General features: G+C 62.5%; 101 protein-coding genes, 1 pseudogene and 1 riboswitch (1 of these 103 running past the window's edge). Of the genes and pseudogenes, 46 read left to right on the plus strand and 56 right to left on the minus strand.

The genetic code is table 11. The features are described from left to right. Positions 1-172: 172 nt before the first annotated feature. Positions 173-475: a hypothetical protein gene (locus tag EKO19_RS29445; RefSeq protein ID WP_129780999.1), complete on the minus strand. Its 303-nt coding sequence runs from the start codon at positions 473-475 to the stop codon at positions 173-175. Between the two features lie 156 nt (positions 476-631). On the opposite strand from EKO19_RS29445, the gene pdsR reads away from it, so the two are divergent. Together pdsR and EKO19_RS29455 are read left to right on the plus strand one after the other, a co-directional pair. Further along, on the plus strand, positions 632-1324 hold the full coding sequence (gene pdsR, locus EKO19_RS29450) for a proteobacterial dedicated sortase system response regulator (RefSeq protein WP_129781000.1): 693 nt from the start codon (positions 632-634) through the stop codon (positions 1322-1324). 29 nt (positions 1325-1353) lie between these two features. Further along, entirely contained in the window at positions 1354-3411 is a 2058-nt protein-coding gene (locus EKO19_RS29455; RefSeq protein ID WP_129781001.1) for an ATP-binding protein, read from the plus strand. 545 nt (positions 3412-3956) lie between these two features. Here the strand turns inward: EKO19_RS29455 and EKO19_RS29460 are convergent. Then, positions 3957-4580, minus strand: coding sequence for a YdbL family probable chaperone protein (locus EKO19_RS29460; protein ID WP_129781002.1), 624 nt, complete (start codon positions 4578-4580; stop codon positions 3957-3959). 80 nt (positions 4581-4660) lie between these two features. Next, positions 4661-6922, minus strand: coding sequence for a translocation/assembly module TamB domain-containing protein (locus EKO19_RS29465; RefSeq protein WP_129781003.1), 2262 nt, complete (start codon positions 6920-6922; stop codon positions 4661-4663). 98 nt (positions 6923-7020) lie between these two features. Here EKO19_RS29465 and EKO19_RS29470 point away from each other — a divergent pair, with 98 nt between their 5' ends. The 4 genes from EKO19_RS29470 to EKO19_RS29485 all read left to right on the plus strand — a co-directional run bounded on the left by EKO19_RS29470 (position 7021) and on the right by EKO19_RS29485 (position 12492). Continuing rightward, positions 7021-9591 carry a glycoside hydrolase family 3 protein gene (locus EKO19_RS29470; RefSeq protein WP_129781004.1) on the plus strand — a complete coding sequence of 857 codons (2571 nt, stop codon included), beginning with the start codon at positions 7021-7023 and terminating at the stop codon, positions 9589-9591. A gap of 62 nt (positions 9592-9653) precedes the next feature. Beyond that, positions 9654-10643 (plus strand): LacI family DNA-binding transcriptional regulator, encoded by a 990-nt coding sequence (locus EKO19_RS29475; protein WP_217705695.1) that lies wholly within the window; start codon positions 9654-9656, stop codon positions 10641-10643. A gap of 4 nt (positions 10644-10647) precedes the next feature. Further along, a complete protein-coding gene (locus tag EKO19_RS29480) occupies positions 10648-11577 on the plus strand; it encodes a DUF6279 family lipoprotein (protein WP_129781006.1) in 930 nt (309 codons plus the stop codon). A 75-nt stretch (positions 11578-11652) separates the two neighbouring features. Then, positions 11653-12492: a class I SAM-dependent methyltransferase gene (locus tag EKO19_RS29485; RefSeq protein ID WP_129781007.1), complete on the plus strand. Its 840-nt coding sequence runs from the start codon at positions 11653-11655 to the stop codon at positions 12490-12492. 56 nt (positions 12493-12548) lie between these two features. Here the strand turns inward: EKO19_RS29485 and EKO19_RS29490 are convergent, their stop codons facing one another. Both EKO19_RS29490 and fusA read right to left on the minus strand, forming a co-directional pair. Beyond that, complete coding sequence (locus EKO19_RS29490) at positions 12549-12869, minus strand: hypothetical protein (RefSeq protein WP_129781008.1); 321 nt, start codon at positions 12867-12869, stop codon at positions 12549-12551. A gap of 100 nt (positions 12870-12969) precedes the next feature. After that, positions 12970-15033 (minus strand): elongation factor G, encoded by a 2064-nt coding sequence (gene fusA, locus EKO19_RS29495; RefSeq protein ID WP_129781009.1) that lies wholly within the window; start codon positions 15031-15033, stop codon positions 12970-12972. Between the two features lie 173 nt (positions 15034-15206). Here fusA and EKO19_RS29500 point away from each other — a divergent pair, with 173 nt between their 5' ends. The 3 genes from EKO19_RS29500 (at position 15207) to EKO19_RS29510 (ending at position 18828) form a co-directional block, all read left to right on the plus strand. After that, positions 15207-16565 carry a response regulator gene (locus tag EKO19_RS29500; RefSeq protein WP_129781010.1) on the plus strand — a complete coding sequence of 453 codons (1359 nt, stop codon included), beginning with the start codon at positions 15207-15209 and terminating at the stop codon, positions 16563-16565. A gap of 149 nt (positions 16566-16714) precedes the next feature. Beyond that, a complete protein-coding gene (locus EKO19_RS29505; RefSeq protein WP_129781011.1) occupies positions 16715-17779 on the plus strand; it encodes a saccharopine dehydrogenase family protein in 1065 nt (354 codons plus the stop codon). Further along, positions 17776-18828 carry a YheT family hydrolase gene (locus tag EKO19_RS29510; protein ID WP_129781012.1) on the plus strand — a complete coding sequence of 351 codons (1053 nt, stop codon included), beginning with the start codon at positions 17776-17778 and terminating at the stop codon, positions 18826-18828. The genes EKO19_RS29505 and EKO19_RS29510 overlap by 4 nt, the downstream gene beginning before the upstream one ends. Positions 18829-18830: 2 nt before the next feature. On the opposite strand, the gene EKO19_RS29515 is transcribed toward EKO19_RS29510, so the two are convergent. Then, positions 18831-19595, minus strand: a complete 765-nt coding sequence (locus tag EKO19_RS29515; RefSeq protein ID WP_129781013.1) for a glycerophosphodiester phosphodiesterase family protein — start codon at positions 19593-19595, stop codon at positions 18831-18833. Between the two features lie 79 nt (positions 19596-19674). Here EKO19_RS29515 and EKO19_RS29520 point away from each other — a divergent pair, with 79 nt between their 5' ends. Continuing rightward, positions 19675-21909 carry a PQQ-dependent sugar dehydrogenase gene (locus tag EKO19_RS29520; protein ID WP_157995496.1) on the plus strand — a complete coding sequence of 745 codons (2235 nt, stop codon included), beginning with the start codon at positions 19675-19677 and terminating at the stop codon, positions 21907-21909. Positions 21910-22111: 202 nt separating this feature from the next. On the opposite strand, the gene EKO19_RS29525 is transcribed toward EKO19_RS29520, so the two are convergent. Further along, a complete protein-coding gene (locus tag EKO19_RS29525; RefSeq protein WP_157995497.1) occupies positions 22112-22507 on the minus strand; it encodes a bactofilin family protein in 396 nt (131 codons plus the stop codon). Between the two features lie 482 nt (positions 22508-22989). On the opposite strand from EKO19_RS29525, the gene EKO19_RS29530 reads away from it, so the two are divergent. From EKO19_RS29530 to EKO19_RS29560, 6 genes are all read left to right on the plus strand, one after another. Next, entirely contained in the window at positions 22990-24336 is a 1347-nt protein-coding gene (locus tag EKO19_RS29530; protein WP_129781016.1) for a M16 family metallopeptidase, read from the plus strand. Then, positions 24333-25745: a M16 family metallopeptidase gene (locus EKO19_RS29535; RefSeq protein ID WP_129781017.1), complete on the plus strand. Its 1413-nt coding sequence runs from the start codon at positions 24333-24335 to the stop codon at positions 25743-25745. Before EKO19_RS29530 ends, EKO19_RS29535 begins: the two co-directional genes overlap by 4 nt. Positions 25746-26177: 432 nt before the next feature. Continuing rightward, positions 26178-26612 carry a hypothetical protein gene (locus tag EKO19_RS29540; RefSeq protein WP_129781018.1) on the plus strand — a complete coding sequence of 145 codons (435 nt, stop codon included), beginning with the start codon at positions 26178-26180 and terminating at the stop codon, positions 26610-26612. Positions 26613-27084: 472 nt separating this feature from the next. Beyond that, positions 27085-28083 (plus strand): hypothetical protein, encoded by a 999-nt coding sequence (locus EKO19_RS29550; RefSeq protein WP_129781020.1) that lies wholly within the window; start codon positions 27085-27087, stop codon positions 28081-28083. A gap of 44 nt (positions 28084-28127) precedes the next feature. Further along, the gene (locus tag EKO19_RS29555; RefSeq protein WP_129781021.1) at positions 28128-29390 is read left to right on the plus strand and encodes an MgtC/SapB family protein; all 1263 of its coding nucleotides are present in this window, start codon (positions 28128-28130) and stop codon (positions 29388-29390) included. 19 nt (positions 29391-29409) lie between these two features. Beyond that, positions 29410-30243 (plus strand): SDR family NAD(P)-dependent oxidoreductase, encoded by an 834-nt coding sequence (locus EKO19_RS29560; protein ID WP_129781022.1) that lies wholly within the window; start codon positions 29410-29412, stop codon positions 30241-30243. A gap of 1 nt (position 30244) precedes the next feature. Here EKO19_RS29560 and EKO19_RS29565 read toward each other — a convergent pair whose 3' ends face one another. Beyond that, on the minus strand, positions 30245-30922 hold the full coding sequence (locus tag EKO19_RS29565) for a M15 family metallopeptidase (RefSeq protein WP_217705696.1): 678 nt from the start codon (positions 30920-30922) through the stop codon (positions 30245-30247). Between the two features lie 255 nt (positions 30923-31177). On the opposite strand from EKO19_RS29565, the gene EKO19_RS29570 reads away from it, so the two are divergent. The 3 genes from EKO19_RS29570 (at position 31178) to EKO19_RS29580 (ending at position 36613) form a co-directional block, all read left to right on the plus strand. Further along, complete coding sequence (locus EKO19_RS29570; RefSeq protein WP_129781024.1) at positions 31178-33592, plus strand: putative bifunctional diguanylate cyclase/phosphodiesterase; 2415 nt, start codon at positions 31178-31180, stop codon at positions 33590-33592. 271 nt (positions 33593-33863) lie between these two features. Beyond that, positions 33864-34457: an NYN domain-containing protein gene (locus EKO19_RS29575; protein WP_217705697.1), complete on the plus strand. Its 594-nt coding sequence runs from the start codon at positions 33864-33866 to the stop codon at positions 34455-34457. A gap of 239 nt (positions 34458-34696) precedes the next feature. After that, positions 34697-36613: an ATP-binding cassette domain-containing protein gene (locus EKO19_RS29580; RefSeq protein ID WP_129781025.1), complete on the plus strand. Its 1917-nt coding sequence runs from the start codon at positions 34697-34699 to the stop codon at positions 36611-36613. A gap of 111 nt (positions 36614-36724) precedes the next feature. Here EKO19_RS29580 and EKO19_RS29585 read toward each other — a convergent pair whose 3' ends face one another. Further along, entirely contained in the window at positions 36725-37342 is a 618-nt protein-coding gene (locus EKO19_RS29585; RefSeq protein WP_157995498.1) for a TetR/AcrR family transcriptional regulator, read from the minus strand. Positions 37343-37511: 169 nt separating this feature from the next. Between EKO19_RS29585 and EKO19_RS29590 the strand changes: the two genes are divergently transcribed. Beyond that, complete coding sequence (locus EKO19_RS29590) at positions 37512-37862, plus strand: energy transducer TonB (RefSeq protein ID WP_129781027.1); 351 nt, start codon at positions 37512-37514, stop codon at positions 37860-37862. 54 nt (positions 37863-37916) lie between these two features. Here the strand turns inward: EKO19_RS29590 and EKO19_RS29595 are convergent, their stop codons facing one another. Next, the gene (locus tag EKO19_RS29595; protein ID WP_129781028.1) at positions 37917-39176 is read right to left on the minus strand and encodes a CaiB/BaiF CoA transferase family protein; all 1260 of its coding nucleotides are present in this window, start codon (positions 39174-39176) and stop codon (positions 37917-37919) included. Between the two features lie 143 nt (positions 39177-39319). Here EKO19_RS29595 and EKO19_RS29600 point away from each other — a divergent pair, with 143 nt between their 5' ends. Both EKO19_RS29600 and EKO19_RS29605 read left to right on the plus strand, forming a co-directional pair. Next, positions 39320-39787, plus strand: coding sequence for a hypothetical protein (locus EKO19_RS29600; protein WP_129781029.1), 468 nt, complete (start codon positions 39320-39322; stop codon positions 39785-39787). A 94-nt stretch (positions 39788-39881) separates the two neighbouring features. After that, positions 39882-40679, plus strand: a complete 798-nt coding sequence (locus EKO19_RS29605) for a tyrosine-protein phosphatase (RefSeq protein WP_129781030.1) — start codon at positions 39882-39884, stop codon at positions 40677-40679. Between the two features lie 362 nt (positions 40680-41041). Here EKO19_RS29605 and EKO19_RS29610 read toward each other — a convergent pair whose 3' ends face one another. Next, positions 41042-41776, minus strand: coding sequence for a hypothetical protein (locus EKO19_RS29610; RefSeq protein WP_129781031.1), 735 nt, complete (start codon positions 41774-41776; stop codon positions 41042-41044). A gap of 39 nt (positions 41777-41815) precedes the next feature. After that, a complete protein-coding gene (locus tag EKO19_RS40040; RefSeq protein ID WP_129781032.1) occupies positions 41816-42013 on the minus strand; it encodes a YodC family protein in 198 nt (65 codons plus the stop codon). Between the two features lie 683 nt (positions 42014-42696). On the opposite strand from EKO19_RS40040, the gene EKO19_RS29620 reads away from it, so the two are divergent. Beyond that, positions 42697-42912: a SymE family type I addiction module toxin gene (locus tag EKO19_RS29620; protein ID WP_129781033.1), complete on the plus strand. Its 216-nt coding sequence runs from the start codon at positions 42697-42699 to the stop codon at positions 42910-42912. A 546-nt stretch (positions 42913-43458) separates the two neighbouring features. Here the strand turns inward: EKO19_RS29620 and EKO19_RS29625 are convergent. The 3 genes from EKO19_RS29625 to EKO19_RS29635 form a co-directional block, all read right to left on the minus strand. After that, positions 43459-43851, minus strand: a complete 393-nt coding sequence (locus EKO19_RS29625) for an EthD family reductase (protein ID WP_129781034.1) — start codon at positions 43849-43851, stop codon at positions 43459-43461. Between the two features lie 73 nt (positions 43852-43924). Further along, positions 43925-45340, minus strand: a complete 1416-nt coding sequence (locus tag EKO19_RS29630) for a short-chain fatty acid transporter (RefSeq protein ID WP_246038992.1) — start codon at positions 45338-45340, stop codon at positions 43925-43927. A gap of 171 nt (positions 45341-45511) precedes the next feature. After that, positions 45512-48862, minus strand: coding sequence for a GH36-type glycosyl hydrolase domain-containing protein (locus EKO19_RS29635; RefSeq protein ID WP_129781036.1), 3351 nt, complete (start codon positions 48860-48862; stop codon positions 45512-45514). A gap of 129 nt (positions 48863-48991) precedes the next feature. On the opposite strand from EKO19_RS29635, the gene EKO19_RS29640 reads away from it, so the two are divergent. Continuing rightward, positions 48992-49441, plus strand: coding sequence for a CBS domain-containing protein (locus EKO19_RS29640; protein ID WP_129781037.1), 450 nt, complete (start codon positions 48992-48994; stop codon positions 49439-49441). Between the two features lie 41 nt (positions 49442-49482). Here the strand turns inward: EKO19_RS29640 and EKO19_RS29645 are convergent, their stop codons facing one another. The 9 genes from EKO19_RS29645 to EKO19_RS29685 all read right to left on the minus strand — a co-directional run bounded on the left by EKO19_RS29645 (position 49483) and on the right by EKO19_RS29685 (position 56847). Beyond that, complete coding sequence (locus EKO19_RS29645; protein WP_129781038.1) at positions 49483-50343, minus strand: MipA/OmpV family protein; 861 nt, start codon at positions 50341-50343, stop codon at positions 49483-49485. Next, complete coding sequence (locus tag EKO19_RS29650) at positions 50344-50823, minus strand: glutathione peroxidase (protein ID WP_129781039.1); 480 nt, start codon at positions 50821-50823, stop codon at positions 50344-50346. A gap of 10 nt (positions 50824-50833) precedes the next feature. After that, on the minus strand, positions 50834-51229 hold the full coding sequence (locus EKO19_RS29655) for a hypothetical protein (protein WP_129781040.1): 396 nt from the start codon (positions 51227-51229) through the stop codon (positions 50834-50836). 2 nt (positions 51230-51231) lie between these two features. Next, positions 51232-52077, minus strand: a complete 846-nt coding sequence (locus EKO19_RS29660; RefSeq protein ID WP_129781335.1) for a peptidylprolyl isomerase — start codon at positions 52075-52077, stop codon at positions 51232-51234. A gap of 96 nt (positions 52078-52173) precedes the next feature. Beyond that, positions 52174-53337, minus strand: coding sequence for an acyltransferase family protein (locus tag EKO19_RS29665; RefSeq protein ID WP_129781041.1), 1164 nt, complete (start codon positions 53335-53337; stop codon positions 52174-52176). 102 nt (positions 53338-53439) lie between these two features. Beyond that, positions 53440-54180, minus strand: coding sequence for a LytR/AlgR family response regulator transcription factor (locus tag EKO19_RS29670; RefSeq protein ID WP_129781042.1), 741 nt, complete (start codon positions 54178-54180; stop codon positions 53440-53442). Then, positions 54177-55331 carry a sensor histidine kinase gene (locus EKO19_RS29675; protein WP_129781043.1) on the minus strand — a complete coding sequence of 385 codons (1155 nt, stop codon included), beginning with the start codon at positions 55329-55331 and terminating at the stop codon, positions 54177-54179. The genes EKO19_RS29670 and EKO19_RS29675 overlap by 4 nt, the downstream gene beginning before the upstream one ends. Before the next feature lie 65 nt (positions 55332-55396). Beyond that, positions 55397-55885 carry a carboxymuconolactone decarboxylase family protein gene (locus tag EKO19_RS29680; RefSeq protein ID WP_129781044.1) on the minus strand — a complete coding sequence of 163 codons (489 nt, stop codon included), beginning with the start codon at positions 55883-55885 and terminating at the stop codon, positions 55397-55399. Between the two features lie 77 nt (positions 55886-55962). Then, on the minus strand, positions 55963-56847 hold the full coding sequence (locus tag EKO19_RS29685; protein ID WP_129781045.1) for an RNA polymerase sigma-70 factor: 885 nt from the start codon (positions 56845-56847) through the stop codon (positions 55963-55965). 121 nt (positions 56848-56968) lie between these two features. On the opposite strand from EKO19_RS29685, the gene EKO19_RS29690 reads away from it, so the two are divergent. Beyond that, positions 56969-58762 (plus strand): DUF885 domain-containing protein, encoded by a 1794-nt coding sequence (locus EKO19_RS29690; protein WP_129781046.1) that lies wholly within the window; start codon positions 56969-56971, stop codon positions 58760-58762. 62 nt (positions 58763-58824) lie between these two features. On the opposite strand, the gene EKO19_RS29695 is transcribed toward EKO19_RS29690, so the two are convergent. The 7 genes and pseudogenes from EKO19_RS29695 to EKO19_RS29725 form a co-directional block, all read right to left on the minus strand. After that, on the minus strand, positions 58825-59577 hold the full coding sequence (locus tag EKO19_RS29695) for a fibronectin type III domain-containing protein (protein WP_129781047.1): 753 nt from the start codon (positions 59575-59577) through the stop codon (positions 58825-58827). A gap of 153 nt (positions 59578-59730) precedes the next feature. Further along, positions 59731-59818, minus strand: a riboswitch (cyclic di-GMP riboswitch). Between the two features lie 453 nt (positions 59819-60271). Continuing rightward, positions 60272-60961: a DbpA RNA binding domain-containing protein gene (locus EKO19_RS40045; RefSeq protein ID WP_129781336.1), complete on the minus strand. Its 690-nt coding sequence runs from the start codon at positions 60959-60961 to the stop codon at positions 60272-60274. A gap of 786 nt (positions 60962-61747) precedes the next feature. Next, positions 61748-63193: pseudogene (locus EKO19_RS40050) on the minus strand (DEAD/DEAH box helicase); the annotation flags it as partial. Between the two features lie 139 nt (positions 63194-63332). After that, positions 63333-63719, minus strand: a complete 387-nt coding sequence (locus tag EKO19_RS29710; RefSeq protein WP_129781048.1) for a DUF3037 domain-containing protein — start codon at positions 63717-63719, stop codon at positions 63333-63335. Continuing rightward, positions 63697-64473, minus strand: a complete 777-nt coding sequence (locus tag EKO19_RS29715; protein WP_129781337.1) for a HipA family kinase — start codon at positions 64471-64473, stop codon at positions 63697-63699. Before EKO19_RS29715 ends, EKO19_RS29710 begins: the two co-directional genes overlap by 23 nt. Before the next feature lie 239 nt (positions 64474-64712). Then, positions 64713-66017, minus strand: coding sequence for an L-rhamnose catabolism isomerase (gene rhaI / locus EKO19_RS29720; RefSeq protein ID WP_129781049.1), 1305 nt, complete (start codon positions 66015-66017; stop codon positions 64713-64715). 59 nt (positions 66018-66076) lie between these two features. Beyond that, positions 66077-68197: a bifunctional rhamnulose-1-phosphate aldolase/short-chain dehydrogenase gene (locus tag EKO19_RS29725; protein WP_129781050.1), complete on the minus strand. Its 2121-nt coding sequence runs from the start codon at positions 68195-68197 to the stop codon at positions 66077-66079. 163 nt (positions 68198-68360) lie between these two features. Here EKO19_RS29725 and EKO19_RS29730 point away from each other — a divergent pair, with 163 nt between their 5' ends. The 7 genes from EKO19_RS29730 to EKO19_RS29760 all read left to right on the plus strand — a co-directional run bounded on the left by EKO19_RS29730 (position 68361) and on the right by EKO19_RS29760 (position 76363). Continuing rightward, positions 68361-69164: a DeoR/GlpR family DNA-binding transcription regulator gene (locus EKO19_RS29730; protein WP_129781051.1), complete on the plus strand. Its 804-nt coding sequence runs from the start codon at positions 68361-68363 to the stop codon at positions 69162-69164. A 61-nt stretch (positions 69165-69225) separates the two neighbouring features. After that, a complete protein-coding gene (rhaS, locus tag EKO19_RS29735; RefSeq protein ID WP_129781052.1) occupies positions 69226-70242 on the plus strand; it encodes a rhamnose ABC transporter substrate-binding protein in 1017 nt (338 codons plus the stop codon). A gap of 1 nt (position 70243) precedes the next feature. After that, the gene (locus EKO19_RS29740) at positions 70244-71752 is read left to right on the plus strand and encodes a sugar ABC transporter ATP-binding protein (protein ID WP_129781053.1); all 1509 of its coding nucleotides are present in this window, start codon (positions 70244-70246) and stop codon (positions 71750-71752) included. Between the two features lie 198 nt (positions 71753-71950). Further along, positions 71951-72925 carry an ABC transporter permease gene (locus EKO19_RS29745; RefSeq protein ID WP_129781054.1) on the plus strand — a complete coding sequence of 325 codons (975 nt, stop codon included), beginning with the start codon at positions 71951-71953 and terminating at the stop codon, positions 72923-72925. Beyond that, positions 72922-73893: an ABC transporter permease gene (locus tag EKO19_RS29750; RefSeq protein ID WP_129781055.1), complete on the plus strand. Its 972-nt coding sequence runs from the start codon at positions 72922-72924 to the stop codon at positions 73891-73893. The genes EKO19_RS29745 and EKO19_RS29750 overlap by 4 nt, the downstream gene beginning before the upstream one ends. Beyond that, positions 73890-75257: an FGGY-family carbohydrate kinase gene (locus EKO19_RS29755; protein ID WP_129781056.1), complete on the plus strand. Its 1368-nt coding sequence runs from the start codon at positions 73890-73892 to the stop codon at positions 75255-75257. Before EKO19_RS29750 ends, EKO19_RS29755 begins: the two co-directional genes overlap by 4 nt. Before the next feature lie 74 nt (positions 75258-75331). Next, a complete protein-coding gene (locus tag EKO19_RS29760) occupies positions 75332-76363 on the plus strand; it encodes a PstS family phosphate ABC transporter substrate-binding protein (protein WP_129781057.1) in 1032 nt (343 codons plus the stop codon). Here EKO19_RS29760 and EKO19_RS38460 read toward each other — a convergent pair. Continuing rightward, positions 76360-76536: a hypothetical protein gene (locus EKO19_RS38460; RefSeq protein ID WP_157995499.1), complete on the minus strand. Its 177-nt coding sequence runs from the start codon at positions 76534-76536 to the stop codon at positions 76360-76362. The genes EKO19_RS29760 and EKO19_RS38460 overlap by 4 nt on opposite strands. A gap of 446 nt (positions 76537-76982) precedes the next feature. Between EKO19_RS38460 and EKO19_RS29765 the strand changes: the two genes are divergently transcribed. The 3 genes from EKO19_RS29765 (at position 76983) to EKO19_RS29775 (ending at position 81901) form a co-directional block, all read left to right on the plus strand. Continuing rightward, a complete protein-coding gene (locus EKO19_RS29765) occupies positions 76983-79874 on the plus strand; it encodes a patatin-like phospholipase family protein (RefSeq protein WP_217705700.1) in 2892 nt (963 codons plus the stop codon). Positions 79875-79956: 82 nt separating this feature from the next. Then, positions 79957-81135, plus strand: a complete 1179-nt coding sequence (locus EKO19_RS29770) for a DUF711 family protein (RefSeq protein ID WP_157995500.1) — start codon at positions 79957-79959, stop codon at positions 81133-81135. A 148-nt stretch (positions 81136-81283) separates the two neighbouring features. Then, positions 81284-81901 (plus strand): hypothetical protein, encoded by a 618-nt coding sequence (locus EKO19_RS29775; protein ID WP_129781059.1) that lies wholly within the window; start codon positions 81284-81286, stop codon positions 81899-81901. On the opposite strand, the gene EKO19_RS29780 is transcribed toward EKO19_RS29775, so the two are convergent. Genes EKO19_RS29780 through EKO19_RS29790 form a run of 3 tightly spaced genes read right to left on the minus strand, consistent with a single transcriptional unit; the run spans position 81898 to position 87268 of the window. Further along, entirely contained in the window at positions 81898-84516 is a 2619-nt protein-coding gene (locus EKO19_RS29780; RefSeq protein WP_129781060.1) for a GAF domain-containing hybrid sensor histidine kinase/response regulator, read from the minus strand. The two genes, EKO19_RS29775 and EKO19_RS29780, sit on opposite strands and share 4 nt — an antisense overlap. 59 nt (positions 84517-84575) lie before the next feature. Further along, positions 84576-85865, minus strand: coding sequence for a serine hydrolase domain-containing protein (locus EKO19_RS29785; protein ID WP_129781061.1), 1290 nt, complete (start codon positions 85863-85865; stop codon positions 84576-84578). A gap of 11 nt (positions 85866-85876) precedes the next feature. After that, positions 85877-87268 (minus strand): GntP family permease, encoded by a 1392-nt coding sequence (locus EKO19_RS29790; RefSeq protein WP_129781062.1) that lies wholly within the window; start codon positions 87266-87268, stop codon positions 85877-85879. 123 nt (positions 87269-87391) lie between these two features. Between EKO19_RS29790 and EKO19_RS29795 the strand changes: the two genes are divergently transcribed. Then, entirely contained in the window at positions 87392-88660 is a 1269-nt protein-coding gene (locus EKO19_RS29795) for a metal-dependent hydrolase (RefSeq protein ID WP_157995501.1), read from the plus strand. Here EKO19_RS29795 and EKO19_RS29800 read toward each other — a convergent pair. After that, positions 88654-89049, minus strand: coding sequence for a hypothetical protein (locus EKO19_RS29800; protein WP_129781064.1), 396 nt, complete (start codon positions 89047-89049; stop codon positions 88654-88656). The two genes, EKO19_RS29795 and EKO19_RS29800, sit on opposite strands and share 7 nt — an antisense overlap. A 213-nt stretch (positions 89050-89262) precedes the next feature. Between EKO19_RS29800 and EKO19_RS29805 the strand changes: the two genes are divergently transcribed. Then, on the plus strand, positions 89263-89736 hold the full coding sequence (locus EKO19_RS29805) for a c-type cytochrome (RefSeq protein WP_129781065.1): 474 nt from the start codon (positions 89263-89265) through the stop codon (positions 89734-89736). 198 nt (positions 89737-89934) lie between these two features. Here EKO19_RS29805 and EKO19_RS29810 read toward each other — a convergent pair whose 3' ends face one another. After that, positions 89935-90585 (minus strand): FMN-binding negative transcriptional regulator, encoded by a 651-nt coding sequence (locus EKO19_RS29810; protein WP_129781066.1) that lies wholly within the window; start codon positions 90583-90585, stop codon positions 89935-89937. A 7-nt stretch (positions 90586-90592) separates the two neighbouring features. Continuing rightward, on the minus strand, positions 90593-92179 hold the full coding sequence (locus EKO19_RS29815) for a winged helix-turn-helix domain-containing tetratricopeptide repeat protein (protein ID WP_129781339.1): 1587 nt from the start codon (positions 92177-92179) through the stop codon (positions 90593-90595). Positions 92180-92325: 146 nt separating this feature from the next. Here EKO19_RS29815 and EKO19_RS29820 point away from each other — a divergent pair, with 146 nt between their 5' ends. Continuing rightward, the gene (locus EKO19_RS29820; protein WP_129781067.1) at positions 92326-92550 is read left to right on the plus strand and encodes a tautomerase family protein; all 225 of its coding nucleotides are present in this window, start codon (positions 92326-92328) and stop codon (positions 92548-92550) included. A gap of 12 nt (positions 92551-92562) precedes the next feature. Here the strand turns inward: EKO19_RS29820 and EKO19_RS29825 are convergent, their stop codons facing one another. Together EKO19_RS29825 and EKO19_RS29830 are read right to left on the minus strand one after the other, a co-directional pair. Further along, the gene (locus tag EKO19_RS29825; protein WP_129781068.1) at positions 92563-93447 is read right to left on the minus strand and encodes an alpha/beta hydrolase; all 885 of its coding nucleotides are present in this window, start codon (positions 93445-93447) and stop codon (positions 92563-92565) included. 153 nt (positions 93448-93600) lie between these two features. Continuing rightward, the gene (locus EKO19_RS29830) at positions 93601-94758 is read right to left on the minus strand and encodes an alpha/beta hydrolase-fold protein (RefSeq protein ID WP_129781069.1); all 1158 of its coding nucleotides are present in this window, start codon (positions 94756-94758) and stop codon (positions 93601-93603) included. Positions 94759-94841: 83 nt separating this feature from the next. Between EKO19_RS29830 and EKO19_RS29835 the strand changes: the two genes are divergently transcribed. Next, positions 94842-95810 carry a threonine dehydratase gene (locus tag EKO19_RS29835; RefSeq protein ID WP_129781070.1) on the plus strand — a complete coding sequence of 323 codons (969 nt, stop codon included), beginning with the start codon at positions 94842-94844 and terminating at the stop codon, positions 95808-95810. Positions 95811-95814: 4 nt separating this feature from the next. Here the strand turns inward: EKO19_RS29835 and EKO19_RS29840 are convergent, their stop codons facing one another. Continuing rightward, positions 95815-96594, minus strand: coding sequence for an MmcQ/YjbR family DNA-binding protein (locus tag EKO19_RS29840; protein WP_129781071.1), 780 nt, complete (start codon positions 96592-96594; stop codon positions 95815-95817). A 108-nt stretch (positions 96595-96702) separates the two neighbouring features. On the opposite strand from EKO19_RS29840, the gene EKO19_RS29845 reads away from it, so the two are divergent. Further along, positions 96703-97914 carry a glycosyltransferase gene (locus tag EKO19_RS29845; protein WP_129781072.1) on the plus strand — a complete coding sequence of 404 codons (1212 nt, stop codon included), beginning with the start codon at positions 96703-96705 and terminating at the stop codon, positions 97912-97914. 32 nt (positions 97915-97946) lie between these two features. On the opposite strand, the gene EKO19_RS29850 is transcribed toward EKO19_RS29845, so the two are convergent. Then, positions 97947-98279, minus strand: a complete 333-nt coding sequence (locus EKO19_RS29850) for a YnfA family protein (RefSeq protein WP_129781073.1) — start codon at positions 98277-98279, stop codon at positions 97947-97949. A 71-nt stretch (positions 98280-98350) separates the two neighbouring features. Next, positions 98351-98776 (minus strand): PaaI family thioesterase, encoded by a 426-nt coding sequence (locus tag EKO19_RS29855; protein WP_129781074.1) that lies wholly within the window; start codon positions 98774-98776, stop codon positions 98351-98353. A 116-nt stretch (positions 98777-98892) separates the two neighbouring features. On the opposite strand from EKO19_RS29855, the gene EKO19_RS29860 reads away from it, so the two are divergent. Further along, positions 98893-99447 (plus strand): cytochrome P460 family protein, encoded by a 555-nt coding sequence (locus EKO19_RS29860; protein WP_129781075.1) that lies wholly within the window; start codon positions 98893-98895, stop codon positions 99445-99447. On the opposite strand, the gene EKO19_RS29865 is transcribed toward EKO19_RS29860, so the two are convergent. Then, positions 99448-100134, minus strand: a complete 687-nt coding sequence (locus EKO19_RS29865; RefSeq protein ID WP_129781076.1) for a class I SAM-dependent methyltransferase — start codon at positions 100132-100134, stop codon at positions 99448-99450. It lies immediately after the preceding gene. A gap of 256 nt (positions 100135-100390) precedes the next feature. Here EKO19_RS29865 and rsgA point away from each other — a divergent pair, with 256 nt between their 5' ends. Then, positions 100391-101446, plus strand: coding sequence for a ribosome small subunit-dependent GTPase A (gene rsgA, locus EKO19_RS29870; protein WP_129781077.1), 1056 nt, complete (start codon positions 100391-100393; stop codon positions 101444-101446). Between the two features lie 112 nt (positions 101447-101558). Further along, complete coding sequence (locus EKO19_RS29875) at positions 101559-101948, plus strand: TraR/DksA family transcriptional regulator (RefSeq protein ID WP_129781078.1); 390 nt, start codon at positions 101559-101561, stop codon at positions 101946-101948. Positions 101949-101964: 16 nt separating this feature from the next. On the opposite strand, the gene EKO19_RS29880 is transcribed toward EKO19_RS29875, so the two are convergent. The 7 genes from EKO19_RS29880 to EKO19_RS29910 are packed head-to-tail and all read right to left on the minus strand — an operon-like array spanning position 101965 to position 106722. Next, the gene (locus EKO19_RS29880) at positions 101965-102507 is read right to left on the minus strand and encodes a DUF4136 domain-containing protein (protein ID WP_129781079.1); all 543 of its coding nucleotides are present in this window, start codon (positions 102505-102507) and stop codon (positions 101965-101967) included. A gap of 8 nt (positions 102508-102515) precedes the next feature. After that, a complete protein-coding gene (locus EKO19_RS29885; RefSeq protein ID WP_129781080.1) occupies positions 102516-103283 on the minus strand; it encodes a hypothetical protein in 768 nt (255 codons plus the stop codon). A 17-nt stretch (positions 103284-103300) separates the two neighbouring features. Beyond that, positions 103301-103600 (minus strand): DUF4342 domain-containing protein, encoded by a 300-nt coding sequence (locus EKO19_RS29890; RefSeq protein ID WP_129781081.1) that lies wholly within the window; start codon positions 103598-103600, stop codon positions 103301-103303. Positions 103601-103623: 23 nt separating this feature from the next. Then, on the minus strand, positions 103624-104364 hold the full coding sequence (locus tag EKO19_RS29895) for a LytR/AlgR family response regulator transcription factor (protein ID WP_129781082.1): 741 nt from the start codon (positions 104362-104364) through the stop codon (positions 103624-103626). A gap of 11 nt (positions 104365-104375) precedes the next feature. Next, positions 104376-105440 carry a sensor histidine kinase gene (locus tag EKO19_RS29900; RefSeq protein ID WP_129781083.1) on the minus strand — a complete coding sequence of 355 codons (1065 nt, stop codon included), beginning with the start codon at positions 105438-105440 and terminating at the stop codon, positions 104376-104378. After that, positions 105440-106351 carry a LiaF transmembrane domain-containing protein gene (locus EKO19_RS29905; protein WP_129781084.1) on the minus strand — a complete coding sequence of 304 codons (912 nt, stop codon included), beginning with the start codon at positions 106349-106351 and terminating at the stop codon, positions 105440-105442. The genes EKO19_RS29900 and EKO19_RS29905 overlap by 1 nt, the downstream gene beginning before the upstream one ends. Next, positions 106348-106722: a LiaF transmembrane domain-containing protein gene (locus tag EKO19_RS29910; protein WP_129781085.1), complete on the minus strand. Its 375-nt coding sequence runs from the start codon at positions 106720-106722 to the stop codon at positions 106348-106350. The genes EKO19_RS29905 and EKO19_RS29910 overlap by 4 nt, the downstream gene beginning before the upstream one ends. Before the next feature lie 296 nt (positions 106723-107018). Between EKO19_RS29910 and EKO19_RS29915 the strand changes: the two genes are divergently transcribed. Continuing rightward, positions 107019-107960, plus strand: coding sequence for a hypothetical protein (locus tag EKO19_RS29915; protein WP_129781086.1), 942 nt, complete (start codon positions 107019-107021; stop codon positions 107958-107960). Positions 107961-107976: 16 nt separating this feature from the next. Here the strand turns inward: EKO19_RS29915 and EKO19_RS29920 are convergent, their stop codons facing one another. Genes EKO19_RS29920 through EKO19_RS29930 form a run of 3 tightly spaced genes read right to left on the minus strand, consistent with a single transcriptional unit; the run spans position 107977 to position 110886 of the window. Beyond that, positions 107977-108894, minus strand: a complete 918-nt coding sequence (locus tag EKO19_RS29920) for a recombination-associated protein RdgC (protein ID WP_129781087.1) — start codon at positions 108892-108894, stop codon at positions 107977-107979. Then, positions 108833-110047: an S-adenosylmethionine:tRNA ribosyltransferase-isomerase gene (locus EKO19_RS29925; protein ID WP_129781088.1), complete on the minus strand. Its 1215-nt coding sequence runs from the start codon at positions 110045-110047 to the stop codon at positions 108833-108835. The genes EKO19_RS29920 and EKO19_RS29925 overlap by 62 nt, the downstream gene beginning before the upstream one ends. Further along, positions 110044-110886 (minus strand): SDR family NAD(P)-dependent oxidoreductase, encoded by an 843-nt coding sequence (locus tag EKO19_RS29930; protein WP_129781089.1) that lies wholly within the window; start codon positions 110884-110886, stop codon positions 110044-110046. Before EKO19_RS29930 ends, EKO19_RS29925 begins: the two co-directional genes overlap by 4 nt. A 290-nt stretch (positions 110887-111176) precedes the next feature. Between EKO19_RS29930 and EKO19_RS29935 the strand changes: the two genes are divergently transcribed. Continuing rightward, entirely contained in the window at positions 111177-111746 is a 570-nt protein-coding gene (locus tag EKO19_RS29935) for a helix-turn-helix domain-containing protein (protein WP_129781090.1), read from the plus strand. 151 nt (positions 111747-111897) lie between these two features. On the opposite strand, the gene EKO19_RS29940 is transcribed toward EKO19_RS29935, so the two are convergent. Then, positions 111898-112908 carry an NADP-dependent oxidoreductase gene (locus tag EKO19_RS29940; protein WP_129781091.1) on the minus strand — a complete coding sequence of 337 codons (1011 nt, stop codon included), beginning with the start codon at positions 112906-112908 and terminating at the stop codon, positions 111898-111900. 55 nt (positions 112909-112963) lie between these two features. Beyond that, positions 112964-113530: a DUF3617 domain-containing protein gene (locus EKO19_RS29945; RefSeq protein WP_129781092.1), complete on the minus strand. Its 567-nt coding sequence runs from the start codon at positions 113528-113530 to the stop codon at positions 112964-112966. Between the two features lie 81 nt (positions 113531-113611). Here EKO19_RS29945 and ligD point away from each other — a divergent pair, with 81 nt between their 5' ends. Further along, on the plus strand, positions 113612-115343 hold the 5' portion of the coding sequence (ligD, locus tag EKO19_RS29950; RefSeq protein WP_129781093.1) for a DNA ligase D. Its footprint extends 1034 nt past the window's final position; 1732 of the gene's 2766 nt are visible here — the first part of the coding sequence; its start codon is at positions 113612-113614; its stop codon lies off the right edge, out of view.

The raw sequence follows: 115343 nt of genomic DNA on the forward strand, positions 1-115343 counted from the left end.
CCCGGCAGCTTTGCGGCACAGGGACGGGGCCGCAACAGCAGGGCTCACCATGGACGTGCGCCAAGGAGCGCACTGCGCGACGGGCGGCGCCCGGTGCCGGGACGAGGTAGGTCACTCCCGGCGACGCAGACCACAGACGCCTCTGAAATCCGGCTCCGACAGCGACCTAACCTCACAAGTCCACACTAAACGTCGCAGAGGACTGAAACATCTCATCCTCCTCAACCACGTGCGCAAACTTCGGCCGCGGCGGCGAGACGCGCTCGCCGAGGCGCGACGACGCATCCCAGCAGATGATCAGCACCACCAGCGACAACCACGCCCACACCCGCTCACGTCGCTGACGATCTCGGGCCAGCGTCTTGAAGCTGGGAGCGCGGTCATGCATCCAGTAGCGCGGATATTCAGCCACCGGCTGCTGCTGCGACGAGCCCGCTCGGACGCGGGGGTTGGTAGGAATCGGACGCTCGATCATGGCGGTTCTCCAACGCCGGTCTCAAATCTCGGCGTGGAGGTATTACCGCTCTAAAGCTCGGACGCATGACCGCTGCCAAAAGGCGCGGCGCGGGCAGATTGTGATTAATTATGACCAGGGGCGCCCGGGGCAGGCGCGGCGGTACACTGTGTCCCCATGAAGAAAGTCATCGCCATCGTCGAAGACGAACCCGCCATCCGAGACAACTATGCCGCCGCCTTCCAGCGCCATGGCTACGCCGTACGCACTTACGGCACGCGTAAGGAAGCCATCGAGGCATTCCGCGCTCGCCTGCCCGACCTGGCGGTCATCGATGTCGGCCTGAAGGAGGAACCCGAGGGTGGCTTCGAGTTATGTCGCGAGCTGCGTTCGATGTCGGCGGAATTGCCCATCATCTTTCTGACCGCCCGTGACAGCGAGCTCGACGCCGTCTCGGGCCTGCGCCTCGGTGCCGACGACTATCTGACCAAGGACCTGTCGCTCACCCATTTGATCGCGCGCGTGACCGCCCTCTTCCGCCGCATCGACGCGCTGACTCAGCCCTCGAATCGGGATCAAGTGATCTCTCGCGGCTCGCTGATGATCGACGCCGCCCGGTTGCATGCCACCTGGAACGATCAGCCGCTCGGCCTGACCCTCACCGAGTTCTGGATCGTGCACGCGCTGGCCAAGAATCCCGGTCATGTGAAGAACCGGCAGCAGCTGATGGATGCCGCCAATGTCGTGCTCGACGACAACACCATCACCTCGCACATCAAACGCATCCGTCGCAAGTTCCAGGCCAGCGACTCGAGCTTCGACAACATCGAGACCATGTACGGCATGGGCTATCGCTGGAAGGAAACTTAACCGGGCCTGCCCGCCACTCGATTTACGGAATGTCTCTTCGTACCAAGCTGCTGCTGCTCAGTCTGCTGACGCTGATCCTGCCGTGGGCCGGTTGGAAATACGCGCAACAGATGGAGACCACGCTGCGCAGTGGTCAGGAAGCGGCGCTGATCACCACGGCTGAAGTGCTCGGCCGCGTCGTCGCGAGTGAGCCGGAGCTGCTCTATCGCACCGGCGAGCTGCGCGACACGTTCGATCCGGATCGCGGCGATTTGTTTGCTCCGCTGCTGCTGAATCAACCGCTGATCGATGGCTTTGCGGATGAGTGGCCTGAGCCGACGCGTCCCGTGCCCGGCTTCACCACCGCTCAGCCGAATGCGCCGCTGCTTCGACTCGGCGTGCACGGCCGGTCGCTGCACATCTTTGCCGAGATCAAAACGCCTCGGCATGCCTACGAAACCCCGACCGGCAACGAGACCGTGCCGGAGAGCGGTTCCAATCGGCTGATCCTGCTCACGCGCGATGAATTCAGTCGCGAACGCGCATGGTCCATCAGCGCACTGGCGCCCGGCCCCATCGTCGTCCGCCCTTGTGACATCGGCTCGCCGTGGCGCCCGCATGCCGAAGACATGCCTTACATCACCGGCGTGTGGCGTGAGACCGCGACCGGATATGCCGTCGAACTGCGCGGGCCGCAGAATTTGTTTGGGACTCAACTCGCGGTGTACGCGCTCGACAAAGACAACGCGACCGTCGCCGCCACACACGGCCTCGCCTGGGTTCACACGGGCTCCGAAGCATTGAAACAGCGACTGGAGCAATACGCGCCGGAAGGCATTCGCGTGTCGGTCGTCGATGTGAAAGGCTGGCTGCTCGCGCGCGCCGGCGAAGTCACCGTGAACGCATCGTCGAACTATCCGGGATTGCAAGCCAACGAATACGGCTTCATGCGCTCGATCTATCGCGGCTTATTCCCGAGCAGCTCGGTGAAGCCGCAAGCATATGGACTGCCGTATGGAATGTGGGGCGCGCCCGTCGATAAAGCGCGTGCGGGCACAAACGCCGCGATCTGGTTCGATCAAGCCGGCGGCGAGCCTTCGCTGGTTCGTGCCGCCGTGCCCGTTCGCTACGGCGATCAAATTCTGGGGGCGCTGGTCGTCGAGCAGCCCGGCGAACAGCTCGTGCTGGTTCGCGAGCTGGCGCTTACCCGGCTGTTGAATGTCACATTGCTCGCGACCCTGTTCTCCGTGATCGTCTCGCTGGTGTTCGCCGCCCGCCTCTCACATCGCATTCGGCGCTTGAGCCGGGCCGCGAGAACCGCGTTGACCGCCGAAGGTCGTATCGAACACAGCATTCCCGGCACGGACGCGAGAGACGAACTCGGCGCCCTCGCCCGCAGCTACGACACGCTGCTGGGCCGCGTGAAGGAATACACGATCTATCTGCAAACGCTCGGCACCAAGCTGTCGCACGAGTTGCGCACGCCGTTGACCATCGTCAGTTCGTCGCTGGACAACCTCGTCTCCGAACAAGCATTGGCACCGAACGCGCAAAGCTATGTGGACCGCGCACGCAGTGGCACGAATCGCATGCACGCGATTCTCACCGCCTTGAGCGAGGCGACGCGGGTCGAGCAGAGCATCGATAACACCGACCGCGTGCGCTTCGACCTGAGCGAGCTGGTACGGAACATGGGCCAGGCATACCGCCAGACCTTCGCTCAGCATCACATCGAGACCCAGCTGCCGGAGGAGACCTGCATGATCGACGGCTCGCCCGACCTGATCGCGCAGTTGCTCGACAAGCTGATGGATAACGCCGCCGACTTCACGCCCGCAGGCAAGCAGATCACCCTCGCTTTGGAAGCCGGGCCGCGCGAGTACCGGCTGAGTGTCAGCAATGAGGGCCCGCCGTTGCCGCCGCAGCTGAACGACCGGCTGTTCGAGTCCCTGGTGAGCAGTCGCGGCAGCTCGGATGGAAAACCCCATCTCGGACTCGGCCTCTATATCGTGCGGCTGATCGCCGACTTCCACAGTAGTCGCGTCACCGCAACGAACCTCCCCGGCGACACTGGCGTCAGCATCACGCTGGAGATTCCAAGGGCTTAGCCAAAGCCGCGCGTAGTCTCGCGACTACAGTGCTGCACAGCGTCGAGTTTCCTTACAACGGCTCGCGCAACTCCCCGCAAAAAACAGTTGCGCTGATGCGACGATTAGGACTAAGTTCCTGTCCCAGCACGCACCGCACGCCGACCGGCATGTGGCTTGCTTGGATAGGTCCAGCGCTGCTTCTTCCGGGGGCGGCGAATGTGGCAGAGAAGCGGGGATGGCACCGCGAGGGGAGTGGGATCGAATCACAAGCGACAGGGATGCGCAGCCTTTCGTCCTGATAATAATCAGGCGAGGCGGGAGCAAGAGAAGGGTTGAGCGACAACAGCGACGTTTCCAGATTTAGCCGACGCCACCAAACAACTCGAAGAGTCGTCGACTCGGAAACGAAAAGCCCCGCGAATGCGGGGCTTTTTTTTGAACTGATCCATGACGACCGATCGGACATCCTGTCACGACGGTCGTGCTCCAAGAAAAAAGCGTGGTTTTTTCTTGGAGCTCGCCGCCCATGGCGGCGGGGCACATCCTTGTGCCCGGGGTTTGTCTCATTTCTGTTTCCAGTTGCCGTCCTTGTCCTGATAGAACCAGCCCGGCGCGGCCTTGCTGGCCCAGCGCTCGGCGAAGGTGGTGCGAATATCCATCTCCCATTCCGGGTGACCGTTGGCGGTCGCGATCTCGCGATACAGGTTGGCGCGATCGGCGTTCTCGTCGGCGACCAGCTTGCGAGTGGCGTTGCGCTCCGGCAGCGGCACCAGATTCTGATCGCGAATTTCCACCAGACCATCGCGCGTCAGACCGACAGCGCCGGAATCGTAGTACTTCTTCAGCTTCGCATGGCGCTCTTCCATCGATTGGGTGAGCTGCCGGACCGCCGGCGTCGCCACGTTCAGGTCCGCACCCTGCGCGGCTTCAGCAGCGGGCACCAGCAGGTTCAGCACGGAATGCGCGGCGGCCAGCAACTGGTCGCTCGCCTGAACGGGCAGCGACGATCGTTTGTCGTCCTTCTTGGCGGGCTGGCCATCCGAGCCCCACACATCGTCGATGATCTTGTCAGCCGCTTTTTCGGCGGCCGCGGCCGGAAAATAAACATTGATCGTGACGCACGCGGCGACGACCAGACACGAGGCCAGGCACAGCAACGTGGCAGCTTTGTAAGAGGCGGAACGCATCAGGAAACTCCTTGGGGCTCGACAGGGATTACAGTCGGCCGCCGGCCAACCGTCAATCCGAGTTATCGAAGCGACAGTCATCATCTCAGAATGGGGCCTTCGGACTCGGTCGCGGCCAGCAATTGCTCCACCAGCCGTGGCCAGTCGACGCGTCGCGAACTGCCGATCACGTCGATGCGCGGCACGCCCTTGCCCTTCACCAGGTAGTAATTGCCATTGGCCGCCGGTGCCACGCCGTCCATCACGCACACTTCGTTGTGCAGGCGGCAGGAAATGCCCAGCCGGTCATAATTGAAGTCGTCGAAGAAGCGCAGGAAGCCGCTCGACAACGCCGCAGTCACGCCGGCGCCGCCGCCCCCGATACTGCCGATGTTCTCAACCGCTCGCTGGCTGATGCGATGACGCGAACGATCGTCGAGTGGCGTAAAGAGCTTCGCGTCGAACGCGACGGGCGTCCAGTTGAACAGCTGCAGTCCATTGATCGCCCCCGACAGCCGTCCGGTGATGCGCCCGAAAGAGAACGCGCTGGTCATCGGCTCCAGATCGAGGTTGTTGAGCGCAATGCTCGAATAGAACCGCGGCCATTGACCGAACGGCTGCTCCAGACGCAGGTCGCTGATCGTCACTTCGCCGTTGAACACTTGGGCATGCAGCGTCGTGCCGAGTGTGATGATGCCTTCGCGCATGCGCAGCTTCGAAATCGCGCCGCCGATCTGGCCACCGAACTCGGGCCAGCCGAACGCCTTGCACAGCTTCTGCACGCTGACCGGTTTGAGCGTGGCGTCGACGAGGAAGGCGATCGAAGGCAGGCCGGCATTGCGGATGCGGAACGTTTCGAGATCGATCGCGCCATCGAGCAAAGGAATGCGTGCCGGCTGCGTGAGTCGGAATTGTCGGCCTTGAGTCGTGAAGTTCAGCTCGCTCGCACCGAGATCGAGACCGAGCAACGCCCCGCCTTGCCATTTGAGCTTTGATGGTTGAACTGGGGGTGTGGGTGCCTCAGGCGCGCCACCCTGCCGTTTCAGTTGCGAGGTTTGAGCCTGCAGCGCGCCCGCCGGTGCAGCGTCGTCTTCGTCGGAATCGTTGCTGGTTGCATCCGCGAGCCAGTGCCACTCGCCGCTCAGCGCCGAGAGATTGAGCGCCCCCGCGCCGTCGTCGACCGTCACATCGTTGAAGCGCAAATCGATATGACGCGGCTCGCCGTCGGCAACCGACAGCTGGCCTGCAATGCTGCCGGCCGTTTGCATCGACTTGAAGCTCGTATCGATCAGCAACGGCTGCAGGTAGCTCTCGTAAGCGCCGGGGAATTTCAGCGCCGTGAGCTCGACTTCGAGATCCTGCACAGGCTGCTCCAGATCGAGCTGCAATCGTCCGCGCCCCGAGGCTTGCGCGACATCGGCGTGATCGAGCGTGAAGCGCTCCAGCGTGAGCGAGTTGCCATCGATCAGCTTGCCTTGCGCGTGCAGGGACATCGCGTGCGCCGACAGGTCGACGAAGATGGGTTGCGCGAAGGCTTGCCCTTGCGACGATTTGAGCGCGACATCGAACGCCATCTGATTGGCCGAGCTGCGCACGCTCGCGTCCACGTGCAGCGATAGCTTGTCGCTGGCGAGGCTGCCCTCCTCATTGTTGGCCGTCAGCTCCAGCAGCGAGCCCGTGACCTTCGCTTCACTCAGATTTGTTTGCTTGCCGCGCGCGGTGATATCGAGATCGACCAGCCCGGTCGCGGACCAACCCGCCGGCAGCGGCGCTTTGAAATCCGTGGCCAACTTCATCAAGCGATCGATGGGCACGCGTTGCAGACGAGCCTTCGCATTCCAACCCGCATCCCGCAACGTCGCCTGCAAGGCGACGCGTCCTTCACCGACGCGCAATCCTTGAATTGCCACGTCGAGCGAGCCGTCCGCGCGCCCGTATCTCAACTTCGCATCGAGCGACTGCTTGCCGAGCGCCGGCCAGTCCGCGAGCACGCGAGCCTTCGCGCACGCAATGACATCGCCGCTCATCTCCAGCGACGGACATTCGATACGCACATCGGTGAGCGTTTGTGAAAAGGCAGCGAGGGTCAGCCGCCCTACGCGCGCGCGAACCAACGCGTTCTTGTCGGGCAAGCCGAAGTCGACGACCACATCGCTCGCGCTCCAGCCGTCGCCATCGACGCGCTCGATCTGCAACGACACATCGTCCACGGCGCGCACCGCTGTTGTGAGCACGACGCCACCCGCGACCGCGGCTATCGCAGCGAGATAGCGAGCACGAACGCGGGTCGGTCGCTGCGATTGTTGTAAGCCGGAGACGCTCGTCATCGGCGCGATGATGACCAGACCGATCCGACTCGCCAAGCACGAACCGGACTGGATTCCTGCACAAGCAAATTGACAACGTTGTCACGCCCATGGGATTCTGTTCGGCCAGAATAGCAATCGAACGGGGGCGAACAATGATCGACGCATGCGCGCGCGCCGAGCTTCGCGGCGCCATAGTGGCAGCACTGCTCGTGAGCACACTCGCGGGTTGTGCCAAGAAGGAAGAAACCACGGGCGAGACCCAGCCCAGCCGCATCACCACCGCGTCGAATGTGCATCCGGAAATCTGGCCCCAGGTTTCGCTGCCCGCATTGGATGACACCGCGATCGAACCGCGCCTGAACGAGCTGATGAGCCAGCTCAGCGTCGAAGAAAAGGTCGGGCAGATCATTCAAGCCGACGTCGGCAGTGTCACCGCCGAAGACGTGCGCAAATATCGGCTCGGCTCCGTGTTGAACGGCGGCAACTCCGCGCCCGGCGGCGACGATCTCGCGCCGGCGCCCGTGTGGTTGAAAGCGGCCGATGCGTTCTATGAAGCATCGATGGACACCCGCGACGGCAAGCATGCCATTCCGATCATGTGGGGCGTCGACGCGGTTCATGGCCACAACAACATCATTGGCGCCACGTTGTTCCCTCATAATGTCGGACTCGGCGCGACTCGCAACGCCGACCTGATGCGTAAGATCGGCGCCGTCACCGCGGTCGAGCTGCGCGTGACCGGCCAGGAATGGACTTTCGCACCGACCATCGCGGTCGCTCAGGACGTGCGTTGGGGCCGAGCCTACGAGTCGTACTCCGAGAATCCAACGCTGGTGCGCGAGTACGCGCATGCCATCGTGCTCGGCCTGCAAGGCGATCCGGGCAAGCCCGACTTCCTGCGCGGCAATCACGTGATCGCGACGGCCAAACATTTTCTCGCCGACGGCGGCACGTTCGAAGGCCGCGATCAAGGCGACGCGCGCATCACCGAAGAACAGCTGCGCGATTTGCACTCGCCCGGCTACGTCGCGGCGATCAGTGCCGGCGTGCAGGTCGTGATGGCTTCGTTCTCGAGCTGGCAGGGCCAGAAGATCACCGGTCATCGCGGGCTGCTGACCGACGTGCTCAAGGACCGCATGGGGTTCGACGGCTTCATCGTCGGCGACTGGAACGCGCACGGCCAGGTCGAAGGCTGCTCGGTCACGAGCTGCCCGGCCGCCATCAACGCCGGCCTCGACATGTTCATGGCGCCCGACAGCTGGAAAGGTCTCTATGAGAACACGCTCGCACAAGTGAAGTCGGGCCAGATCCCGATGGCGCGTCTCGATGACGCCGTTCGCCGCATTCTGCGGGTGAAGCTGCGCGCTGGCTTGTTTGAAGCGGGCAAACCCTCGAGCCGTGCGCCGGGTGGCAAGTTCGATTTGCTCGGCGCGCCCGAGCATCGCGCGGTCGCGAGACAGGCGGTGCGCGAATCGCTGGTGCTCCTGAAGAACGCCAACAAAGTCTTGCCGCTCAAGCCCAACATGAAAGTACTGGTGGCCGGCGACGGCGCGGACAGTCTGCCGAAACAGAATGGCGGCTGGACGCTGACCTGGCAGGGCACCGGCATCACCAACAAACAGTTCCCCAAGGCCGACTCGATCTTCGCTGGCATTCGCTCGGCGGTCGCCGCGGGCGGCGGCCAGGCGACGCTGGCCGTCGATGGCAAATACACGCGCAAGCCCGATGTCGCCATCGTCGTGTTCGGCGAGGATCCGTACGCCGAATTCCAGGGCGACATCGCGACCCTGCAGTACAAGCCCGGTGACAGCAAAGATCTGGAATTGCTGAAACAACTGCGCGCCGAGCAGATTCCCGTGATCGCCCTGTTCCTGTCCGGCCGGCCGATGTGGGTCAATCCATACTTGAATGCCTCGGATGCATTCGTCGCCGCGTGGCTGCCCGGCTCGGAAGGCGCCGGCATCGCCGATGTGCTGTTCACCAAGAAGGACGGCTCGGTGAACTTCGACTTCAAAGGCAAGTTGCCGTTTGCCTGGCCGCGCACGCCGCAGAAGTTCAACAGCGAAGGCGCCCCCGAAGCACCGCTGTTCGACTACGGCTACGGCCTGACCTATCAGGACACCGCCGATGTTCCGGTGCTGTCCGAAGAAATCCCGGCGGCACCGGCCGGCCAGACATCGACGCATGACTACTTCGCCGCCGGCCGCCCGACCTCGGGCTGGCAGCTCGCGGTCGGCAATGGCGACGGGGCTCGAACCGCGCTCGCCACGGCGACTGGCAACTCGCCCGATGACGGAATCGCCGTCAGCGCGATCGATCGTGCGGCTCAGGAAGATGCCCGGCTGGCGAAGTGGTCGGGCCGCGGCCCCGCGACGCTGGCCCTGCAGGGCGACGCGCCGATCGACCTGCAACGCGAGGCAAATGGCCAGCTGTCGGTGACCTTCGACTACCGCGTCGACGCCCCACCCACCGCCAAAGTCACGGTTGGCATTGAATGCGGACCGGGTTGTCGTGGAGACTTGCCCATCGACGCGCAGCTGAAACAGGCGCCGGCCGGGGAGTGGCGCCAGCTGAAATTGCCCTTGCACTGTTTCCAGAGCAAGGGCGCCGACCTGCGCAACGTCACCGCGCCGTTCCTGCTGACCACCGCCGGTAAGCTCGAGCTCGGCATCGCCAATGTACGGCTGGAGTCGGGCTTGAACGACACCGCCGGTTGCGACTGAAGGTTTGTTATAAGTTGTCCGCAATGACTAAAGCACCGCCCCGACGGGCGAAAATTCAAGACGTGGCCGAAGCAGCCGGCGTCGCCATCAAGACCGTTTCGCGGGTATTGAACAACGAGCCCAACGTGCGCGAGGAAACCCGGCAGCGCGTCCTGGCCATCGTCAAGAAACTCAACTATCACCCGAGCCTGTCGGCGCGCAGCCTGGCGGGCCGCCGCTCGTTCCTGATCGGACTGATCTACGAAAACCCCAGCGCCAACTACATCGTCGACGTCCAGCACGGCGCGATGGCCCGCTGTCGCGAAGACCGCTTTCAGCTGCTGATGCATCAGGTCACCGGGCGCGGCGAGGAAATGGAGCGCGACGTGCTCGGACTGGTGGACCAGACGCATCTCGATGGCCTGATCGTGACCGCGCCGCTGAGCGAATCGCCGGATCTGATGCGAGCTCTGGATCGACGCTCGCTGCCGTTCGTTCGCGTCGCGCCGAACGACGTTCCCCATCAAACACCGTTCGTCGACATGGACGACGCCGGTGCCGCGCGTGAGATGACTGAATATCTGGTCGGCCTCGGCCACCGGCGCATCGGTTTCATCGTCGGCCATCCGGATCATTTCGCCAGCGGTCAACGACTGGCCGGCTACAAGGCCGCGCTCGCGGCGCATGGCATCGAATATCAGGACCGATATGTGCGTCAGGGCTATTTCACGTTCGAGTCCGGCATGGACGCGGCGAAAGAATTGCTCACCCAAGCGGATGCACCGACCGCCATCTTCGCGAGCAACGATGACATGGCCGCCGGCGCGTTGATGGCCGCGCACGAGTTGGGCATCAATGTTCCTGAACGTCTGTCGGTCGCGGGATTCGATGACACTTATATCGCCAAGACCGTCTGGCCCCGACTGACGACGGTGCATCAGCCCACCTACGATCTCGCCTACACCGCCACCAATCTGCTTCTGCAAATGCTACAAACCGGCGCCGCCCCACAATCGATGCGATTGGGGTATCGTCTGGTGTGCCGCGCCTCGACGGCCGTCGTTCACAAATGACAGGATGACTCGTACCGCCGCGTCTCCCAACATTCGAACCGGTACCTCGACACAAAATAAGGCTGACCGTCCGCGGTGGCAGCAAGCACTGCGGCTGCCGTTACTACTTGCTGTATGCCTCAGCTTCGCAGCTTGTACCAATTTCTTCTATAACCGGCTCGATACGCTGGCGGCCTGGTACATCCAGGATCTGGTGTCGCTCGACACCGGCCAGCGCAGCGATCTGCGTTCATGGCTCGAAAGCACGCTGCAGTGGCATCGCAGCTCCGAGCTGACTCTCTACGCAAAATTCTTGCGCGAGCTCTCCCGCAAGGCGGCCCATGCCGGCAACGCCTCGACTTACAAAGGCATCGAAGCTCAAGTCGAACTGTTCGGCTCACGTCTCGTCGAGCGCGCCGCGCCCGATGCCGCTCGTCTGTTGATGAGCCTGTCGCCCGCCCAACTCGCCGAGTTTGAAAACAACCTCGCGGAAAAATCCCGCGAGCGCAACGAGGAGAATCTCGACGCGCTCAAGCAGGGCAAGTGGCACGAGAAGCGCGCCAAGGACATCGAGAAACAATTGAAGCGCTGGACCGGCTCGATCACCAAGGAACAGCGTCTGCTGATCGCCGAGGAGAGCAAGCGATTCGATGCGACGACCGCGGACTGGCTCGAGAGTCAAAGTCGGTGGCGAACCGCGATGTTCGGCGCACTCCGGGAACGCTTCACCGCAAGCCAGTCGCCGGCCACGGTCGAGGAGCGTATTCTCGCGCTGTTGCGCACACCCGAGAGTCAGTGGACTCGCGAGTATCAGACCAGGGCCGCGCAGAATCGCCGGCAATCGCTCGGGGTCCTGGGCGCCATCGATGCATCGCTGACGCCGGAGCAACGCAGCCATCTGCAACGCGAGCTGAACCAACTGGCACAGCAGCTCGAGGCGATGGCCCAGAGCTAGCACCGAAATTTCTCATCGCAGCCCGTGATGATGAGTGTCAACAGACCGTATTCGAACATTTCCAAAGGAGCTTCCATGAGCCGCGCACTGTTGCTGGCCATCTCCGTCTCTCTGCTGTCCGTCGCGGGCTGCAAGAAAGCACCGCCCCCTGAACCAGCGCCCGCGGAACAGGCCGCGCCGGCGGCAACCGCAGCTCCCGCCTCAGGGCTTTCGGCCGAGGAAAAAGCCGCCATCTACGCATCCGTCGACAACATCGATCGACTGCCAGGCGACATGGATGAAGACATGTGGCGCAAGCCGAGCGAGGTGCTGACGTTCCTCGAAGTGAAGCCGGGCATGAAGGTGGTCGATTACCTGTCCGCCGGCGGCTACTACACCGAGCTGCTGTCGCGCATCGTCGGTCCGACCGGCCAGGTCATTGCTTATAACAATCCCGAATATTTGAAGTTCTCGGGCGAGAAGCCGAAGCAGCGCTATGGCAACGATCGTCTGCCCAACGTCGTGCAGCTCACCACGCCCCCCGAAGCAGCCCCGTTCGAGCCGAACAGTCTCGACGCCGCGTTGTTCGTGATGTCGTATCACGATCTGCATTGGAAGGCGAAGGACGGCTCCTGGCCGAACACCGATCCGGCGCAGGCGCTGGCGAAACTCGCTCCGGCCTTGAAGCCCGGCGCCGCGGTCGTGGTGCTCGATCACGTCGCTGTCGCCGGCGCGGATCCAGCTGTCAGCGTCGACGCACTTCACCGCATCGATCCCGCCGTCATCAAACGTGATTTCGCAGCCGCCGGCCTGACATTCGAAGCCGAAAGCAAAGCGTTCGCGAATGCCGAAGACGATCACACCAAGCCGGTGTTCGATCCCGCGGTTCGTCACAAGACGGATCAGGTGATGTATCGGTTCAGAAAGCCGGGCTGACGCGAGCTCCGCGACACACCGGGCCGCCGGCCGACGGCCCGGTGCTTCAGCCCGGCTCAGGGCTTCGTGTTCAAAATGCAACTGCTGATCAATGTGAACGACGGCGGCCCTCCCGTCGTCGACGTCACCGTCGTGGTCAGCGTAAATTTGCCGGGTCGCTTCAGCAGCAACTGCAACCAGTCCCAGCACTGGCCGCCGGCACTCGAAGTCAGCGTCAACGTGGTCGGGACGGTGTCATTGACCAGCACGCCGGTGACGACTGTGCCGTCGGATTTGAGATTGGTGACAGTATCGAACTCATAAACCGTGTCGGCCGCGAACGCGGCCGTGGACATCGTCAGCAGGGCGGCGGCGGCCCCTGTTTTCCTGCTCATCATGATCAGCACTCCGTTGTATTGATATGCGCCGAAGGCTCCGGCCCCTGGATCTCACAATAGAGATCCTCACACCGACAAGCAGGGAAAAACTGAAAAATCCTTAGTCCTCGACGCGTTTGAACGCCTGCGCCAGCTCTTGTTGTTTACGCGGTGGCACCGGATCGTAATGACTCAGCTCCATCGTGTACGCACCCTCACCGCCGGTGAGCGATTTGATGCGCGACTGGTAATCGTTGATTTCGGCGAGCGGCACCAGCGCGCTGATCCGGGTGCGCTGATTCGTCAAAGCCTGACTGCCACTGACGCGACCGCGACGAGTGGCGAGATCGCCTGTGATATCTCCGGTCGCTGCGCTCGGCGATGTGACTTCGATGCGCACCAGCGGCTCCAGCACGATCGGCGCCGCCTCCTCGACCGCATTCAAAAACGCGCGACGGCCCGCGGCGATGAACGCCACTTCTTTCGAGTCCACTGGATGATGTTTGCCGTCGTGAACGATCACGCGCAGATCCTGTAACGGAAAGCCCGCGACCGCGCCTTCGTGCAACGCCTGGCGAATGCCTTTCTCGACCGCCGGAATGTATTGCGAAGGAATGACGCCGCCGACGACCTCGTCCACGAATTCAAATCCTTCGCCCCGCGCCAGCGGCTCGACCCGCAAATACACTTCGCCGAACTGCCCCGCGCCGCCCGTTTGTTTCTTGTGACGATGATGACCTTCGGCCGGCCGCGTGATGGTTTCGCGATAAGGGATGCTCGGCGATCTGGTCTTGCAGCCCACGCCGTAACGATCCTTCATGCGATCCAGCAGCACGCGCAGGTGCAGATCGCCCATGCCATAGAGCACCGTCTCGTTGACGCCGGACTGATGATCGATACGCACGCCCGGATCTTCGGCGATCAACTTATGCAGCGCGTCCGACAACCTCTGTTCCTCGCCGCGACGTTCGGGCTCGATGGCGATGCCCGCCATCGCCGGCGGCAAGGCGATGGACTTCAGGTGATAGTGATCCTCGTCGTGCGAATCGTGGAGCACGGCGTCGAAATGCATCTCGTCGACCTTGGGCACGGCGCAGATATCGCCCGGAATGGCCTGCGGCACTTCGACATGATCCTTGCCCTGCAGCTGATACAAATGCGCGACCTTGAACGGCTTGCGCGCATCGCCGATGAACAGCTGCGCGCCCGAGCGCACCGTGCCTTGATGAACGCGAAAGATGCCGAGCCGGCCGACGAACGGATCGATGTTCACTTTGCAAACATGCGCGATGACATGCTGGCTGGCATCGGGCTTCACTCTGACGCGCTCGGCCTCCTCGCCTTCACCGCGCAGAAAGGGCGGCGGATTGCCCTCCATCGGATTGGGCATGAGCCGCGCGAAGATATTCAGCAATTCCTTGATGCCGACGCCGGTCTCGGCGGAGGTGAAGCAAACCGGGATGAGATGGCCCTCGCGCAGGGCGCGCTCAAAAGGGTCGTGCAGTTGCTCCGGGGACAGCTCCTCGCCCTGTTCCAGGTAAACCGCCATCAGATCTTCGTCGACCTCGACCACCTGATCGATGATCTCGGTGTGGGCGGTCTCGACCGAGGAGAAGTCGGGCGGCTGAATGGCATCGGGGCCGGGGTCGAAAAAACAGTCCACCACCGATTTGCCGCCATTGGCCGGCAGGTTCAGCGGCAGGCATTCACGCCCGAACAGCTCGCGCAGCTGCGCCAGCACCGCTTCGGGCTGCGCGTCCTTGGCATCGATCTTATTGATGATGACCAGCCGACACAGCTCACGGTCGCGGGCGAAATCCATCATGCGCTGAGTCACCGGCTCGACGCCGTTCACCGCGCTGACCACGACCGCGGCGGTTTCGACCGCCTCCAGCACCGTCAACGCGCGCCCGGCGAAATCCGGGTAGCCCGGTGTATCGAACAGATTGGTGTGACAGTCGCCGACCGGGAAATGCACCAGCGCCGAGTCCAGGGAATGGCGCAGCTGCCGTTCCTGGGGGTCGAAGTCACAAACGGTGGTACCGCGCTCCAGGCTGCCGCGGTTGCGGATGACACCCGCTTCCAGCAGCAGGCTCTCGGTCAGCAGGGTTTTACCCGAACCTGCCTGGCCTACCAGCGCGATGTTGCGAATGTCCGAGGTCGAATGAGCCCCTGGGATGGACATGGGGGTATCACCTCCCGACCACGGCTTCGTGGCCGTATTACGTCGCTGAAACTGGAGATTCGTGGCTCAGCATACTCCTCAACCGACCATTAACCAGCGTCCAGCCTATTGGAGCTGTCGCGCCCTACGCTTAACCTACACACCTTGAACTAACTACTCACTTACGCTCCCTCATGAGCAAGCGCGCCCTGATCGTCGACGACTCGCGTTCCGCGCGCGTCATCCTGAGCCGGATGCTGGAAGGCTACGGCCTGGAAGTAGATTCGTCCGAGTCGGCCGAGGCCGGCCTGGAATTCCTGCGCCAGGCCCGTCCGGACGTGATCTTCATGGATCACCTCATGCCCGGCATGGACGGCTTCCAGGCCATCCAGGCCATCAAGGGCAACCCGGACACGGCGACCATCCCCGTGGTCATGTACACCTCCCAGGAAGGCGAGCTGTATGTCAGCCAGGCCCGCGCGCTCGGCGCCGTCGGAGTGCTGCCCAAGACCGTGAAGCATTCGGATGTGTCGCGGGTGCTGTACCAGCTGCGATTGCTGCCGGAACGTCGCGAACCGCGTGTCGCGGCGGTGGCGGCGGTCGCAACCCAGGAGGGCTCGGCCGCGGTGCAGATCGAGCCGGTCCGTCCCAGCGGCGGCGATGTCGAAAGCATGATCCGCAATGCCGTCTCGCCCTTGCTCAAGGAGCAGAGCGCGGAAATGCGGCGTTTCGTGCTGGCCAGTCTGGAAGCCTTTGCGCGGCGGATCGCGCCCGAGGGCCGGCCGCCGACCGTACCCGCGCAAACGCCGGTAACTCCCGCCACGGCTGAGCAGCAGCCGCCCGCTGATTTACAGACACAAACCATCGTCGTGCGGCAGAGCCGCTGGCCCCTGGTCGCAGGCGTTGCGGCCATCGCGCTGATCCCGACGCTGGTCCTGGCGCTGTTCTATACGAAGGAATTGGAGACCACCAAGGCACTGCGCGGCGCGGTCACCACCCTGCAGACCACCATCGACGGTCAGCAAGCACAGCTGACCACACTGCAAAAGAGCATTCAGTCGGGCCAGATGGTCATGGCCAGCGCGGTCAAGCCGGACAATGTGACGACCGAGGTCGTTCCTTACGGTGAAGCACCGCTGTCCGGCGCCCGACTGGAGCGGCTGCGCGACATGCTGAGTCAACTGCGCGGCAATGGCTTCAAGGGCAAGGTGAAGATCTCGACCTTCGTCGGCGAGTTCTGCCTCACCGGTAACGGCATCGAAGGCTATTCCATGGCCACTGACGAGCTGCCGGTGAAGAAGTGCGATCTGGTGGGCAACCCGTTCGAGGACAGCCTGCCCAGCGCGCAGCGTCAGTCGCTGGCGTTTGCCAATCTGGTGTCCTCGCTGCGTCCGGATGGCGGCCTGACGGTCGAAGTCACTCACGAAGGCCGCCGCCCGAGCGTGTCCTATCCCACCGCCGATCAGCTCGCGCGCATGAGCGCCGGCGAGTGGAATCGCATCGCCGCCCAGAACAATCGGGTGGAGTTCGCAACTCAGCCGGCTGGTTCATGAGTTGTAGCCTACGGAAGCACGGATGCCTCGACTTCCCTTACCTCGGCAAGCTTGCCATGGGTCGAAACGCTTCGTGGATCGAAGCTGCTGGCGACTGAAGATGGCAATCGGGCGGATGGTCGTTCCTCACGGACGTTCTTAGAGGGCTCATGTCGACGTCGACTCCCTGGCTTCTTTATGGTGCCAACGGCTACACGGGCGAGCTGATCGCGCGTGAGGCGGTCGCGCGCGGCATGCGGCCGGTGCTGGCCGGGCGTTCCAGGAAAGACATCGCCAGACTGGCTGCCGAGCTGAATTGCCCCAGCGCCGTGTTCGATCTCGAGGATCACACCGCACTGTGCTCGACCCTGTCGCAAGTCGCCGCCGTGCTCCATTGCGCCGGCCCGTTTTCACAGACCGCGGCGTCGATGATGCAGGGCTGCCTCGCGACCCATGTTCATTATCTGGATATCACCGGCGAGATCGACGTGTTCGAGCTGGCCGCCAGCGTGAATGCCAAAGCGCAGCGCTCCGGCATCGTGCTGTGTCCGGGCGTCGGCTTCGACGTCGTGCCGACCGACTGTGTCGCCGCTCGCTTGAAGGAAGAGTTGCCTGATGCGACCCATCTGGCGCTGGGCTTCGACAGCCGCGCCGGCCTGAGCAAGGGCACCGCCAAGACCGCGATCGAATCGGCCGGCAAAGGCTCGTGTGTGCGCATCGAGGGTCGACTGGTGACCGAGAAGCTCGCCTCACGCACTCGTCGCATCGACTTCGGCGCGGGCGAAAAACTCGCTGTCAGCATTCCGTGGGGCGATGTCAGTACTGCGTATTACACGACCGGGATTCCCAATATCGAGGTGTACACGGCCACGTCGCAGAAGGCCGCCGACAGCATGCGGCGCGCGAACCTGCTCCGTCCGCTGTTACGGCTACGCTGGTTCCGCGAGCTGGCGAAGTTCAACGCGCAGCGACGGATCACGCCGCCGGGCAAAACCGAGCGGGAAAACAACCCCACGCACGTGTGGGGCGAAGCCCGAAACGCCGCCGGAGAAGTGAAGACCGCACGCCTGCGTACCGCCAATGGCTACTCGCTGACGGTGCATGCATCGCTCGGGATTCTGAACGAAGTGCTGGGTCGCGCTTGCAACCCGGGCTTCGCGACGCCAAGCTCTCTGGTTGGCGCTGACTTTGTCAGCAGCCTGCCAGGCTCGTCCACGATCCGCATCGACCCATGATTGACTCCGCCGCCCTCACTTCGACCGACACGCTCGTCGCCAGGTTCGCGCCCACTGGCTGGCTCGCCAACCCGCATTTCCAGTCCATCGTACCCAGCCTGAGCCTGCGCCGGCCGCTGGTGGCCAGCCGCGCCAGGACCATGCTCGCGGTCGCGGACACTCAGATCATCGATTGCGGCGACGGCGTGCGCCTGCTCGGTCATTACTCGAGCCAGGAAGCCGCGGGCAGACCGCCGGCGCGCGAGCTGGCGATCCTGTTGCACGGCTGGGAAGGCAGCTCCGACTCGGTGTACGTGCTGTCGCTCGGCAGCCATCTGTTCGACCAGGGCTGTGACATCTTCCGTCTGAACCTGCGCGATCACGGCCCTAGTCATCATCTGAACGAGGACATCTTTCATTCCTGCCGGCTCGATGAAGTGGTCGGCGCGGTCCGGAGCATTCAGAGCTCACTGCCCGACAAGCGCATCACCATCGCGGGCTTCTCGCTGGGTGGCAATTTCGCGCTACGCGTCGCCGCCAAGGCGCCGCAGGCCGGCATCGAGTTGGAGCGCGCGGCAGCGGTGTGCCCGGTGCTGAAGCCGCACAGCACGATGGAAGTGCTGGAGAACGGCTGGTTCATCTATCAGCAATATTTCATCAACAAGTGGAAGCGCTCGCTGCGCCGGAAGCAGCAGTGCTTCCCGAAGCGCTACGACTTCAGCCAGATCCTGGCGCAGCGGACCATTCGCAGCATGACTGAGCTGCTGGTGCGACATTTCAGCGAGTTCTCCGACCTGGATGCGTATCTGAACGGCTACGCCATCACCGGCGACGCGCTGGCGCATCTGGAAGTGCCCAGTCACATTCTGACTTCGCTGGACGATCCCATCATCCCGGCGCACGACCTGCAGCACCTGGCGCGCTCGCCGAACCTGCACGTGACCAGCATTCCCAAGGGCGGTCACTGCGGTTTCATGGACAGCTTCAACGGCGCGAGCTGGGCGGACCGGCAGATCGCGAACATCATGTTCCGGCAGCCGCGCGTCGTCGAAACCCGCAACGCCGCCTGAAGTCAGGGCGCGCTGCCCTTGAACTCACGCAGCACCTTTCGGTAGGACGTGGTCGCGACCAGCTTCGCGCCACGCGTTGCCAGTTGCGTCGCCGCTTCGCGCGAGCCGACGTTGTGAATCACCCAGCGCCACGGGCCGCGCCACAGTTGCGCGTTGGTTTGGGTCAGCAATTCCTGATCGCATAACAAATAGTCGGGCACCAGCGCCTCGCTCTTCAGCGCCGACAGATTGGAATACTCCGACAGGATCCAGCCGACCCGATAGGAAGACACCTGGCGCACGTGATGCACGGCCGACAGATCACGCGACACCAGCACGCACTGGCGCACGATCGGCTTGAGCACTTCACAGATCTTTCTGACCACCACGTCCGCGCCGAACACACGCAAGCTGGCGCGTTTGATCTCGACGAACGCGGTGACGGCGGGATGCGTCCCGAGCAAGCTCACCGCCTGCGCCAGCGTCGGCACGCCAATGTCGGTGTACTTCTGTTGAAACCGTTCCGGCTCGGTCACCAGCACATCCGAGAGCTGCTGCCAGCTCAACTCCAGCGCGTTGCGGTCCTGGCCGGTCATGCGCTTCAGGTTGGAATCGTTCAGCAACACCGGCTGCCGATCGGCGGTAAGCTGCACGTCGAAGGCCACGTGGCGTGCCCCCAGGTCCAACGCTGAACGCAGCGCCGGCAGGGTATTCTCGGGATATTCGTCGGCGTTGCCGCGTTGAGCGATCAAATCGGGCAGGGGCGACACTAATCGGCTCGCACTCATCCGACTATCTTAACAACGGATCCGCATTGACCGGTCAAACGTTGCGATGACTGTGGCGCACTCACCAGGTTCCCTCTTCATGAACCGCTTGTTACCCGCCCTGGCCTTGACGGTGTTGGGACTCTTGCAAGGCTGCGGCGGCGGCTCCGGCGGCTCGCCGCAAACCGCCCCCCCACCGCCCACCACCCCGCCGCCCTCGACCGGCACCTCCGGCCTGGACGCGCGACCTGCGAATGCTACTTGCGTGGCGTGGCCCCGACCCAGTGCAGGCAGCGATATTTCTTTGAGTCGATTCACCACCCTGACGTTCACGATGCCGGTGGCGCTATTGCAGGCACCGAACGACAGCACACGCTGGTACGTCGTTCAGCAGAACGGCATCGTCCGGCAATTCACCGGCCCCAATCCAACCAGCGCGAGCACGTTCATCGATATCAGCGACCGCAGCTCCGAAGTGCTCGGCGGCAGCGAAGCGGGCCTGCTGGGCATGGCCTTTCATCCCAACTATCCGACCGACGGTCGAGTCTTCTTGTCGTACACGCATAACGATCCGTGGGTGATCAGACTCGCCTCGTTCACCAGTAGCGACGGCGGCGCGACGTTGAACCGCGCCAGCGAATCCATTCTGCTGACCATCGACAAGCCGTTCGACAATCACAACGGCGGCAACATCGCTTTCGGACCCGATGGATATTTGTATTTGGGTACTGGCGACGGCGGCGGTGGCGGCGATCGTCACGGCGACCGCGGCAATGGCCAACGACTCACGACGATGCTCGGCAAGATGTTACGGATCGACGTGAACGGCGCTACGCCCTATGCGATCCCGCCAACCAATCCATTCGCCAGCAATGCGCGCTGTCCCGCGGCCGGACGCGCGAGTAGTGAATGCCCTGAAATCTACGCGTATGGCTTCCGCAATCCATGGCGCTGGAGTTTCGATCGCGACAACGGCGATCTGTGGGTGGGCGATGTGGGCCAGGCGGATATCGAAGAAGTCGACGTGGTTACGCTCGGCGGCAACTACGGCTGGCGCTGTCGCGAAGGTGCGCATGATTTCAATTCTCCAGGCACCCCCGGCTGCAGCACCGCCACGCTGATCGATCCCGTTGCCGAGTACAACCACACGCTCGGCATCGCGGTGACCGGCGGCTATGTCTATCGCGGCTCGCAGAACACCAGTCTGCTCGGTCGATATCTGTTCGGCGATTTCGGCTCGGGACGCATCTGGGCCTGGATCGCCGAGAGCGCCCAACAGCCGCGCGAGCCCACACAACTGCTCGACACCAACTTGAGTATTGCCTCGTTCGGTCAGGGCAACGATGGCGAGCTGTATGTGGTCGATTACGCCGGCACTCTGCAACGAATCAACTTCTCGAGCGTGGTCGGCGTCGACACCGCGCCTCGACAGTTGAGCGCCACCGGCTGCGTCAGCGCGACCGATCCGAAGCAGCCCGCATCGGGCCTCATCCCTTACGCCATCAATGCGCCCTTCTGGTCCGATGGCGTGGAGAAGGATCGTTGGATGGCGCTGCCTGACGGCCAGGGCATCACCATCGGCACCGATGGCGATTGGGCTTTTCCGAATGGCACGGTGCTGATGAAGAACTTCCGCGTCGGCACGCGCTTGATCGAGACGCGCTTGTTCATGCGTCATCCCGACGGTGTGTGGGGTGGCTTCAGCTACGAATGGAATGCGGAACAGACACAGGCAACGCTGCTCGAAGGCGGCGCCACGCGCGATCTCGGCGGCGGTCGCAGTTGGATTTTCCCGAGCGAGGGCCAATGCCTCGACTGTCATACGCAAGCGGCGGGACGCTCATTGGGACTGGAGACGGCGCAGCTCAATCGCTCATTCACCTATCCGCAAACGAATCGCTCGGCGAACGAGCTGACGACGCTGAACCACATCGGTCTGCTGACGCCGGCGATCGCCGATGCATCGACACAGGCCGCTTTGCCCGATCCCTCCGGAACCACCGGAACACTCACGGAACGCGCCCGCGCTTATTTGCACACGAACTGTTCGCAGTGTCACCGGCCAGGCACGTCGGTACCGACCAACATGGATCTCCGCTACACGACCAGTTTGATCGCGACCAACGCCTGCAACGCCACGCCTCGCTCCGGCGACCTCGGGCTGGGCACGAACGCACGCTTGATCGCGCCGGGCAGCTCGGCGAACTCGCTGGTGGCGTATCGAATGAACCGCCGTGACTCAGGCGGCATGCCGCCGTTGGCCTCGACGACGGTAGACACGGCGGGCGTGTCGTTGATCTCGCAGTGGATCGACAGCCTGACCAGCTGCCAGTAGAGCTCCAGCCCGTCCAGCCGTTCCTTCCGGTCTCTGCTCCGCTCTTTGCTTCCCACCTTTATCCGGAAAGGAACAACCCTTTTTTAAAAGACATTCCCCCTCCCGTTCACGGGGCCAGAGCCATGCCGGGCCTGGCAGGCCGATCCCAGCATAGCTGGGATGGGAAGAAAGTAACGGGCCAGGGGGTGGGTCCTCCGGCCGCTTATTTATCCCGCTTCTCTTCGAAGTGCACCACCGGCTTGCCGCTGGTAACCGCCATGTCGCCTTCGATGATGGCGCCCTTGGCGACCGCGATGGAGCGCGCCTTGAGCGAGCCTTTGATGCGAGCGGTGGCGCGCAACTCCAGCTTCTCCGCGACCGTGACCGAGCCTTGCACCTCGCCGGCGATGACGGCGTTGCCGGCGCGAATCTCGCCTTCCCAACTGCCACTGTCGGACAGGGTCAGCGAGCCTTTCACGTCGCCGTCACCGATCACCGCGCCGCCGACCACCAGGTCGCTGGCGCATTCCAGGTCACCCGTGAAGCGCGAGCCCGAGCCGATGAACGTCGGACTGCTGGACACGCGATCGGCGAGGCGGCGGCGGGGCGAATCGGCCATGAACATCTCCAAACAAAGCGAGCGCGGATTATCGACCGGACTCCAAGAAGTAGTCATGCAGAGTGCAGTCGGCGAATGGCGTCAGTCCGTGACGCAGGTCACCGAAGCGGTCCGAAGCTGACACTTCGTGTCATCCGCCGCGCTCGCCTGATCGTCATACCGCCGCGCCTAACTCACTGATTCGGCGGATCGGTACTGCACCATAGATTTTTTACAAGCGGTGGCACAGCCGTTGCACTGAAGAGCTGGCATTCATGCGCTGAACCTCCAAGTCAGCTCGACAGCGAGCGCTTGAGTTCGAACTCACGCCGCCACGCGTTCTTCCCCGCTGGCGGCGTTTTTTTTGCCCAACGTCCGCGACTCCACCCAGGCCTGCGGATCGTTATCATGCTGGCTTCCAAACAGGCCGGCAAAAGTCGCGCCTTTTGCCGGCCGTATCGAAAGGGCCTCGGCCACTTTCGATCAGAAAACAGGAAGCCTTCATGATCCGTCGAATGCTGTTGCTAGGGTTGGCACTCGTGGCGCCAGTCGGCTTTGCGCAAGTACCCGGCGCCAACGAGGTCCGTGCGACGACGCTCGCCAACGGCATGCAGATCATCGTCTGGCCGGATCACGACATCCCCAACGTCGCGCTCTACAACTGGGTGCATGCCGGCAGCCGCAACGAGGCTCCGGGCATCACCGGGCTGGCGCACTTCTTCGAGCACATGATGTTCAACGGCACCAGCAAACGGGCGCCGGGCGAGTTCGATCAAGTGCTGGAAGCCAACGGCGCGCGTAACAACGCATTCACCAGCGACGACGTCACGGTCTATCAGGACTGGTTCCCGCGCTCGGCGCTGGAAACCGTGTTCGAGCTGGAAGCCGATCGTCTGCAGAATCTCGCGTTCGATCCCAAGATCGTCGAGAGCGAGCGCGACGTGGTGTATTCCGAGCGGCGCCTGCGCGTCGACGACAGCCATCAGGGCCGGCTGCAGGAGCAAGTGCAGGCCACCGCATTCCTCGCGCATCCGTATGGCATTCCCACCATCGGCTGGCCGTCGGACATCCAGTCGTGGACCATCGACGATCTGAAGCGCTTCTTCTCGACCTACTACGCGCCGAACAACTGCACGCTGGTGCTGGTCGGCGATGTCGATCCGGACAACGTGATCGCGCTGGCTCGCAAACATTTCGAGCCCATCCCGAAGCAAGAGCCGCCGCGGCCGGTGAAGACCGTCGAACCCGAGCAGCAGGGCGAGCGACGCGTCGCCGTCAACGCCGATGCGCAGACGCCGCTGATCCAGTTCGCTTATCACGGCCTCGCCGGCTCCGACCCGCGGCGGCCGGCTTTGGATCTGCTGACTCGAGTGCTGACGGACGGCGACGCTTCGCGGTTGCATCGCTCGCTGGTCGAAGAGCAGAAGCTCGCGATCTCGGCCGACAGCTATTTCACGGCGGGCTTCGATCCCGGCCTGGTGTGGTTCTTCCTGTCGTTGCCGGCCGAAGGCGACGCGAAACAGGCCGAAGCCGAGTTCACTCGACAGATCGAGCGAATCATCAAGGAAGGCGTGACCAAGGACGAACTGGCTCGCGCGCGCAGTCAGGCGCTCGCCGATTTCTGGCGCGGCCTCGCGACCATCGATGGCAAAGCTCAAGCGCTGGGTTCGTTCGCCGTACTCCAGGGCGGTTATCAAAAGCTGTTCGATGAACCGCGCGCGTACGACAGCGTGACTCAGCAGGATGTGCAGAAGCTCGCCGCCGAGTTGCTGCGTTCTACGAATCGCACCGTGGGAGTGCTGAAATCGCCGCCGGATGCGTCGCAGACCAAGACGGGAGGTGCGCAATGAGCCTCCTCCGTCGAATCGTCATCGTGGTCGCTACGGCGTGTTCGCTGACCGCTCCCGCGGGGTTCGCGGCCAGCGCCGTGAAGACGCCGAACTTCGAGAAAGTGAAACTCGCCAACGGCGCGACGCTGCTGTTGATGGAGCGTCACGACGTCCCCCTCATCTCGTTCACCGCGGTGATTCGCGGTGGCGCGCTGACCGACCCTGAAGATCGCCTCGGCACCGCCAGCCTGACGGCGAGCTTGCTCGAGAAAGGCGCCGGCAATCGCGACGCGAACACGTTCGCCGAGACCGTCGCATCCGTTGGCGGCTCGATCACCACCGGCGCGAGCACCGAGAGCATCTCGGTCGGCGGATCGTTTCTCGCGCGCGATCAGAAGCTGATGGTCGAACTGCTCGCCGACGTGTTGCAGCGGCCGAGACTGGAACAGGCGCAGTTCGAAACACTGCGCGACCGATCCATCGAATTCATTCGTGCCGCGAAAGACTCGGACCGCTCCGAGCTGACACCGATCTACGGCGCGGCCAGCCTGTTCGGCGCTCATCCCTACGGACGGTCGGTCGGCGGTAGCGAAGCCAGTCTCGCGGCGATCAAGCACGCGGATGTCCGGCAGTACTACACGGACAACTTCGGCGCCGACCGGGTCATCATCGCGGTGGCGGGTGACTTCAAGACCGCGCAGCTGAAGTCCTTGCTGTCGCGCGCGTTCGCCAATTGGGGGAAAGCCGGCAAGCCCTTGCCGACAGTACCGAAGCAAACCGAAATCACTGCGCGCCGCGTTCTGCTGATCGACGCTCCCGACGCCGTCCAATCGTATTTCTGGGCGGGCGACGTCAATGTCGCCAAGAGCGATCCGCGGCGCGCCTCGCTCGATATCGTCAACACGCTGTTCGGCGGACGGTTCACCTCCATGCTCAACACCGAGCTGCGCATTCGCAGCGGCTTGAGCTACGGAGCGAACTCCCGCTTCGATCGCATGGCCGAGGGCGGCAGCTGGGAGCTGGGCTCGTTCACGCGCACCGAGAAAACCATCGAAGCCATCGACCTCGCGCTGGCCACGCTCGACCAGTTGCACGCCGGCGCTCTCGAGAAAGCGCAGCTCGAATCCGCCAAGAGCTATGTGCTCGGCCAGTATCCGCTCGGCCTGGAGACTGCCTCGCAGTGGGCCTATCAACTGGCGACATTGGAGTTCTACGGACTCGACCGCAGCTACATCGACGACTACGGCAACCAGCTCGCGGCCGTGACGCTCGATGACGCCAAACGCGTCATCGACGAAGTGATTCCGACCAGCCGGCAACTGGTGCTGGTGGTCATCGGCAAGGCCGAGGTCATTCGCGACGGGTTGCGCAAATATGGTCCGCTCACCGAAGTGAAACTGTCGGATCCGGAGTTCCAGACCGGGCAATGAGCGGCGCTCCCCGAAGTTTGCGGCGTATTCACGAAGAACCTGCACGCCAGCGACGAGTTCGGGGCACGCAAACCCGCCCCCCCTGGTGTTCACTCGCTTACTCGAACATTGCAGAGTGCGCGCGCACCAAGCAGTATTCGTGAACGACGACAACCAATTCATACAAGGCGCGATATGCGCCGGCATGCATGGCATTCACTTTCAGGATCTACCCGCGCTGCGCGCGGTCCTGGAACCGCTGTTGGGATCCGGTCCCGGCAGTAACCTATGATTTGGACGAGTCGGCAGCGGCGATAACGACTGCGCGCACGCACACGAGGCGGGACGCGGATGTCATCACTGTTTCTATATACAGCCACCCGGGTGGGCGATATGATGCCTGCCCTCATTTTTTGCTAACACGGACGTGATGCACGGAACTCCAGCTTGCCCATGAGCGATTGGCCCCATTCAGTCATCCAGCCCGCGTTACTGCAGTACATCCGCAGTCATGTGAAGCAGTCGAACTGGCGCTTCACACAGCTCGAGGTAGTGCACGACGCGCTGGCCCGCGTGATTCAGCTCGATCCGGACGAGCTGTGCGTGGTGAGTTGTTTCATCGACGGACAGCGCTGGTATGTCATGACCACGTCGCGTGTGTTCGGCATTTACCGCGGCTCGCGGTTCGAGTTCTCGCCGCTGCAGATCCGTAAGTGCACGTGGGGCGACTTCAAGCAGGAAGGCCGCGTGCAGATCGAGGTCGCCGAAGTGCAGCTGATCGGCGGCGACAAAGTCACGATGGCATACGAGGCGGGCTTCGCCTCGATCGCGCCGATCTACTACGAGCGTTTCTGGCACACGCGCTATCCGGCGCTCGAGCGCGGCTAGAGCGCATAAGATTTTGACAGCGAGGCCGCGCGGCGCGGCCTAAGCTGACTCAACGGTGCCGCGCAAGTCACGCCGCTCGGCGACGGCACTTGCCGGTTCACCTGGATCTCCGATCTGTTGCCGCATGACCTGGCGCCGACCGTGACCAGCATGATCGAAGCCGGCATCGCCGCCATCAAACGCAAACAAGAGGCGGCGTGATAAAGCCGGTTGCGCGCCGGCTGCAGCCAGCCGAGTTTTCGGGTCAGCGATTTGTGTGAAGCTTGTCACATAGATCGCAACTCGTTTGCCATGCAGCGTACGCCAGCGTGCGTAGCCGCGGCAAAAAGTCTGGGTAATTCCGCGGAAAAAACCGCTTTTCCGCACCCCGTGACGCCATATCATGACAATTTTTCCGACATGGACAAACGCCGAAAGCCGAATAGACTCGCGCCATCGTTTGCACTTTTCCGCAACGAGTTTCCCGCTAGAAATGCAGTATCGGCGCAGCGATTTCGATGTCACCAACACCGTGCAGGTGAGCTCACCTGACGCGGTCCGTCGCGCCGTCGTCGAGCTGTATCGACAGAGCTGGCCGCACTACCCGCTGGATCGGGTGGACACCGCCTTCCGCGACTTCGAGCGGCTGTTCAACGGTCAGTTTCCCGGCTACTACGGCTGCGACACCGTTTATCACGATCTGCAGCACTCGCTCGACGGCACGCTCGCCGTCGCGCGCCTGATCGTCAGTTACGATCGCACCCACCTGGCGGATGAACGCCTCGGCCCGGAACGCGCCATCCTCGGTGTCGTGACCGCGCTGTTTCATGACGCCGGCTACATTCGTCAGACCGACGACCAGACTCATCGCAACGGCGCCGAATTCACGCTCAGCCACGTCAGCCGCAGCGCCCAGTTCATCGGCCGCTACCTGCCCACCATCGGCATGGCCGAGTGGGTGCCGGTGGCGACCAAGATCGTGCACTTCACCGGTTACGAAGTGCAGTTCGACCAGATCCGCCTCGACGATCCGCGCGACCGCAAACTCGGTCATCTGATCGGCACCGGCGACCTGATCGCCCAGATGTCGGACCGCTGCTATCTGGAGAAATGCCGCGACCGGCTCTATCCCGAATTCGTGCTGGGCGGCATCGCCATGCCCAGCGACGCCACCGGCAAGACCCAGGTGAAGTACAGCTCCGGCCTGGATGTGCTGCGGCAGACGCCGGGCTTCATCGAAGACGTGCGCCGCTCGCGCCTGGATGGCGAGTTCGCCAGTGCGTACAGCTATCTGGAATCGCTGTTCAACGGCCGCAACCCGTACATGGAAGCCATCGAGGCCAACCTGAGCTATCTGAGCGAAGTGTTGCGCACCGGTCGCTGGCCCATGCTTCGTCGCGATCCGCCGTGTTTCACCTGGGAGCGCAACCCGGTGCAGAACATCCGCTCGCTGGTGATCGGCCACCTCAAACAGGTCTGGAAAAGCGGCTGACGCCCTTATCCTTGCGAGCGCCGCCCGTCGAGTAACATGACGGGATGACAGTCGATCTCCAAGGCTCTGGCTGGATCAACATCGGCGTCGCACTCGCCGTCGGCTTCCTCATCGGCATCGAGCGGGAACGCAGCAAAGGCGACGGCCCGGGCCGCGCGGTCGCCGGCCTTCGCACCTTCACCCTCATCTCCCTCGCCGGCGCGCTCGGCATGTGGATCGGCGGCGTGCCTGTATTCATCGCCGCCGGCGCCATCATCGGTGCGCTCATCGCGGTGGGTTACCTGCGCACTCGCGATACCGATCCCGGGCTCACCACCGAGATCGCGATGGTCGTTACATTCTTGCTGGGCGGCATGGCGATCCGCGAGCCGCGCCTCGCCGCCGCGTTGGCCGTCGTGGTGGCCATCCTGCTCGCTTTCCGCAAGTACGCTCACAACTGGGTCAAGAACGTCCTGACCGATGAAGAAGTCCGCGACGGCCTGCTGCTCGCGGCCGCGGCGCTGGTGATTCTGCCACTCACTTCGACTGAACCCATCGATCCGTGGGGCGTGGTGCAGCCACGCAAGCTTTGGATGCTTGCGGTCCTGGTCATGTCGATCAACGCGCTCGGCTACGTCGCCCTGCGCGCCTTTGGCACCAAGACGGGACTGGCGATCGCGGGTTTGATCTCCGGCTTTGTCTCGAGCACCGCCACGATCGGCGCGATGGGCGCGCGCACCAAGAGCCAACCTGAGTTACGCAAGGGCGCCGTCGCGGGTGCCGCGGCATCATCGGTCGCGACGATAATTCAGCTCGCCATTGTCGTAGGCCTCGTGAGCCAGCCCACACTGGTGATCCTCGTACCTTCACTGATCGCTTCGGGAATCGCGGCCCTGATCTACGCGGGCATATTCGCGTTGCGCAGCTTCCGCGAACCAGCCACTGCCGACGATGCGCCGAAGGGCCGTCCATTCGAACCCAAGACCGCCATCATTTTCGTGCTGGTAGTCGGAGCCACGCTGCTGATCTCCGCTTTGTTGACCGAGTGGCTCGGCGACCGCGGCCTGATGCTCGCCGCTGGTGTCGCCGGTTTTACCGATGCCCATGCGGCCGCGATTTCGTCCGCCTCGTTGGCCGCCAGCGGTCGCACGCAAGCGGAGTTCGCGGCACTGGCAGTACTGGTCGGCCTCTCTACCAACACCGTGAGCAAAACTGTGGTCGCCTTCTCGCTGGGGGACCGCAGCTATGCCCGCTCGCTGACCCCGGGGCTGGTCCTGATCGCAGCAGCTGCGTGGGGTGCGTGGTCGGTTCGCGCTTTCTTCGTTTGAGACCTTCATACTCCCGACGATGAGTGAACGCTTCACACGGCTGAATGCCCGGTTTCCACGCAAGCGCGTGTTCATCACGGGCGCCGGCAGCGGCCTGGGACTGGAACTGGCGAAGCAACTGGCCGGCGACGGCTGGACGCTCGGCCTGTTCGATCGCAACCTCGAACGCCTCACCAGCGTCGAGGCGGCGTTCACCGAAGCGGGCGTGCAGCTCGTCGCCTATCCCGGCGATGTCACTCAGGCGGACGAGCTCACCGTCGCCGTGAACTCGTTCGCCGCGACTCACGACGGCCTGGACGTGATGATCAACAACGCCGGCGTCGCCGGCGGCGGCTCGATGATGGAAGTGTCGCTGGAAGACTGGCGCTGGATCATCGACATCAACCTGATGGGCGTCGTGCACGGCGCGCGCGCGGCCATTCCTCATCTGCAACGTAATGGCAGCGGCCTGATGATCAACGTCGCGAGCGCGGCGGCCTTCGCGTCCGCACCGGGCATGATCTCGTACAACGCCACCAAGGCCGCGGTCGTGTCGATCAGCGAAACGCTGGTGAATGAATTGCGGCCGATCGGCACCCAGGTGTCGGTGGCGATGCCGACGTTCTTCCGTTCGTCGTTGTTGGAAACATTGCGCGGTCCGGAGCACGCGCGCATGCGCGCGAATGAAGCGATGCAGAGCTCGCAATATCCGGTGGAACAGGCGGCGCGCGATTTGCTGACAGAATCCGCCGACGGCCGGACTTACATCGTGCTGCCCAAATCCGCCCGCATGATGTGGCGGATGAAACGTTGGATGCCGCTGCGTTTCCTCGCTCAGGTGCGAGGCCTCACGCAGCGGCGAGCGGCCGACTGATTCAGGCCGGAGAATCCACCGCGAGCAGGAAGCGCGTGTAAATCTCGGGCAGACGCGCCAGCACATGCGGCTTGCCTTCGATGTTGCTGGCCTCCAGTACACGCCGCAGAGTCGACAGACTCAGCGATTCGAGCGCCGCTTGTGAGATCGGCGCATAGCTCAAGTGCCAGGGCTCGGGACTCACGCCGCCGCGGTCGGTCCGATACGGCTGGTAGAAACCGAAACGTCGCATATTTGCATCGAGCCACTGCGACAGCCGCCCGAATATTCCTTCCGGCGCGTATTCAGCAGGCAACAGTTCGACGGTATAGCCCGGCGGCACCGCGGCGGCGTCGATGACGTCGACATCGCTCCCCCAGTGATGCCGGCTGCCGCCCGGAATCGCCGACCAGCACAGAATCGCGTCGACCGCCGCCGAATCCGGCAACTGCTTGCGATCGAGCAGGCTGCCCTGGCGATCGTAGATGGCGCGCTCGCCGGTCCATTTGCGATTCCAGATACCGAGCTGCGCCTGGAAATCCCGGAAGCTGGACCGCGGCGTGAGATCGATGCCGTCGGCGCGCGCGGCGTCCCTCATCGCCAGGAAAGAAGCCACCGCTTCATAGTGAAGCATGCAACGCGGGTCGCTCAGTTCCACGACGTGAGTACGCGCCTGACCAGTGAGCTCGAGCTCGTTCATTACAATCCGACCTTGGCCACAAAGCAGTAATTAGTTGAGAAAACGCGGTGTTTTGCCGTGATTTTTGACATTCTAATCGTTTGGTATGTTAAAAAAACCGACAAGTAAACTACACGTCTCGCTACCACGAAAAACATGGGTATGATGCCGTAACGAAGCGGTAGTGCCACCGTGCCGAAGCCGAGGCACTTCGGCAGCACGAGGTAAGCAAGTGCGGAGTATGGGTTGAGATCGCGGGGCCTCAAAATCAGATTGTTGTCCGTCGCCGTCGCGGCGGGCATCGCCATTGCCGCGACCCTGTTCCTGCTCGAATACCTGGACTATCGCAAGTCCAGCGATGTGGTGGTCAAGCACGGCGAGCGTTCGCTGCTGATCGCCGAAGCGCAGCGGCTCGACCTGCTCGCCAGCGACATGGCGGCGGCCGGCGCCCAGGCGCTGGAAACAGCCCTGCGCAACAACGACAAACGTACGCTCGAGAAGGTCGTTGCCTCGCTGCTGAACAACCCCTATTCGATTGCGGCGCGCGTCCTGGCTCCCGACGGCTCGGTGGTCTACGAGACGATTCGGCAGGATCAATGGACTCAGCAGCTCACCGATCAGGACAAGCGCACCATCCGCCGCGGCCTGGGCGGGGTCGAATCGCTCGGCACGCTGGAGATCATCGTCGGCCGGCCCGGCCTCTCCGACACCGCGCACGCTCTGCGGACTCAGCTGGAGCGCGTTCAACAGCGCGACTTCGAACGCCGTATCTGGATCGTCGCCGGCGTCGGCGTGCTCATCACCGGCTTGCTGACCCTGGTCGCGTGGATGCTCGCGCAGCGCCTGGAGCGCCCCATCGTCGAGCTGATCCGTTCGGCGGAGCGCATCGGCGAGGGCGATTACACCCGTCCGCATAAAGTCACCAGCAACGACGAGATCGCCGAGCTGGAGATGGCCCTGGACCGCATGCGTCAGAACCTGCGCCAGACCACCATCACCAAGAACTATCTGACCATCGTCTTGAACAGCATGAACGACGCCGTGCTGGTGACCTCGCCGGACGGCATGGTTCGCAAGATCAACGACGCGGCGGTCCGGCTGTTCGGTTACAACGAAGAAGAAATCGCCGGCCAGCCCTTCATCAACCTGCTCGCCGAGAACGAGCGCGACAACTTCTCGCTCGAAGCGGCCGGTGTCGAGACCCGCGAGACGGTCATCGCCACGCACAGCGGCCAGACCATCCCGGTGTCGCTGTCGGGCGCGCCGATTGCCGGCGACGATCCGCAGTTCCAGGGCACGATCTTCGTCGTCCGCAACATCACCGATCGCAAGCGTGCCGAGCGCCGCATTCGCTATCTGGCCCGTTACGACGCGCTGACCAAAGTGCCGAACCGCATGCAGTTCCAGCACATGCTGCAGCAGGCGATCGCACGCGCACGGCGTAACGATCGCGGCATCGTGTTGCTGTATCTGGACATGGACCGCTTCAAAGAAATCAACGACACGTTCGGTCACGCCGCCGGCGACCGTACGCTCGAAGTGCTCAGCGAGCGTTTGATCCGCATCCTGCCGCGGGAGGCCGTGGTCGGCCGCCTGGCTGGCGACGAATTCGGTCTGTTCATCGAAGGCTTCGCCGATTCGGACGATGAGCGCACGCAAGCCGCGAATCTGGCGCGCATGGTGCTCGCCGAAGTCTGCAAAGCATATTACGTCGATCAGCAGGAAGTGTTCCTGACCGCCAGCGTCGGCATCGCGTTCTGTCCGAAGGATGCGGAGAACGTGATCGACCTGATCCGCAACGCCGACGCGGCGATGTATCACTCCAAACAGAACGGCGGCAACAGCTTCGCGTTCTACTCGCCGGACATGAACGCCGCGGCGGTCGAACGTTTGATGCTGAAGAGCAAGCTGCGTCGCGCGCTCGAGCGTGACGAGCTGATGATGCTGTATCAGCCGAAGGTCGATCTGCGCGACGGCCGCATCATCGGCGCCGAAGCGCTGTTGCGCTGGCGCCTGCCGGGCCACGGCGACATTCCGCCGTCGCAGTTCATTCCGCTGGCCGAAGAAACGAATTTGATCTTGGGGATCGGCGAGTGGGTGCTGAACCGCGTCTGCGCCGACTATCACCGCTGGCAGGACAAGATCAAGAATCCGGGCCGCGTCTCGATCAATCTTTCGCTCAAACAGCTGCGCCAGGCGAGCTTCATCACCCGCTGCAAATCGGTGTTCCGTCGTCACGAAGTGTCGCCGACCTGCTTCGAGCTGGAGATCACCGAGACCACGCTGATGGTCGACCCGAAGCGCACCATCAAGCTGCTCGACGAGCTGTACGCGATGGGCCTGCACCTGTCGATCGACGACTTCGGCACCGGCTACTCCTCGCTGTCGGCCTTGCAACAGTTCCCGATCGGCACGCTGAAGATCGACCAGTCCTTCGTCCGCGACGCCGCCATCAACAGCGACGATGCCACCATCGTCCGCACCATCATCGATATGGGCAAAGCCCTCGAAGTCGAAGTCGTCGCCGAAGGTGTCGAGACCGAAGAACAATTCAACTTCCTACGCAACCGCGGCTGCCACTACGGCCAGGGCCGCCTGTTCGGCGACGCCATGAGCTCGGATGAATTCCTGTCTCTGGTGCTCACTCAGGAGAGCGGCCGGGCGAAGGTCAGCGAGCTGTTCGCGTCGTAACCGTCTCCGCGGCAATTCGCCGCGCGCATCTGCGCGGACAGCATCGGCGCTTAGAAACAAAATTCAGGTTGCTTGCCGCAACGCATTCCGATTAGTAATGCGCGCAGTGACACGAACAAGGATGTGACGTGATCAAAGCAGCCTCCAATTTTCCATTGCCATACCAACAGTCTTGGGTTAGATTTTCTCCCCATAGCGCCCTTGGCAGTAAACGGTTCCGCCTAAATCCAGGAATCGTCCAACCCAGGGGCTTTTCTTTTTGGGCGATCCGATGAGCAGAGTCGCCATACTCATCGACCTGGGCTTTTTCCTGCCGCGTTATCGATCGCTGATCGAAGGCGACGCGAATCCAAGCCACACACCGAAGCAAGTCGCTGCCGCCCTATTCAGGACGGCCGAGCGTCACGTCGCCAGGGAACACGGCGAGCAGCTCTATCGAATATTTGTTTACGACTGCAAGCCGCTGGACAAGAAGGCTCACCATCCCATCACCGGCAAAACGGTCGATTTCTCGCGAACGCCTTTGTTCACGTTTCGTAACGAGCTGCATCGCGAGCTGGTTTGCATGCGCAAGGTCGCGCTGCGCCTCGGCGAGCTGGCGGACGACTCGCAGTGGATCGTTCGCCCCGAGCCTCTGAAGCGGCTGCTCAAGAGAGAGATCACTGTCGACGATCTGGTCGAGGCGGACCTGCGCTATGACGTCACACAGAAGGGTGTGGATATCAAGTTCGGCATCGACATCGCGTCGCTTGCCTACAAGAAACTGGTAGAAAGAATCGTACTCATCACCGGCGATTCCGACTTCGTGCCCGCCGCCAAGCTGGCGCGGCGAGAAGGACTGGATGTGGTGCTGGATCCGTTGTGAACCACATCGCACACAGCCTGCACGAGCATATCGATGGATTGAAATGCCACTGGGTCAAACGAGCCAGCGGAGCGAGGCATGAGATCTCGAGGCGCACGCGAGCTCGCGGCAAGGGGCTGAAAGATCAGGCCTGGCTGCGACATGGTCAGCTGAGTCGCACCTGGAATCGCCCCGAAGTCCAAGGCAGCTAGCGCGATCTGTTACGATTCCGCCCCGGTTTCGCCTCGGCTTCGTCGCCCATGCTTTCCTTCTCCTCCCTCGCCCTCCGGCGCGGTACGCGCCTGCTGATCTCCGATGCGTCCTTTACCGTGTATCGCGGGGAAAAGGTCGGCATCGTGGGAGCCAATGGCTGCGGCAAATCCAGTTTGTTGTCGCTGGTGCTCGGCGAACTGCAACCCGATGCCGGAAGCGTGGACTACCCATCGCAACTCGTGGTGGCGCATGTAGCGCAGGAACTGGAGGCGACCGACCGGCCGGCGATCGAGTTCGTGATGGACGGCGACGAAGAGTTGCGCGAGACCGAGGCAGCGATCGCGCAGGCTGAAGCAAACAATGCCGGTGCCAAACTGGGTGAGCTGCACGCACGCTACGCCGCGCTGGGCGGTTACGACGCACGAAGCCGAGCGGGCAAGTTGATGCACGGTCTGGGCTTCTCGGCGGCGGATGAGACGAGGTCGGTGAATGCCTTCTCCGGTGGCTGGCGAGTGAGACTGAACGTCGCGCAGGCACTGATGTGCCGATCCGATCTGCTGCTGCTCGACGAACCCACCAACCACCTCGATCTCGACGCGGTGATCTGGCTGGAACAGTGGCTGCGCAACTATCCAGGCACACTGCTGATGATCGCGCACGATCGTGAGTTCCTGGATCGCACCGTCGATCGCGTCGTGCACATCGAGAACGGCGCCGCGAAGATCTACACCGGCAATTACTCCGCGTTCGAGGAGCAACGCGCCTCGCAGCTCGCGCAACAGCAGTCGATGTTCGAGCGGCAGCAGCGCGAGATCAAGCACATGATGAGCTTCATCGAGCGCTTCAAAGCGAAGGCGAGCAAAGCGAAACAGGCACAGAGCCGGGTCAAGGCGCTGGAACGCATGGAGAAGATCGCGCCGGCGCACGTCGACTCGCAATTCGAATTCACATTTCTGGCGCCTCAGAAGCTGCCCCGGCCACTGCTGACATTGGACAGACAATCGGTCGGCTACGGCGAACGCGTCGTCATCGACAACGTCAACATGACCATCGCACCCGGCAGCCGCATCGCGCTGCTCGGTCGCAACGGCGCCGGTAAATCGACGCTGATGAAATTGCTCGCCGGCGAACTCGCCGCCTTCGACGGCAAACGCACCGAAGCGCGCGACCTGAAGATCGGTTACTTCGCTCAACATCAGCTCGAGCAGCTCACCGTCGACGACTCACCGCTCGGCCATCTGAAACGCCTGGGCGGCGAAGCCGCTGCCAAAGCCACCGAACAGGAACTGCGCGGCTTCCTGGGAAGCTTCGGATTCAGCGGCGATCGCGTCTTCGAACCGGTCGGCCCGTTTTCCGGTGGCGAGAAAGCCCGTCTGGTATTGGCGCTGGTCAGTTACTTACGACCGAATCTGCTGCTGCTCGACGAGCCCACCAACCATCTCGACCTGGAAATGCGCCAGGCACTCGCGATGGCCTTGCAGGATTACGAAGCCGCGGTGGTGCTGGTCTCGCACGATCGTCACCTGCTACGAGCCGTCGCCGACGAACTGATCCTCGTCGATCAGGGTCGCGCGCAACCGTTCGATGGCGATCTCGACGACTACGCCAAATGGTTTCAAACACGCGAAGCGGCCGAGATGGCATCAGATGAGGCAGCCCCCGCCGCGCTCAGCGCGGAGCAAAAGAAACAACGCAAGCGTGAAGAAGCGGAACGTCGCAATCGGCTGAGCCCACTCAGGGCCGACATCACGCGACTGGAAAAGCAACTTGCGAAGCTGGAGCAGGAACGCACCACCGTCGAGACCGCGCTCGCCGAGCCCGACGTCTACAATCCCAGCTCCAAACAAAAGCTGCTGGACCTGCTGCAGAAGCAGACCCAGCTGAAGCGCGATATCTCCAACATCGAGACCGAATGGCTCACCGCCAGCGAGAAACTCGAGGCGGAGCTGTCGGCCGGCGAGTGACGGCCCGGGCGGCGCGAGTAAGCCAGCCAGCGCCGATCCAAGCTGCGCCGACTTCCGCAGGGCTTTCCCGCTGTTGTTCGAGACGCGCGACGGCCGGCTGATCCTGCGGCTCTATTTCTTGAGCTGAGCGTCTACCAAGGCGTCCGCCGTCGCCACCAAGAACTGCTGCGGCCCGCCCTTGCCCAATGCCTGCGCCGAGGAGAAGGCGCCATCGACGAGCAACAACAACTGCTCGGTGAGCTCTTCCGGATTGCGTACGCCTTCGATGTTGTCGACCAACCCGCGCAACCGCCGACGCAGCTCCTGCATCTCTTCGAACGCAAGCACGCGCGCCGGATGCTGAGGATCGGCGAACTCGACCGTGATGTTCATGAACGGACAGCCGCGGAAATGTGAGCTGCTCACAAACCGGACGATGCCATTGAGATGCGCACGCAGCCGAGCGCGCGGCTCGGGGTCGCTCAGCGCAGCCGTCTTGTCCCAGCCCGCCCAGCGGTCCTTCTGCTCCTGTTCGAGCACAGCGACGATCAGCGCGTCCTTGGAAGGGAACCAGCGATAAAGACTGGTCTTGGCCACGCCCGAGCGCGCGACCACGGTGTCCACCCCGACCGACCGGGCGCCTTCCTTGTAAAACAAGTCGCGGGCCGTGTTCAGAATCCGGTCCCGGACACTTTCGGTAGGCGCGGCCACCCCATCGCTACCCGCGCGCGGTTTTGCAGTTGGACTCATGGGCCTCCTCATTCACCTTGACAGCGCTACAGACCTGTACGTAGCATAAGAACAGACAGGTCTGTAGCGTCACTTACAGTAGCCTCGACACCCGGCCAGTGCAATCGAAGCTCTCTATGCGCTTTTCACCTGTGGGAATCGACTTACTTCGTTTGTTCCGGAGACGGCAATGAACACCTTGACTACTGGCCTGGCCATTCTCGCCGCGACGACCGCGATCCCCGTGACCTCCGCGATCTCCGCTTCCTGCGGCATGCGCGTGGTCCATAGCGATACCGACTTTCCCGAGCGCGCTCAACTGCGCGGGCAAAAGGGAACGGTGCTGATCAATGTCACCCTCGATGCCAACGGCCACGCCACCGCCGCTGACGTGGAGCATTCGAGCGGCTATCTGTTGCTCGACCTCGCCGCCCAACGCAGCGTGCTCCAGAAGTGGCAGTTCGATGTGTCCCATTGCTCCCACACGTTCCCGGCGACTCACCAGGTCGCAGTGGAATATCGCAACGAGGAGTATCAGTAAAGCATCCCTTGTCTGCCGCCTCGCCCCACTGAGGCGGCAGAATTTTTTCACCGCTTACACGATGCCGGACGCGCGTAGTTTTTCGATCTCGGCAGCAGTCAGTCCGGCATCCGCCAGCACTTCCTGCGTGTGCTGTCCCAGCAACGGCGGCGCCGACTGATAACGTATCGGCGTCTCCGACATCTTGATCGGGCTCGCCACCATCGGCACGGTGCCCGCCTGCAGATGGGGCAGATCGATCCGCATGCCACGACTGCGCACCTGCGCGTGCTCGAACACCTGCGCCAGATTGTTGATGCCGCCCACCGGAATGCCCAGCGGCTCGAACAACGCAATCCACTCCGACACCGTCCGCTGCTTCAACACTGCCGCCAGTAACGGAATCAGCACATCACGATTGCGCACACGATCCTCGTTGCGCAGGAACCGCGGATCCCGATGGAACGACTGACCCGCGGCCTCGCAGAACTTCGCGAACTGTCCATCGTTACCCACGGCGACCACGAACTGGCCGTCGGACGCATCGAACACCTGATACGGCACGATATTGGCGTGCGCATTGCCCATGCGCTTCGGCGCCTTGCCACCGACCAGATAATTCATATTCATGTTGGCGATCATGGCGACCTGGGTATCCAGCAACGCCATGTCGATGTACTGGCCCTGGCCAGTGAGCGAGCGATGCACGATCGCGGCGAGAATTGCCACGGTCGAATACATCCCGGTCGTGATGTCGGCCACGGCGATGCCAACCTTTTGCGGCCCGCCGCCCGGCAAATCATCCCTTTCGCCAGTGATGCTCATCAGGCCACCCATGGCCTGGATGATGAAGTCGTAACCCGCGACCTGTCGCATCGGCCCGGTCTGACCGAAGCCGGTAATGGAACAATAGATGAGGCCGGGGTTGATGGCCTTCAACTGCTCATAACCGAGGTTGTAACGCGTAAGATCGCCAGCTTTATAATTCTCGATCAGCACGTCCGCGCGCGTGGCCAACCTGCGCGCCACTTCCTGCCCTTCGGGCTTGGAGATATCGAGCGTCAGGGACTTCTTGCCGCGATTTGCCCCTAGGAAATAAGCAGATTCTCGCGTGTCCCTGCCATCGCGATCCTTTAAATATGGAGGTCCCCAGCTACGAGTGTCGTCGCCGACGCGAGGCCGTTCGATCTTGATCACTTCCGCGCCCAGGTCCGCGAGGATCTGCCCGCACCAGGGGCCGGCGAGCACACGACTCATGTCGAGCACGCGGATGTGCGACAAGGCGCCCGAGCTGTGAGGCGACGACGTATTGGAGCTGGAACTTTCAGGCGTCATACTGCTTCTTAACTTGCATGGTCTTCAGCTTCGGCCGCGCAAACTAATCGCAGCCCGGGCTGTGGATCAAGCGCGTTTCGATCAACAGCGCATGTCGGTGCCGCACCATGATCCCGTACCACCGGTCTGGTTTGATGGTCTCGATGATCCTCATCGGGGCTTTGCTTAGTGGCAGCGTGATAGCCCAGGAAAAGGCCACGTCGGCGTCAGCCACTACCGCAGTCATCCCGGCGAAAGCGGCGCCACCCCGCAAGCCCATGGACCTGCGGACACCCAAGATCACCGAGCTGTTCACCTCCGAAGAGCTCAACAGGATTTTAGCGACCACGTTCGTGCGCGAAGACATCGAAGAGGTCGAGGTCGAAGGCATCCGCGACCGCCGACCGACCAACACGCCCAACGTGTGGCCCGGCATCGCCGCCCCATTCTGGGCGTTGTTCAACCCCTCGCAGGCCTGGCGCATCCTGGCGCCGCTACCGCCGGACCAGACACAGGGCCTGGAATACGTGCGCGCCAATGCCACCGATTCGTATCTGCTCGAGCCGGCAGGTGGCCCCTCGCCGCCGGCAGGCATGTCCCCGGCCGGCATGCCGTATTCGCCACCTCATTGACGTCGCTTGGAATTCGCCTCGCGGAACGCCAGCAAGGTCGAACCGTAACGGTGTCTATGAGACACTGCGGTTCAATCCTCGGTAAGGCGTGTCCATGACTTCATCGGCTTCCGCCGTTCGCGCCGAGCGCGAACGCGTGCTGTCATTCCAAGGCGGCTGTAACTTTCGAGACATCGGCGGCTATCGCACTCAGCAAGGCACCAGCACCCGCTGGGGCAAAGTGTTTCGCACCGGTGTGCTCACGTACTTCACCGAAGACGATCACGCGCCGCTGACCCAACTCCAGGTCCGTGCGATTTGCGACCTGCGCCGCCTCGAAGAACGCGAGCGCGAGCCGACACGTTGGCCGCACGAGTTCAACGCGCTTTCCTGGGCCGACGGCACCGTGACACCGACCGTTCGCGGCCTGGCTGCGGATCGACCAAGGAACGCCGCGGGAATGTTTGATGCGATGGTCGCGTTGTATCGCGCGCTTCCAGAATGGATGGGCCCGCGCATCGGCGGCATGTTCTCCGCTATCGCCGCTGGCGACGTACCGTTGGTCGTTCACTGCGCGGCCGGCAAGGACCGCACCGGCGTCGCCGTGGCGGTGTTGCTGCGATCGTTGGGCGTGCCGGAAGAAACGGCGATCCAGGATTATTTGCTGACGAATACGTCGGGCAACTTCGAAGAGTTCATTCGCTCACGGCAGCAGGCCCAACTCGGCGTCACCGACAACCACGCTCCCTTGCTCTCGATGCCGGAAGACATGCGCCGCGTTCTATTCAGCGCCGACGCCGCGTTTCTGCACGAAGCGCTTGCGCAGATCGGCGATGTCGAGGGTTATCTGGCGAAGACGGCGGGAGTGACGCCGGCGATGCAGGAGAAGGTTCGGGCGGCATTGCTGGAGTGACGCCGGTCGGAAGCGCCTGATCAGCAGCTAGTCGGAGCATCCTCCGGCTGGAGTGCCGAGTGTTAAATTCCAGCGGCGAGTCTTCGAGCGTCCGCTAGAGCGCGTTGTTGGGCAACACACCGCGTCCCCAATCAAGGCGCAGATCTTTGACGAAGTAGGCATCTGGAACGACCTCGTCAGGTAAGACTCCAGCTTGGTCACAGATAATTTCCTTTAGCTCCAAGAATACGGCTGCTTCATCGGCACGTAGCAGGCTCCTTCGCTGAAGCTGGATAACAAGTTCAGCAGTATCAAGCCCCTTCGTTAAGCCCAACGTCTGCGCTCAGGGGCGTGCGTCTTCGCACATCGACTGGAGCGCATTGTTAGGCTACTTTGCGCGACTCCAAATAGCCGTGAATCAATTCCCCTTCACCGCCAAACGCGATCAGGTGCAACTCGATATCGAAGCCAGCTTGGTGTTCTTGCTCACCCATATCTCGGTACTCGAAACGTGCCCGCAGCAAAGGCAGCTCGGGGAATGATTTCGCGTCCTTGTCCTTCGCTCCGAAAAATACCAACGCTGAGCATAGGAGCACGTAAGCATCTGGCAACGTGAGATTCATAGCCTCGTTCTGCACCGACGCCGGGAGGACATAGTCGATCCAATCGTTCTCTTGGTTCTTCCAGAACGATGTTCGTGCGCCGAACGTATCGGACTTGATCGATACCGCACCATGCTCGTATACGAAGTAAGCCGGTGTAAGCGTGCGTTGGGCAAGCTGATTAACTGCAGTCACTACATCGGCGATCGGGAACGACCAAATGAGGCGCACCCCCTTCGCAGTGCCCAACCCAACGTTTTGCAGAGGAATGGTGAGTCTCTGAACCCCTTTTGTGGATTCGTGGGGTTGGGCTTTCTTGAACCAAAACGTTGGCAGCCTCCCCCCTGCGACCATTGGGTCCGTCGAGCCTTCAAAAATGCTCCGCGAAAGTGCCAACTCAGGCCGATAGGACGCCTCACGTTGTTTGGCAATCTGCCGAACCGTCAGAAACGTAGCTACGGCAGACAAACACGCTCCGATGCTGGCGAGAAGGGCGACTATCTGATCATTTGTCATTGGCACTCCCGCTGACTAACGCCGTTATTATGCGCCGCGCTACGCGCGTGACACTCGAAAGCCCCCGCTCGGCGGCAGGTACTTCTTGAGTGTGCCGGCGACGAACGTTTGTCCTTTTGGTGCCATGGCCTCAAACCACACACAAGAGATGTCATTGTCATCGACTTCCTCGACAGTCATGGGTTGGCCACCTGACTTGAGCTGTACTACATCACCTATCGCGAATGACTCGCTCATTATGATTCTCCTGCCTCCCGCTCACTTTCGGGATAGCGGTGCTTTGGAAAGGCTACCGGTACCTTAAACTTGATCCTAGATTCTGTGCCCTGAGATTGATTGCTTCTCCCACCGGCACTCAGATTTAAGAGCGACGCCACAGTCAGTCCCACTCCCGCTTTGGTTTCCGTTCCGGAGTTTGCGAGGATGGCTGCGTCGAACTCAACAAACTCTACCGAGTGGCGCCGACCGCCGGTCACAAGATTTCCAGAATCGTCTTTGGTAACGGAGGTATTAATCCTAGCGCCTGAGCCCACCTCCTGGAGCTTCGTCTGCGCCTCCTCGATGCCACTTGCGATCTGCAGCAAAGCCTCTGTTAAAACTGCTTTAGCTCCATAATTCTCTCCCAGAGTACCCCGCGCCGAAGAGCAAGAACTCGACTTGCTGGTAGGCATTTATTGTTGACCCGCCACCCTCATGCCGCTAGATTCACTGGCAGGTGCTGAACACACCTTCTACTAGCGGCTGACCGTACCCGAAAGCTTGCGGTTTTTTTGTGCCTGTCGTTTACGACTATGGTCGGGTAGCGCGCAGCTATACAACACCCGAAAGGGAAAAACTGCGGGCCGTCTAGTAGCGGTGTTCAAGTACCCGGCCGCCTCTCTGAACAAGAGGCCCGATGAACAATCTACTAGGAGGCCATCATGGCTGCTCACGTTCCCATCTCGCCCAAACCCCGCCTGCTGAGTATCACCGGCTGCCGCTACGAATATCAACTGGATGGCCGGTGGCCACGACCACCCGAGGTTCCCTATTTACGCCTGCGCGGCTATTGGCTGCAGCAGGCGGGGTTCTCAGTGGGACAGCGCGTGCAAGTTCACATCTCTGAGCAGCACATCACGATCGTGACGGCGCAGTGACGCTTTGAATCGGGGCAGCAGGCGGATAAGTCTCTAGCTCTTGTCCGTCTGCCGAATGCTGCGAATGAGCCGCGAGCAGGCTGCTCAGCGTTGGCTTGGTTCCCTGGCCAGGCACCGCGTCGTTTTCTTGAGCGCTTGCGTGCCCTGTTATCAGACTTGAGAACTTCAGCGCACTCTTCGTTCGAAGGAAGTGTCGGCTCGGGCAGAATGTCATGCCAACCACCGTACTTTGAATCAGGACAGCCGCAAACAACCGCTCTTACTAGGTGCTTCTGCAATCCTTTGCGCTTGCGGATGGCATTGGCACGCTCTTCGCTCTCTTTAAGATCGATGATGGCGCCGCGTTGTAGATATTTACCGACCATACTTTAACCAAGCCTCCCTGCACCGGCCTCCAGTCAGGATGGATGACGATCGACGGCCAAACCAACCACGACAGGAAACTCCACGTGGAGTGCCGAATGTTAAATTCTGCTTCAAACGTCAACCCGCTTCAGCTGAGCGTGACGAATCTTCTCGCGCAGACAGTCGCCAGCATCCTCCCGCTCAATCCAGCTTGCAAACCAGCCGTGTAACAGTCGTTCCAGCAGTGAAATTCGGGCCGTCTGCGCGCACCTTTTTTCCTTCGGGCGTGTCGAACACAGCTGCCATCTGCTCAGGGCTGTCAAACCACATTTCAAACACTCGATAGAACGCTGGCGGTGAACCGTCAGCTTGCGGCAGACACTTGGCCGCCTCCATTCTGCGTGCCCCCTTCATAGCTGCGACTAGCGGCATGTGGACGTCGAGGTAGTACTTCTCGAATTCCTCGGGTTTCGGTGGGTGGCCATAAAGAACCATCAGTTTTATCCCACCGGTGCCCTGGTCAGTCGCCGCCGCGCTGACCCCTGCCGTAGCCAGCCCAACAGTCAGCAGCGAGAGAGACGTTCTGCGGTCCATGGATCATTCCTTATTCGGTCCAGCCTTCGGATGATTGAACGTTCTCATTCGGCAGCCGAACCACTATGGAGACTCAAGGTATCACCGGCGGCTCATATTCCAGCGTCAGCCCAAACGCCCACAGCAGAAACAACACCACCGGCACATGCACGATGAACTGAATCATCGTGAAGCCGATGACATCCCGGGCTCTCAGCTTCAAGATTCCCAGCAGCGGCAGCATCCAGAACGGATTGATCAAGTTCGGCAGGGCCTCGGCCGCATTGTAAACCTGCACCGCCCAGCCGAGGTGAACCTTCAGTTCGTTCGCCGCCGCCATCACATACGGCGCTTCGATGATCCACTTGCCTCCGCCCGACGGCACAAAGAAGCCCAGCACTGCCGAGTAAACGCCCATCACAATTGGGAATGTCTCGCGCGTCGCGGCCTGAGCGAAGAAGGTCGATAGGTGATGCGAGATGCTCTGACCGTCGCTGCCCACCGCGGCCGTGAGAATCGCAGCGATGCCGCCGTAGAAGGGAAACTGGATCAACACGCCGCTCACACCGGACACACTCTTCGAGACCGAATCGAGGAACACGCGAGGTCGCCAGCACAGTAGCAGCCCGAGCATCACAAACATGAAGTTGTAAGTATTGAGGCTCGAGATTGCCAGCGCTGCGCCCTTGGTGGCGAACTCCTGAAGGAGCCAGGCTGCGCCCAGCGCAGCGATCAACACATTGAGCAACGGGCTGTACTCGAGCCACTCGCCGGGCCGGGCGGCCCGAGACGTCGGCTCAATCTCCGGCGCATCGGTAACGAGTCCCAAGCGACGCGCGGTCTGCGCGTTCTCCCCTTGTGGCGCCGTCAGCCATGCAATCAGCAACGTCACGACGATGAGAATGGCCGTCAACGCGATCGACTGCCAAAGGAAGATCGTCTCGGTAAATGGAATGACGCCCGTGATCTGCACCAGCGCCGGCGGCATGCTGGCGGGATTGGCCTGCAACTGCGCCGCTGAGGATGACAACCCCATGGCCCACACCGAGCCCATGCCCAGATAAGCGGCAGCGGCCGCAGCGCGTAGATCCATATCGAGATCGTCGCGACGAGACAGGGCACGCACGAGCAGGCTGCCGAGGATCATGCTCAATCCCCAATGCAGCATCGAGAACAGCATGCTGATGAGCGACACAAAGCACACAGCGCCCCGCCCCGAGCGAGGGACGGCGGCGAGCTTGTTGATCAATCGGGCGGCGGGCGGTGAACTGGCGACGACGTAACCGCCGATGATGATGAAGCTCATCTGCATGGTGAACGGAATCAGGCTCCAGAACCCGTCACCGAACGCCTTCGCGGTTTGTGTCACCGGCGAGCCCAGGGCGATGGCGGCGATCGCCACGACGATCACGCCGAGCACCGCGAACACATACGCGTCCGGAATCCAGCGCTCCGACCAGGCGCAACAGCGCAGTGAAATGCGTTCCAACCAGCCGACGTGTTGATTCATAGCTGATGCCGGCATCGCTGCCGGCCGACGTGTCTACCCAAGGCGAATGCTGGCATCGCTAACCAGCCGACGTATTTCTGCAAGGCTGAGCCAGCATTGCTGCCGACCAACTGACTTATTCGCGTTCAAGCCCCGACCAGGCGTCGAGCAGGGACGCCGCCGTTGCCCGGGCTAGCCTACCTTGATTTGTATCGTATTGTCCGCCCGATCCAGCTTGCCGACGAGCAGCGCTCGCTCGACGCGTGCAGCGCCGGTGCGATACGGGTTGGCATCGTGACTGATCGCCACCGCTTGCCCATTCACAGTCACCGCGCTGACGCCATGACCCGCCCCGCCGATCTCATAGCTCAACGTCACTGGCTTACCGAACAGCGACAACCGCACCTGCAACCCATTCAATCCCGCCGGAATCACCGGATCGAACGTGACATCGCGCGCCTCGATGCTGAGGCCGAGGAATCGCCGCACGATCAGCCCCAATCCGATGCCCGCGCCGCTCGAATACACCCGCCAGCCACCATCGAGCGGCACCGTTCCTCGATTCACTCGATCGTATTCGGCACTGGCTTGATACCGATCCGCGAACGCCGCGTCTGAGCTGGAGTAGTAGCAGTTGGCCTGTCGCAACGTCGCGCTGAGCACCAGGCTTTGGATGCCGATGGGATTCGCCTGGCACAGCGCGCGGAAGAAACGGTCCGTCTCACCCACTCGCGCCAACGCCTGCGCGTAACGAAGATGCGCGTGCATATACATCAAGCCGATCTCACGACCGAAGAACGTCGCACTCTCGGCGCGCTGGAAGAAGCGCTGCGGTCCGCCGTGATAGTTCATTGGACGATCGAACAGCCGCACGCCGTCCGGCCCGCTGAGCTGCAGATCGATCAGACGCAGATGCTGTTGTAACTGCTCGGCATTGAACAGATCTTCGAGGATGGCGTGAATCATCGCCAGCGAGCTGTACTTCACGCCGGTGATGCCGTCGCGAGGATGGAGCAGACAGTTCACGTTGCCCTGCCCCTCGAACAGCGCATAACCGGTGAGCACACCATCCACCAGCAGCACTTTCTGGAAATCGCGCTTGACGTTCGCAGCCCACGTATCGAAGCGCGCCGCGTCCTGCTCACGACCAATGCTTCGCAACGCATGCGCGAGCGTCGTGAGAACTTGATGATGAAGGGTAACCGTCCACGCGCTACACATGCGCTCGCGCATCGCCGGATCGGCTGGCTGAAGCGCGTCGTTCCAATCGCCGTGACCGTACGCCGCAAGCGCCGTGCCTTCAACGATCCGGCGTTCGATCACTTTCAGCGCCCGCTCGACATGTTTCCACAGCGATACCGGTGGCTTCGTGTGGCCCGAGGAGAAGAACGGGACGGGCTCGTCGAGAATCGAGCTGTCGCCCGACGCGAGCAAATACTGAGCCAGCGCGAGCAGCGGCCAGAACACGATGTCGCCATGCGAATCGCCGGCGCGGATATCCCGCTCATGGTCGAAGAACATGAACCACTGCGGCCAGTCGCCATCGGAGGTCTGTGCCTTCATGACCCGAATCAACAGGTCGCGAATCGGCTGGAAATTGCCGAGCGCCAGTAACATCTCGACCGGTCCTTGCGTGACATCGCGCGTGCCCCAGCCGCCGCCTGAGTATTGCTCCAGGCCGCGCGGCGACAGGTAGTGCACGAGCGCGTTGTGTTTGAACCAAGGCAGGATCTCGACGAGCCGCTCGACCTGCGCCGACAGCGGGCTTCCCGGTGGAGCCTCTATGCCGAGCAACTCGACGAGCGGGTCGCCATGGCTCGTCGGCACATCGTTAGTTTCAGTAACGAAGTTACCGCGAAGGCTCAGCCCAAAGATCTTGCTCGCAGCAACCACCGAGCAAACATATGGCTGGCTACGCGACCGCTCATCTTTGAACAGCAACTCATCGCCACCGACGCGCTCCAGCTTCGTGCCTTCATGCGGCGTGATGGTGAATACGCCCTGCGGGAACCGACGATCCAGCTCACTGCCCTCGGCGGGCTGAATCACAATGACATCGCCCTCCTGGCGCCAGCGTGCTTCGCCGAGCCCACTGCCATCGTCGCCATTGAGCGCGACATGACTGGAGACAAACCACCGCGCAGGCGCACCGGCCAGCACTTCGACACGCATCGTGAGCTCGTGCTCGACATGCGCTTCGCTGCGAACTTCAATCAATCCATCGGCATGCTGGTAGAGCCAGCGGCACGCGTCCGGTTGAATCTCGAACGCCGACGGCATATCGAGCAATCGCCACTGGCCGTCCAGCTCGACGAACAAGCGCAGACCATGCGACCGGAACAGGCTCAGATAGCTGTGCACCGTCGACAGCAAACGATTGAAGCTCACATGCCCTTGCGTGAGCATCGAGTGAAACACGCCGTTCATCCACACCGTGGATGTAAGCGCCAATTCATCGGGCGTGGCATGCCGACCCGACCGAAGCAGATGCCCATGAGGCCGCTGCACGCGCTGTTCCTTGGCACGCAACACCACGTGTCGATCCGCGCCGTGGAAGAACGAAAGCACGGCGCCGTGTTCATCGACTTCTTCGTGCCGCCGCTTCGCGCTGAACAGTTTGTTCAAATCGTCAGCCTGCAGATCGAGTGCGTCGAGCAGCGGCGCCTGGCTGAACAGCGTGGCGTTGTTCGAATCATCGCTGCTGACTGCAGGGAGATCCGATAGCTCCGCCTCCGGCAGCATGAGCACTCGATCTACCGCGTCCAGATCGTCGGGCGACGTCGCTTCCGGATGATCGCCGCTAAAGCAGCCAAAGAATCCAGTGGTGGCGCGCTCGCCCGGCTTCAGCTCCAACGGCTCATCCTGAATCGCCACCATCGAGTGCTCGTGTTGTAACCGCTTGCCCGGCAGCCCCTGCATCACACCGAGCGGCGATCCGCCCGCACGTGTCGCGAGCCCGTGCACTTGCATGGCATCGGTGGCAAAGCTTTGTGCCCGGCGCAGCGAGCCAATCGCACTCCACGGGTGCCGCCCGCCGGCGGCGAGATTCTGACGAGACGCGATCACATGCCCGTGCTTGGGATGCTTCAACGGCGTGTGGTCCACGTACTGGCTGACATAGAACTCGTTCAGCCGCACGGTGGCGTAGGGCGACAGCGCCACGTCCTGCGCATAGATGACATCGACGAGTTGAGTCGAACCTGCAGGATTTTCCAGACTGACCTGCCAGAACCAGGCCGGCGCCAAGGCCGCGAGCCGAAGCTGCACCGTGTAGCGAATACCGGACCATTCACCGCTGCCCACCCAGCCCTCCCCCGAGCGACTGAATCGAGTCGGGCTGCGTGGCCCGAGCAGCTCGATGTACTGCAAAGCGTCGGCATTCAGCCGTCGCAGATACAGATTGGCCACGCCGCCTTCCAACTCATTGCCAAGGAACAGATTGAGGAGGGTGTCGCCGTGGTCCATGCGCCGCACGGCGCCGTTCTCCAGCAGCTCGACCGTCAATCCGGAAGGGCTTTCCAAGCGGGCGGGTGATAGCGGCATCTGCGACTTTCCTGGCGCGTGCGAACAGCGGTGAAATGCGGTGCTCGCAGTGTAGTGCATGCGCTTCCGGGCGCGGAACCGCAGCGGTACTGACGAGTTGGTTCTGACAACCCGCTCGAGGAGACAGCCATGAAAATTCGCGACGCCATGACTCGAGACGTTTGCATGGTCCGGCCGGACCAGACCCTGCGCGATGCCGCCCACATGATGGCCGAGCTCGACATCGGCGCGCTGCCGGTGCAGGAGAACGACCGGCTGGTCGGCATGATCACCGATCGCGACATCGCCGTGCGCGCGGTGGCCGAAGGCTGGGGCGCGGACACCTTGATCAGCAAGGTGATGAGCAGCGAGATCAAGTACTGCTACGACGATCAGGACATCGAGGAAGTCACGCGCAACATGAGCGATCAGCGGCTGCGTCGCCTGCCCGTGATGAATCGGGACAAGCGTCTGGTCGGGATTCTGTCGCTGGGCGACCTGGCCCGTGAAGGCAGCACTCAGGACGACGCGGGCGAAGCGCTGTGTGGGATTTCACGCCCGGGCGGCCAGCATTCGCAGACCGCGCAACGGCCCCATTGATTTGGTTTGCTTGCCCTCCGCGCAGGCGGAGGGCAAGTCTGTCATTCAAAAGCTTCGTCGTCCTCCACGTCGACCAGTCGTTTCGACTTGCCGATCATCCAGGCGATGCCGAGACCGCCGGTGAGATAGTTCTGCTGCCGCACCAGCGGGCTGTCTTCGAACACTGCGCTGCTGAGGTTGTCGTAGCGCATGTAAGCGCCGACCCAATAGCCCGGGAAGCGCTTGGAGATGGCGGCGATGAAGTGCGTCCCTGAGTAACCGCCGCGAGCGTCATAGGCGCGACGCTCGGCGGTCGCGAAGCGTGGCGCGACTGAATAGAAATATTCGTGATACTGAGCCGCCCCGAACAGCGGCCCGGCGCCAACACCAAAATTCCAGCCCTCGAAGCCGCCGACGTTCTGGATGTCCAGATTCAGACGCGGCGAAAAATTCCAGCCCAGCGTTTTGGGCGAGCTTTCCAGCGTGATCGGCAATCGCAGCGGCATCACCAGATCGAGCTTCATGTTGGTATCGTACGAGCGCCACAGATGCACATCGAGCGATGGACCCAGCTCCAGCGTCGGCCGCAGATTCGGCATACCCTGACGCGCATCGTTGTCATCGCTGCTCACCGGGATGGTGGCATTCATGCTGAAGCTCAGCTCGAGATAACGCTTGTCGAACAGCTCGCCGCGCAGGCCTTCGCGATCGGCCTTCAGAAACTTGCCGCGATACACGAAGTACGGCAGCGGCAAAGGATACGCGTTGACCTGATCCGAGCCGCGATAGTCCGGAAACGCCATCGCGCCAACGCCGAGCCCCGCTTCCCAGAGCGGCTTCTGCTCGGCCTGCGACACCATCGGCCACGCAATGACGGTCAGCGCCGCCATCCAACGCGACGCTGCTTTCCGGATCGAACTCATCTACAGCAATTCCTCGACTTTGGACTTCAGGTCCTCGGGCTTGGTGGTGGGCGCGAAGCGATCGATCACCTGCCCGTTGCGGTCGATCAGGAACTTGGTGAAGTTCCATTTGATGGCTTCGCTGCCGAGCAAGCCCTTGGCGCTACTCTTCAGCCAGCGATACAGCGGATGAGCCGCAGCGCCGTTCACGTCGATTTTCTCGAACATGGGGAAGCTGACGCCATAGTTCTTTTGACAGAAGGCCCCGATCTCCTCCGCGCTGCCCGGCTCCTGCGCGCCGAATTGATTGCAGGGAAAGCCCAGCACCGTCAGGCCACGGTCGCGATACTGCTTGTAAAGCGCCTCCAGCCCTTCGTACTGCGGCGTGAAGCCGCACTTGCTGGCGGTGTTCACCACCAGCAACACCTTGCCTGAATAGTCGCTCAGCTGAACCGGCTTGCCGTCGAGACTGTTGGCCGAGAAATCATAAACGGTGCTCATGACAGTCCTCCTAACGTTGGATCACCGTGAAGCCGCTCGCAAAGTACGGGGTCTCGGCGAAGCAGTTGGTCGGCACGCCGCGATGTTCCGAGTATTGCAGCCGCAGGTCCTGACCGACGGCCTTGCTCAGCTCCTCCGCCAGCTTCGGATCGCGGGTGCTGAAATGCCAGATCTGCGGGGCCACGCCGCCGACGATATACAGCGCCAGTTCGCCTTCGTAGGTCTTGCAGAGCCAGCCCTTGCGGGAGAATTTTTGCAGGATGCCGGCCCGCTCGCCTTCGGAGTAGGACCAGTTCAGGGAAAACCAGGTCCAGGCGCCGCCGAGCACGATCAGCAACACCAGCGCCCAGATCACCAGGCGCTTCAGCCAGCGACCCGGACGGCGCGAATCGAAGTCGTCGGCCATGATTATGATGGCTCCTTCCGGACCGGCAGCGGGACGTTACAAACATCGATGCGACCGGCTGGGACTTTGTACCACTCATCCTGCCGGTTACGCCGCGACTCCACCAGGTCGGTGAAGGTCTGCGTATCCGTCCTCAGCACCTCGAGCCTGGCCCGCTCCGCCGCGGGCACGTCGGCAGCCAGACGAACCTGAGTAATCGGTGTGCGCTCTTCAGGCTTTTCATAGAAACCCATCGCACCCTTGCCGCGAGGCATGACCGACAACAACTCCATGCCCTGCACCACTCGACCGACTACCGTGATGTTTCGATCGAGCAGCCGTGGCGCAATTCCAGTGGTCACGTACAACTCGGTGCCGCTGCCGCTGTTCACGTCGTTATCGCGACCTGCGCCGACCACGCCGTAGCAATGAACCATCCACGCCGAACCCTTCGCGGAATCGCGGGCCGCGGCGAAGCCATTCACCCAGCCTGTTTGAGCGGCGTAAGTATCCGGATCGGGCAGCACGGTGAAATTCAACCCGGCGGCGGGACGAGTGAACTCCGCCGGCAGCGCCGCCTTCCCCTCACCCATGGGCTTCTTGCCGTCCGACTCCCCCCATTGCACCACGTAGTTGTCTTGCGAACGGGTGATGGCCAGACCGTCGAAATACCTGGCACGAGCCAGCGCGCGCAGGTTGGCGGCGTGCTTGGGCGCGAAATCGGGTTGCAGCTCGATGACAACGCGCCCGCCCGGCAGGTCCATGTACAGCGTGTTGTTCGGATCCAGCGGCCGCCAGTCGGACGGCTTCGATGCCGCCAGCACATCGGCCATGGTGCGGCCCGCGGCCAGCGACGGCATCGTCGCCATCAATAGAGGTAAAGCAATCGCAACGACACGGACAGAGTTGAGCACGGCCAGTTCCTTGTTAGTTCGCCGCGACTATGCATCCGTCCCGTGCCCAAATCAAACCACGGCAGAGCCTCGCTCCGTGGCCGCCACCTCCCGTGACTCCGCAGCGCGGCGGCGTTTCATTCCGAAAACGAACCGGGTGACACCGAAACGTCGGACGACCAGCTCATAGAGCAGACCGCAGCTGACCAGCGTCGCGATCAGCACCGCCCAATACTTGATCCACGGACTCCAGGACGTTTGGACGACGTAATAGCCGATAGCGACGATCAGGGTCTGATGCAGGATATAAATCGGATAGCTCGCGTCGCGCGCCCAGCGCAGCAGTGGGTTGCAGAACGACAGATGGCGATAGCCGTAGCCCAGGAATGCCATCAAGCACCCCCAAGTGAAGATGTTGGCGACGAACGCATCCACCGGGGTGTCGCGGTGGATGACACCCTGTTCGAACAATAGCGTCGCAACGACGTACACGGCGATGCCGCCAATCGCGAACTGGTGCCGGCGTGCGGCGAACCATTGCCAGCTGCCGGGGGTGGACGCGAGCACGTAGCCGTAAATGGTGAGGAGTAGGTAGTGATTGAAGACGTACCAATCGTTGACGAGGTTGTGCGTTTCCGGAAAGAGCGGCTTGAGCAACGCTTCATTGATGGCGAGCGGCAGGGCCAGGGCGTATAGCCATGCTCCGGATTTCAGTTTGTCGGCTCGGTTGCGCCACCACATCATCAGCGGCAGCAACAGTGGCACGTAAACGTAGAGATAGACGATGAACCACAGGTGATGCCAGCTGAAATCGCCTGCGGGGTAGGGGCGGAATTGGAGGGTGCGCTCCCAGAAGAATTGCAGGAAGCCGCCGTGCCACTGGCCTTGAAACAGGCGCTCGTAGAAAACCTGCGGCGGGATGATCAGAAACATGCCGATGATCAACGGGAGGAGCAATCGCACGGTTCGCTCTTTCAACAGCTGACCGCCGGTGCGACGCTGAAGCGCGAACCACATGCCGGCGCCGGCGATGACGAACAGCAGCGGCATGCGCAGGCGATGCGAGATATCCATCGGAATCACTAGCGATTCGATGCGCTGATCGTTCATGACATGCCAGCCCCAGCCGACGAAGATCATGCCGGTGTGGAAGAACAGCAGGACGAATATCGCGATGACGCGGAGCCAATCCAGAAAGTCGTAACGCTCGCCGTGAACGATCGTGACCTGATCCATGTCGATCTCCCTACGCTGTTGCGATGGGCGATCGTCGCGCGTGAAGCGCAGCGGCGCAGCGACTGAGTGGCCAGCGGCGACAGCCGTGTGGCGAGCGGGATTTCAGTGCCCCATGCGGGCGAACAGCGCGTCCTTGTAGCGGCGGCTCAGCCTCAGCATCGCACCGTTGCGGAGTGAGACCTCGTAGTCGCCCTTGAACAAGGGCGTGAGTGAGGACACCGCCGCGATATTTACCGCCGCCGATTTATGAATGCGCGCAAAGCGCTGCTCCCCCAGCTGCACCAACAAATCCTGCAACGTCCGCCGCAATAGAAACTTCCGGCCCGCGGCGTGGACGTGAACATAATTATCGTCCGCCTCCAGCCAATCGATGGAACTGCTATCGATCAGCTGCAACCGCTCCCCTTCCGGCACGAGCAATCGCTCACTCGATCCCGTCTGCGCTCGCGCAGTCGCCACCGCCGGCGCACGCGCCTGCTTGTCGCCGAAGCGATCACGAACGCGCGTGACAGCCTTGAGCAATCGCTCCTTGTCATACGGCTTGAGCAAATAATCGACCGCGTTCAGCTCGAACGCTTTCACCGCATGCTCGTCGTAAGCGGTGACAAAGACGATCAGCGGCGCGGTCGCCTGCTCCAGCTGCGCCGCTACTTCGAGCCCGCTGAGCCCGGGCATCTGGATATCCAGAAACACCACCTCCGGCCGCAGCTGATCGATGCAGGCCGCCGCCTGCAACCCATCCTCCGCGCGAGCGACGACTTCAATGTCACTCAGCTCGCCGAGCCAACGCTGCAGCTTGTCCCGCGCTGGCGATTCATCATCCGCAACGAGCACGCGAATCACGCCGGCCGCTCCGGCAGTGTGACTTTCGCGACGACTGAGCCATTCTCGCCCGCCAATTGCAGCGTCGCCCGATCGCCATAAATGACCTTCAATCGTTCACGGCAGTTTCGCAGCCCGACGCCTTCGCGATACCCCGTCGCCGCTCCCGTCCGCAAATCGACAGGCATCGCCGCATCCAACGAATTCGCGTGGCGCGAGCCAGTGTTCCGAATCTCCAACACCAGAGACTCACCCTCTCGACGCGCGGCGATCTCGATACTCACCGGCCCGACACTGCGCTCAACGCCATGCTTGAACGCATTCTCCAGCAGCGGCTGCACCAGCAGCATCGGCACCTGTGCATCCAGCATACCCGCATCGATATTCCAGCTCAGAGTGACCCGATCCGCGAAGCGCTCTTGCATGATCTGGGCGAACAGTTCCAGCGCGCGCACTTCCTCACGCAACGTCGTCATCTCCCGATCGTTGATCTGCAAACTGATCCGAAGCAGATCGCCAAGCCGCGCGAGCATGCGATCGGCCCGCTCCACATCCACGTGCATGAGCGCCGAGATAGTGTTCAGTGTGTTGAAAAAGAAGTGCGGCCGCAGTTGTGCCTTGAGCTGAGACAGCTGCGCCTCGGCCAGCGACTTCTGCAACTCCAGCAGATGACGTCGCTGCGCCTGCCACTGCTCGAACGAATCGAAACCAAAAATGATTCCGAGCCACAGCCCGGCGAACAGCAACAGCTTGAGCGATTCGTAACCCATGACGAACAGCCACGACTCATGCGTATACGCACGGCCGAGCAGCGCATAGACCCCGTGACGCACGCCGTACGCGAATCCGATGAAGGTCACGGCCAGCAACGGCAACCAGATCAGATGCCGCGCGAACCATTGCAACGGCTGATCCAGATAGGGTGCGAATCGCTGTTTGTTATGACGCTGCCAGAGCAGCCACACGGTGGCGCCGACGCACGACGATCCTTCCCAAAGCAGCGGCTGCCACCACTCGATATAGGGGTTATGAAGACTGTCCTGGACCGCGACCAGGATCATGATCAGCCAGAACGCCGCCCACAGCCATAGCAACAGGCGCCCCGGCGAAATCGCGGCGATCAGGCCGCGGCGGGCTCGAATAGCAGGCGCGGTGGGAGCAACGACAGCCATGCGGCGAGTGTAGTCGCCACATGGCTGCCCGACCTCATTTTTGGGGCAAGCGGGACGGAACCGCTTCAGGACGCCTGGGCGCGCATCGCCTTGAGGCTGCCGGCTTTGTAGTTGCCGGCCGGCACGTTGAACGCGATGTTGAAACGATTCCAGCCGTTGATGGCGACCACGGCCAGGGTCAGGCGCGCCAGCTCCTCATCGCTGAACTGCGCACGTGCCTGGTCGTAAACCGCGTCCGGAACATGCTGGTTTTCCAGCTTGGTCACGGCCTCGGTCCAGGCCAGTGCGGCACGCTCGCGATCGTTGTAGATGCCCGGGGCCTCGCGCCACACACTCAACAAATACAGCCGCTGCTCGGTCTCGCCCTCCAGGCGGGCATCCTTCGAATGCATGTCCACGCAGAAACCGCAGCCGTTGATCTGCGACGCCCGCAGCTTCACCAGCTCGATCAGGGAATGTTCCAGCGTGGCATGCTCGAAGCCGGCGCTCAGACCCGACATGGCCTTGAACAGGTCGGGATGCTTCATGAAATTGAACGGACGCTGCTGACTCATGCTCGGGCTCCAATAAAAGGTGTTTGCACCCCCTAGACGAGCGAGCTCGCCGGGCTGTGACGGCCCGGCGCAAAAAGTCAGGCACGCGGCAGGAAGGCGCCGAGCTTGTCCGGATTGGCGACCGAGTAGTAGGCGTAGATGCGCCGGCCGTCGGTGTCGATGGTCGTCACCGAATGCAGCCTGCCCCTGAACGACGTGGCCAGGCCCAGCTCGCCGTTCACCCGCACGATGCGTCGTTCCACCCCCGACGCGTTGCGACGGAAGATCATCTTGAACAGCTGAGCGATGCGCTCGGCGCCGTGCAGAATTCGACGCACGGCTACAGCCTTGCCGCCGCCGTCGGTCACGAGGCGGGCGTCAGTCGCGAACAGCGCCTTGATGGCGGGCAGGTCGCCGGCATTGGCGACTTCGATGAATCGTTCGAGCATGCGCCGGCGGGTCTGTTCATCCACTTCAAAGCGCCGGCGTTCAGCGATGACCCGCTCGCGCGCCCGATGCACCAGTTGCCGGCAGGCCGCCGGGCTCTTGCCCAGCACTTCGGCAATATCGTCGTAGTCGCAGTCGAACGCGTCATGCAGAACGAAGGCGGCGCGCTCGTCGGGCCCGAGCCGTTCGAGCAGGTTCAGAAACGCCAGCGACAGCTCGCTCGCCAGCTCCGCTGTCGATTCAGGGGTAACCGGATCGATATCCGCCAGCGGCTCGGGCAACCACGGCCCGATGTAGACCTCGCGCTGTGCCTTCGCCGAGCGCAGCCGATCGATGGACAACCGGGTCACGATGGTGGTCAACCACGCCTGGGTCGAGCGCACATCGGCATTGCCCGATTCGTTCCAGCGCAACCATGCGTCCTGCAATACATCTTCCGCGTCGGCTCGCGAGCCGAGCATGCGATAGGCGATGCCGAGCAAACGCGCGCGCTCGGCGGCAAAAGCAGTGGCGGTGGCGGCTGGATTGGGGCTCATGATTCAGAAGACAGACCTCGACCCGTCCAGACGAGCCAGAGGCCGGCGCTGTGACAAGGCCGGCTCATTATGGCATCGTGATTGCCGATTTTTGCGGCAGGCCTGAACTGAAGGGGAAAATATGCAGAGACCTAAACTGCTATTGGTACTTGCGTACACACTATTACTACCGTGCCTGGCACTGGCACAGGCCCCTCCGGCCAGCCGTTCCACCGTTGACGCGTTCTTCGCGCGCTTCACCGATGAATGGGTGCGCGCCGATCCCGATCTCGCCACCAGTTCGCGCTATTTCTCCGGCGACGAACAGACCCAGCTCGAACGGCAGCTCACGCCACGCACGCGCGCATATACGCTCGAACGTATCAAGCGCGCCAAGCGCGGCCTCGCCGACCTGGCCAAATTCGATCGCAGCAAGATGAACGAGTCGCAGCGCGTGTCCGCCGAGCTGATGCAATGGCAGCTCGAGCAGGTCGCGGCCAGCGAAGCGTTTCTCGACTTCGACTTTCCGCTGGAGCAGTTCGGCGGCACCAACGTCGGGCTGGTCGAGACCTTCACGCTGCGTCATCCGCTGGTGAAGCCGGCGGACGCGACCAACTACGTGACACGTATGAAGCTCATCGGGACGCGCATGGATGAGTCGGTGGCCGAAGCCAAGCAGCTCGTGACCCGGAAAATGGTGCCGCCGCGCTTCATCATCGAATCGACGCTCAAGTCGATGCGCGGCTTCAGCGATGTGGCCCCCGCGCAAAACCCGCTGGTCACCGCGTTCGCTCAACGCATTCAGGGCATCGAAGGACTGAGCTCGGCGCAGCGCTCCGAGCTGCAGGCGCAGGCGACTCGTATCGTCACCGAGCAGGTGTATCCGTCCTGGCATCGCGCGATCGGCTTGCTCGAAAGCCTGCTGCCGAAAGCGACGAACGACGCGGGCTTGTGGCGATTCGAAGGCGGCGATCAGGCCTATGCCTATGCGCTCGGCCGCTTCACGACCACCAAGCTCACGGCCGAAGAGATCCATCAGATCGGCTTGCAACAGGTGGCGCGCATCGAGGGTGAGATGGATGCGATCTTCCGCAAGCTCGGTCGCACTGAAGGCACGGTGGCGGCGCGGGCTGCGAAGTTGCGCGAGGATCTGGCTTATCCGGATCCGACGTCGGACTCGAGTCGTGCGGCCATCATGCACGATATCGATGGCATGATTGCCGACGCGCTCAAGCGCAGCCCGACGTTGTTCGACTTGCAGCCGAAGTCGCCCGTCGTCGCGCAACCGTTCCCTCGCTTCCGTGAAGCCAGCGCCGCCGCGAACTACAATCGCGCGCCGCTCGATGGCTCGCGCTCAGCCATTTTCCAGATGCCGCTGCGTCCCCAGCGCATGACGAAGTTTGGCCTGCGCACCCTGGTGTATCACGAGACCGTGCCGGGTCATCACTTCCAGATCGCGCTCGAGCAAGAGAACACCGACCTGCCGAAGTTCCGTCAGGCGCGCGTGCTTGGCGGCATCTCCGCGCTGTCGGAAGGTTGGGCGCTTTATGCGGAGAAACTGGTCGCTGAGAACGGCTGGTACGACGGCGATCCGGAGGGTTTGCTCGGCATGCTGGATGCGCAGTTGTTCCGCGCTCGTCGCCTGGTGGTGGACACTGGGTTGCACGCCAAGAAGTGGACGCGTCAGCAGGCCATCGATTACGGCCTGGAAGCGAGCGAGGTCGAGCGTTACGTCGTGTATCCGGGGCAGGCCTGCTCTTACATGATCGGCCAGCTGCAGATCCTCGAGCTGCGGGATCGAGCTCGCGCCGCGCTCGGCGACAAATGGTCGCCTCAACAATTCCACAACGTCGTACTGCGCACGGGCAGCGTGCCCTTGGAATTGCTCGGTCGCGAAGTCGACCGCTACGTGACCAGCGCCAGCGCCGCCAATTAAAAGAAAAAAAGGGCTGGCATCACGACGACGCCAGCCCTCATCGTCAGCGGACGATGATCCAGTTAGCCGATCACGCGAGAGATCACGTTCGAGATCTCGCTCTCGTCACCATCCGCAGTGATCGCGCGCACCGCGAAGTAATACGTCGAGCCCGCTCTCAGGTTCTGCACCGTGTAGGTGTTCACACCGGCGCTCGGCACTTCGATGGAATTGACCATCGCGTCCTGATTCGTGCCGTAGTGAATGCGATAGCCGGCGAGGTTCTGCAGCGTCTCACCGTCGACGGTCTGCGTCGGGACATTCCAGGACAGCGCGACGTTCGGACCGGAAGCGACCGCCTCGGCCGGCGTCGTGGAGCCGGAGCCAGAACCGGAGCTCGAACCTGAACCTGCAGTAGCAGCAGCACCCACGGTGATCGAGAAGGCCGGCAACGAAGCGGTGGCCTTACCGTCGCTCACGGTGATGATGATGTTGGCGAAGGTGGCTGCCGCGGTCGGCGTGCCCGTGAGCGCGCCAGTGGCGGTGTTGAAATTCGCCCAAACCGGCTTGTTCTGGATGGAGAACGCAAGCGTGTCGCCATCGGCATCCGTCGCCTGCGGAGTCGCGGAGTACGCGCTGCCGACGCTGGCCGTTGCGCTCGCGGTGCCTGAAATCGTCGGAGCGGCATTGCTGCCGCTGGCGCTGTTGGCACTCGCGGTCGTGCCGCTGCTGCCACCGCCGCCACCACCACCACAGCCCGCGGTCATGAGGCCCGTCATCACCAGCGCAAACAAACCGCCACGCTGCATCCACTTACCGACATTCGCCTTCTGCATCTGATAACCCTTGTTACTTCTGCCGCGCGCTTGCGCGCACGACGTGAATTTCCAAGGGCGACGCGGTCACTGAATGTGACCCGACAAATCATCGGTGTACTCGCGTACACATAGAACGCACCGAGCCCCAGTGGCACGGTTTGCTCTCGCTAATTTGGCAGCCCCGCTGTCATCGGGCGTGAGCCCTTGTAGACCGGTTGCTTTGCGTCCCCGACTTTCGACGGGTTTGCCCTTGACGATAGCGAGCCTCGATTTATTCCATCCGAGGTGCGACCCGCCGGTGACTGCGCGCGCAGGGGCGCACAGCCAGTACGGCTGTCACAGAGTTTCAGTCAGACGAGAAGCTTCAATACTTCCTCGACCCGCTGCGGCGTTCGCTTTCCTTACGAACCCTTCTAATTGATCAGTGGCTGCCAGTTTCGCGCTTGCGCGGCTCCTTACCCATCGGAGAGGCACCCAATGTCTCGACGCGGGATGGAGCATAACCACCCCCGGCGGATACTCAATCCTGTCGGCGAATAGCGGCAACGTCGCGGTATCGAGACGCCCGCAGAAAACATTGCCGATGTTTCTTATGCGGGAGTGTGAGCGAAATGTGAACTGCTTCACGCGCCGACCGTCTGGCCGGTCGGCGCGTTTGAGCCTGTATTTTCAGGCTTTTTTCGGCGTTGGCGGCGGCAGCGGGCCGCTGAAATCAGCGACGTCGCTTGTTGTCGCGTGGCGGACGGGCGCTGGAACGTGGACCTCTGGAATCGGTCGGCTTGCGGAATTTCGGCCCCGCCGGACGGTCGCGTCGGAGCTTTTCGACGTGAGTTTTCAGGGCCCGGCTGATCTGGAGCGGCTGCCCGGCGACGCGGACTTTCTGCAGCTGCAGGAATACCTCTTTGGGCATGCCGCTGGGAAGATCGACGAAGCTGTGATCGTCCTGGATCACGACGCGGCCGATGTGACGACCTTCCAGGCCGACTTCATTGGCGATGGCGCCCACGATATTGCCCGGCTTCACGCCATGGTCATGGCCGACTTCGATGCGATAGGTTTCAACTTCCTCGTCGCCGCCCCGACGCGGACGACGGTCGTCGCCACCGAAGTCACGATCCTGGCTGCGCGCACGCGGGCGATCGTCGCCACCGAAGTCGCGATCTTGACTGTGCGCACGCGGGCGATCGTCACCGCCGGAATCGCGAGGCGGAGCGCGCCGCTCCGAGCGAGCGTCTTGGCTAACGTCGCGAGCCTCTGCTCGTCTACGCGGACGCTCGCCTTCGTTGAAGTCACGCGACTCGGCTCGCTTGCGCGGCCGAGCTTCGTCTGCGGAGGGCCGACGCTCATGCAAGCCTCGATCCGCACGCGGACGCTCTTCTCGCGGACTTTCTTCGTCACGCATGGCACGCGTGGCTTCACGAGCAGTGACTTCTTGATCGCCACCGCCAGCTTCATTGCTGACAGCATCAGTATCGCCACCTTCGCTCGCACTGACATTCTCAGCGGCGACAGCGCCGCTGTAGCCACCGTCGCTCGCGCTGACATTCTCAGCCGCGGCAGTGTCGCTGTAGCCACCTTCGCCCCTGCCGACCTTCCCAGCCGCGGCAGTGTCGCTGTAGCCACTTTCGCTCGCGCTGATCTTCTCCGCCTCGGCGGCACCGGAAGTGCGGCTTTCGCCCGCGCTGACATTCTCGCCCGCGACAGCTTCACCACCCGCCGCAAGCCGCTCGCGCTCCGCACGCTCGGCCGCCCGACGCTCACGTCGATTTGGCGGCTTCGGACCTTGTTGGCTCGGCGCCGCTTGATCGCTCGGCGCTTTCCAAAACTCGGAGACGTACTCGGAGCCGACCACTTCTTCCTGCCACTCATTCCGCTCGCCCCGACCGGGCGATTCGGACTCCGAATCCGACCAGGCCTTTCGCTGTCGCGAAGGCCTTTCTTCACGAGGCTTCCATTCCGAACCGGCATCACGCTGTCGCGAGCCTCGATCCTCACGTGGCGCCCATTCCGAACCGGCATCACGCTGTCGCGAGCCTCGATCCTCACGTGGCGCCCATTCCGAGCGCGAAGCGCGTTCAGGACGAGCGCCAGCGTCGTCCGCTTGTTCCGAACTCGACCACGCCGGTTGCGAAGCCCCCTCATCCTCACGCCCGCGCAGATCGCGCTCGCGCTTCGCATACTTCTCATTACGCGCAGCTCGATCTCGATCCGGCCGCGGGGCACGTTCGCGACCAGGCGCGCGATCGCCACCCTCCGCCCCTTCAGGCGACCAAGGCTCACGATTCGTCCGCACCTGGGGCTCGAGCAAGAGCGGTGTCGCACCTTGCGCGATGCTGGCCAACGCAGCAGCGATCTCCAGCGCGGGAACATTGTTGTCCCGCTCATAATTCTCGATCAGCGACATGAACGCCTGGCCGGCATTCGCCGCAATCGCCGCCGTCAGTTTCTCATTGAACTTGGCGACCCGCCGCTCGTTCACATCCTCGATCGTCGGCATCTGCATCTGCTGGACGCTCTGCCGGGTGGCGCGCTCGATCACACGCAACATGTTTCTTTCACGAGGCGCGATGAACAGAATCGCCTCGCCACTGCGCCCCGCCCGACCAGTGCGGCCAATGCGATGCACATACGACTCGGGATCGTAAGGAACATCGTAATTGACGACGTGACTGACGCGCTCAACGTCCAAGCCGCGAGCCGCGACATCCGTCGCAACGACAATATCGATCTGCCCCGCCTTCAACCGCGCAATCGTGCGCTCACGCTGCTGTTGAGCGATATCGCCATTCAGCGCCTCGACAGAAAAGCCGCGAGCGGACAACCGCTGCGCCAGATCTTCCGTCGCAATCTTGGTCCGAGTGAACACGATCATCGCATCGAACGCCTCGGCCTCGAGAATTCGAGTGAGCGCGTCGAGCTTGTGCATACCGCTGACGATCCAATACCGCTGCCGGATCTGGCTCGCCGTGGTCGTCTTACTTTTGATGGTGACTTCGGCCGGCTCACGCAGGTGTTGCTGGGCAATCCGGCGCACCTGGGTCGGCATGGTGGCGGAGAACAGCGCGATCTGACGTTCGGCCGGAATCTGCTCCAGAATCCATTCGACATCGTCGATGAAGCCCATGCGCAGCATCTCATCCGCCTCATCCAGCACCAGATGCTTCAGCGACGACAAATTGAGCGTGCCGCGCTTGATGTGATCCATCGCGCGACCCGGGGTCGCGACCACCACATGCACACCCCGGCGCAGGCTATGAAGCTGCGGGGTATAGCTCTGTCCGCCGTACACGGGGAGTACATGAAATCCCTTCAGGTAAGTGGCGTATTTCTGGAACGCCTCAGCGACCTGGATCGCCAGCTCGCGCGTCGGTACCAGGACCAGCGCCTGAGGGACGGCCTCGTCCAGGTCGATCCTGGTGAGGATAGGCAGCGCGAATGCCGCGGTCTTGCCGGTGCCGGTCTGGGCCTGGCCCACCACGTCGCGCCCTTCGAGCAGCTGGGGAATGGTCGCGGCCTGGATGGGCGAAGGCGACTCGTAGCCCACGTCCTGCAATGCCTTGAGCACGGCGTCGCCCAGGGCGAGGTCACTAAAAGTCGGGCTTTCGCCCGGGGTCTGATCGGAAGGAGCGGGCAAGGAAACCTCGGACGCACGCGAGCGCGGACAGCGGAAAAGGCGCGCGAGTGTACACATCCGGCGGCAAAACCGCAGGAAACACTCAATTTCGCAGTGATTTTAGGCCTAAAAGGCCGGTTATGACCAATCCGTAGACGTGTCAGCGCGCGCCCGAGCGCACCATTTTCTGCAGTAACTGCTCCAGCAGGCGGGACGGATCGTCACTGCGCCCCGTATGCACCGAGGATGTCTGAATCATCGTACTTCGAGGCGCAACCAGCCAATGGAACCGCTCCCGCAGGGTCAGCCGCCCGATCGGGCCGGTGCCGGCGCAGATAGCGGGAATACTGGCGAGATTTTCACGGACCAGATCGATATCGACGCCCGGCGCGAAGGCCAGCAGGCGAGCCTCGTCGAGCTCGATGCGCGCGGCCAGATAATCGAGCGCCGGACAGGAAACGATCACGCCGACGTTCACGAACTCTTCGCGCTCGACCCGAGGGACGACGCGAATGATGGCGTAATCATACGAGCAGGGAGCGCGCACGCTTCACCTCCACGAAGAACAGGTGCGGCGACTCCAAGCGTCGCAACAGATATTCCGCGTACGCACTTCGATACTCGGCCGCGCTGGAGAACGTCGCATCGCCTCGTAACAACGCATCGGGAATCAACGCGACGATGTCGCGGATCACTTCGGGCGTGATGCGGGAGAGCATGAACTCGTGCGCTTCATCCAGCGCATTGGCGAACGGCAACAGCACGTGATCGCGAATCATGGGAAACGCATCCCGACTCCGTTCCAGATATTGCGCCCAGGAGTGATGGAAATACAAAGCGGCGCCGTGATCGATGAGGCGCAGCTGGCGATGCCAGACCAGCATGTTGGTGTTGCGCGCCGTGCGATCGACGTTGGTGACGAACGCGTCGAACCAGACGATCTTCGAGGCCAGCGGCGCGTCGGGCTGGAACACCACTGGATCGAAGGTGATCGCGCCGGGCAGATAATCGAGCGCCACGTTGAGCCCGGCGCTGGCGCGAATCAATTCCTGGATCTCGACATCGGGCTCGGTGCGCGCCAGATCCGGATCGAGCTCGATCAACACCACCTCGGGGATGGGCAGGCCGGCGGCGCGACCGATCTCGCCAGCCACCAGCTCGGCGATCAGAGCTTTCGGTCCCTGCCCGGCGCCGCGCCACTTGATGACGTACATGCCTTCGTCATCGGCTTCGACGATGGCGGGTACGGAACCGCCTTCGCGCAGAGGAGTGACATAGCGGGTGACGACGACGGTTCGCAAGCGTTGCAATCCACACTGCTTCGGCGGCCGGAGTATATAGCCGAGAATCAGCAGACTGGGAGCAGCTTGGGACGATAAATCCAAACCGAATGTATCGACTACCCTGGCCGCAACGATGCCGATGGTCGTAAGACCGACTCAATAGGATATCGACAGCGAAGGATTACAGGGCAAGAGACGCGGGAATATGCGACGAACCGTTGAATGGGAGCGTGCTCAGAGCACGCTCCAGCCGACAATCACACAATACCGCCGCCGAAATTCTGGATCGCGGGACGCTGATCCGCACAGGCGAGTCGATAGTGACTGCGACGGTAAGCGCTTACAGGATCCACCGCCGCGCCTTTTTGCAAGCGGGCGCGCGCCAGGATGGGCTGCACATCGGTGGTGAAGGCGCGCTTCAACGTCTGCGCCGCCATCAACGCATCGTTGTCCTGTTGATAATCGGCAAGTACTTGCCGATCGACCAGCAGCGCCTGGGCATAGGCCCGCTGCAACTCGATGGCGCTGGTCATCAGGCTCTCGATGGGATCGGTGACATTGTGGGATTGATCCAGCATGTGCGCCGGCTGGAAGTCCGGCAGCTTGCGCCACTGCGCGTCGACCAGCTCGTTGAAGATCAGGAACAGCCGATAGGGATCGATGCAGCCTGCGTCCAGATCGTCGTCGCCGTACTTCGAATCGTTGAAATGGAAGCCCCCGAGCCGGCGGGCATGCACCAGGCGCGACACGATCATTTCGATGTTCACATTGGGCGCATGATGGCCAAGATCGACCAGGCAGAACGCTTTCGGGCCAAGGGTCTGCGCAGCGAGCAGCGAGCTGCCCCAATCCTGAATCACCGTCGCATAGAACGCCGGCTCATACATCTTGTGCTCGATGAGCATGCGCCAGTCGGCAGGTAAGGCAGCGTAGATTCGCGCGGTCGATTCGAGATAACGCTCGAATGCGCGCCCCAGATGTTGCTGGCCGGGGAAGTTCGCGCCATCGCCGATCCACACGGTCAGCGCCTTCGAGCCGAGCAGTTGGCCGATGCGAATGCAGTCGACGTTGTGCTCCACCGCCTGCGCACGAACGGCCGCGTCCGTATGCGTAAGACTACCGAACTTATAGGACAGCTTCTGGCCGGGGCGATCCTGGAACGTGTTCGAATTGACCGCATCGAAGCCCAGCCCGAGCGCGGTCGCGCGCTGACGAAGTGCCGGCATGTCCTCGGTGAAATCCCAGGGCAAGTGCAAAGAAACCGTGGGAGTCGCGCCGGTCAGGCTGTGAATGACCGCGCAATCCTCGAGCTTCTCGAACACATTGCGCGGTTCGCCCTTGCCAGGAAAGCGCGCGAAACGAGTGCCACCAGTGCCGACGCCCCACGAGGGAATGGCGACACCAAAGCTCGCGACGGCGGCGGTGACTGCATCGATATCGATGCCTCGCCGACTCAGGATCGCGCCGAGTGCCGCGTAGTCAGCATCGACATCCTTCAAGAACTTCGCGTTGGCGTCGGCGATGAAAGAACGATCGCGCGGATCGGTGTAAGTGCCAACCATGGTGTCCCCCTAATCTGCGCACATAGACCGGACGAGACGCACATCTTGTCCGATCTTTTTTATCGCGTGAACGCCGCCGCGTTACCAGCATCGACGTTGATGATATTGCCCGTCGACTTCGACGCCCGCTCGGACGCAAAGAAGGCGACGGCTTCGGCCACGTCTTCCGGATACACACTGCGCTTGAGCAGGCTGCGCTCGCGGTAAATCGACTCGAGCTCTTCGGTGCTGGTCTTGTACTGCTCGGCGCGCTGCTGGGCCCATTCGCCTTGCCAGATGCGCGAGCCGCGCAGGACGGCGTCCGGGTTCACGACATTCACACGAATGCCGACCGGCGCGCCTTCCAGCGCCAGACATCGAGCCAGATGCAGCTCGGCGGCCTTGGCCGTGCAGTAAGCAGCCGCGCCGGGTGAAGCGGCCAGCGCGTTCTTGGAGCCGATGAACACGATGGAGCCGCCGATGTTCTGGGTCTTGAATAACTGGAACGCCTGGCGCGACACCAGGAAGTAGCCCGTGGACAGGATGTCCATGTTCTTCTGCCAGGTGGCGAGGCTGGTCTGATCGACCGGCGACGCGGAGGCAATGCCGGCGTTGGAAATGCAGATATCGATGCCGCCGAATTTCCACGAGCTATCGCGGAAGCCCGCGACGACCGCGTCTTCACGCGTCACGTCGACCCAACAGCTGGCAACGACGTCGTTGCCATACTGTTTCTTCAGGCCCGCCTCGGCTTCGCCGAGCGCCTCGTGGTCGATGTCACAAAGCACGACACAGGCGCCCTCCTCCATCAACCGCCGCGCGGTCGCCAGACCGATGCCACCCGCCCCGCCCGTGATCAGGGCGACGCGGCCCGCCAACGGTTTCGGCTTCGGCATGCGCTGCAGCTTGGCTTCCTCCAGGTCCCAATATTCGATATCGAACGCTTCCTGCTCGGGCAGGCCGCGATAGGTCGACACGGCGGCGGCGCCGCGCATGACATTGATCGCGTTGATATAGAACTCGCCCGCGATGCGTGCGGTGGCTTTGTCAGCGGCAAACGTGATCATGCCCACGCCGGGCACGAGATAAACGACCGCATTCGGATCGCGCATCTTCGGCGAGCCCGGCCGCTTGCAACGTTCGTAATAGGCCGCGTAACGCTCGCGATACTGTTCCAGCGCCGGCTGTACGCGACGGGCGAACTGCTCGACCGATTCGTTGGCGGCATCGAACGGCAGCACCAGCGGCCAGATCTTGGTGCGCAGGAAATGATCGGGACAGGAGGTACCGAGGTCGGCAAGCGCCTGTAACTTCTCGCTACCGACGAATTCCAGCACGGCGGCACTGTCGTCGAAGTGACCGACCTTGCGCGTCGTGCCTGAAATCAGGCCACGAATGCGCGGCATGATGGCGGCCGCGACTTCGCGACGCTTTTCCTGAGTCAGCGATTGAGCCTTGAGAGCGCCGAACGGTTGCTTGCCACGACTTTTGTCCGCGAGCCACGTCGTCGCGCGATTGATCACGTCGAGCGTGTTCTCGTAACACTCCTTCGCCGTATCGGCCCACGTGAAAACCCCATGCGCTTCGAGCACCACACCGCGCGCCTTGGGGTTTTCACGCGTGAACTTGCGCAGCGCCAATCCAAGGGCATATCCGGGGCGAAGCCACGGCAACCAGCCGATGTCATCGCCATAGATTTCTTTGGTGAGCGCTTTGCTGTCGGCCGCGGCGGCGATCGCGATCAGCGCGTCCGGATGCATGTGATCGACGTGCGCGCGATCCACCAGACCATGCAACGGAGTATCGATACTCGCCGCGCGCGGATTCAGATTGAACGTGCAGTGGGAATACAGCGGCACCAGCACGCTGTCGCTGTCCTTGCCCTTGTAGAACGGCTCGAGCGACAGGAACTTGTCCATATATAAGGTGGCAAAGCCATCCAGCTTCATGGTGCCCAGGTCGCCGCCCGAGCCCTTCACCCACAGGACGTTCACGTCTTGACCCGTGAGCGGATCCTTCTCGACGACCTTGGCCGAGGTGTTGCCGCCGCCGAAGTTGGTGATGCGCTTGTCGGAGCCGAGCAGATTGGAGCGGTAGAGCAGCAGCTGAGCCGGGCTCATGCCCGCCGCAGCCGCATCGTTCCAGCGGTTTTCGACCAGCAACGAGGACGACTCGGCTTGCGCCGGCTGAACCACACTCATCTAATCTCCCCCAAGGGCCGTTTGATCGCGTTCGGGCACAAAAAATCGCCTTACGCGCTATGAAATGCCTGTTTACCACACGAAACGATCATATACAATCAGATGCGAGCATAATCGATCAGAGCAATGAAGACCCTGATCGGAACTGCTTCGAGGAGGTTCCATGTTGGAACGTGAGCGCCATAGCCTGATTCTGAAGCTCGTCGAAGAGCGCTCCATCGTGAGCGTCGGCGACCTGTTGGATTTGCTCGGCGCGTCCGAGGCGACCATTCGTCGCGACATCAACACGCTGGCCGAGCGCGGCGAGGTCAAACGCATTCGCGGTGGCGCCGAAGCCGTGCGTCCCCGGCATCAGCCGCACCTGGTGGGCATGCCGTTCTCGTTGAGTCAGGACATCAGCGTCCCGCAGAAACGCGCGATCGCTCGCGCGGCGGCGGAACTGATCACTGCCGGCGAGAGCATCATCATCAATGGCGGCACCACCACGTTCGCGCTGGTGGAGTTTCTGGCCGATCACGATCTGGACATCCTGACCAATTCGTTTCCGATCGCGGCCAAGCTGCTGGCCACCAGTCGCAACCGGATCACGCTGCCGGGCGGCACCATCTTCCGCGAACAGAACATCGTGCTGAGCCCGTTCGACAACGACACCATCGAGAACTTCTGGGGCAACAAGCTGTTCACCGGCTGCTATGGCCTGAACCGCTTCGGCATCATGGAAGCCGATCCGTTGATCGTGCAGGCGCAGACCAAGCTGTTGAAGCGCACCGAAGATGTGATCGTGATGGCGGACAGCAGCAAGCTGCGGCAGAAGTCCGCGATGATCGTCACGGGGCTGGAGCGGATCTCCACCATCATCACCGACGACGGCGCGAAACCCGAAGAGTTGGAAGTGTTCAAGGCGGCGGGCATCAAAGTGATCGTGGCCTCGGTGAACGAGGACGACGAGTTGCAGAAGCTCGCATGAGTTGAGGCGCGGCGGCACGGCCTGCAACAGGTCGGCTGTCTGGAAAAAGCAGGGGGATGGAATGCTTAGAAGAGCAATGCTCACGGGTGCGGCGTCGCTGGTTGCAGTCGTGCTTGCGGGTTGCGGCGAGCGGCCGCAGCCGAGCGGCGATGTCGAGGCGGATAACAAGCTGCGCATCGGCATCGTCGCCAAGAGCCTGGGCAACGGTTTTTTCGATGCCGTTCACAAGGGCGCGGACGAAGCCGCGGCCACGCTCGATGCTGAGATCATTTTCACCGGCCCGACCACGCCGACCGCCGAAGGACAAATAGAAACATTGAACGCGCTGATCGCTCAGCGCGTCGACGCCATCGCCATCTCGGCCAATGATCCCGATGCCCTCGTGCCTACGCTGAAGCGAGCGATGCAACGGGGCATCAAAGTCATCTCATTCGACTCCGCGGTCGCGAAGGAAGGTCGCGTGGTTCATCTCGCGCCGTCGTCGGATGTACTGATCGGACAGACCGTTCTGGATCTGGCGGCCGAGCTGGTGCCGGATGGCAAAGGCAAGATGGCGGTCGTATCCGCGACGCCCACCTCCACGAATCAGAATGCCTGGCTGGTACAGATGCAGCAGTACATGCCCAAGTATCCGTGCCTGGAATACGTGAGCGTCGTTTATGGCGACGATGTCGCCGACAAGTCCTATCGCGAGACCGTCGCGCTGATCAAGCAATATCCGGATCTGGCAGTGATCGTGTCGTTGAGCTCGGTCGGCATCGTCGCGGCCGCGAAGGCCGTCGAGGATCAGGGGCTCACGGGCAAAGTGAAAGTCACGGGGCTGGGCCTGCCCTCGGAGCTCGCTGGCTATGTGCGAAAGGGCGTGGTGCCGAAGTTTGCGATCTGGAATCCCATCGATCTCGGTTACGCCACGACCCAGGTCGCTGTGCAACTCGCTCGCGGCACCCAGCCCGAGGATCAGGAAATCTCGATCGGGCGCGTTGGCGCGGTGAAGTTCGACGGCAATGGCATCGGCGCCATGGCCAGGCCCTTCATTTACGACCAAAGCAACGTCGAACAATTCGCGGCGATTTTCTGACATGGCGGCCGCGATCCAGCAGGCACCCGCGCAGCCCCTCCTGACGCTGACGCAGGTGAAGAAATCCTTCGGCGGCGCGCACGCGCTGCGCGATGCCAATCTCGATTTGTATCCGGGCCAGGTGACGGCGCTGATCGGCGAGAACGGCGCGGGCAAGTCCACGCTGGTGAAGATTCTGTGCGGCATTCACCAGCCCGATGGCGGCGAGCTGATGCTCGACGGCCGACCGATCCGCGTGCGCGATCCGGAACATGCGCGACAGCTCGGCATCAATGTCGTGCATCAGGAATGCGTAGTGTTCGACAACCTGACGGTCGCCGAGAACATCTTCGTCAGTGCGCGACCGAAGAAGAGTCGGTTCATCGCGTGGAGCGAGATGCGCTCTCGCGCGGCGGAGATTTTGCGGCAGCTCGATGTTTCGTTCTCACCGGACACGCCGGCGGGCCAGCTCAGCGTCGCTCAGAAGCACATCGTGCAGATTGCTCGCGCGTTGACGAGTGAGGCTCGCGTGCTGATTCTCGATGAACCGACCGCATCGCTGTCTCACCGCGAGGCCGAGGATCTGTTCCGTATCGCTCGCCGTCTGCGAGACTCCGGCTGCGCCTTGCTCTTCATCAGTCACAAGTTCGAAGAGATCTTCGCGCTGGCGGATCGATACGCTGTGTTTCGCGACGGCGCGTCGGTCGGCAGCGGTATGATTGCCGGCACGGGCAGCGAGCAGCTCATTCGGATGATGGTCGGTCGTTCGGTCGAGCAGCTGTTTCCAAAACTGGCAACGACGTTGGGCGAAGAACTGCTGCGCGTGGAGGGTTTGTCGCGCGCGAGCGAGTTCGACAACATCTCGTTCTCGGTGCGGCAGGGCGAGACGCTGGGCATCTATGGCCTGGTCGGCGCGGGCCGCACGGAACTGGCGCAATGTTTGTTCGGCTTGACCGCGCCGGATGGCGGCTCGATTCATATCGCTGGCAAGGCGGTGTCGATTTCGAGTCCGGCGGACGCCGTTCGTCACGGGCTCGCTTATGTTCCCGAGGATCGGCAACAACAGGGCGCGATTCTGCCCTTCTCCATCGCTGCCAATGTTTCGCTCACCAATCTGGATTCGCTGGCGCCTCGCGGGCTTTGCAGCCGGCAACGAGAATCGGCGCTGGCGAATCATTGGATCGCCGCGCTGGGCATCAAGGCGACCGGGCCGGCGCAGAACGTCGGCGACTTGTCCGGCGGGAATCAGCAGAAAGTCGTGATCGCGAAATGGCTGGCGCGCTCGCCGCGCGTTTTGATTCTCGATGAGCCGACCAAGGGCATCGACGTCGGTGCGAAATCAGCGGTGCATGCCGTGACTAGCGAGTTTACTCAGAGAGGCAACGCGGTCGTGATGATTTCGTCGGAGCTGCCCGAGATCCTGGGCATGTCCGATCGCATACTGGTCATGCGCCGAGGCCGCGTGCGTGCATTGCTGAATCGAAATGAAGCGACGGCGGAAAATGTCGTCCAGGCGGCGACCGGGGCGTGATGAGAACGAAAAGATTGTCCGCCCTCGCGTCGTCATACAGCTGCCCGGCGAGCCCTGTCCGGCGCGACCTCGCACTTCGCGCTGTCGCTGACACCGGCGATGGTGATCCGCGATGATGACGAACTCCGCGACCCGGCACGATCTCGCCCTCGACGTCATCGTCGTATTGTTGCCAGCCTCGGCGACGGTGCACTCGCGATGATGATTAACTCCGCCACCCGGCGAGATCTCGCCCTCGGTGTCATTGTCGTGCTGCTGCTCGCGTCGGTGACAGCAGCGTTCCCACAGTTCGCTCGCCCGGGCAACCTCGCTGAAATCCTCGACGACAGCGCCATTCTCATCCTGCTCGCGCTGGGCCAGATGCTCGTCATCCTCACGCGCGGCATCGATCTTTCGATTGCCGCCAACCTGGCGCTATCAGGCATGCTGGTCGCACTACTAAACAAGAATTATCCGGGCGCCGGTGTCGCGCCCATACTCTTGATCGCGCTAGTCAGCGGCACGCTGCTCGGCGCAATCAACGGGCTGCTGGTGTGGCGACTCAAGCTGCCCCCCATCGTCGTCACGCTCGGCACGATGTCCGTGTATCGGGGCCTGATCTATTTGTCATCCGGTGGCACGTGGGTGAACGACAACCAGATGTCACCGCAGTTTCTCGGCTTTGTCCGTTACGAGGTCCTGGGCCTTACGCTGCTCTCATGGCTCGCCATCGTTGCAATCGCGGGCTTCGCAATGATGATGCGTTACACCGTGTTGGGCAGAAACCTGTACACCGCCGGCGGCAATCCCGCGGCCGCGACGTACACCGGCATCGATCCCGGTCGCATGCAGTTCTTCGCGTACATGATCTGCGGCGCCATCGCGGGGCTGTGCGGTTATTTGTGGGTGGCGCGCTTCGCCGTGGCGTACACGGACATCGCGCTCGGCTTCGAGCTGCAAGTAATTGCGGCGTGCTTGATCGGCGGCGTTGCCATCGCGGGTGGCATCGGCACGGTCGCGGGCGTGGTGCTCGGCTGTCTGTTCATCGGCGTCATTCGAAATGCGCTGCCACTGATCGGCATCTCGCCATTCTGGCAAATGGGCATCAACGGATTGGTCATCGTCGTGGCCGCTGTCCTCAGCGCGCGACGCCGCGAAGACAAACGCGCCATCCTGGAGGCGCAAGCGGCATGAGCATGCACAGATTCAAGAGCCTGCTGCGCTGGGAGTCGATGCTCGCGCTGGTGCTCGTCATCGAGTTCGTCTGCTTCGCGAGTCTGTCTCCGTACTTCCTGGATGTGTGGACGCTGTCGGACGCGACTTTCAACTTCACCGAGAGAGCCGTCATTGCTTTGCCGCTGGCATTGCTGATCATCGCCGGCGAGATCGATATTTCCGTCGCGGCCATCATCGCGCTGGCCTCCGTCGCCATGGGCTTGGGCGCGGCATCCGGAGTGCAGACGCCCGGTCTGGTGGCGATTGGCCTCGGCACGGGACTCGTCGCAGGTATGATCAACGGCGCGCTCGTGACGCTGGGCCGCGTGCCGTCGATCGTCGCGACCATCGGCACGATGACGTTGTTTCGTGGCTTCGCCTACGCAGTCCTTGGCGACCGCGTGCTCAAGGACTATCCCGAATCATTCGCCACGTTTGGCCAGGGTTATGCGGTCGGCGCGCTATCGATCGAGCTGTGCATTCTGATCGTGCTCGCAGTGATGTTCGGATTGTTCCTGCACGTCACGCGGTGGGGCCGCACCGTCTACGCCTTGGGCGCGAATCCCACGGCGGCGAAATGGTCGGGCGTGCCGGTCGATCGTTATCGATTCCTGTTGTTCGCCATGACCGGACTTTGTAGTGGACTCGCAGCCGTGCTGCTCACATCGCGCCTGGGCTCGACGCGTCCGTCGATCGCGCAGGGTTGGGAATTGGAGATCATCAGCATGGTGATTCTGGGCGGCGTATCCGTGTGGGGCGGCAAAGGCACTATTCCAGGCGTGCTGCTCGCGGCCGTCGTACTGGGCTTCGTGAACTTCGGACTGGGGTTGCTCAACGTGCCGGGTATAGTGATGTCCATCATCGTCGGCACATTGCTCATCACCGTCGTCGCCCTTCCCGTGCTCGCCGAGCGCTGGTGGGGCCGGGCAGTCGGTCGCAGTTCATGACACATCCGCTCATCGCACTGATCGACATCGGCAAGACCAACGCCAAAGTGTTGGTGATCGATCCAGAGACCGGCGCCGAGATTCGCGGCAGCCGTCGTGCGAATGCGGTCGTTCAACGTCCGTCGATGCGCGAGCTGGACGTCGAAGCGATCGGCCAGTGGCTGCTGGATGCACTACGCGACGCGCCTCATCGAGACCGCATTCGTGCGATTGTGCCTGTCGCGCACGGAGCGGCCGCCGTGCTGATCGATCGCGACAATCGAGTAATCGCTGCTCCCGACTACGAAGACGCGTGCTTCGAGCGAGTGAACGCAGAATACCGTCAGCAACGTGACCCCTATCAGAGCACGTACTCCCCCGATCTGCCGCTCGGATTGAATCTCGGTCGTCAGCTGTTCTTCCTCCAAGAAGTCCAGCCGCAACTGTTTTCGCGAATCGCGCACGCGCTGCTGTATCCACAGTTCTGGGCGTGGCGACTGAGTGGCGTGAGGGCCAGCGAAGTCACCTCGCTGGGCTGTCACTCCGATCTGTGGTTACCGCGTGAACAGACCTTCTCCAAGCTCGCGCGGGCACGCGGCTGGGACAAACTGTTTCCGCCGACCAAGCTCGCCAGCGACGTGCTCGGCCCGATCTCGCCGGAAGTAGCAGCGGCGACCGGGCTCGACCCTCAATGTCAGGTCATCTGCGGCATTCACGACTCGAATGCGTCGTATCTGAAGTTTCTGACGACGCGCGATCACACCGCGCCGTTCACTGTGATTTCGAGCGGCACGTGGACGGTCGTCATGGCGAATCGAGCCGACCTGTCGCGGCTGCGCGAAGATCAAGACATGCTCGCCAGCGTCGACGCCTTCGGGTCGCCGGTCGCGACCGCAAGGTTCATGGGCGGGCGTGAGTACGAAGCGATTGCCGGCACGGACTCACGACCGAACCCACCCGCATTGCTCAATGTGATCGAGCGTCAGGCGATGGCAATCCCGTCGTTCGCCAGCGGCGGACCCTTTGCGGGACGCGAAGGTCGCTTGATCAACGCCGATCGTTTGTCGGGCTCGGAGCGCGCCAGCGTGGCGACCCTCTACGTTGCACTGATGTGTGAGTTGTTGATCGAAATGCTCGGCGCGGAGAGCGACGTTCTGATCGACGGCCCACTCGCGACGAATGCCTCGTTCGGCGCCGTTCTCAGCGCGCTGCTGCCCGATCGAACTGTCGCGCTGAGTTCCGGCAATGGCGGCAACATGCGCGCGGCCTGTTATCTCGCCGGATTCCACGACGCGCAGGCTCCGACGATGACGCCAGCCGCCGCGATGCCTCTCCAACAATTGCCCGCTTATCGCGAGGCATGGCGGAAGCTGACGCTCAGCTGACAACGCACCGTCGCGGGAAGACATTGGCCCGCATTTGCCGCAAACTCGTCCTTTTAAACTGACGAGGGTCCCCGATGAACACACGGCGTCTGGCGATACTGACCATCGCCGCTCAGCTCAGCATGGTGCTGACCGGCTGTGGCAAACAGGAGGGCTCGGCCGCCGGCCGCATGGGCCCGGACACGCCGGTGATTCGCATCGACGGCTCGAGCACGGTGTTTCCGATCGCCGAAGCGGTTGCCGAAGAGTTTCAGGCCGGGCAGCGGGGCGCGGTGCGCGTGACCGTCGGCCTGTCCGGCACCGGCGGCGGCTTCAAGAAACTGTGCCGCGGCGACATCGATATTTCCAATGCGTCGCGCCCCATTCTCACCGAGGAGATGGAGATGTGCCGGAAAGCCGGCATCAACTTCATCGAGCTGCCGGTCGCGTTCGATGCCATTACCGTGGTCGTCAATCCGAAGAACGATTGGGTGAAGTCGCTCACCATTGCCGATCTGAAAAAGATGTGGGAGCCGGGCGCGCAAGGTCAGGTCATGCGCTGGAATCAGGTGCGTCCGGAATGGCCCGATGCGCCGCTGATGCTGTTCGGCCCCGGCGCCGATTCGGGCACGTTCGATTACTTCACCGAAGCAGTGAGCGGCAAGGCGAAGTCCAGCCGCGGCGATTACACCGCGAGCGAAGACGACAACGTGCTGGTGCAAGGCGTGGAGAACAACAAGAACGCGCTCGGTTACTTCGGCTTCGCTTATTACGTAGGCCACAAGGAGCGCATGCGCGCCGTGCCCATCGAGAGGGACGATGGCTCGCAGGTTCTGCCGAGCAACGCGGCCGTTGTCGACGGTACGTATCAACCGCTGTCGCGCCCGCTGTTCATTTATGTGAGCGACAAGTCGGCGCAGCGTCCCGAAGTGCGCCAGCTGATCGAGTACTACCTGACCGAAGGGCCGTCGCTGGCCGCCGATGTCGGGTTTGTCGCGCTGCCCGAGCAGGCCGCGAAAACGGCGCTTCAGCACTTCACGGATAACCGTCTCGGCACGGTGTTCGGCGGCGTGCCGGAAGTCGGTGTCACGATCGACGAGCTGCTCAAGCGCGACGCCAAGCTCTAATCTGCTTGCTCCCCTTCAGGCGCCCCGGCAAGGAGGCCGGGCGCCCAGTGAGCGGCGTCGGCCGCATCGGCCGACGCCGCCACCCACAGGACACACAGCAGGATCGTGATCATCATGGTGATGAAGATCAGGCCGCCGTCACTGATGCGTCGGCGATTGCCACGGTCGCGCATGACTCTCCTCTCGCTCAGCCAATGACTCGTCGTCCGTCGAGGCAGGGATAAAATAGATCGCTGCAGCATGACTGCGCAAACGAGGAAGGCGGGCAAGCATGAATGCCCGTGCTGGGGCTTGCTAAAACTCATTGGATGGGCTGCGTTGCGCCTCCAATCGCCTGCAGCAAGGCGCAAAGCGCAGCCCTTATGTCGATAAGGGCAAGCTTTGCAACGCCGCTGCTGGCGATTCGAGGCGCAACCCATTTAATGTATAAAATATCCTTGGATGGGACGAGCTATGGCGGTTCAGGACGTCGTTGCTCCTCCCTTATGTACAGAGAGTACACGGCGGTCGTCCCGCCTAGCCCTGAACCGCCATAGCTCGTCGCAGCCCATCCAATGAGTTTTAGCAAGCCCCTGTCCGCAAGGCAGACCAAAACAAATATTCAGCGAAGGAATCCGCTATGTCAGAACCGAGCACCGCTTCGGATAACGCCGGTCGCGCCACGTTCAACGAAGTCCTGTGGCGTGAATTACAAGCATTGCGCCCGGAGTACTGCGCGTCGAAGTCGTTCGAACCGGCAAAATTCGATCCGGCGCGGCCCGACGATGCGGGCACCGATGCGCAATACCAGGACAACCTGCGCGAATTGTTTCAGATGATCGGCACGGTCGATGCCGATACCGACGCCAGCAAGACTCAGCCGCCGTTATCGGCGCTGTGCCTGTCCGGTGGCGGCATTCGCAGCGCGACCTTCAATCTCGGGGTCCTGCAATCCCTGGCCAGGAACAAGTTGCTGCCGGAATTCGATTATCTCTCCAGCGTGTCCGGTGGCGGTTATATCGCCAGCTGGCTGCAGGCCTGGATTCATCGGCAACAACAGGACGCCGGCACGGCCAGGGAAGTCTTCCAGGACCTGGGCGGCAAGCCGGAACAGCCGGTGAATCCGCTCGCGCCCGAGCCGAAGCCTGTCGATCATTTGCGCGCGTTCAGCAACTACCTCACGCCGCGCCTCGGTCTTTTCTCCGCCGACACATGGACCGCCGCGGCCATCTTCGTGCGCAACCTGCTGCTGAACTGGCTGGTGATCGTTCCGCTGCTGGCGGCGCTCGTCGTGATTCCTCAGGGCGTGTATCTGCTGGTCCAGAGCACGGTCAGCCCCGGTCTTGGCAAAACGCTGCTGTACGCCTCGTTGATCGTGGAATTGTTGGCGAGCTTTTCGATCTACTACCACCGGCGGTTCGTGCGCGATCCCGCTACGCCGTCGTCGCGATACTCGTTACTGTGCGTGTTGCCGGTGATTGCAGCGGCAGCGCTGCTCTCATTCACCGGGCTCGGGTTTGCCAACGATCCGGCCGTCATTCTCGACGCCCCGTTCTGGTCGGCGGACAACCGCCCCATCCTGATCTTCTCCGTGCTCTGGTGCACGCTCATCCCGCTGGTCGGCTGGATGGTCGTCGAGATGTTGTATCGACTGCGTCATGACATTCCGGCCGAGTGCGTGCACACCGGCAAATTCGAGTTCGCCGCGTTGTTGCTGTCCGGCCTGGCGATTTCATTTCTGCTGGCACTAGTGATCCGCGGGCTCCTGCTCCCGCTCTACAACCATCCCGGCCTGTATGTGATGCTGGCTTTGCCGGCGCTGCTCGGCTTGTACCTGCTGGCGCGAACCTTGTTCGTCGGTCTGGCGAGCTTGAGTGAAACATTCGTCACGGGTGCCCAGGCGGCGCTGGTCAACGACGGCGATCGTGAATGGTGGGCCCGGCTGTCGGGCTGGATTCTCGCCATCGCGCTCGGCTGGATCGCCATCACCACCCTGTGTCTGTTCGGCCAGTATCTGTTCGACAAGATCTCCAACGCCGCGAAGCCGCTCGTTGCCGCGGCTGGCGGTATCTCCGGCATCGCCGCCGCGATGCTCGGCAGCCGCGACAAGACCGCGACCACCACCACCGATGAACCCTCGATCATGCAGCGAGTGGGTCTGGCGCTGGCCGCACCGATCTTCGTGGTCTGCGTCGTGCTGGTGATGTCGTGGGCAACGGCGACGCTCGGTGGCTGGATCGTGACCAACGCGAACGTCGCCGCCGAACGGATCTTCACCGATCCGATGTTGCGTCAGCCGAACTTGCGCCACACCGGCTTCCAATGGTTCTGGGCGCTGCCGTCGATTTTTCTGGGCGCGGCGTTGCTCATGGGCCTGATCGTCAACATCAACCGTTTCTCGTTGCACGGCTTCTATCGCAACCGACTGGTGCGCGCGTACCTGGGCGCGTCACACACCAATCGCAAGCCCGATCCGTTCACCGGTTTCGACGCCTCCGACAACCTGCGCATGCACAAGCTGCGCCCCACCAAGGGCGGACAGCGCTTGTTGCCACTGATCAATGTCACATTGAACATCCTTCGCGACGGCAAACTCGCGTGGCAGGAGCGCAAGGCCGAATCGTTCTCGATCACGCCTTACTTCTGCGGCAACTTCCACGAAGGCTATCGCGCCTCGGAAGTCTATGGCGGACAGGGCGGCATCTCGCTCGGCACGGCGGTGACGATCTCGGGTGCCGCCGCCAATCCTCACATGGGCTATTGCTCCTCGCCCGCGCTCGCTTTCGTAATGTCTCTATTCAACGTTCGTCTTGGCGCATGGTTGGGCAACACCAACGCGCAGGGCGACAAGGCCTATCACCTGCCAGGCCCGCGCCAGGCATTGTCGCCGATGCTGGGCGAGCTGTTCGGCTACACCACGCCGGACTTCAAGTACGTGAACCTGTCCGATGGCGGCCATTTCGACAACCTCGGCCTGTATGAAGTGGTGCTGCGTCGCTGCCGCTACATCATGGTCAGCGACGCCGGCTGCGATCCGGACTCGAAGCTCGGCGACCTGGGCAACGCGATTCGCAAGATCCGTATCGACTTCGGCATTCCCATCAAGTTCGAGAAAGAGATCGAGATCTATCCCAACAGCTCGGCCAAACAGGGCCTGTACTGCGCGGTCGCTCGCATCGATTACGATGCCGTCGACAAGGGCACACCGCCCGGCCGCCTGCTGTACATCAAGCCCACGTTGCGCGCGCGGGGCGAGCATCCGGTACCGTATGACGTGTACAGTTACTCCAGGACCGTCGACTCGTTCCCGCATGAGCCCACCAGCGACCAGTGGTTCAGCGAATCGCAATTCGAGAGCTACCGGGCACTGGGCTTCCATTCGCTGGAGCAGATCCTGCGCGGCTCGGCGCCTCAGGACTTCGGCGATTTCTTCGCGCGCGTCGCGAGCTACATGAGCCCGACCCGGAAGCGGCGGGCATTCAAGGAACGCGAGGCACTGCCCTCGTCACGCACGTTACTGGATGACGAATGAGATCGATGTCATGCCCTCACGGCGCGACATTCTCCGGTTGGTTGGAGTGGCAGGGTTGTCCCTGTCGAAGGTGAATGATTCCGTGGCAGCGTCAATTTTTAATCCGGTGCGAGTGCGAACCATCACCGCGGGCGTGGAGCTCACGTCGGCGTTGGAGCTGGATCGAGTAGCAGCGGCAGTCGCGTTTGTCACACGCGCGAAGCATTCCTTCGAGGCGAAGGGCTACCAGGTCCAGACGGTGCGAGTGGCGGTGAATCCCGTCATCGCATCGCTCGCGCCGGCGGCACGAGACAAGACACTGGACCAGTTGCGCCGGATCGATGAGCTGGTCGCTTCGCAGGGCGCGATCTTCAACATCGGGCCCATCGCTACCGAGGATCGCTCCGACAACAGCCTGGTGGAATGGGCCATCTCGTTGGTGAAATCGACCCAGGCCATCAGCTTTTCCACGGCGATCGCCACCCCGGACGGTGGCGTGTTGCCGAAAGCCGCCGCGACCTCGGCGAAAATCATGGTCGCGCTGGCCAATGCTCTACCCGACGGACTCGCGAACTTTCGTTTCGCGGCGGCGGCAAACATTCCGGCCGGCACACCTTTCTTTCCAGTGGCGTGGCATCAGGGGCCGGAGTCATTCGCGATTGGAATGGAAACGGCGTCTGTCGTCGAGCGCGCGTTTGCATCGATGCGCGCCGGCGACGATGCCACTGAGAAACTCCGAAGCGCGCTGAATGAAGTGCTCACGCCCGTGGAGAAGCTGGCGAATGAGATCGCCGGGAGCGAGCGCCGTCAGTACCTGGGCATCGACACGTCACCTGCGCCCATCAAGGATCGGAGCATCGCCGCCGCCATCGAAGCGTTCACTCGCACACCGTTCGGCAGCGCCGGCACACTCGAAGCCTGCTCCATCATCACTGCCGCCTTGAAGTCGGTGTCCGTGCGTACGTGCGGCTACTCGGGCCTGATGCTGCCCGTTCTCGAAGATCCTTTGCTCGCCCAGCGCGCCGGTGAGAATCGCTACGGCATTCGCGACGTGCTGCTGTACTCGAGCGTCTGTGGCACCGGTCTGGACGTCATTCCAATCCCCGGCAACACCCCGGTCGTCAGCATCAGCGGCCTGCTTCGCGACGTTGCATCGCTTGCTACTCGCCTGCGCAAGCCGCTCTCCGCCCGGCTCTTCCTGGTGCCAGGAAAGAAAGCCGGCGACATGGCGCGCTTCGACGATCCGGTGCTGACCGACTCGGTGGTCATGAAGCTGGACTGAGGCACGGCACTCCCATACTCGTTTCACCGGCAGGCGCGCGCCGTTGGCCGGCAGTCCATGGCGCGCCGGCACGTGCCCCCTCTACAGTTATGCCACTGACACAGAGGCGGACTACCATCCCCGGTCACCATGTGACATTGGAGGGTCGATGCGGACTTTTTCTGCCAGGCTCGCAACGCTGCTCGTCCTCGCGCCGGCCGCGGTTCTCGGCAACTCGACCGACGAGCAAGTCACCGCCGTCTGGAAAGCGCAGCAGATGAATTTCGAGTACCGCGGCTACGCCACGATGTACTCGTGTCAGACCCTGCAGGATAAATTGGAGATCATCCTGCGCACGGTCGGCGCCCGGGAGAACGTGCGCCTGCAGAGTTATATCTGCAGCGAGCAGCTTGGCATCGCCCGCTTCCAGATAGCGATGCAGTCGCCGGTGATCGCCTCCGAAGAAAACGTCCGCGAGCTCACCAGTCATGATTCCAAGGACGAGTTGGTCGCCCGTGTGAACGGTGAGCAGCTGCCGGCCCCGGCGGATCTGGAGCGATTCCCAGCGGTGTGGAAAGAGGTGTCGTTCGCCCGCAATCGGGACATGCGACTGGAACGCGGCGATTGCGAGCTGGTTCAACAGTTGCGTCAGCAGATCCTGCCGCGCATGTCGGTGCGGATCGTGAACGACAAGACCAGCAGTTGCTCGTCGGCCTTCGGCAATGTCGGATCGCCTCGCTTGACGGTGTCGGCATTGGTCCCGGTGAAGGAACCGCTGAGCCGCTAGCTCTCGATCATGTCGCGAATGCGCTCTGCCAATGTTTCCAGCGCGAACGGCTTGGTGATCATTTGCATGCCGGGCGCGAGCAGATCGTTACTCACGGCGGCGTTGTGCGCATAGCCGGTGATGAACAGGACTTTCAACTCAGGCCGATGCGCGCAGGCCGCGTCGGCCAGCTGACGCCCGTTGAATCCCGGCAGACCGACGTCCGAGATCAACAGATCGATACGCACATCGGACAATAGAATCGCCAGCCCGCTCGGACCGTCGACTGCTTGCAGCGAGCGATAGCCCAGCTCGGCGAGCAGATCCACGACCAGATCGCGCACCACCTGTTCATCTTCCACGACCAGCACGACTTCATCGCGAGCGGCGGGCAGCAATACGACCGGCGCGGCCTCCGGCTCCTGCAACGACTCATGTTCGCCGTGATAGCGCGGCAGATACAGTTTGACCGTCGTGCCCTTGCCCACGTCCGACTGGATCTTCGCGTAGCCGCCGGACTGCCGGGTGAATCCATAGATCATCGACAAGCCGAGCCCGGTGCCCTGGCCGATGGGCTTGGTCGTAAAGAATGGATCGAACGCGCGGCTCATCACTTCCGGCGACATGCCCACGCCGTTGTCACATACCGAGATGGCGATGTAGTCGCCCGGCATCACATCCCGCAGCTTCGCTTCGTGCGGATCCGCGAGCTGTTCGTTGGATGTTTCGATGATGAGCTTGCCGCCTTGGGGCATGGCGTCCCGGGCGTTGATGGTCAGATTCAGCAACGCGCTTTCCAGCTGATTCTGGTCACAGTGCGTGAGCCACAGCGTGCTTTGCTCGACGAACTCCAGGGCAATGGCTTCGCCGAGCGTCCGGCGCAACAGCTCTTCCATGCCGAGAATCAGCCGGTTCACGTGCACGGGGCGCGGATCGAGCGCCTGGCGTCGAGAGAATGCGAGCAGACGATGCGTCAGCGCGGCCGCTCGATTCGCCGCGGTCATCGCCGCCGATACATAGGCATTCACATCGATCTGCTGACCGCGCGCGAGCTTTCTTTGCATCATGTCGAGCGAGCCGATGATGCCGGTCAGCAGATTGTTGAAATCGTGCGCGATGCCGCCGGTGAGCTGGCCGACGGCTTCCATCTTCTGGGATTGACGCAACGACTCCTCGGCTTCGGACAGTCGTTTCTGATCGCGCAAGCGCTCGGACACGTCCTGCGCATACTGGAACGCGCCGATCACCTGTCCCGATGGATCGCGCAACGAGGTGTAGGTGATCTCATAGTGACGATCGAAATCGCCTTCGCTCGGCGCGGTCGGCTCGATCAACGTGAACTCTTCGCCAGCCAACGCGCGACTCCAGCGACTGCCCGACATCGCGAGCTGCTCCCGCTGTACCTTCATCAACTCCAGCAGGCTGTCGCCGACTTTCGGCCGCACCCCGATGCGATGCTCGAAACGATCGGCATAGGCTTTGTTCATCGCCAGATATCGATAGTCATTGCCGACCGCCGCGACCAGCGCAGTCACCGAATCCAGCAACTCGCCCCACAGCTTGCGCTGGGCGATGGCATGTTCGACGCGGTGCTCGAGCGTGGCGTTGAGCTGTCGTAGTGCATTCTCGGCCCGCGCCCTTTCGACTGCTTCCCACGTCCGCTCGGCAGTCTCGCGAGCCAATGCAACCTCGTCGTCGGTCCAGCGACGCGGCTGCGCCTGATGCACAAAGAACGCACCGCTGAGCCGCCCGCCTTTGATCAGCGGCACGGTGATACCGGAGCGTGCTCCGATGGCACCCTCCATTTCCACGCCAGTCACATCTTTGATCGACGGATCGCCCGAGCCATCATCCAGCCGCACGATGCGACCGGCCTGCAGCTCTCGAACCAGAGCCATGCCGAGGTCGGTGAGCCGATGCGGCCCGGCGAGACTCGGCATGCCCGGCACGGTCCAATCGCCTATCACGATGGCGCTCTTGCCCGACTCTTCGATCTCGCCGTAACCGACGCGCCCGGCACCGAGCTGTCGGCCGACCATTTCCGCCGCGGTCAGCATGATTTCCGAGGCGTCGCTCAAGCTGCGCAGCTTGTCGCTCAACGCCAGCTGGAATGCGAGCTGCCGTTCGGCTCGCACCTTCTTGGTGGTCTCCATGCACAGGACCATGACGCCGCCGACACTGGTGGGCATGCTGGCGTCGTCGATGGGACTGAAGCTATAGGTCCAATAGATCTGTTCGCGCTGACCGAAGCGCGGGATCATGACGAGGTGATCTTCGGCCCAGGTCGCGCCCGCGCCCGACATCACACGCTCGATCTGCGGTCCCATCACAGACCACGTTTCCGACCACACCTCCCGCAGTGGCGCACCAAGCATGGCCGGATGCCGTTCCGGCCCGAGCGAGCTGCGGTAGGCGTCGTTGTAAAAGCAAAGGAGCTCCGGTCCCCAGAAAATACAAGCCGGATGATGGGTGGTGAGCAGGATTCTGAGCGCGGTCCGCAACGACTGCGGCCATCGCTCGGGTGGCCCGAGCGGCGTATCGCGCCATGCGAAGGCGCGAATGAGCCCGCCCATCTCGCCGCCGCCACTCAGAAAGTCGGCAGATCCATCCACTCGATTGAAGGTCGACAGGCTCACGCGCCAGAGCCTGCCGCCTTCCTACACGGCGGTCAACGCGCAATGAACGCGATTTTCCGCTACTGCAGCGCCTGATAAACCAGATTGCGCAACAACGATCTGTAGTGAGTGCGCAGCTGAATGTCCGATGCTTGAAGCATCATGACCGCAATCAGTTTTTCCTGAGGATCGACCCAGAAATAGGGCCCGGTTGCGCCGCCCCAGTAGTAGTCGCCCACCGAGCCGGGCACCATGCTCCGCCCTGCTTCCTTGCGTACGCCGAGGCCGAGCCCGTAGCCCTGCCCGTATTGAGGCAAGGGCGCGGTCAGTCCCAATTCCAAAGTGAATGCACCGTAGCCCACGTCCGGCGGCAGGTGATCGCTGGTCATGAGCTCGACACTCTTTCGTGACAGCAATCTGACTCCGTCCAGCTCGCCCCCATTCAACAACATCTGACCAAAGCGAGCGTAGTCTTCCGCTGTGGACAACAAGCCGCCGCCACCGGAGAACCATTTCGGCGGTTTCGCCGGGTTGTATCCAATGATGAGCGGCGGCGCGCCGGGCGCGGACTGTGCCTGTGCGAGTCGAGCCGTCTGCTCGTCGTCCAGCAGAAACGCGGTGTCTCGCATGCCGAGCGGCCTGGCGATGCGCTCGACGATGTATCGATTCAGATCCAGGCCACTGCGCACTTCCACGATCCGGCCGACCACGTCGTTGGACATGCTGTACTCGAACGCGGCGCCGGGCTGGAAGGCCAGGGGCAATTGCGCCAGCTTGTCGATCATTTGAGCGTTGGTTTGTTGGTCGTCCATCGTGCCGGCGGCGCGATAGGCCCGCTGCACCAGCGAGTCGCCGAAGATGCCGTAAGTCATGCCCGAGGTATGACGCATCAGATCCTGGACCGTGATCTCACGGCGCGCCGGCTCGAGCACCAGGCGTCGCTCAGCGCCGTCCTTGACCTCGACGCCGACCTGCAGGTTCTTGAGCTGCGGCAGATAGACAGACGCCGGGTCCATCAACTGCAGCTTGCCTTCTTCCGCCAGCATCAAGGCCGCGACGATGGTGATCGGCTTGGTCATGGAAGCGATCCGGAAGATCGAATCGGGGCGCATGGCGCTGCCCGCCGCCCGATCCTGGAACCCGAAGCTTTGGGAATAAGCGACCTTGCCGTTGCGGACGATCATTACCACCGCGCCGGGAATCTTGCCGCTGCCAACGTCGGCGTTGAACGCATCGGTCAGGCGTTGCAAACGTTGCGAAGACAAGCCGACCGCTTCGGGCCTGGCCGCCTTGGGCAAGGCAGCCGCGCCGATGGAGCCGCTGACGAGGGTCAGTGCCGTTGCCAACAAGCCGCCCAGGAGTTTGTTCATGCTTCGTATGCTCAAACGATGCCGGTGGCGTAGTACACGCCGATGACGAAGAACACGGCCAACGTCTTCACGCAGGTGATGGCGAAGATGTCTTTGTACGATTGCCGATGCGTGAGGCCGGTGACCGCGAGCAACGTGATGACCGCGCCGTTGTGAGGCAACGTATCCATGCCGCCGCTGGCCATTGCCGCCACTCGATGCAGCACTTCAGGTGGAATGCCAGCCGCTTGTGCCGCCGACATGAAATGTTCCGACATGGCCGCCAGCGCGATGCTCAGTCCGCCCGACGCCGAGCCGGTCACACCGGCAAGCGTCGTCACGGTGATGGCTTCATTCACCAGCGGATCGGGAATCGACATCAATGCATTCCGAATGATCAGGAATCCCGGCAGCGCCGCGATCACCGCGCCAAAGCCGTATTCGGATGCCGTATTCATCGATGCGAGCAGCGCGCCACCGACGGCGGTCTTCGTGCCTTCAGCGAACTTGGTGACAACGGGACGGAACGCAAACAACAGCACCGTCAGGATGCCCATCAACAACGCGCCCATCACGGCCCAGATCGCGACGACGCTCGCCAGCTGCGTGACCAACGGTTGCGCGAGCCCGGCGAGATGAGTCTCGATCGTCGGCTCGTAAAGATGCGGAATGAGCCGCGTGAAAAACAGATTGGCGATGCCCACCACCAGCAGCGGCAGGATCGCGATCAATGGATGCGTGGTACCGCCACCCGTGACGGCCTCGGGCTCATTGCTGTGACCCGTGCCGTATCCCTCGCCATCGCGCAACGCCTGACGACGACGCCACTCCAGATATAACAGGCCGCAGACCAGAATGAACACGCCGCCGATCGTGCCCAGCAGCGGCGCGGCCCACGTGGTCGTGCCGAAGAACGTGGTCGGAATGATGTTCTGGATCTGCGGCGTGCCGGGCAGCGAGTCCATGGTGAACGTGAACGCCCCCAGCGCGATCGTGCCCGGGATCAGCCGTTTCGGAATGTCCCCGCGACGAAACATCTCGGCCGCGAACGGATAGACCGCGAACACCACGACGAACAGCGACACGCCTCCATAAGTCAGCAGCGCGCAGACCAGGACGATGGAAAGGATCGCACGCTCCTGCCCGACCAGCCGGATCACGGCCGCGGCGATGGCTTGCGAGAACCCCGACAGCTCGATCAACTTGCCGAACACCGCACCGAGCAGGAACACCGGGAAGTACAGCTTCAGGAAGCCGACCATCCGCTCCATGAACAGGCCGGTGAACACCGAAGGCACGGCGGCGGGATCGGTCAGGAACACCGCCAGCAGAGCCGCCAGTGGCGCGAACAGAATGACGCTGTAACCGCGATACGCGGCCAGCATCAGCAATACCAACGCAAGCAGGACGATGGCGAAAGTCATGGCGCCCCTCACGGCGCAATCGCTGTCGCGTCTCGCCGCCCCCTGTCATGACCATTGCTGGCCGGATCGGAATTAATTCATCAGATGATGATTTTCGGCCAGCTTGCCCTGGCGGGGCGGGGCGTGTCAACCGATTCGGGGGATCAGTACACTGGCCGGATGGATAACATCACCCACACCATTATCGGCACGCTGGTTGGTGAGGTTGCCGCGCGAGTCGCGCCCGGCCGGCGGAGCACGCTGCCGGCGACCACACGTCGCAACCTGTGCGTCACGCTGGCCGCGGTCGGCAGCAATCTGCCCGATGCCGATCTGTCGTATTCGTTCTTCGGCGGCAAGCTGAGTTACCTGCTGCATCATCGCGGCCACACGCACACGGTTTTGATAGCACTGCTGCTCGGCCTCGCGGCCCTCGCGGTCACACGCCGGTGGCTGCGACGGCGCGGTCTGCAAGCTTCATCGCCGGACTACGCGCTGCTGACCGCGATTCTGTTGTTCACTCCCTTGCTTCACATCGCAATGGACTTCAGCAACAACTACGGCGTGCATCCATTCTGGCCGGTGGACAATCGCTGGTTCTACGGCGACTCGGTGTTCATCATCGAGCCGCTGTTCTGGGCCGCCTGCGCGCCGCTCGCTTTCATATTCAAGAGTCACGTCGCGCGATTCCTGGTGCTGCTGCTGATGGTCGCCGCCATCGCGCTGTGCTTCTTCAGCGGCATGGTGCCGCGAGCGCTGGCGGTCGTTTATGCATTGCTGGTCGTGGCGATGCTCTTGATCGGGCAACGGTCGCCGGCCCGCATTGCGCTCGCCGCCGGCGTCACAGTGTGGCTGGGGTCGACCGCGATGTTTGTCATCACGGCGAACATGGCGAGGTCGCGAGTCGATGCCCTCGCCGCTCAACAGTTTCCAGACGGCACGCTGCTCGATCGCATCGTCACGCCCATGCCTGTCAATCCGGCCTGCTGGGAAGTGATGATGTTACAAAAGGAAGCGGGCAACGCCATCGTGCGACGAGCGATGCTGACGATGACTCCGGCGTGGCTGACGGCCGAGCGGTGTCTCAGCCGCAGCCTCGATCTCGAGATCACCGCGCCGCTCGTGCCCGTTCCCAAGGACAGCACGGCGCGGTTGAAATGGTATGGGCAGATCAGCACGCCCATCGTGCGACTCGTCGATCTCGCGCGCACTCACTGTGACGCGGCCGCCGCGTTCCGCTTCATCCGCATGCCCTGGCTCGCGACCACCCAGGACGGGCTGGTGCTCGGCGACCTGCGCTATGACCGCGAACCGGAGTTGGGTTTCGCGGAGATCGTCATCGCCGATCAACCCAACTGTCCGCGATTCGTGCCGAACTGGGTCGAGCCGAGGCGCGACCTGTTGGGCTACTGACGCTTGGCCGTGAACGTGCCTTCACCGAACTGACCGAACACCGCCTTGCCGGTGATGGTGTCGCCGGCCACCGTGCCGGTGTAGTCGAGCTTCAGATCGGTACCCTGGATATTGATGGTGAAGTCGAACGCCACCGCCTCACCGTTGACTTTACCCGTGTAGTCGACGCTGCCGGCCTGACCGGTAATCGTGCCGGCCAGCGCTGAACCGGTCTGGCGCACGGTCATGCGCGCGTCCTGTGCCCCCATCTGGCTCTCCGTGGTCAGCAACCAATTGCCGCTGAGATCCGCGGCCTTCAGCGCCGGCGCGGGTGATTGGTTCGGAGTGCTGGCGCAGGCCCCCAGTACAGTGGCGACGGCTGCAACCATCCATGCTCGTGTCTTATTCATTGCTTTGCTCCCTTCGGTTCGAGCCTGGAGCATAGCCGACGGCATGCGCCGACGAATGTCATTCGGTAACAACCCGGTCAAGAATCGGGCAAAGTTTTGTCAGTTCGATCCGACATGTGTGCCTAACAGAAAAGTCAGCATACTGTCAGAAGAAGTTGGATAAGCTTCGGCCGTCTCAAGCCCAGCCCTCCATTGCATAGCCAGGTGTCATCCATGAATCGAGTGCTTCGTTCCGCCGTGTTCGCGACCCTGCTGGCCCCCGCCCTCGCGCTGGTGGCGGCCCAGGCCTCCGAGCCGGCCAACGTCAAAGAGCTGCAGAAGGCCCGTCACGATCACTATCACGAGCTCGGCGACTCCTTCAAAGTGATCCGCGATCAGATCAAGACCGACAAACCGGACCTGGCCGCCATCAAGACCGCCGCGAAAGTGGTGAACGATGCCTCGGTCAATCAGGAGAAGTGGTTCCCGGCGGGCTCCGGTCCGGAAGCCGGCAAGACCCAGGCCAAGGCCGAGATCTGGAGCAAGCCGGCCGAGTTCAAGACCGCGATGAAGAATTTCGCCGACGCCGCGCCGAAGCTGCAGACCGCCGCCAACAGCGGTGACGTCGCGGCCATCAAGGGCGCGTTCGCCGACACCGGCAAGACCTGCAAGGGTTGCCACGAGACGTTCCGCGCCGAAGAGCACTGATCGATTCGTTGACTGATCCTCGGCACGCCCGGGCAAGCGACAGCTGCCCGGGCGTGTTTGTTTGTACCGCCAGCTCCGAGCCGGCGCGACCGGACCTCATGATCGTTCGCGAATGGCGAGGTCGAGCACCTCGCACCAGAGCTCACGAGTATCCGAGGCCGTCGCCACGCTGAGCGACTACGATCAGACAGTGCAGCACTACGAAGTGCTGGAAGATGTGATGCCCGAATAGGCGTGCTCCATCGCCGATGCCAGCTCCTCACGCCCTCTCTCCTCCAACGCGCTCACCGTGCCCTCGAAATCTCGCGGCTCCCGATTCTGACTGAGCTTTCGCTTACCCTCGACGCGTGTAAGCTCGACTTCAATCCCAACGATGTGACTCAACTGCTCCGCGATGTAATCCTCGGGCGCATCGGTCATCTTCCAAGGCCGCGGCTCACCCGCCTCATGAGCACGGGTCAACCGCGCCACCACGCCTCGAACGAACTTCTCGTCGTCACGCACGTGAATGCGCCCATGCGCATGCACGACCTCATAATTCCAGGTCGGCACGTGGCGATGTGTTTCCTGTTTGGTCGGATACCAGTTGGGCGAGATGTAACCCTGCGCTCCCCGGAATACCACCAACACTTCGGCCCCATCATCGACCTCGCGCCAGATCGGATTGGCGCGGGCCACGTGCGCCAGCAGCGTGCCGAAAGCCCCTCGCCCCTCATCCAGAAGGAACGGCAGATGATTGGCTTCGAGGCCGCTGGGCGTGTGCGTGACCAGCATGCCCAGCGGATGCTCGCGCATCAGGCGAAACAGTTCCGCTGGCCTGGATTCGGCAAATTTCTCTGGCAGATACATAGACCGTTTACCTGAACCCCAACTCTCCCAACGCCCGATCCAACCGCGCGCGCATCGGCTCGGACTTCATGGGAAACGATTGAAAGAAAACTTCGCGCGTGAGTCCATCATTGCGCTGACGCACGTTATCCGCCCAGAAGGCAGCGCGGGTGGTGTCGCCGGTGAGCGTATGAGCGGCGGCGGCGATGACGCGAATCAGCACATGCGCGCCGGGCGAGCGAGCGCCGCGTTCGGCCCAGTGAGCGGCCTGGTCATCTTCATTCGCGGCCAGGTGAGTGAGCGCGCGCGTTGCGAGCATGGCGTAATGCAGTGGGTCGAGCGGGCTCAGGCGCATGGCCAGATCGACGTGCTCGCGACCATCGAGGGCCTTCCCCGACAGCGCCTCCGTCCAGGCGCGAGCGTAGATGCCTTGCGCATAGTGAGGACTGATATCGGTCGCGCGTTCCAGCCAGCTCAAGCTGCTGTCGAGATCGCCTTCCAGCCAATAAGTCCGGCCCATGGTGAAGTTGACGAAGGGATCGAACGGATCGAGCTCCAGGCCGCGCTCGGCGAAACGGCGAGCCTGAGCGATCGCGCCCGGAATATCGTCCGTGTAGTGCATGAATGCACTTTGGAAATGAACGAATGACAGCCCGGCGTTCGCGCGAGCGAACGTGGCATCCAATCCCACGGCGCGCTGGAACAGATTCATCGCGGCGCCGTTGTCGACGCGATTGAATCGATACAAGTGCTGCAGGCCCAGATGATACGCCGACCACGCATCGAGATTCTCAACGGCGGCGAGCCGTGCGAGCGACGCTTCGTGGAATGGAATGCGGATCTCGAGCGCCATGAGCACCTGGGAGCGAATCTGCTCACGCATCGCGTGCACATCGTCGATCCGGCCGGAGAAGCGATCGGCCCAGACAACCGAACCGTCGCTGGTATCCACCAACTCGACCAGCACAACCAGCCGATCCGCGGCGACCTCGACCGTGCCTGACAGGCAATACCGCACGCCAAGCAACCGCCCGATATCACCAAAATCCGCCTCCGGCGCACGCAGGCGGAAAGAAGATCCGCGAGCAGTGACGAGCAGCCAGCGCAATCGGGCCAGATCGGTGATCAGCTCATCCGGCAGAGCGCTGGCCAACGCGGCGTACCGCTCATCGCCGGCGACGTAACGAAACGGCAGCACCGCGAGCGAGGGCCGGGACATTCGGTCGAGGCGGTGAACCATATCTGCCAGACCGGGATCTGGCTCACACGATTCAATGGCTGGCAGCGGCGCCGACACCGCAGCGCGCGCGGCCCGCGCCTTGGCCACGAAACGATAGCCGTGACCATGCAGAGTTTTGATGTATTTCTGTGACTTGCCGTCGTCGCCGAGCGCCTGGCGAGCGGTCTTCACCCGGCTCGCGACCGCCGCCTCCGAGATCACGCGACCGTCCCAGATCTTTTCGATGATTTCATCCTTGGAAACCGCCCGTTCGCCGTTTTCCACCAGCAGCGCCAGCAGAGCGAACACCTGCGGTTCGAGGCCCACGACCGCGCCGTGCGCCCGCAGCTCGACGGTCGCCAGATCCAGCTCGAACTGATCGAAGGTGTAGAGCATGGCGCGACAAGGATACGGCACCCCCTGGATTTACAACAATCTCCAGGATTTCTGCATGCCGTCTGCAAGCTTCGCCGGCTTCGGCGTGACACGATTTCCTCACTGGCCCCGGAATCGTCCGCCCAGACCAACGTCAGGAGATGAACATGCCGCTCGTTACCATCGATGTGATCAAAGACGTTTTCACACCTTCGCAGAAGAAGGACCTGATCGCCAAAGTCACCGAAGCGATGATCGCCGTGGAAGGCGAGAACATGCGCCCCGTCACGTGGGTTCGTATCAACGAGTTCGAGGGGGGCGATTGGGCCATCGGCGGCAAGGCATTGAGGGCCGCCGATGTTCACGCACTGGCGGCAGGCAAGGCCGCCTAGACCGTCGACATTTCAATGAGGCTCGAAGACAAATCGCAACGTGTCGGTCACCGCGCGGGCCGGCACGGTCATGTGGCCTTCTTCCTCATACCTCCGGAAGCGCGTCCGTAGACCGTAGCCGGAGAGTTGTTCCATACGGTGCGCAAAGGACTCCGCACCGTATGGATCGTCGTCGACATCGCGGCCGCCAACGACTACCAACAGACGACTCGTCTTGCCAACCTTTCCGCTCGTGAGCCGCTCGGCGAAGGCGCGCTCCTCAGCAAGCACGCCCTGTTCATTCCATTCCAACGACGGGCTCGCCGCGACGATCGACTCGAACGCCTGCGGCCGCGAATACAGCGTGTGAAGCGCGAGCAGCCCACCGAGTGAATGACCGAACAGGGACTGCCTGTTCAGATCGATTTTGTAGCGCTTGCCGATTTCCGTGCGCAATCTGCCGGTGAGGAAATCGAGGAACATATCCCACCCGCCACTCTTGTATTTCGCCAGACCCCGCCACCGCGCCGGCGGCGGGTCCAGCATCGGCATGGTGTAATCGTTGAGACGCCGCAGGTCATACGCCTGGTCAGTCGGATAACCGACGCCGACGACGATGGACTTGCCGAGCTCAAACCGTTCCTGAATCCGCCGCGCCTCCGCAAAGCCGGCGAAGGATGCGTTGCCGTCCAACACATACAACACGGGATAGCCATCGGCCGGCGGTTCGGCCGCGGGATAGGAAACGAAAATGCGATAGACCTCGCCGCCCTCCGATGTCATATCCCACATGTGTGTCGATGGCATCGTGTAAGCAGGCGCAGCCGCTGTCGATGTTTGCTCGGCCTGGACCGATAACGCCGCCAATACAATCGCCACCATCGATACAACCCGCGCCAACAAGCTCGGATGAATCATTGCCTTCGCCCTGCGTCCGCCTGATACACGATGGAACCGCGTCGCGCCGGTCGGCGCCACGGCGACGGCGGGTAGCGAAGGGAATATTTCGGGTAAGCGAGCTGGGAACGTCGGACCGACGGCCGCGTTACCGTTGATGGCTGCCCGGTGCCATCAGCGAAACAGCCGCGGCGCGAGGTCATGCAGACTCCGCCGCCAGGTCTGCCACTCATGAGCCGTGCCCTCGGATTCGAAGTACACCAGCTGCACGCCGGCCGACTTCAACGCCTTGACCGCACCGCCGATGCTGGTACGAAACATGTCCGGTTCGGCAGTGCCGACCCCCAACCAGAGCAGCCGGACACGTTTATTGAAGGCGGCGGGATCCGAAAACATGCCGCCGTAAGCCGTCTTCGTATCGAACGGCCCGTCCATCGTGATCTCGGAAAAACGGCTCAAGTTGGCGTTACGAATGATCGGACCGCTGAGCGTGGCGAGGTAAGCGAACTTATCGAGGTGATGAGAGGCGATGAACAACGTCTGCATGCCACCCATCGACAGCCCCGCCATGGCTCGATGCTCGCGATCGGCGACGCTGCGATAGGACGCGTCGATGGTCGGAATCAGATCGTCGATGACGAGCTTCTCGAAGGCGCTGAAGGCCGCCTGGACGTTTTCCTGCCGGATATCCGGCGTCTCGGGAGTCGCGTAGCCGCGCTCCATTACTACGATCATCGGCCGCGCTTTGCCGGCGGCGATCAAATTGTCGAGGATGAATTGCGCACGGCCTTGCCTCGTCCAGCCAGTTTCGTTCTCGCCCGCGCCGTGTTGTAAGTACAGGACGGGGTAGCGGGCCTGCGGATTCCTGTCGTATTCGGCGGGCGTGTAGACGAATGCTCGGCGCCACGCGCCCGTCGATTTGGACAAATAGGTTTTCTCTCGCACCTCGCCGTGTGGGACGTCCTTGATAGCGTAGTAATCGGCCCCTTGCTCGGGCACTTCCAGACCGCCGGTCGGTTTGCCATAGCCAAAGAATGTTTCGCTGCTCGGATCGTTGACCCGGAGACCGTCGACGACGAACCAGTAGTAATGAAATCCCGGCACCGCGGGCGGCGTCGTCACGCCCCACACACCGGTGGCATCTTTAGTCATCTGGAACGGGCCGCTGCCCAGCCCATCGCCACCCTCGACCGCCACGCTGCGCGCCTCGGGCGCCTGCAGCGAGAAGCTGATTCGTTTGTCGGGATGAACGGTGGGCGCCGCCCATGTCACCGTTACGAGCATGAATTGCGCAAGCAAAAGCACAGCTGCGCCAATAGATAACTGTTTCATGGCGAAGGATCGCTTGGCTTTCCTGGGGCAACGATCATAGCCTATATCGTCACGAGCCAGCCCGGCGCCAGGATCGCCAGACCATGATCTTCACACGCGACGCCATCGAGAGTGCCCAACGAACCGTGTACGCGGCCATGCCGCCGACGCCTCAGTACAACTGGCCGCTGCTGACGCAGACGGTGGGCTTCGAGGTGTGGGTCAAACATGAGAACCACACGCCGCTGGGTGCATTCAAAGTGCGTGGCGGGTTGACCTACGCGGATTGGTTACGCAGAACCCACCCCGACGTACGGCACCTGATCAGCGCCACTCGAGGTAACCACGGACAGTCCATTGGTTTCGCGGCTCGACGGCACGGCTTGAAAGCCACCGTCGTTGTCCCGCACGGGAACTCCGTCGAGAAGAATGCAGCGATGCGCGCGTTGGATGTCGAGCTCGTGGAGTATGGTGAAGACTTTCAAGCGGCATCGGAACACGCTGCAGTTCTGGCGAAACGCGACGGCCTGCACCGTGTGCCCTCGTATCATCCCGAGCTCGTGCGCGGTGTCGCCACTGCCTACGTGGAATTTTTCGAAGCCTTGCACGCATCGCCACCCGAGGTTTTGTATGTACCGATCGGGTTGGGATCGGGCATCACCGCCGCCGCCGTGGCCCGGGCTCACTGTGGCGTGAAGACACGTTTGATTGGTGTCGTGTCGACGTTGGCGCTGGCCTATCAGAAGTCGTTTCAGAGCGGTGTCGCGATCGACGCTCCCGCCACTACAGCCATCGCCGATGGCATGGCCTGTCGGTCCGCCGTGCCCGAGGCGCTCGAAGTCATTCGGCGGGAAGTCGACGATGTGATCGCCGTCAGCGACGAAGAGGTCGAGAGCGCGATGCGCCTCATCTACACGTCAACCCACAATGTTGCCGAGGGCGCCGGCGCGGCGGCTCTGGCCGCGGCCATTCAGCAGAGAGATCGGTTGAATGGAAAACGAGTGGGGGTCGTGGTGTCGGGTGGAAATGTCGACGCGAATGTCTTCGCCCGCGTGCTACGAAACGAGCGGTGACACGTCATGCATCGAGCGCCCTCAGCATTCTGCCGATTGCGAAATGACGATAGCTGAATAGCACCAGCGAGCGGATCTCGCGCCAGTTCGCGTCCTTCGTGACATCGACTGCGATCCAGCCGTTATGCCCGAGATAAGCGGGAATGCTGAAGCTGTCGTCGCGAATCAGCAGCGCTTGCTGATCGACACCGACCCAGAACGCGAGCTGCAGCTTGCGATCCGCTCGATAGCAGTACGCCTGCGCAAACACTTTCTTGCCCGCGCGCCACACCGGGTTGCCAAATTGTTTGTCTTCAGTCGTCTCGGGCAGTGAGAAACAGATGGCACGCAGTTCCTTCAGCACCGCCAACGCGCGCTTGGACTGCATCGGGTCGACGTCTTCCGGTTTCAGCGTCGCGGCGGGCGGCGTGATCTCGATGGTTGCGCCGAGCGACTTCGTCAGCGCTGCCGGCGCGACTTTCGTATACGCCTCGCGCACCAGCCTTGCGACCGTCTTCCAGGAAATGCCCTTGTCCAGATTGACCCCCAGCCAGCCGCGGGGGCCCACATAGGGCGGCACGAAGAAATGCTTCGACTCCTGCTTCACATAGTGAGCCTGCGCACCTTCAGGCGCGTTCAGCCACAACGCGATCCGGCCGTCGCCGTGATGATTGATGACATAGCTCGCGAAGGTCTTGCCCTTCACCCGGAAATCGGGCGAGCCGTGCGAAAGCACTTCTTCGGTCTCGGGAAACCACAGGCAAATCTCGCGGACCGCCTGGTTGATATCTTTTTTCTTGGCCATGGAGCGAGCCGTTCTCCGGCGTGATGAGAATATACCGCAGCCGGGGGCTTGCAGGAAGGCCCGCGGCGTGACGCAGTATCGCCGGCCTTGCCGTCAGGAGGCCGTGACATGCGCATACTTTTGAGCACATTCGGATCGCGTGGAGACGTTCAACCTTTACTCGCACTTGCCGTCGCATTACGCACCCTCGGTGCCGATGCCCGCGTATGTGCGCCTCCGGATGAGGAGTTTGTAAGACTTTTCGCTGACGCCGGCGTGCCGCTGTTGCCTGCCTTCAGATCGGTGCGCGATTGGATCAAGGAGATGTTGCCGAAGCGCGCGACGATATCCCTGCCTGAGGTCGCTGCAAAAGTGATGGCGGCTCAGTACGGAGCGATCGACGCAGCCGCTCAGGGATGCGATCTGATCGTAGCGACCGGCCTTTTCTCCTCCGTGTCCGCCGCGCGGTCTGTTGCTGAGAAGCTGGGCATACGTTACGTGCACGCCGCCTATTGCCCGTTGTTTCTTCCGTCGCCGTATCAGCGGCCGTTTGAGTATCCAACTCATCCCCTGCCGCGTGACGTAACAGACAATCAAGTGCTGTGGGATAGAGACGTGCAGGTGATGAACGAACTGTTCGGCGGCGGGCTCAACGCCCTGCGCGCTTCGGTCGGTTTGCCGGGGGTCGACAACGTTCGCGATTACTGTCACGGCGATCGGGTATTGCTCGCTGCCGATCCCGTGCTCGCGCCGTGGCGCCGGCCCGCGACGCTCGATGTCGTGCAGACTGGCGCGTGGATCTTGCCGGACGCACGGCCGCTTCCTTCTGATCTGCTGGCATTCCTCGAAGCCGGTGCGCCGCCCGTGTATGTGGGGCTTGGGAGCCTTCCCGCGCCGAAGGACTTTGCTCGCATGGCCATCGATGTCGTACGAACTCAAGGTCGTCGCGTGCTGTTGTCGCGTGGCTGGGCGGAACTCGCGTTGGTCGATGACAGTGAAGATTGCTTCATCCTCGGTGAGATCAACCAACAGGCTTTGTTTCCTCATGTAGCCGCTGTGATTCACCACGGCGGCGCCGGCACCACGACCGCCGCCGCCCGGGCCGGCGCGCCTCAAGTGATCGTGCCGCAGATCGGCGATCAACCGTTCTGGGGCGGCAGAGTGTGGGATCTGGGAATCGGCTCGGCCCATGATGGGCCGACGCCCACTGCGACCTCACTCTCCGCCGCTCTCGCGGCTGCATTGAGTGATGGCACTAGGGTGCGAGCGACTGCGGTCGCGGATACGATCATCAGTGACGGAGCGATGCGCGCGGCGCGATGGCTGCTTGAATCAAAATAGTTAGCAAGGAGACGGCAGCGGGCCCGTGACACTCACGCCCGCCAGCCGCCCACGACGATGATTCCCATCCCCACCAGCGAGACCGCCGCTCCGACGAGATCCCACGACGTGAGACGAACACCGTCGACCTTCCACAGCCATAACAACGCAACGGCGATATACACCCCGCCGTAAGCGGCATAGACGCGGCCCGCTGCGGCGGGGTGTAGCGAGAGGAGCCACGCGAACAATGCGAGACTCACTGCGGCGGGCACGAGCAACCAGGCCGAGGCGCCTTTCTTGAGCCAGAGATACGGCAAGTAACAACCGACGATCTCCGCGACGGCAGTGAGCACGAAGAGCAGAAAGGTCTTGGCGATCAGCATGAGCAACCGCCCTCGGCACGAGCAGTCGTCGGATCGGATTTCATCGAGCGCCTCGTCTTGAAGTGCGACCGCTACGGCAACGCATAGCCCACGGTGGATTGCGCAATCGGCTGCTCTTCCGACTCCTGCCACAATCGCACGTCGATCGTGGCCAGGCGCCTGCCGAGTTTGATCAACCGGGCATCGGCAACGATCGTTTGCCAGCGACACGCGCGCAGGAAGGCGACGTTCATCGAGTGTGTCACCGCCATGGCGACCGGGCCGATGTGAGCAAGCACGACCGCATAAGCTGCAACGTCGATCAACGCCATGAGCGCGGGGCCGGACACGATGTTGCCGGGCCGCGCCATCTCGGGGAGAGGCTGCAACGTGAGCTGCACGTGATTGGGCTTCACGAACGCCACTTCGCCCAAGGCGGGACGCGCAGCGGCGGGGAATGCACCGTCGAGGAAGGCGGCGAGCCCGTCTCGATCGAAGAGTAGTTTGTGCTCGGTCATGCGCTACGCATACCCACTTCGCGGATACATTTGAGCCGGACTTTACTATAAAACCGCAACCGTCCCCGGTACGCTTTCCTCATCCACCCAGCCTCAGTGCCCGGTCAGGAGTTGTCATGCGTCTTGCTTCGAAGTATGTAGCCGCGTTGACGGCGTGCGCCGCGCTGACAGTGACGATGGCATTCGCCGCCCAGGACAAATACTCAGTGAAGGTGCCCGGCGGGCTCGCGTTCTCCGAGTTCAAGGGCTATGAAAGCTGGGAGCTGATCTCCGTCAGTCACAACGGCGGCCACCTCGCGGCCATCCTCGGCAATCCGGCGATGATCGATGCCTACAAGGCCGGCATCCCGGCGAACGGCAAGCCGTTTCCCGATGGCGCCAGGATGGCGAAGGTTCATTGGGACGCCGTCAAGAAAGAAGCTTTCCCAGGCCAGCCCTGGGCACCGGGCAAACAGGCCGATGTCGATTTCATGGTGAAGGACAGCAAGCGGTTCGCGGACAGTGGCGGCTGGGGATACGGCGCGTTCAAGTACGACGCCGCCGCCGATACTTTCAAGCCCGCGACCACCGCCGACCAGCCACCGCAGGAGCACGATGCGAAATGCGGATTCGCCTGTCACACGATCGTGAAGAATCGCGATTTCGTGTTCACTGAGTATGGGCACCGGTGATCAGCCAGCGTACGCAACCCAGCCACGGAACGTGAAGCCGACATAAAACAAACTAACGTCCGTGAAGCCGCCCTCCCGCAGGATTGCTTCATCCTGTTCCGGCGAGAGAATCGGCAGCTGAGCTGCGATGGCAGTACGAGCCTTCTCTGCTTTGTCACGATCGACGCCGGAAGAAACCGCGAAGGATACATAGCGTGACATCCATAGTGCACGCTCAGCTTCACCTTGCGGGACGCTGAGATGAGCGACAACCAGCGGTGCGCCGGGTTTCAATCGACGCCGAATCTCCCGGACCGTGCGCAGTCGCTCCTCCGGCGGTACGAAGTGCAGAGTCAGCAAACAACTCGCTGCATCGAAGGGCCCTTCAGGTGCGACATCGATGTAACCTGGATGAAGACGCACACGTGACATGAGCGGCCCCAACGTCGCCTCGGCCAGCTTCAGCATTTCAGTCGACGGATCCACACCATCGAATTGCCAGCTCGGCTGACGTTCCGCAAACACTTTCAGCTCCAACCCGCCGCCGGCGCCCACTACCAACACTCGCGCATCCAGCGGAGCCCGCTCGGCGAGCAGCAGCGCCGTCATACGTTGCAGATCCGCGAAGCCGGGAACCAAACGCGGCGGGCCTTCAGCATATTGAGCCACGGCCTGTGGATCGGCAAAAGCGTCAGTGGGTTTGTTCATGGGATGGATGAGAACACGGCAAGCGGCGGGACGATAGAGGGACCAACTTGCCGGCCCCGCGCCGTACGAGTACTCTTCCCATCCTTCCATTCACCAACCCAGGAGAGGTCAACAGAATTATGACTGTGCGAAACGCGCTCTCCGCCGGGTTGATGCTGCACGCTCGCTAACCAGCGGGTTTGCGTTTGCCCCGGCGCTGTTACGACCGTTCCTTTGACGAGGAGCGGATGTCGTCGCGTTTTCTTGGGGTTTACGCATGTCCTCTTTCCATTCCCTGGCACGTCTGGGCTGGCGCCCGTTTCATTCTCAGCAACTCACTCTCGACGATCTGGACACCGCTCATCCCGCGCGCGTAAGCGGCGTGCATCGAAGCGGCCTCGTTGTCATTTCCGAGCAGGGAACGGCAACGGTCACCGTCCCGGCTCGTCTACTGGAAGCGTTGGAGTTACCCATCACGGTCGGTGACTGGGTGCTCGTGGAGCACGCGGTACCGCGTGTGCAACGAGTGCTCACACCCTATTCCGTGATCAAACGTCACGCGGCGGGCACGGATCATCGAGTACAGACCATCGCAGCGAATCTCGACACGCTGTTCGTAGTCACGTCATGCAATGACGACTTCAATTCATCGCGCCTGGAGCGATATCTGGCCGTGGCGTTCGAAGCGCAGGTCGAACCGGTGATCGTGATCACCAAGGCCGACCAATGCGACAGCGCGCAGACCTTCATCGACGAAGCGACCGCATTGGGCACGACGGCAGCGGTCATCGCAGTCAATGCGACCGAAGCGACGGCAGCGATAGCGCTACAACCCTGGCTCCAGCCTGGCCAAACGGTGGCATTCGTCGGCTCCTCCGGTGTCGGCAAGTCCACGCTGGTCAATACACTCACCGGCAACTCACAACAGGCGACAGGCGGGATTCGCGAGCACGACAGCAAAGGCCGCCACACGACAACGTCGCGAGAAATGTTTGCTCTCGACTGCGGCGCGTGGGTCATCGATACGCCGGGCATGCGTGAACTGAAGATCGGTGCCGTCGAGTCCGGTTTGCGTACGGTGTTCGACACCATCGAGACCCTGGCAACCCAATGTCGCTTCCGCGACTGCAAGCACGAAGCAGAGGCGGGCTGCGCCGTGCTCGCCGCCATCGCGGCGGGCCAACTCGATCCAAGAAGACTCACGAGTTATCGGAAGCTGCAACGCGAAGCGGCACTGGCGGAAATGACGACTCGCGAGCGCCGTGCCCGCGACCGCAGCTTCGGCCGGATGGCCTCATCGGCACTGAAAGTGAAACAGAAATACAAGCGCTGACGTGCCTGACGATTACCGACACCAACCCCAACAATGCCCCTTCACCGGAGGGTCCGGAACCCGCCGCCCGGCGGCGGGTTACATACCAGTCCAAGCACAAAGGTAAGTGCCCATGATCGATCAACAGCAGGCGCTGGAGTTCAAGACTCGCTTGCGAGAACGGGCCGAACAGCTGCGCGACGAAGTGCGCCAGACGCGGGCCAAGTCGATTGAAGAGACTCCAAGCAACGTCGCCGAGCGCGCGCGGGATATCGAGGACGACTCATTCGCGGCGCTGGTCGTGGATACCAACCTGACGGAGATAGAGCGTGACGTCGATGAGCTGCGGATGATCGACTCGGCGCTGCAGCGAATCAGCGCGGGCACCTATGGAACCTGCATCGACTGCGGCAGGGAAATCCCATTGGCGCGATTGCAGGCAGAGCCAACGGCCGAGCGCGACGTGGAGTGTCAGGAGCTCTACGAGAAAACCCACGCGTCGGCGCGCACGCCGAGTCTGTGATCCGCGAGCGTCGAAGTTACTTCGACGCTCGATCCGGATATTTCTCCAGCACTCTCGCCACGATCTCGCGCGCTTCGTCGTCGTTCGGCTCGGCCTTGAGGAACGAGGCATCGAGCGAGCCGCTCCACACCTGCGCGTTCTTCGCCGCGTCGACGATATCGATGGTGAATGTGCCGGCCTGCTCGGCGCGTTTACCGATCGGCAAACTGATGCCGATGCCACCGCCCACACCTCCGGAACCGCCACCCACGCCGACACCGACGCCCGGCTTGTTCACCGGCCGCTCGTGAATATCGAGCACGTAGGTCACGCGACAATCGCCTTTCTCAGCGGCTTCGGTGTACCCCTTCTCTTTCAATCTCGCCATCACCTGACTCTTCACGCGCTGTTCGGCGAGCGAGGCGGGTTGCTGCGGAGTGGGCAGCCACTCGAATGACTGGCAATTCGGCAGGCCGCTCTCCGCCATATCGACGCGCACTTTCGACGGCGCCGTCGCCGTGCAACCGGCAAGCAACGTCGCGCCGAGCATCATGGAACAGGACAGAGCGGCGGTTCTCATAAGCAGCCTCAAGGATCGTACTCGTAATGCCACGGCTCGTAGGGTGATTGCAGCGGCCCGCGGAAGTTACTGCCCTCCAGCGCGGTCTGCAATTTCTTGGTCCAGCCCGGCGCATCCCAATTGCGCTTGACCGTGGCCGTCTCGGTAGCCGCCACGATGGCGGCGCCCTTCATGATCTGAAAATCGATGGCCCGCAGCTGCCCGTGTCGAGAAATCCCCGGGGCCGCGAGCGGCGCGGCCGTCGGGGGCCGCCAATCCGCCAGGAATCGTTTGAAACGCTCGACGTCGTCCGCTTGATCCACCGATTCATAGCCGGGCCTGGCGAGCTCGGTCAGGGCCTGTCTGTGCAGGGTTGCCGCCACTCGTCCAACGGAGTTGTTGGTATTGAAGCGTGAGATCTGCTGCTCGAGGCTGCGCGCCTCGGTATTGGCGTATAGCGTGTAACCGGGGTTCTGAGCTTCGAAGCGCCGACGGACGCGCTCGGTCTCGTCCATCAACGCACGATATTCCGGCGAGCGGGTGTGATCCTGGATCTCGGCCGTGGTCCAGCTCCAGCGCGAGCGCAGAGTGTCGCCGGCTCGAAGATAGGCTCGTGCGGCCAGCAAACGGCGCGGCGCGCCGTCGATCCGATTCAACGTGGCAGCCGTGCTCTCAGGCAGGCCCGCCGCGATCTGCTGCAGATATTTATCGAGCGCATCGTCCGTCGACGCGACCGACATCCGCAGCGGCGCGAGCAGCAAGGCGAGAATCGCGACGATGCCGATGCGCCTTGCCACTCACATCTCTCCGCGCCTCACGGCGACGGCGTCACCGTCGGGGGGGTCTCGACTTCCTTCTCGATGACGATGGAGCCCTTCAGCACCAGCGCGGCGATCGCGCCGATGGCGGCGAGCTGTGGCGCGAGCAGCGTGCCCACGACACCCAGCGTCAACGGAATATCGATCAATACGCGGCCCTCCTCGTTCTTGATGATCACGCGACGGACGTTGCCGGCGCGGATGATCTCCTTGATCTTGGACAGCAGCGTATCGCCGCTGAACTGAAATTCTTCTGAACGCGGCGGCTCGTTGCGGGTGGAATGCGTTTCGGTCATGGCAGTATTCCCTCCTTCAGGTTTCATCCGATCAGCTCCTTTAACTTGGTGTGGCCGGTGCGCGACATGGGCAACTTGGTGCCGTCCGACAGGATGGCCAGCCAGCTGTCCTTGCCGTACAGGTCGATCCGCGCCAGGCGTTCCACGTTCAGGATGAACGAGCGGTGGATACGCACGAAACGCGTGGCATCCAGCTGAGTTTCCAGGTCGCTCATGGTTTGTTGCTTGCGCAGCCGTTTGCCGGCGGCGGCGAACGACAGATAATCGTCCTGGGCTTCGATGTAATCGATACGTTCCAGAGGCAGCACGTGCACGCGGCCCTCGTGACGAATGAGGATGCGCTCCAGCGTACGCCCGGGCGGACGGGCCGACGCCGACAATTGCTCCGGCGAGGGCGCGGGCGTCTTGTTTCTCAACCGCTCGGCGGCACGCTCGACGGCGGCCGCCAGGCGCGGCGGCTCCACCGGCTTCAACAGATAATCGACTGCGTGCACCTCGAAGGCGCGCAATGCGAACTCGTCGAAGGCCGTGGTAAAGATGACCGCCGGCGCGCGCTCGCCCAGCAACTCCAGCACTTCGAAGCCGGACAGCTTGGGCATCTGGATGTCCAGAAACATCAGATCGGGAACCAACTCCTCGGCCAGCTTCACCGCCTCGAAACCGTTCGCCGCCTGACCGACGACTTCGATCTCGGCCAGCTTGCTCAAATGCTCGGCCATGATGGAGCGGGCCAGGGTTTCATCGTCGACGATCAGGACACGCACTGGGGCTTCCTCTAAGACGTTGCATGAGTGCTGACGGCCGGCAGCAGAATCGATACCCGGAACGCGGTCTCGCTGGCGTCGACATCGACGCTGGCACGATGACCGCACAATGTTTCCACGCGCGAGCGCACGTTGACCAGGCCGACGCCGGTGCTGCGCGAAGGCGGCCGATCGGGATCGCAGGGATTGCTGACCACCAGCTCCAGGAATCCTTCCCGCCGATGCGCATGCACGCAGACCTCACCGCCTTCGAGCATGTGCGCAACGCCGTGGTGAACCGCGTTCTCCACCAGAGGTTGCAACATCAGCGGCGGCACTGCCACTTCCTTCACGTCATCGGCGATATCGAAACTGGCACGCAATCGATCGCCGAAGCGCACCTTCTCGATGGCCAGAAAAGTTTCGGCCAGCGACACTTCCTCGGCCAGCGGAATCGCCTGCTGACGCGCCAGGGTCAGGCTCTTGCGAAAGAACGTCGCCATCAGAAAACACATCTGCCGCGCGGCTTGCGTGTCGTTGCCGATCAGCGCCGCCACCGAATTCAAGCTGTTGAACAGAAAGTGTGGATCGAGCTGGGCTCGTAGCGATTTCAGCTCCGCCTCGCGCGCCAGCACCTGCAGCTCCAGTGCACGGCGCTCTGCGTTTCGCGAACGTTGAAATGCGCCAGCGAGATAGTGCCCGAGCACCGCGAGCGATATGCCGATCGCGCCCGCAAAAATCAGCAATGGCAGCAGCCCCGCCGCCGACTCCGGATACACCTCGCCGTCCGGCACCAGCCACATCGCCCAGCCATAAGCGATCGCGAGCCACACGATCAGCGACACCAGCCCGGCGATCGACCACGTCGTGACCATGCGAGCCACCGGTGTGTCGTCCGGCGGCATCGCCTGCACGACATACCAGAACGACAACGACTGCAATCCCAGCGCCACCGCCACCGGCACCGCGAACTCCAGCGACCAGTCGACAGGCGCATTGCCGCCGAACACGAACACCACGGTCAACAACAGGCCGAATACCACCCACACGCCGAGATACAGCAGCAGGCGAGCGCGGTGTTTGAAGATCGGATGCATTAATTCTTGATCTCGACGCCGGCCATCACGACCATGCCTTTGACGACCAGATGTTTGGTCGGCACGACCGTGGTGGGACGTCGCTTGTCGATGAAGCCGGCCAGCAACGTCGTCACTTCACTGGTCACGGTCCAGTCCGGCGGCACGTAGATTTCCACGCCGCCCCAGAAGGCGAAGATCTCGATCACCGCGCTGTCGCCTTCCATGCGCGCGCTGGTCAGATCCAGTTTGATACCGCCCATGATGGCGCTCAGATCCGCGCCACGAAATGGCCGCGAGACCGGCCGCAACTCATGTCCCGACAGCATCGCGAACGAACGGACGAATTCGGCGGTGTCGCCGGCGTGAGCGCTGCCGAAGCTGGCGCCTCCGGTAAAGCCCTGGCTCGTGCCGGTGTTGGCGCCGCCGGTGTTGGTGGTGGTGCCGTTGGCATTTGGCGGTGTGATCGTGGAGGAGCTGGGCCCGCTCGGGGGACCGCTCAGCGAACGAAACACCAGCACGCCACCGACAAATAACAGGATGCCCGGCAATATCAGCTGTCCGAGGCTCACATCGATCCAGCCGATCTTGTCGAGGAAGATCCAGATACCGACCGTGACCAGCACCCAGCCCCAGCCGCGACTGCGTCGGTGTTGAGGATGACGAATCATCGCGACGCCGACGGCGACCAGCGCCAGCGGCCACAGGCTGCGCAATACATGTCGCGCTTCGAACCAACCGAGGTTGTCGGCGAGCAGGGTGCCGCCGAGCAGAATGATCAGGACTCCGACGATCAGCCGCGTCGAGAACATTTCGTGGCGGCTGTGCTGCTGATTCAGCGTGCGGCGCGCATGCAGCGGCCAGTCCTGATCCTGATTGCGAGTCGGATCCCGATTGGGATCGAACCCATCGTCTCCGGGCAGCTGGGTCATGACACACCGTTACCCGACGACGGGGGCAGCCGATCGTCATGCCGATGCAGGATGAAGCCCAGGCCCGCGGCGATCACGAACACCGGCCAGGCACCGCCCCATCCCAAGCCCCACCAGTTATTGATGCTGGTCAGGAAGTACACACCCGTCGCCACCATCCATACGCCGCCAACGCGGTCCATATGCCGCGTCGGTACGATCAGACCAAATGCGCCGATAGCGACCAGCGCCCACGGCACCACCTGCCACCACCCCACCGGCAGCCCGTAGCCCAGGTTGACTGCCAGCAGCAGCCCACCCAGCACGAGCAGGACAATGCCCACCACCAGCCGGGAGCGGCGCGGCCGGTGCTGTGCGGATAAATCGCTCATCGAATGACTCCAGCCGTCAGCCCCGTGGCGCAGGGCCCAGAACGGACCTCGGCTATGCACACAGCTTACTGACGGACTAACGACCATGGCCTCCGAAACTAAGGGCTGCCGGACGGCCTTACCAGCAACTACCGGTAAACGGCGGATCTGTGCCGGTAAGGTGAGCACGGATGTCTTCTCGTGGCGACTTAACGTCGCCGCGAGCCATGCGAACGCCGGTACCCGGATGTACCGGCCGTCACCGCTCCAGGGAGGGCTGGTACAGCGGTCGTCGAGCATTGTTAAGATTCCGTCCCATGAAACGCACCTCAAGGAACAGCTGGACCCGGCCGTGGCCCCTGCTGGTGTTGCTGCTCTCGGCATGCGCCAGCTCGCCGCCCCAACCGGGCGCCCCCACCGTCAAGCCCGCGGCCGAAGGGTCGGACGCGTATCAAATGGCCGGGGCCGCCCTGGCTCTCTGGGGCACCAACGCCACGGCCAACGGGTCGCAGGCGCTGTCGCAGATTCAGAAAGCGGCGCAGGCGGCTCCGGACCGCCCGGAGATCCTGTGGCTGCATTTGCGACTCTGCATGGAAGTCGCGGGCTGCGAGCCCGAGCCCATCGAAGCGCGCTTGCGCAAGCTCGACCCGAGCAGTGGGACCGCGTGGCTCGGCGCCCTCTCCCGCGCCCAAGCGCGACGCGACGCTCGGGCTGAAGCGCAGATTCTGGACATGATGGCCAAGGCCGCGCACTTCAATGTTTACTGGACGACGCTGGTCGCGAAACTCGCGCCTCCGCTCAGCAAGACGCCCGTCGGCACCGCGGTCGCACAGCCCGCGCCGACCCCGCTGACCAACGCGATGAATGCCACGATCGACTGGATGTCGACGCTCGCGATCCCCGCGTTTCGTCCCGTGTCGCTTGCTTGCAATGACGAGCATGTACGCGATCCGGAAACGCGCGTGCGTTGTCAGCAGGTGGCTCAAGCGCTGGAGCGAAGCGATACCACGCTGGTCGAAGGCCTCGGCCTCGGTATCGACCAGCGGCTCGCGGTCCCGAATTCAGCGGCTGCGATGCAGGTGACGGAAAAGATTCAGACGCTGCGACATCAGAACCAGGTGGCCGGCACGGTGGTGGCGGCGCAGGTGGAGAAGGACAAGTTCGCCGAACAGATGATCAAGCTGATGGAGCAGCTGAAAAAAGAACAGGACGTGTCGCGCGCGATTCTGCGGTGGGCGGGTCAGCCGCTCACGCCCTGACGTCGTCGGCGGCGTTTTATGCCGCCGCGGCCTGCTTCTGTTCCGGCTCGCCCAGCGCTTTGGCGAGGTCGCCGAGAAGCGCGGCGAGTTCGCCGGTCATCAGCGTGAAATCGATATCGAATTGCTCGCCGGGGTTCGCCGACTCGCCTTCCGCGGGCGTGTCCTTGTCCATCAGCAGGAACTCGACTTTCTTCACGTGCAGCTTCTCGTTCAACACGAACGAGACCCGATCTTTCCAAGTCAGACCGAGGCGGGTCGCGAACATGCCGCCGGAGAGCTGCGCGCGGATTTCCTTGCCATCGAGCGGATGGCGCACGTAACGAATCACCGGCTTGCTTTGATCGGCCGCCTGCAATTCGCAATCGTCATCGATGGTGAAGGTGACCGGCGCATCGCCCAGCGCCAGCCAGGCCGTCATCGAGGACGACGGCGAGCGCTCGGTCTCGAGCAACACCACCTGCAAGCTGCCCAGCGTATCGCGCAACGTCTCGACCAGCTCTTCAGCCTTGCCTTCGCTGGACGCATTGACGACCAGCCAGCCGTGCTCAGGATCGATCCACGCATGCGTGATGCGTTTGCGGGTCAACGCGCGACCGCGCAGCTCCTCGGTAACGCGCATCTTCAGCTCACGCATCTGACGGCGGCCGACGGGATAGCCCTGCTCCTTGGCGATTTCCTTGGCGCGATCGGTGGCCACCTGACGGATGATGGAGCCGGGCAATAATTTCTGATCCACGCCGAGCGCGATCAGGTGCTGGCCATTGACCGTATGGACGTAGCGCTCCAGGTCGCTGGAGAACACCCAACCCTTGCTCTGCATGTCGAAGCTGCCGCACGGCATGAGCGAGCGCGCGGCCAGCTTCTCCTCCAGCTCAGTCGCGGAAACAGAGAAGTCGTCGGGCAGGCGATAGACGATGAGATTCTTGAACCACATGGGCGGGCGCCGGCGCAAAACGGCGGAGTATACGTGGCGCGGGCCGTCCGACCAGTCCTTGATTTTCAGGAAAATCTTCTACCCCGATCCTCAGGCCCGCCGGGCGCGAGTAGCGGCGGCTATCACGTTCAATCAGAACGGAATCGCCGAATTCGTGGGTGCGATAGCCGGCGCTCTCCAGGGCGTCATCCGCGCGGCGGAGCGTGGATTTGTCGGCGAAGGACTGCAGCAACTCGTAGTGGCTGGTGCCGGGCTCGTGCGTGCCGGACAGGATCACGTCCACCACGCGCAGCGGCGTCTCCGCCCCGATCCGGATATTCGCCACGCTCTCACCAGCCGCGACCGAGCCGAACGTCGCGGCGCTGTGCTCCAGTGCCCGGACGACGGTCGTGCCAATCGCGACGATCCGCCGCCCCTCGCACAGCGCAGCCGCGATTGCCTCCTCGGTGGCGACCGGAATGCGATACGGCTCATCGAACGGCAGCAACCGATCCAGCTCCGGATCGCCCGTCGAAGAAATGCCCGCCGCGTGCGTAAGGGTCGCGAACTGGATGCCTCGTGCTTCGAAGTCCGTCAGCATTTGCCAGTCCAGCGCGAAACCGGCGGACGGCGGCTCATAGGCGACGGGCGTCGCGGCGATCGACGTCCAGATATCCCACAACGCCAGCGGCTCCTTCATATGTGCGTATTGAATGGGACGACCCTGCGTCGCCAGGCCGCGCCACAGCTCATTCACCTCTGCCTCGAAGCGCACAGCCAGCAGTCGCGGATGATCGAGAACGCGTTCGACACGCGCGCTCAACGAGCCCAGCTCGAGCTCGTCGCCCGCTTCGAAGACCGGCGACGCCGGCCGATCTTCGGTCCGAGTGCGATAGTCGCCGGGACCGAATGCCACAGCGATGAATCGCTGCACATCTCGATGAGCGAGCGACGGCTTGCCGGCGAGCCTCACTTCGATGTTTCGCCCCGTGCGCCTGTGGATGCCATGCAGGCTCGCGGGCAACGTGGCGGCATCGTTCGCAATCACCAGATCGCCTGGCCGCAGAAACTCCACCAACTGCGCACGCGGCGCGTGACGGATCGCACCGTGCTCGTCGACATGTAACAAGCGTGCAGTCGGTGGACGTTGAGTGGGACGATCGGCTGGAATCATGAGGCATACCTGCGGAAGCTCGGATCAGTCGACTCTTCCAACCCCGGCAAGTTATCTACTGATTGAAACGCTCCATCAATCGAAGCTGCCGGCGGCGAGAAGTTGGATTTGCGGGATAGTTCCACCGGGCGCGCCGGCAGCAAGTCACAAATGGTTTCCGCAAGCTCGTACGCGGACTGCGCTGGCGGCTTGAGCGTCGATGGATCGGCGTCGGGCAAGGCAGCAGCATGCATCGGCGTATCCATGTCACCCGGATCGAGCGCGATGAATCGGACGCCTTGGGCGGACAGCTCTTCGTTCCAGACGCGAGTCATGTGCGCCAATGCAGCTTTGCTCGCGCCATAAGCGCCCCACTGCGGATACGCGTTGACCGCCGCATCGCTGGAAATGTTCAACACCAGCGAACCCTTGCCATCGCGTGCCGAAGCCGCCAATGAGCCGAGCAGCGCTTTGGTCAATCGGAATGGGCCAAGCACGTTCGTGACCAATGCACGCTCGAAATCCTCGCATTGAGTGTCACCAAGCACCGCCAGCGGCACCGGGCCAAGATCGGACGCGTTGTTGATGAGCACGTCGAGGCCACCGAGCCGGCCGGCGACTTGGAGCGCGATACGGTGAATATCGTGCTTGTTTGAAACATCGCCGACGATGCCATGCGCGGATTCGTCCGCCGCCACAGCGGTGACACGCGCTGGAGTGCGAGCGATCAGCGCAACCTGTGCGCCGCGCTTCGTCAACTCTCTCACCAGCGCAAGGCCAAGGCCGGAAGTGCCTCCCGTGATCGCGACTCGCACGCCATGCAACTGACGTGGAGTTTCGGACTGTCGTTGAGTTTGCATAGGGTCTCCTTCGATGACAGCATCATAGGGACCCGCCGCGCTCAGCCAATGTCAGTGTCCAATATATTGGCAAAGAGTCGCGACGGCAGACACGCACGTCGACTTAGCGCCACCTCGGGTACATGGATGTACCCCGCGCCGCCACAGGCGGCGGCGAGGGTCGGCAGGGCTCGGCGGTGCGTTCCAGCGAAGCGCTGCTTCGCTCCGCCGAGCGGGTGGCCGTGGATGGACACCCTGGGCTTACGCGGAGCAGGATTGCGCAGCGTAATGCCCGATCCCGAGTAATGAATATGGATAAGCCCGAACTCGTCGCCGAGCATCTCGCTCGCAACCTGGTCGCCTTTCGTCAGGTACGCAATCTCACGCAGGGCGCGCTGGCGAAGAGCGCGGACGTGCCGCGTTCGACCATTGCCAATCTGGAATCGAGCAACGGTAATCCGTCGCTCACGGTGCTGGTGAAGGTTGCCAATGCATTGGACGTGCCGCTCGACGAGTTGCTCGCCTCACCGCGCGCGAAGGTTCGGAAGTGGTCGCGTGATGAGCTGGCGTCGCAGAGCGCAGGACGCGGCCTCACGATCCGGTCGCTGATTCCGGAGCGAGTACCGGATGAGGTGCTCAACGTGATGGACTTCGCGCCCGGCGCATCGATGCGCGGCTCGCCGCATCTGCCAGGAACGCGTGAGTTCTTTACGTGCCTGTCGGGAACCGTAACCATCTTCGTCGCCGGCGACCGCTTCGATCTGGTCGCCGGCGACGTGCTGGCCTTTCCGGGCAACGTCGCACATTCGTACCGAAATACTGACGCGAACAAGATCGCGCAGGGCGTGTCGGCCGTGCTGCTCGCGAGAGCGGGCGTATGAGCCCAAATCACGCGGTGGCCACGCCGCTGCCGGACGGCGCGGCGGCATAAAGGTTGCTGCCGCAAGCGTCACGGCATCGCGCGGTGCTCGTGAAAAAGAAAAAATTAAAATTTAACTTTCTGAGGAAGCGGCCGCGCCAGCGGCCGATGCCTCACGCGTCAGCGACTTTCAGCACCAGCTTGCCGAAATTCTCGCCATTGAACAGTTTCAGCAGCGTTTCAGGGAATGTTTCCAAGCCATCGACGACATCCTCACGCGTCTTGAGCTGGCCGCTCTTCAGCCAGCCCGCCATCTCCCGCCCCGCCTCCGCATACCGGTCGGCGTAGTCGAACACGACCATGCCGGTCATGCTGGCACGATTGACCAGCAGCGACATGTAGTTGGACGGCCCTTTCATCCCGGTCGTGCTGTTGTACTGTGAGATCGCGCCACAGATGACGATGCGCGCCTTGCGCGCCAGCTGAGTGAGCACGATGTCCAGAATATCGCCGCCGACGTTGTCGAAATAAACATCGACGCCCTTCGGACAATGCTGGCGCAGCGCCTTCTTCACATCCTCGGATTTGTAATCGATGGCCGCATCGAAGCCGAGCGTCTGCGTGAGGTAATCGCACTTCTGCTTGCCACCCGCGATGCCGACGACCCGACACCCTTTGATCTTGGCGATCTGTCCAACGACCGTACCGACCGCGCCCGCCGCGCCTGAAACAACGACCGTCTCACCCGGCTGCGGCTTGCCGATATCGAGCAGGCCGAAATAAGCCGTCATGCCCGGCATGCCGAGCGTGCTGAGATGCACCGGCAGCGGCGCGATGGAGGGATCGACTTTGCTCAGCCCCTTGCCATCGAGCGTCGCGTACTCCTGGACGCCCAGCGCGCCATATACCAAATCGCCGGCGCTGAACTTGGGATGATTGGACTCGACGACTTTACCGATACCGCCGGCCCGCATGACTTCACCGAGGGCCACCGGAGGAACGTAGGACTTGCCCTCGTTCATCCAGCCACGCATCGCGGGATCGAGCGACAGATATAACGTCTTGACCAGCACTTCGTCGTTAGCTGGGGCTCTGGCCGGTGCCTCGACGTAATTGAAGTCGGTGCGCTTGACCGCGCCAACCGGCCTTGCTGCCAGACGGAACTGATGATTGCGGAGAGTCATGCTGCCTCCATCGTTGGTGGCGGCAAGCATAAGGGATGCGGCCGCTAAAGCCGACTTATTGCTCCGCGTTGTCTTCGTCGTCGTCGCCGTTGTCGTCGCTGTCCTCATCGCCGCAATCCGCGCCAAGCCAGCGGCCCTTGATCGTGCCTTTGATCACGAATGCGTCCGGCCCGTCGCCCGCCTTCAGGTCGAGCGTACCGTTCATGGTTTCCGGCGTCGGCGTATTCACCTTGAACGTACCCGAGCCCGAGGTCTTGCCCGTACACACCATGCGGATTTCCTGCGAGGTGCGCGTGGTGCGGACGATGGTCTGTTTGCAATCCTCGGAATTGGCGGATTGGAACGGCTTGTCCAGATCGGCCTGCGTGATGCACTCACTGCTGGTTTCCGGTTCCGGCTCTTCTTTGGAGGCCGCCTTCAGATCGGCAATCATTTTGGCGCGCGCCTGCGGCGTCATCTTGTCCAGCACTTCCTTGGGCAGCGGCGGCACGCCGCTGAAGCGCATGATGGAGGTCATTTCCCACAAGCCGAGCTTGACGTTGAGGCGCTCGGGAGCCGCCGCACCTGTGCTCAAGGCCGTCAGGGTCAGCGCCGCTACCGCAGTCGTTTTCAGGATGTTCATGGCAGTCTCAGGTTAAGGAACGGGGTGCGCTCTCGCAGCGTTTTGCGCTTACTGCGCGATTTTTCACCGCCGAGGTGTGATGTGGCAACTCGCAAGCTTTCACGTTATCGCGCCAGGCGCGACTTCACTCAGACCGCCGAGCCCAGCGGCCGGCAAAAAGTGGACAAGTCGCCGGAATTGCGTTTCGTGATCCAAAAACACGCCGCAACCCGCTTGCACTTCGATCTGCGTCTGGAGCTCGGCGGCGTCTTCAAGTCCTGGGCAGTCACCCGCGGCCCGTCGCTCGACCCGAACGACAAACGACTGGCCGTGGAAGTGGAAGATCACCCGCTCGATTACGGCGACTTTGAAGGCACCATCCCGAAAGGCCAATACGGCGGAGGTACAGTACAACTCTGGGATCGCGGCTTCTGGCGCCCCGAAGGAGAGCTGTCCGCCGAGGCTCAATTGAAAAAAGGCGAATTGAAATTTCAAGTCGCGGGCGAGCGTTTGCAAGGCAGCTTCGTGCTGGTACGCATGAAGGGCGATCGTTACGGCGGCAAGCGCACCAACTGGCTGCTGATCAAACATCGCGACGCTTACGCAACCAATGCGAAGGGTGTCGAAGCAATGATGAGCGAGGATCGCTCCGTGGCATCGGGCCGGCCGATGGCAGCGATCGCTGGCGGCAAGGGCCGCGCGCCTCAGCCTTTCATGATGAGTGGCAAGACCGCCAAGGCCAATGCGGTGTGGAATTCGAATCGCGAACCCGTCGAGGAGCAAACGCCCGTGCCCAAGCAGACTGCGCGTCGAAAGAAGGCCCCCGGCAAACGCGCGCGCATCCCTGCGTTCATCGAGCCGGAGCTGTGCAAGCCGGTCGACCGCCCACCTGGCGGCGCGGGCTGGGGCCACGAAGTGAAATTCGACGGCTATCGCCTGCAGCTGCGCATCGCGAATGGCGACGTCACCTTGAAGACTCGCAAAGGCCTGGACTGGACGCCGAAGTTTCAAGCCATCGCCGACGCCGCCGCGGAGTTTCCCAATGCCATCATCGACGGCGAAGTCGCCGCGCTCGACAAAAACGGCTCGCCGGATTTCGCGGCTCTGCAGGCCGCGCTCTCCGAAGATCGCACCGACGATCTGATCTTCTTCGCATTCGATTTCATGTACAGCGACGACGGCGATCTGCGCCGGTTGTCCTTGCGCGATCGCAAGGCTGCGCTGAAAGAGTACTTGGGCGAGCAAGGTCAGAACGCGAGCTCGCTGATCCGCTACGTCGATCATTTCGAGACCGCGGGCGACGCGGTGTTGCAATCGGCCTGTCGCATGAATCTCGAAGGCATCATCTCCAAGCGACTCGACGCCCCGTATCGCGCCGGCCGCATCGGCGACTGGACCAAGGCGAAGTGCCGCGCCGGACAGGAAGTCGTGATTGGCGGCTGGACTCAAACGGGCTCGGCGTTCCGCTCGCTGCTGGTCGGTGTGAATCGCGGCGGTCATCTGATTCATGTCGGCCGGGTCGGCACCGGCTTCGGCGGCGACAAAGTTGCTCAGCTGTGGCCGAAACTGAAGAAGTTGGCAACGGACGAGAATCCTTTCGGGGGCAAGACAGCGCCGCGCAAGAAGCCGGAGATTCATTGGGTGAAACCCAAGCTGGTCGCCGAGATCGAATTCGCCGGCTGGACGGGCGGAGGGAATATTCGTCAGGCCGCTTTCAAAGGACTGCGCACCGATAAGCCTGCCAGTGAGATCGTCGCGGAGCGGCCGGCCGAGGCGGAACAGGTCGAGGTCGCCGAGCCTGCGCCTCAGGCTGCTCGCGGCAAGGCGAAGACTG

The organism is Peristeroidobacter soli (assembly GCF_004138485.1).
Lineage (GTDB): Bacteria > Pseudomonadota > Gammaproteobacteria > Steroidobacterales > Steroidobacteraceae > Steroidobacter > Steroidobacter soli.

What these genes read in the sequence shown, in the direction of transcription:
- EKO19_RS29525 (WP_157995497.1), bottom strand. Translation starts at nt 22,507, where the DNA reads ATGGCCGATTCGCCCCGCCGCCGCCTCGCCGATCGCGTGTCCAGCAGT.
- EKO19_RS29590 (WP_129781027.1), top strand. Translation starts at nt 37,512, where the DNA reads ATGAACACCTTGACTACTGGCCTGGCCATTCTCGCCGCGACGACCGCG.
- EKO19_RS29460 (WP_129781002.1), bottom strand. Translation starts at nt 4,580, where the DNA reads ATGCGTTCCGCCTCTTACAAAGCTGCCACGTTGCTGTGCCTGGCCTCG.
- EKO19_RS29740 (WP_129781053.1), top strand. Translation starts at nt 70,244, where the DNA reads ATGGCGGCCGCGATCCAGCAGGCACCCGCGCAGCCCCTCCTGACGCTG.
- EKO19_RS29625 (WP_129781034.1), bottom strand. Translation starts at nt 43,851, where the DNA reads ATGGACCGCAGAACGTCTCTCTCGCTGCTGACTGTTGGGCTGGCTACG.
- EKO19_RS29510 (WP_129781012.1), top strand. Translation starts at nt 17,776, where the DNA reads ATGATTGACTCCGCCGCCCTCACTTCGACCGACACGCTCGTCGCCAGG.
- EKO19_RS29580 (WP_129781025.1), top strand. Translation starts at nt 34,697, where the DNA reads ATGCTTTCCTTCTCCTCCCTCGCCCTCCGGCGCGGTACGCGCCTGCTG.
- EKO19_RS29515 (WP_129781013.1), bottom strand. Translation starts at nt 19,595, where the DNA reads ATGAGTGCGAGCCGATTAGTGTCGCCCCTGCCCGATTTGATCGCTCAA.
- fusA (WP_129781009.1), bottom strand. Translation starts at nt 15,033, where the DNA reads ATGTCCATCCCAGGGGCTCATTCGACCTCGGACATTCGCAACATCGCG.
- EKO19_RS29725 (WP_129781050.1), bottom strand. Translation starts at nt 68,197, where the DNA reads ATGAGTGTGGTTCAGCCGGCGCAAGCCGAGTCGTCCTCGTTGCTGGTC.
- EKO19_RS29815 (WP_129781339.1), bottom strand. Translation starts at nt 92,179, where the DNA reads ATGCTCTACACCTTCGATCAGTTCGAGCTGGATCTGGCGACCGTCGAG.
- rhaI (WP_129781049.1), bottom strand. Translation starts at nt 66,017, where the DNA reads ATGGTTGGCACTTACACCGATCCGCGCGATCGTTCTTTCATCGCCGAC.
- EKO19_RS29575 (WP_217705697.1), top strand. Translation starts at nt 33,864, where the DNA reads ATGAGCAGAGTCGCCATACTCATCGACCTGGGCTTTTTCCTGCCGCGT.
- EKO19_RS29540 (WP_129781018.1), top strand. Translation starts at nt 26,178, where the DNA reads ATGAGCGATTGGCCCCATTCAGTCATCCAGCCCGCGTTACTGCAGTAC.
- EKO19_RS29745 (WP_129781054.1), top strand. Translation starts at nt 71,951, where the DNA reads ATGATGATTAACTCCGCCACCCGGCGAGATCTCGCCCTCGGTGTCATT.
- EKO19_RS29505 (WP_129781011.1), top strand. Translation starts at nt 16,715, where the DNA reads ATGTCGACGTCGACTCCCTGGCTTCTTTATGGTGCCAACGGCTACACG.
- EKO19_RS29915 (WP_129781086.1), top strand. Translation starts at nt 107,019, where the DNA reads ATGAAACGCACCTCAAGGAACAGCTGGACCCGGCCGTGGCCCCTGCTG.
- EKO19_RS29880 (WP_129781079.1), bottom strand. Translation starts at nt 102,507, where the DNA reads ATGAGAACCGCCGCTCTGTCCTGTTCCATGATGCTCGGCGCGACGTTG.
- EKO19_RS29850 (WP_129781073.1), bottom strand. Translation starts at nt 98,279, where the DNA reads ATGCTGATCGCCAAGACCTTTCTGCTCTTCGTGCTCACTGCCGTCGCG.
- EKO19_RS29865 (WP_129781076.1), bottom strand. Translation starts at nt 100,134, where the DNA reads ATGAACAAACCCACTGACGCTTTTGCCGATCCACAGGCCGTGGCTCAA.
- EKO19_RS29945 (WP_129781092.1), bottom strand. Translation starts at nt 113,530, where the DNA reads ATGAACATCCTGAAAACGACTGCGGTAGCGGCGCTGACCCTGACGGCC.
- EKO19_RS29660 (WP_129781335.1), bottom strand. Translation starts at nt 52,077, where the DNA reads ATGGCGACGATGCCGTCGCTGGCCGCGGGCCGCACCATGGCCGATGTG.
- EKO19_RS29555 (WP_129781021.1), top strand. Translation starts at nt 28,128, where the DNA reads ATGACAGTCGATCTCCAAGGCTCTGGCTGGATCAACATCGGCGTCGCA.
- EKO19_RS29500 (WP_129781010.1), top strand. Translation starts at nt 15,207, where the DNA reads ATGAGCAAGCGCGCCCTGATCGTCGACGACTCGCGTTCCGCGCGCGTC.
- EKO19_RS29835 (WP_129781070.1), top strand. Translation starts at nt 94,842, where the DNA reads ATGATCTTCACACGCGACGCCATCGAGAGTGCCCAACGAACCGTGTAC.
- pdsR (WP_129781000.1), top strand. Translation starts at nt 632, where the DNA reads ATGAAGAAAGTCATCGCCATCGTCGAAGACGAACCCGCCATCCGAGAC.
- EKO19_RS29800 (WP_129781064.1), bottom strand. Translation starts at nt 89,049, where the DNA reads ATGAATAAGACACGAGCATGGATGGTTGCAGCCGTCGCCACTGTACTG.
- EKO19_RS29520 (WP_157995496.1), top strand. Translation starts at nt 19,675, where the DNA reads ATGAACCGCTTGTTACCCGCCCTGGCCTTGACGGTGTTGGGACTCTTG.
- EKO19_RS29605 (WP_129781030.1), top strand. Translation starts at nt 39,882, where the DNA reads ATGACTTCATCGGCTTCCGCCGTTCGCGCCGAGCGCGAACGCGTGCTG.
- EKO19_RS29825 (WP_129781068.1), bottom strand. Translation starts at nt 93,447, where the DNA reads ATGATTCATCCGAGCTTGTTGGCGCGGGTTGTATCGATGGTGGCGATT.
- EKO19_RS29935 (WP_129781090.1), top strand. Translation starts at nt 111,177, where the DNA reads ATGGATAAGCCCGAACTCGTCGCCGAGCATCTCGCTCGCAACCTGGTC.
- EKO19_RS29820 (WP_129781067.1), top strand. Translation starts at nt 92,326, where the DNA reads ATGCCGCTCGTTACCATCGATGTGATCAAAGACGTTTTCACACCTTCG.
- EKO19_RS29685 (WP_129781045.1), bottom strand. Translation starts at nt 56,847, where the DNA reads ATGAGCCCCAATCCAGCCGCCACCGCCACTGCTTTTGCCGCCGAGCGC.
- EKO19_RS29760 (WP_129781057.1), top strand. Translation starts at nt 75,332, where the DNA reads ATGAACACACGGCGTCTGGCGATACTGACCATCGCCGCTCAGCTCAGC.
- EKO19_RS29840 (WP_129781071.1), bottom strand. Translation starts at nt 96,594, where the DNA reads ATGGCCAAGAAAAAAGATATCAACCAGGCGGTCCGCGAGATTTGCCTG.
- EKO19_RS29585 (WP_157995498.1), bottom strand. Translation starts at nt 37,342, where the DNA reads ATGAGTCCAACTGCAAAACCGCGCGCGGGTAGCGATGGGGTGGCCGCG.
- EKO19_RS29595 (WP_129781028.1), bottom strand. Translation starts at nt 39,176, where the DNA reads ATGACGCCTGAAAGTTCCAGCTCCAATACGTCGTCGCCTCACAGCTCG.
- EKO19_RS29610 (WP_129781031.1), bottom strand. Translation starts at nt 41,776, where the DNA reads ATGACAAATGATCAGATAGTCGCCCTTCTCGCCAGCATCGGAGCGTGT.
- EKO19_RS29650 (WP_129781039.1), bottom strand. Translation starts at nt 50,823, where the DNA reads ATGAGCACCGTTTATGATTTCTCGGCCAACAGTCTCGACGGCAAGCCG.
- EKO19_RS29730 (WP_129781051.1), top strand. Translation starts at nt 68,361, where the DNA reads ATGTTGGAACGTGAGCGCCATAGCCTGATTCTGAAGCTCGTCGAAGAG.
- EKO19_RS29690 (WP_129781046.1), top strand. Translation starts at nt 56,969, where the DNA reads ATGCAGAGACCTAAACTGCTATTGGTACTTGCGTACACACTATTACTA.
- EKO19_RS29695 (WP_129781047.1), bottom strand. Translation starts at nt 59,577, where the DNA reads ATGCAGAAGGCGAATGTCGGTAAGTGGATGCAGCGTGGCGGTTTGTTT.
- EKO19_RS29930 (WP_129781089.1), bottom strand. Translation starts at nt 110,886, where the DNA reads ATGCAAACTCAACGACAGTCCGAAACTCCACGTCAGTTGCATGGCGTG.
- EKO19_RS29635 (WP_129781036.1), bottom strand. Translation starts at nt 48,862, where the DNA reads ATGCCGCTATCACCCGCCCGCTTGGAAAGCCCTTCCGGATTGACGGTC.
- EKO19_RS29910 (WP_129781085.1), bottom strand. Translation starts at nt 106,722, where the DNA reads ATGAGCGATTTATCCGCACAGCACCGGCCGCGCCGCTCCCGGCTGGTG.
- EKO19_RS29485 (WP_129781007.1), top strand. Translation starts at nt 11,653, where the DNA reads ATGAGCCGCGCACTGTTGCTGGCCATCTCCGTCTCTCTGCTGTCCGTC.
- EKO19_RS29565 (WP_217705696.1), bottom strand. Translation starts at nt 30,922, where the DNA reads ATGAACGAGCTCGAGCTCACTGGTCAGGCGCGTACTCACGTCGTGGAA.
- EKO19_RS40040 (WP_129781032.1), bottom strand. Translation starts at nt 42,013, where the DNA reads ATGAGCGAGTCATTCGCGATAGGTGATGTAGTACAGCTCAAGTCAGGT.
- EKO19_RS29560 (WP_129781022.1), top strand. Translation starts at nt 29,410, where the DNA reads ATGAGTGAACGCTTCACACGGCTGAATGCCCGGTTTCCACGCAAGCGC.
- EKO19_RS29810 (WP_129781066.1), bottom strand. Translation starts at nt 90,585, where the DNA reads ATGTATCTGCCAGAGAAATTTGCCGAATCCAGGCCAGCGGAACTGTTT.
- EKO19_RS29765 (WP_217705700.1), top strand. Translation starts at nt 76,983, where the DNA reads ATGTCAGAACCGAGCACCGCTTCGGATAACGCCGGTCGCGCCACGTTC.
- EKO19_RS29535 (WP_129781017.1), top strand. Translation starts at nt 24,333, where the DNA reads ATGAGCCTCCTCCGTCGAATCGTCATCGTGGTCGCTACGGCGTGTTCG.
- EKO19_RS29940 (WP_129781091.1), bottom strand. Translation starts at nt 112,908, where the DNA reads ATGACTCTCCGCAATCATCAGTTCCGTCTGGCAGCAAGGCCGGTTGGC.
- EKO19_RS29630 (WP_246038992.1), bottom strand. Translation starts at nt 45,340, where the DNA reads ATGAATCAACACGTCGGCTGGTTGGAACGCATTTCACTGCGCTGTTGC.
- EKO19_RS29680 (WP_129781044.1), bottom strand. Translation starts at nt 55,885, where the DNA reads ATGAGTCAGCAGCGTCCGTTCAATTTCATGAAGCATCCCGACCTGTTC.
- EKO19_RS29755 (WP_129781056.1), top strand. Translation starts at nt 73,890, where the DNA reads ATGACACATCCGCTCATCGCACTGATCGACATCGGCAAGACCAACGCC.
- EKO19_RS29875 (WP_129781078.1), top strand. Translation starts at nt 101,559, where the DNA reads ATGATCGATCAACAGCAGGCGCTGGAGTTCAAGACTCGCTTGCGAGAA.
- EKO19_RS29530 (WP_129781016.1), top strand. Translation starts at nt 22,990, where the DNA reads ATGATCCGTCGAATGCTGTTGCTAGGGTTGGCACTCGTGGCGCCAGTC.
- EKO19_RS29470 (WP_129781004.1), top strand. Translation starts at nt 7,021, where the DNA reads ATGATCGACGCATGCGCGCGCGCCGAGCTTCGCGGCGCCATAGTGGCA.
- EKO19_RS29900 (WP_129781083.1), bottom strand. Translation starts at nt 105,440, where the DNA reads ATGCATCCGATCTTCAAACACCGCGCTCGCCTGCTGCTGTATCTCGGC.
- EKO19_RS29640 (WP_129781037.1), top strand. Translation starts at nt 48,992, where the DNA reads ATGAAAATTCGCGACGCCATGACTCGAGACGTTTGCATGGTCCGGCCG.
- EKO19_RS38460 (WP_157995499.1), bottom strand. Translation starts at nt 76,536, where the DNA reads ATGCGCGACCGTGGCAATCGCCGACGCATCAGTGACGGCGGCCTGATC.
- EKO19_RS29550 (WP_129781020.1), top strand. Translation starts at nt 27,085, where the DNA reads ATGCAGTATCGGCGCAGCGATTTCGATGTCACCAACACCGTGCAGGTG.
- EKO19_RS29620 (WP_129781033.1), top strand. Translation starts at nt 42,697, where the DNA reads ATGGCTGCTCACGTTCCCATCTCGCCCAAACCCCGCCTGCTGAGTATC.
- EKO19_RS29805 (WP_129781065.1), top strand. Translation starts at nt 89,263, where the DNA reads ATGAATCGAGTGCTTCGTTCCGCCGTGTTCGCGACCCTGCTGGCCCCC.
- rsgA (WP_129781077.1), top strand. Translation starts at nt 100,391, where the DNA reads ATGTCCTCTTTCCATTCCCTGGCACGTCTGGGCTGGCGCCCGTTTCAT.
- EKO19_RS29790 (WP_129781062.1), bottom strand. Translation starts at nt 87,268, where the DNA reads ATGACTTTCGCCATCGTCCTGCTTGCGTTGGTATTGCTGATGCTGGCC.
- EKO19_RS29855 (WP_129781074.1), bottom strand. Translation starts at nt 98,776, where the DNA reads ATGACCGAGCACAAACTACTCTTCGATCGAGACGGGCTCGCCGCCTTC.
- EKO19_RS29455 (WP_129781001.1), top strand. Translation starts at nt 1,354, where the DNA reads ATGTCTCTTCGTACCAAGCTGCTGCTGCTCAGTCTGCTGACGCTGATC.
- EKO19_RS29750 (WP_129781055.1), top strand. Translation starts at nt 72,922, where the DNA reads ATGAGCATGCACAGATTCAAGAGCCTGCTGCGCTGGGAGTCGATGCTC.
- EKO19_RS29920 (WP_129781087.1), bottom strand. Translation starts at nt 108,894, where the DNA reads ATGTGGTTCAAGAATCTCATCGTCTATCGCCTGCCCGACGACTTCTCT.
- EKO19_RS40045 (WP_129781336.1), bottom strand. Translation starts at nt 60,961, where the DNA reads ATGCGTGACGAAGAAAGTCCGCGAGAAGAGCGTCCGCGTGCGGATCGA.
- EKO19_RS29675 (WP_129781043.1), bottom strand. Translation starts at nt 55,331, where the DNA reads ATGGCTGTCGTTGCTCCCACCGCGCCTGCTATTCGAGCCCGCCGCGGC.
- rhaS (WP_129781052.1), top strand. Translation starts at nt 69,226, where the DNA reads ATGCTTAGAAGAGCAATGCTCACGGGTGCGGCGTCGCTGGTTGCAGTC.
- EKO19_RS29655 (WP_129781040.1), bottom strand. Translation starts at nt 51,229, where the DNA reads ATGGCCGACGACTTCGATTCGCGCCGTCCGGGTCGCTGGCTGAAGCGC.
- EKO19_RS29925 (WP_129781088.1), bottom strand. Translation starts at nt 110,047, where the DNA reads ATGATTCCAGCCGATCGTCCCACTCAACGTCCACCGACTGCACGCTTG.
- EKO19_RS29480 (WP_129781006.1), top strand. Translation starts at nt 10,648, where the DNA reads ATGACTCGTACCGCCGCGTCTCCCAACATTCGAACCGGTACCTCGACA.
- EKO19_RS29890 (WP_129781081.1), bottom strand. Translation starts at nt 103,600, where the DNA reads ATGACCGAAACGCATTCCACCCGCAACGAGCCGCCGCGTTCAGAAGAA.
- EKO19_RS29860 (WP_129781075.1), top strand. Translation starts at nt 98,893, where the DNA reads ATGCGTCTTGCTTCGAAGTATGTAGCCGCGTTGACGGCGTGCGCCGCG.
- EKO19_RS29830 (WP_129781069.1), bottom strand. Translation starts at nt 94,758, where the DNA reads ATGAAACAGTTATCTATTGGCGCAGCTGTGCTTTTGCTTGCGCAATTC.
- EKO19_RS29645 (WP_129781038.1), bottom strand. Translation starts at nt 50,343, where the DNA reads ATGAGTTCGATCCGGAAAGCAGCGTCGCGTTGGATGGCGGCGCTGACC.
- EKO19_RS29845 (WP_129781072.1), top strand. Translation starts at nt 96,703, where the DNA reads ATGCGCATACTTTTGAGCACATTCGGATCGCGTGGAGACGTTCAACCT.
- EKO19_RS29905 (WP_129781084.1), bottom strand. Translation starts at nt 106,351, where the DNA reads ATGACCCAGCTGCCCGGAGACGATGGGTTCGATCCCAATCGGGATCCG.
- EKO19_RS29775 (WP_129781059.1), top strand. Translation starts at nt 81,284, where the DNA reads ATGCGGACTTTTTCTGCCAGGCTCGCAACGCTGCTCGTCCTCGCGCCG.
- EKO19_RS29785 (WP_129781061.1), bottom strand. Translation starts at nt 85,865, where the DNA reads ATGAACAAACTCCTGGGCGGCTTGTTGGCAACGGCACTGACCCTCGTC.
- EKO19_RS29445 (WP_129780999.1), bottom strand. Translation starts at nt 475, where the DNA reads ATGATCGAGCGTCCGATTCCTACCAACCCCCGCGTCCGAGCGGGCTCG.
- EKO19_RS29490 (WP_129781008.1), bottom strand. Translation starts at nt 12,869, where the DNA reads ATGATGAGCAGGAAAACAGGGGCCGCCGCCGCCCTGCTGACGATGTCC.
- EKO19_RS29665 (WP_129781041.1), bottom strand. Translation starts at nt 53,337, where the DNA reads ATGGATCAGGTCACGATCGTTCACGGCGAGCGTTACGACTTTCTGGAT.
- EKO19_RS29600 (WP_129781029.1), top strand. Translation starts at nt 39,320, where the DNA reads ATGATCCTCATCGGGGCTTTGCTTAGTGGCAGCGTGATAGCCCAGGAA.